This window comes from Streptomyces sp. NPDC056224 (assembly GCF_042267665.1).
Lineage (GTDB): Bacteria > Actinomycetota > Actinomycetes > Streptomycetales > Streptomycetaceae > Streptomyces.
The window spans coordinates 279381-391194 of the sequence record NZ_JBHJTK010000001.1; the positions used below are offsets into that span (position 1 = coordinate 279381).

A 111814-nucleotide genomic window follows, 5' to 3' on the forward strand; every position below is an offset into this window, starting at 1 on the left:
TTGCTGATCCGCACGCGCCGACGGGGCACGTCCACGGCCGACACCAGGTGCAGGCACACCCCGCCGCTGACGCTGGCCAGGACGATGTCGCCGACCTCGACCAGCGCCGGGTCGGCCGGTGCCACCCGCACGGTCTGCCGGCTGTGGACCAGGGGCGCCATGGATCCGCCGGCCGGCCGGAAGTCCACGGTCTCGCCCCGGCCGATGCGGTCCGCCACCGCTTCGAGCATGCTCATCGGGCGAGTCTCCCCGTGCGGCACGGCGACGGCCACCGGATTACCTCAGCGCGGGGGCTCCACCTCCAGGAAGCGGCGCCTGCGGGCGCCCCGGTACAGCAGGCACACCCACCCCAGCCGTTCCAGCACGGCCGCACAGGCCTTCAGCCGTTCCTGCTCCTCCTCGGCCGCGCCGCCGCCCGGGGGACCGGGCCAGGTCACCTCCACCCGCCCGGGCTTCGCTCCGGCGGCCACCCGGTAGCCCGTCCGCATACGCCGCCCCTCCGCGTCCAGCGCCGACGGTGCGATTCCCGCCGCCTCCAGGGCGAGGGCCACCGCGTGCGGCAGCCGGCGGACTTCCCACGGCGCGGGAACCGCCGCGCCCGCCTGGCCGTTGACCAGACGACGGATCTGGAGCAGCCCCTCGTAGGCCGTGCGCACCTCCGCCGCCCGCCGGGCAGCGGACGCTCCGGAAACGTCAGGTGCGTCAAGACCGTCGCCTGTCGCGGCCTCGAAGCCCTGCCCCGATGACTCCATCACCCATCACCCCACCCGTCCGTCTGAGTAGCTGAGTACCTGAGGCCCAACGGCCTGAGTATCCGCCCCGATTCCCGGCCGCGCCGCCGCTGGTCGAATGGGGCCATGACCTCCGAGGCCCCGCGCACCGCCACGCTCCGCCCGCACATGCAGCACGTGACCACCGCCGGCACGGCCCTGGCCGTGGCCCTGGTGCCGCTCGTCGTCGGCGTCCTGTTCGCCAAGGCGATGGCCGCCGACCCGATGACCCCGGTCAACGCCCTGATCGCGAGCGGCGGCCAGCGGGCCGCCCTCCCCCGCGGGGAATGGCGGCGCCGCGGCCGCACGACCGCGCACCGGCTGCGCACCGCCCGCCGGGACACGGCCAGGCGCTGCGCCCACGTCTGTGGCCGCCGCGCCTGAGGCGTCAGGACGCCGTGGTGAGGGGCTCCTGGAGTTCGGTGACCCACTGGTCCGGGTCCTCCGGGCAGGCGAGGGTCAGCTCGCGCGCGTACCCGGCCGAGCGGTGGCCGTGCGCGTCGATCCAGCGGGCCAGGGCCTGGGCCGTGGGCAGCACCCCGTCCATCGAGCCCCGGTGCACCACCGTCGCCGCCCGCTCCACCGCCGGCAGCGTGACGATCTGTACCCCGCCCCCGAGGTCCTCGGCGCGGACCGGGGCCGCCACCGGCAGCCCGGCGTGGACCAGGACCGCGGAGCCGGGCTCCACGCCGGGGGCGTCCTCGTAGTAGGCGAGGCCGGGACCGGCCGGGACCACCCCGGCCTCCTCGATGCGGCGGCACAGCTCCTCGTACAGCGGGCCGATGACAGGAGTGATGTCCTGCGGCTCGTAGCTCTCCGCGATCCCGGCAAGCTCGGCGAGCCGGACGGGCGGGAGACTCTTCACGACGATGTCGTCGGCAGGCATGGAACCCTCGCTCTCGATGGTCCGGAGCCTCGTCTCGACCTGGACCAGCCGGGCCGCCGCGGCGGCCATGGCGGTCTCCAGTTCCGCCTGGCGCAGCCGCAGCATGCCGCGCATCTCCTCCGTACCCACCCGCTCGTCGAGGATCGTCCCCACCTGGTCGAGGCTGAAGCCGAGTTCCTTGAGCGCGATGACACGGTTGAGGCGGGCGAGCTGCCCGGCCTCGTAGAAGCGGTAGCCGGTGAAAGGGTCGACGCGGGCCGGGCGCAGCAGTCCGAGGGCGTCGTAGTGACGCAGCATGCGGACCGACACCCGGCCGTGCTTGGCGAAGTCTCCGATGGTGAACATGACGCCTTCCAGTGCAGGCCCTGACACGGGGGGAGGGTCAAGCCTCGCACCGCAGTGGTCAGCGACCGTACTGGCGTAGGCACAGATCGACGATGGACGGCGGTACGGAGCCCTCCGCGGCCGCGCACATCTTGTCCATGCGCGGTGGCGGGACGGGCCCCCGCCGAGGATGGGGCACCGTGGGCTTGGCGGCGCGCGGCCGCCCGGCCGCCGGCCGCGACGCCTTGGCCCGTGGCCGGGCGGGCGACGTTTCCGGGCCGGAGTCCGAATCCGAGTCCGGAGCCGTTGCCGGGTCGGGACTCGGGCCGGTGACGTCCGCGGCGGCCGGGGGCAGCTCTCCCAGGGGCAGCGGCACGGGCGGTGGCACGTCCGGCGCGCCGGCGGGCGGCACGGAACCGCGCGCGGGAGCCGGAGCCGACTGCTGCGGGCCGACGGAGACACAGCCGGCGCTCGCGAGGAGCGCGAGGAGGGAGAGGGGCACGGCCCGGCGTAACTGCATCGGACCACCTTGCCGTACGCCCGGGCCGCCCCGGGCCCCGTCTCACGCGTCCGGGTGACGGCTGGCCGGAAGCGGAATCGATCCGCCGGCCCGGCACGATCCGGCGCCCGGGCCGGGAACCACCGGGGCGGGCGGGGGTGGGAACGGCACTGCGGGCGACGGGGAGAGGCGCGACCCCGGCGCGCCGCGCACCGCAGCCGGTCAGCCCGTACGGAGTACCGCCCCACGCCGTGGTCGACGCGTCGCGGCCCCGGCTCCGCCCCGCTCGGCGGAGCCGCCCTGGTGCTCCTGGCCGCGGGGACCGTCCGGGTCACGTGGGTCGGCCGCCGGTGAGTCGGTCCGCTGCCTGTCCGCTGCCCGTCCGCCGCCGGTGCGCCGGTCCGCCGCCGGGATAGCGGACCGAAGGGATAGTTCGGACATCAGGCTTGACCCGGGGTGCGCATGGGGGACAGAGTGCGCCCGATCAAGAACCACCGCATGAGCTGCACTCGGAGATTCCAAGATGTCCCTATCGGTTCGCTCCTCGCTCCACCCGGCCACGACCGGTGGTTCTCCCGCGCTCGGTGCACGCGGTGTCGCACGGCGCCGCAGAGCCTGACCGGCCACCGTGTCCCACCACCCCGACGCGAGCGGGTTCGTCCCCGACGACGGCCCTTTCATACGCCCGTACGTCGTGCCCGCGGACGGCGCGTCCGGACCGACGACGCCCGCCTGGCCGCAGACCGGCCCCACACCGCTGTCGTTCCACGCGTTCGATCCGCGCCAGGAGGAGGCGGCGGCCGCCGCCCACGACGCCGTCCCCGCCGCGCCCCGTTCACACCGCCCGGCCGGGCATGACGGCGGCGACGGCGGCGACGGCCGCGACCGCGAGCGCCGCCGGCTTCCGGCGGCGGCCCTCGTCCTGCTCGCGCTCGCATCGGCCGGTGGTCTGGTGTACCTGCTGAGCGGGCCCGACGAGGCGGAGCCCCGCGCGCGGGCCGAGGCGCCGCTCGGGCTGTCCCTACCGGCGCTGCCGGCGCGCAGCCCGGACGGCAGCCCGACGCCGGCCGTGTCCGTACGGTCCGCGAAGCCCTCGGCCTCCGCTTCGGCCTCCGCTTCGGCTTCGGCGCCGGCCTCCCCGGGGTCGTCGAAGACGGGGCCGTCGGCGAGCGCCCCGGCCGGGCAGACCTCCTCCAGCACGCTGCGCATGGGGGACAACGGTTCCGAGGTGCGTGCCCTTCAGGAGGCGCTGTTCGGGCAGGGTTTCACGTACGTCGCCACGACCGGTGTCTACGACAGCCAGACCCGGCGCGGTGTCGCCCAGCTCCAGCGCGACCGGGACATCAGGGGCGACCAGCCCGGTGTCTACGGGCCCGCCACGCGGACGGCGTTCCCCGTCGGCGGCTGACCCTCCCGCGGCCGGCGGTCCTCGGGGGCGCGGCAGGCTAACACCCCGATAAGTGCTGGACCAGCGGAAATGGCGGGAGGGAGAGTGGGCGTCGGCCACGGCCGCGTCCATCACCACTGCCACGTCCGAGGAGTGCACCCATGTCCACCTTGCGGGTCACCGTCGAAGAGCTGACCGTCCACGAGCACCCGAACGCCGATGCGCTGGAGCTGGCCCAAGTCGGCCTGTACCGCGCCGTGGTCGCCAAGGGCGCCTACCGCACGGGCGAGTTCGCCCTGTACATACCGGAGCAGGCTGTCCTGCCGCCGGGCCTGATCGAGGAGCTCGGCCTGACCGGGCGGCTGGCCGGAAGCTCCGCCGACCGGGTCAAGGCGGTCCGGCTGCGCGGCGAGCTCTCGCAGGGACTGGTGTGCCGGCCGCGCGCGCTCGCCGACGTCGATCTGGTGCTGGCGGCCAAGGAGGGCACGGACTTCGCTGAGTCGCTCGGCATCACCAAGTGGACGCCGCCCGTGCCGACGACGATGAACGGCGACGTCGAGTCCGCCCCGGACCTGATGCCGTGGGTGGACGTCGAGAACCTCCAGCGCTATCCGCACCTGTTCGAGCCCGGTGAGCCGGTCGTCCTGACGGAGAAACTGCACGGCACCGCCTGCCTGTTCACATACGTCGTCGAGGGCGGGCGGGCCCTCGTCTCCTCCAAGGGCTACGGCTCGAAGGGGCTCGCGCTGAGCGAGGACGAGCGCAACGTCTACTGGCGGGCCGTGCGCGGGCACGGAGTGCCGGCCGTCGCGGCCGTACTGGCCGCCCGGCTCGGCGCGAGCCGGGTCGGCATCTTCGGCGAGGTGTACGGCGCGGGCGTCCAGGACCTCGGCTACGGGACGGACGTGCGCGCCGCCGGGGCGCCGCCCGGATACGCCGTCTTCGACGTCTCCGCGGAGATCGACGGGCAGGTGCGGTGGCTGGACCCGGCCGCCGTCCTGCTGGAGGGCGAGCTGCCGCTGGTGCCGCGGCTGTACGAGGGGCCGTACGACCTCGACACGGTGCTGGAGCTGGCGAGCGGCCGCGAGACCGTGTCCGGGCGCGGGCTGCACCTGCGCGAGGGCGTCGTGATCCGGCCGGCGGTGGAGCGGTACAGCCCGGTCGTCGGCGGACGCGCGATCGGCAAGGCGGTGAGCCCGGCGTACCTGACCCGGAAGGGCGGCACGGAGTACGAGTGACCGGCGGGGCCGGCCCCGGCCCCGTTCCTCACGGCTTGCGGACCTCCAGGGCCGTGCGCCAGCCAGGGGGTTCGGTGTGGGCGGCCGGGGCCGCGCGGCGGCCGCCCGACGCGAAGAACTCCGAGAGGGGGAGGGTGGCCGCGCCGACCGTGACGGCGTCCGGGCCCAGGGAACCCAGGCCCACGGTGACCCGGCCCGCCGGATGGCGCAGGGAGTACCGGGCCGCGTGCTCCCGTACCGCCGGGAGGATGCGGGGGCCCAGCATCAGGCCCGCCCAGCCGCCGATCAGGATCCGTTCCGGCCGGAACAGGTTGATCAGGTCCGACAGTCCCGCGCCCAGGTACTCCGCGGTCTCCTCCAGGACGTCCCCGGCCACCGGGTCCCCCGAACCGGCCGCCGTCAGCAGGGCCGCCAGGGCCTCCTCCTCGTCCACGCAGTCCACCGGGCCGCCGCCCCGCTCGGCCCAGCGGGCCAGCAGGGATTCGGCTCCCGTGTACGCCTCCAGACAGCCCAGCGCCCCGCACCGGCAGCGCCGGCCGCGTACGCAGACCGTCAGATGGCCCCACTCCAGCGGGGTCCCCTGCGTCGTCCCGCCGTCCGGCGAGCCGTCGGTGATCAGGCTCGCGCCGACGCCCGAGCCGAACAGCACGACGACCGCGTCCCGGGCGCCGCGCCCCGCGCCGAACCACATCTCCGCCTGGCCGAGGGTCCGCGCGCCGTTGTCGATGATGTACGGGACTTCCGCCGGCAGGGCTCCGGTTGCGCGCAGCAGCTCCTCCAGCGGGACCCCGTCCCAGCCGATGGTCTGGCCGTGCACCACGGCCCCGCCCGGCGCCCCGCGGTCCACGATGCCCGGCACTCCGACGCCCACGCCCAGCAGCCGCCCCGTCCCGACACCGGCCTCGGCGAGCACGGCGGCGATGCCCTGCTCGACGTGGTCGACGATCGGGCCGACGTCGTAGCAGCCGCGCGGCAGCAACGGGAGTTCGCTGCGGGCCAGTTCGGTCAGGGCCAGATCGAACAGCTCGACGCGGACCCGGGTCTCGCCGACGTCGACGCCGATCATGTGGGCACTGCCGGGCGCCACGCGCAGCAGGGTGCGGGGCCGGCCGCCGTCCGAGTCGACCACACCGGCCTCCTCCAGCAGCCCGTCCGCGACGAGTTCGCCGACGACGTTGCTGACGGATCCGGAGCTCAGCCCGGTGGCGGGCCCCAGCTCCTGGCGGCTCATCGGCCCGCCGAAGTAAAGCCGTTGGAGAACGGCGCTCCGGTTGCCCCGCCGCAGGTCCCGCACCGTTCGCCCGCTACGCCCCGTGGTCATCCGGCCCCTTCCGCAGTGACATCGCTCGCAACATACCCTTGCGCGATCCCTTGACGCGACCCTTTCCCGAGGCTTAACTCACGTCCTGAATTAAGGCCTGGACGGAGCGCCCCGCGTCGGCCTTCCCGTTGCCCGCGACCCCGCCGAAAGGGACCGAGCCGCCATGCGCAGAACCAGAGCCGCTGCCGCTGCCGCCGTCACCGTCGCCCTCCTCACCGCCACCGCCTGCGGCGGCGGATCCACGGACAGCGGGGGCGCATCCAACACCGCCCCCGGGGAGCTCACCTACTGGGCGTCGAACCAGGGCCCGGACATCGCGGCGGACCAGGCCACGCTCGGACCGGAGCTGAAGAAGTTCGAGCAGCGGACCGGCATCAAGGTGAAGCTCGAAGTCGTCCCCTGGCCGGACCTGCTGAACCGGATCCTCGCCGCCACCGCCTCCGGGCAGGGCCCGGACGTCCTCAACATCGGCAACACCTGGTCCTCCTCCCTCCAGGCGACCGGCGCCCTGCTGCCCTGGGACACCGCGAACTTCGAGGCGATCGGCGGCAAGGACCGCTTCGTCGAGTCCGCGATCGGCTCGGCCGGAGCCGCCGGCAAGGACCCGGCCGCCGTCCCGCTCTACTCCATGTCCTACGCGCTCTATTACAACAAGAAGATGTTCCGGGAAGCGGGCATCGAGAAGCCCCCGGCCACCTGGGACGAGATGGTCACCACCGGCCGGAAGCTGTCCAAGGACGGCAAGTGGGCCCTGGGGGCCGAGGGTTCGAACCCCTCCAACAACATCCACCAGGCCTTCGTGCTCTCCAGGCAGCACGGGGCCGACTTCTTCGACGCCGCCGGCAAGCCCTCCTTCGACACCCCCGCCAACGTCGAGGCCGTCAAGCAGTACGTCGACCTGATGGCCAAGGAGAAGATCATCGCGCCCGGCAACGCCGAGTACGACAAGAACCAGTCGCTCCAGGACTTCGCCGGCGGCAGGACGGCCATGGTCCTGTGGCAGAGCGCGGCCAGCAGCTTCACGGCACACGGCATGAAGGAGGGCGACTGGGGTGTGGCCCCCGTCCCCGTCCCTGCCGGTGGCGCCCCCGGTACCGGCAGGAACACCAACTCCATGGTCGCGGGCATCAACCTGGCCGTCTTCAAGAACACCGACAACATCGACGGCGCCCTGAAGTTCGTGAAGTTCATGACCGGGGACGAGGAGCAGAAGATCCTCAACAAGGCCTACGGCTCCATCCCGCCGGTCAGGGCTGCCCAGAGCGACCCGGCCTTCGCCGCCGAGGACCTCACCGTGCTCCGCGACACCCTCGCCACCAGCGCCGCCCCGCTCCCGCAGGTCCCCGAGGAGTCGCAGTTCGAGACCACCGTCGGCACCGCGATCAAGGAACTCTTCGCCGACGCCGCGGCCGGCCGCCCGGTGACCACCGAATCGGTCAAGGCGAAGCTCACCAAGGCCCAGCAGCAGATGCCGAACTGAGCCCGGCCGGATGACCCCCGCGCCCACCACGATGCCACCCGACACCGGCCCCGACGCCGGGCCCGACACCCGAGCCGACGCCCGGGCGGGAGCCGGCGCCGCCGGGCGGCCGCGCCCCGCCGCCGTCCGCGGACGCCGTACGGGCCGCCTGCGCCGCACCGCCCTGCCCTACCTCCTGCTCCTGCCCGCCCTCCTCCTGGAACTGCTCATCCACCTCGTCCCGATGGTGATGGGCATCCTGATGAGCTTCCGGGAGCTCACCCAGTTCTTCATCCGCGACTGGGCCCGCGCTCCTTGGACGGGCTTCGGGAACTACGAACTCGCCGTCGACGTCAACCGCCCCGTCGGCGCGGCCCTCCTCGGCTCCTTCCTCACCACCTGCCTGTTCACCCTGCTCTCCGTGGGCCTGTGCTGGCTGCTGGGAACCGCCGCCGCCGTGTTCACACAAGCGCACTTCCGCGGCCGCGGCGTCCTGCGGGCGCTCTTCCTCGTCCCGTACGCCCTGCCCGTCTACGCGGCCGTCATCACCTGGGTCTTCATGTTCCAGCGGGACAACGGCCTGGTGAACCACGTCCTCCACGACCAGCTCGGCCTCGGCGGCGCCGGGCACACCTTCTGGCTCATCGGCGACAACAGCTTCTGGGCCCTGCTGACCGTCTCGGTGTGGAAGGGCTGGCCGTTCGCCTTCCTCGTCGTGACGGCCGCCCTCCAGAACATCCCGGGCGACCTCTACGAGGCCGCGGCACTGGACGGCGCCGGCGTCTGGCAGCAGATCCGCCGGATCACCCTGCCCTCGCTCGGCGCGGTCAACCAGGTACTGGTCCTGGTGCTGTTCCTGTGGACGTTCAACGACTTCAACACGCCGTTCGTCCTGTTCGGAAAGGCGGCTCCCGAGGCCGCCGACCTGATCTCCGTGCACATCTACCAGTCGTCCTTCGTCACCTGGAACTTCGGCACCGGCTCCGCCATGTCCGTCCTCCTGCTGCTCTTCCTCCTCCTGGTCACCGCCGGATACCTGCTCGTCACCACACGCGGACGGAGGGACGACGATGCCCGCTAGGCCCCGCAGTCCGCTCGACCCGCCCCTGTCCTTCCGGGTCGTCCGGGCCGTCTTCCTGACCCTGCTCGGCGGCTTCGTCCTGCTGCCCGTCTACGTGATGGTCACCAGCTCGCTCAAGCCGCTGGCGGACGTGGCGGGCCGGTTCCGGTGGATCCCGCGCGGGCTCACCGTCCGCCCCTACATCGACATCTGGCACACCGTCCCGCTCGCCGAGTACTTCGTGAACTCCCTGATCGTGGCCGGGGCCGCCACCGTCTGCTCCGTGGTCGTCGCCGTCCTCGCGGCGTACGCCGTCAGCCGCTACCGCTTCCGTGGCAAGCGCCTCTTCACCGTCACCGTGCTGTCCACCCAGATGTTCCCGGGGATCCTCTTCCTCCTCCCGCTGTTCCTGATCTTCGTGAACATCGGCAACAGCACCGGCGTGGCCCTGTACGGCTCCCGGGGCGGGCTGATCCTCGCCTACCTCACCTTCTCGCTGCCCTTCTCCATCTGGATGCTCATCGGGTACTTCGACGCGGTGCCCCGCGACCTCGACGAAGCGGCCACGGTCGACGGCTGCGGCCCGCTCGGCGCACTGCTGCGGGTCGTGCTCCCGGCCGCCGTGCCCGGGATCGTCGCCGTCGCCGTGTACGCCTTCATGACCGCGTGGGGCGAAGTGCTCTTCGCGTCCGTCATGACGAACGACACCACCCGCACCCTGGCGATCGGACTGCAGGGCTACTCCACGCAGAACGACGTGTACTGGAACCAGATCATGGCCGCCTCGCTCGTCGTCAGCATCCCCGTCGTCGCCGGATTCCTGCTGCTGCAGAAGTACTTGGTGGCCGGACTCACGGCAGGAGCCGTCAAATGACCCTTCCGGGAAGCCTTCCCGCCGCCGACCGTGCCCTCGACCTCGCCGCCCTGCCCCGCGACTTCGCCTGGGGCACCGCGACCTCCGCCTACCAGATCGAGGGCGCGGTCGACGAGGACGGCCGGTCCCCCTCCATCTGGGACACCTTCACCCGCGTCCCCGGCGCCATCGACGGCGGTCACACCGGCGACACGGCCTGCGACCACTACCACCGCTGGCGCGGCGACATCGGCCTGATGCGGCAGCTCGGCACCAACGCCTACCGGCTCTCCGTCGCCTGGCCGCGCGTCGTGCCCGGCGGCGACGGCCCCGCCAACACCAAGGGCCTCGACTTCTACGACCGGCTGATCGACGCCCTGCTCGCCGCGGGCATCGAACCCAACGTCACCCTCTACCACTGGGACCTGCCCCAGGCCCTCCAGGACCGCGGGGGCTGGCCCGAGCGCGCCACCGCCGAGCGCTTCGCCCTGTACGCAGGCCTCGTGGCCGGACGCCTCGGCGACCGCGTCACCCAGTGGGCCACGCTGAACGAGCCGCTGTGCTCGGCGTGGATCGGCCACCTGGAGGGCAGGATGGCCCCCGGCCTGACCGACCTCACCGCCGCCGTGCGGGCCTCCTACCACCTGCTGCTCGGCCACGGCCTGGCCACCCAGGCCGTCCGCGCCGCCGCCCCCGGCGCCCGGATCGGCATCGTCAACAACCTCTCCACCGTCGAACCGGCCACCGGCAGCGAGGCCGACCAGGCCGCCGCCCGCCGCATGGACGGCCACGTCAACCGCTGGTGGCTGGACCCCGTCCACGGCCGCGGCTTCCCCGCCGACATGCGCGAGGTCTACGGCGTGGACCTGCCCGAACGCCCCGGCGACCTCACCGCCATCGCCGCCCCCCTCGACTGGACCGGCCTCAACTACTACTTCCCGCAGGTCGTCACCGACGATCCGGCCGGCCCCGCGCCGTTCGCCCGCCAGATCGAGCGGCCCGGCGTCCCGCGCACCGCCATGGACTGGGAGGTCGACGCCGGCGGCCTCGAGTCGCTGATCATGCGTCTGTACGAGGAGTACGGGGCCCAGCGCGTCCACATCACGGAGAACGGCTCCTCGTACCCCGACACCGTGGCCCCCGACGGCAGCGTCCACGACCCCGAGCGCACCGCCTACCTCACCGCCCACCTGGCGGCCTGCGCCCGCGCGGCCCGCCGCGGCGCCCCGGTGGCCGGCTACTACGCCTGGTCGCTGCTGGACAACTTCGAATGGGCCTACGGCTACGACAAGCGCTTCGGCCTGGTCCACGTCGACTACACCAGCCAGCGCCGCACGGTGAAGTCCAGCGGCCGCCGCTACGCCGAGATCATCGCCGCGCACCGCTCCCGCTGAGGCTTCGCCGCACCGCGTCCGCCCTGCTTCTCGGGGCGGGCGCGGCGCACGTGGTGGGATGGGCCCGGGGCGGGTCCAGCAGCTCACGGAGAGGTCGGGTAGATGGCGCAGGACAACACCATGCGAGCGATTGCCTACGAGAGGTACGGCGGGACGGAGGTGCTCACCGAGACCCGGCTGCCGCTGCCGAAGGTCGCTCCCGGCGAGGTCCTCGTCCGGGTGAAGTACGCCGGTGTCAACCCCGTCGACTGGAAGGTCATGGCGGGCGGACTCGACGGCCTGATGGACATCGTCTATCCGGTGGTTCCCTGTTGGGACGTCTCCGGCACCGTCGAGCGGGTCGGAATCGACACTCCGGAGTTCGCCGAGGGCGACGAGGTCATGGCCAACGCCCGAAAGGACTACGTGCACGGCGGGACCTGCGCCGAGTTCGTCACCGTGCCCGCACGGTCCCTCGCACACAAGCCCGCCTCGCTCGGCTGGGCCGAGGCCGCCGGGCTCCCGCTGGCCGGCCAGACCGCCTACCAGGTGCTCACCCGGCTCGGCACCGGCAAGGGCGACACCGTCCTCATCCACGGCGCCGCCGGCGGCGTCGGCTCCTTCGGCGTCCAGATCGCCCGCGCGCTCGGGGCCCGGGTCATCGGCACCGCCTCCGCCCGCAACCACGACCGCGTCCGGTCGCTCGGAGCCGAGCCCGTCGAATACGGCGACGGACTCGCGGGCCGGGTGCTGGCCCTGGCCCCCGACGGCGTCACGGTCGCCGCCGACTTCGTGGGCGGGGTGCTCGACGTCACCCGCGAAGTGCTGCACGACGACGGCCGTCACGCCTCCATCGCCGATCCCACCGTCACCGGCTCGGGCGGCGAGTGGATGTGGGTCCGCCCGGTCGGCAGCGACCTGGAGGCATTGGGCCGTCTTGTGGACAGCGGACAGCTCACGGTGCCCATCGCGCGGACCTTCCCGCTGTCGGAGCTGGCCGCGGCCTTCGAGCTGAGCCAGGGCGGCCACACGTCGGGCAAGATCGTCATCGAGATCTGAACGCGGACGGCCGCTATCCGCCGGCTGCCGGGCCCGGGCCCCGCCGGCCCAGGTCCGGCACCTCGCCGCACGCCGCCCACGTGACCTCGACGCCGGGCAGGCCGCGCGACCACGGCGCGGCCACGGCGGCGAGCCGCGCCGCGTCCGGCGGGGCGGCGCCGAGCCCGATCGCGTAGCGGGCCAGGCCCGGGCCCGTGCCGAAGGGGTCCGGCCAGGCGTGCGCGTCGGTGGTCCCGCTCTCCTCCAGGGCGCCGAGCAGCGCCCGCATCCGGCCGCGCACCCGGCCCAGGACCGACTCGAACTCCCGCTCCCCGGGCGCCCGTACGGTCACCACCGCCCAGGCGGCGTGCCGCCGGTGCAGCGGCGGCGCCGCCAGGACCTCGCCGAAGGCCCCGGGATCCGTGTCCAGCAGTTCCCAGGCCCGGTACAGCTCCGCTACGAGCAGATCGCGCAGGCCCGGCCCCACCTGGGCCGTGCAGCTGCGGACCGGCTCGGAGGGGGTGAGGACCGTCACCGGGCCGGATCCCGGCGGCGAGGGCGCCAGGCCGACCGGCTCCCGCCAGTCCCACGCCGCCCACATGCCGAAGAACTCACGCAGCAGGGCCCCGGGCGGCATCGGCCCGGCAGCGCGTACGGTGCGCGCGGCGAGCACGGCCCAGGCGAGGCCGGGCAGTGCGCCGAACGGCGCCGAGTCCAGACCCCGCACCCGGGCCCAGGCCTTGACCTCCCGCGCCAGCCGGGCGAAGGCGGCGAACTCCCCGCGCACGAAGTCCCGTACGGCATCCGCGTCGCTCAGCGCGCTCAGCGCGACGGCCGCCGCCTCGCCCAGCTCCGACCGACGCGCGAGCGCCTGCCCCGGCTCCACCGGGCCACAGCCGACCACCACCAGGTCCACGTCCAGCGCCCCCAGCCGGAACCGCAGCCCCGGCACCCGCGCGCCGGTCACCTCCCGCATCCGTCCGGCCTCCGGCAGTGCCGCTTCGAGCCGTCGACGTACCTCCGCGACATCGGCCGTGCCCGGGAGCGCCGCCACCAGGTCCAGATCCGCGTGCGCGAGTTCGCAGCCCATGCGGTGCGATCCGGCCACCCGCAGCAGCCCGGAACCGATCGCCCCGGCCACCCGATCGGCCGTGGTCACGGCGAACGGGCCGGTGACCGGCCCGGTGACGGGCCGCCCGGTGACGGGTTCGGTGACGGGTTCGGCGGTCGTCTCCGCGGCCTCCGGCGCCTCCCACCGGACCTGGCCGGTCCCCAGCGCCACCGTCGCCCGGACCCGCATCGGCCCGTCCCCGCGCCGCGACAGCACCGCCAGTTCCCCGACGCGTGCCGGCACCGCGCCGCCGAGCCGGGCGGCGAACTCCGCGGCCGCCCGCTGCGGATCCCGGCTGCGGCCCAGGGTCAGGTGCGGGGTGTACTCCCCGGTGCGTCCCCGGCACCCCGGGAACCGCCGCACCAGCGCTTCGCGCAGCCCCTGCCACGGCTCGTCACCGGCAGCCGCCGGATCCAGCCACAGCGTGGCGTCCTCCCGGTGGCCGAAACTGTGCACCCCCTCCAGCCGTGCCGTGAACGGAGTCGTCTGCGCCGCCACTTCGGCCAGCAGCGGTACCGCTTCCTCGAACGAGGACTCGGGTACGAAGCCGAAGAGCAGGTTGACGTGTGCGGGCCAGCGGTCGGCCTGCGGGTCGTGCGCCCGCCGCAGCGCGTCCGCCCCCTCCGGGAGACGGGGCGGCAGCCATGCCACCGCCGTACGCGCCGTCGCCGGTACTCCCCCAGCTCCGCTGGGAGGGGCCCCCAGCCGCGCCGGCCCGGCGCCCGGCGCACCCCATTCCACCGTCGCCTCCACCCCGTAGTGGTCGGACGCGAACAGGCCGCCTCGGCCCGGCGCGTGGCCGCGCAGCGCCGCCCGGGTCACCCGCACCGGCCCGGAGGCCCCGAGCAGGATCCGGTCCAGCCGCGCCGCCCGCCCCGACAGCGAACCCACCGCCGCCAGGGGATTGGCCACCGGATCGAAGGTGGGCGTACCGTCGGCGGCCCCGTGCACGTCGCTCCAGGCATCCCGCATCCCCAGCGTGGCCGCGGGCCCCTCCGTTCCGGAGCGGCCGTCGTTGAAGTCGCCCAGCAGCGCCACCGGGGCCTCCACACCGCCCAGCCCCTCGGCCAGCCGCGTCAGTTCGGCGGCCCGCCGCACGTCTCCGTTCTCCGTGTGATCGCTGGTCAGGTGGGTCGCGGCGACGACCAGCGGGCCGCCCGCGACGTCCACCGTGACCGCGGTGACCGCCTTGTGCGGGCCCAGCCGGTGCAGTCCCGCCTCCCGAACCGGCAGCCTGCTCAGCACCAGCAGTCCGTACTCGGCGACGTCGTGGCCGCCCGGATCAGCGGCGACCGTGTACCGCTCCCGCACCCACTCCTCGGCCAGCAGCATGCCGAGGAGCGCGGGCTCGACCTCCTGGAGCGCGATGACATCGGCGTCGGCGGCCGAAAGCTCTGCCAGCAGCAGCGGCCTGCGCCGCGCGGTGGCGATGAGCGGGGCGTCGTACCGGTCCCAGAGGGTGTTCCAGGTCAGCAGCCGCACCGCCGTCGCGGCCCCCGTCCCGCCGAGGGGAGGCGCCTGCGCGGGCAGCCAGGCGCCACCGTCCGCCGGATCCCACGCGTACGGGCTCCGGGCGGTGAAGAACGGCGCCCGCAGCAGGCGCGCATCACGCACCCGCCCCGCGGCGGTGGCGTCGATCCGGTCCACTCCCGTGGCCCGGTCCCACACCAGCTCGCCGTCCGCCTCGACGAACAGCACGCGGTGCCAGGGGATGTCGCCGCCCGGCACGAAGGACGGCAGGGGCACGCGTTTCGGGGCGGCTCCGCGCTGGAGCAGCCCGAGGACGAACCGCGCCGGATCGAACCGGGGGTCCCAGCGGACCTGGTGGTAGAGCTCCTCGCTGGTACGCATCAGTGCTGCCCGCCCGCCGCGGCGCCCAGGCCGCCCGCCGTGTCCTCTACGCCGCCGCCCGCGCCGATGTACCAGGTCCGGTGCGCCTGACCGGGGTACGGCGGGCTGAACCGGTGCAGCTGCGCGTCCAGCACCTGCGGCGGAACCGGATGCGGGCGCACGGCATTGCGCCGTACCAGCTCCTCCTCGTCGACCAGCAGGACGGCGTGGGTGACCAGCGCGTCGCGGCGGCGCGCGACCGACCCGGCCAGTCCCCGCTGCTGGTCGGTGAGGGAGGTGGCGTCCCACACGACCGTGCCCCCGCGGGCCAGCGCGGCGTCGAGGCGGTCGAGGCCCTCGCTCAGCACCTCCGCGTTGGCCCGCTGGTCGCCGCGGGAACCCCGGGCGGTGCGCAGATCGTCGAGACTGATGTAGGTGTCCACTCCGGGCAGGGCGCGTCCGAAGGTGCTCTTGCCGCTGCCCGAGGGGCCGCACAGCTGCACCAGCCGGGGAAACGTTCCGTCGCGCCAGCGCCAGGTGGCCGCCACCGCCTCCTGCGCCGTCCCGATCCGGCCCAGCGCGAACGCGCGCCGCGCCTCGGCCCAGCAGCGGTCGGCCGCGTCCGCGTCGAGCGCGGCGAGGGGCTCCCGCAGTGCGGCGCGCAGGGCTCCGAGCGGGTCGGGACCGAGCAGTCCCGCCTCCTCGGCGCACAGCGCGGACCATTCCACGTACTCGCGTGCCTGCGCGTCCCCGGCCGTCGCCCCCGCCAGCGCGTGCAGCACGCCCAGATCGGCCGCGGCGGCCATCCGGACCAGCCCGGCCCGCCGTTCCGCATCCGGGAACGGCCGCTGGAGGTACGGGTACAGCCCGAGCAGGTCGGACACCCGCCGCGCGAGCTCCATCCCGAGGGGTCCCGCCGCGAGCCGCGCAGCGACCCGGGCGCGCGCCCGCGGCGCGCGGTGCAGTACGGCGGCCAGTACCCCGGCCAGCCGGGCGTCGCCGGTCCGCCCCGAGCCGTCCGTCCGCGCGGCGACCTCGGCCACGGCACCGGCCACGGCATCGGCATCCGCCACGGCACCGCTCCCGGAGCCCTGGTCGGCCGCGGCGGTTCCGGACAGCCAGGGGGCACCCGTCACCCCGGCCGCCGTCAGCAGCTCGGTCCCGTCGGCCTGCGCCCCCGACCGGACCGCCCACAACGGGGCGGCGGGACCGAGCCCGTTCGGCACGACCGGTGCGAACATCCAGTGCGTGTCCGTCTGTACGTGGCCGCCGCGCACCCACTTGGCCACGCACCGCCCGAAGTCCTCGTACGCGAAGCCGTCCACGGTCCGTACGACGTACCCCTCCTGGCGTGAGGTGTCGAGCTTCAGCCTGCGCAGCGCGCGCTCGTCGAAGACGCCCCGCCAGAGCACGCGCGGAGCGGGGACTCCCAGGCCGCGCAGGAAACGGACGGTCCGGTCCCAGTCCAGGCAGTGCTCCCCGTCCCACACCGAGAACCCGTAGAACCAGCTGTCCAGGTCCTCGTAGGCGAGCGAGTGCCGGGCGTACAGGTTCTCCCCGCACACGCGCCAGCCGGCCGGGATGCCCGCACCGATCCGCCCCTGGAGCCCCTTGACCCAGGCCCGCGAGGGGTGGTGCGCGGAGTCGAGCGAACGTGCGTGCAGGCCGTCCGCGTACAGGGTGGTGTTCTCCCCGTCGAGCTTCTCGGTCACCACGACCTCGCGCCCGGCCGGGCCCGCCCACGCCCCCGGCCCCGACACCCGGACATCGTCCGCGGTCGCCCCGGGAGACCAGGGCAGATGGGGCGTACGGGGATAGTGCGTGCGCATGTTCCGCTCCTGCTCGACGACTCGTGCCCGTCACTGTAGGTATCCGGAGCAGCCCCCATCCATCGAATAACGGCCCCGCCCGTGGCGAGCGGCCCGCTCAGGGGCGGCGGCCGGACCAGGCCACCAGCCGGTCGAGGGCGGACGCGTCCGCGGCCACGGGGACGACCTCGCCGTAGGGGATGCGGCCGCCGCGGGCCTCGGCGGGGAGCGCCCGGCGCACCACCACGAGCAGCCGCTCCAGCAGCTCGGTGTCCCAGTCCGGACGCTGTCCGGTGGCGGTGGCGAGGTCCCAGGTGTGCAGGGTCAGCTCGTTGGTGTACACGGCCGCCGCGACCGCCCCCGGCTTCACGCCCATCGGCAGGCGCAGCTCGCGGCCCAGTACGCCCGGGTCCGCCCACACCCGCGCCGCTTCGCGGGCCGCCGGCTCCCAGGCGGCTGCCCACGCGCCGTCCGCGAGCTCGTCGGCGAAGGAGGGGACGCTGAAGGGGTCCTCACCACGCCCGATCACCGCGATCCGCCGCAGTACGCCGACGAGGTGGCTCGACAGCCGCCGGACGTCGAACTCCTCGCAGGGCGTCGGGGCGTCGTACTGGTCCGGACGGACGGCGGCCAGGGTGCGCCCGGCGAGGGCGATGGCCGCCGCCAGATCCGGACGGGTGTCGGCACCGGGGGAGGGGGAGGGGGCGGCCGGTGTGGAGGGGGCGGACGGGTTCGCCGGGGTGAAAGAGGTCGACGGGGTGGAAGAGGTCGACGGGGTGGAAGAGGTCGACGGGGTGGAAGGGGTGGCGGTGAACTGCGTGGTTTCGGTCATGACCTCATCCTGGCGGGCAAAGTGGCCACCTTCTGGCCAGTTTTCCGGAGAGAATCCTGTCCATGCGAATCGACTCCCATGAAGGCTGACCGGCTGGTGGCGGCGCTGCTGTTCCTCCAGCAGCGCGGGCGCGTCACCGTCCCCGAAGTGGCCGCGGAACTCGACGTCTCGGAGCGGACGGCACGGCGCGACCTGGAGGCACTGGCCGCCGCCGGGATCCCCGTCTACTCGCAGCGCGGGCGCGGCGGCGGCTGGTCGCTGGTCGGCGGCGCCCGCACCGACCTCACCGGCCTCACCGCCGACGAGATCCGGGCCCTGTTCCTCGTCGCCGGCCCCCTGGCCACCACCCCCGAACTGCGCACCGCGCTGCGCAAACTGGTCCAGGCCCTGCCGGCCACGCTCCGCGGCGGCGCCGAGGCCGCCTCACGGGCCGCCGCCGTCGACGGCACGGACTGGTCGCGCACTCCCGTCACCGCCGACGCCCCGTACCGCTCGGCCCTCCAGCGGGCCGTGGTCGACGGCGCCCGGATCCGCCTCGGGTACGCGGGCGCGGGCAAACCGGCCGCCGTCCGTACGGCCGATCCGCTCGGACTCGTGGCCAAGGCGGGCGTCGAGTACCTCGTCGCCGGCACGGAGGAAGGGCTGCGCACCTTCCGGCTCAGCCGGGTCACCTCCGTCGAGCCCACCGGCGAAGACGCCCACCGGCCACCGGACTTCGACCTCGCCACGGCCTGGCGGGAACTGGCCGGGGCCATGGAGGACCGGCTGTACGCGGTGACGGCCCGGGCCCGCGTCGAGCCCGGCGCGGTGCCGCTGCTGGCACGGCTCTCCGGCGGCCGGCTGCGCGTAGGGGGCCCGCTGCCCGACGGGTGGACCGAGGTATGGGTCGACGGTCCGGCGCCGAGGGCGCTGGCCGCGCACCTGTCCGGGCTGGGAGCCCGGATCGAAGTGCTCGAACCGCCGGAGGTACGGGAGTGGCTGGCCCGGCTGGGCGCCGAACTCGCCGGGCTCTACGGACCGCCCCCGGACGGCGGGACGGCGTGACAGCCGGCCCCTGCCGGGCTCAGCCGCCCGCCGGTACCGCCGCGGCCAGCCCGCCGCCCGCCGCGAAGTGCAGCCGGTCCAGCCGGGCCGCGTAAGGCCAGCCCGCCGCCCGGTAGAAGCACAGGTCGCTCGGGATCGGTACGGCCCGCAGATCGGCGGCGTGCGACCCGGCCGGCAGTCCGGCGGCCGCCGCGAGCAGCGGGTCCGCCGATCCCGCCCACTCGCCGACCGGGGCGGGCCTCGGCCACGGCTCCCCGGTGTTGGGGAACAGCCACCGGGTGTCCCGGGAGACCCGGCCCGCGAAGTCCGGGCCGTCCACGGCCTGCCGCGCCAGCCGGGCGAAGGTCAGCAGCAGGTCCGGCAGGGATTCGGCGACCAGGGCCAGTTCGGGGTACTCGCGCAGCGCCTTCGCCTCCGCGGGTACGGAGACGGCGTACCCCCACCGCCCGTTCTCCGGGTCGACGCGGATCTGCAGGAGCGCGGGGCTGTGCCCGTACCCGATCCGGGCCAGCGGCCAATAGGTGCCGTCGCCGCCCATCATGCGGTGCACCTCGGGGTCCACCTCGTGCTCGGGGGCACCGGGCAGCAGCCGCAAGGCGGGCAGTCCCGCGATCGCCACCGCGCCGATCTCGCGCAGTACGCACCGGACGTCGGCGGGCACCGGGACCGCCCAGCCGTCCATGACGCGGTCGCCGACGCCCGCGTCGAGTGCGACGAACGAGGGGAACCCGGCCGCCAGTTCGCGCAGTTCGGCGACCGCTCGGTCCGCGGCATCCGCCGGCGGGCGGTGCCTGCGCACCGGCCGCCCGAGGAAGTCCCCACTCACCACACTGCGCAGCAGCAGCGCGCGGCCGTCGCCCACGATCCGGAACTGGACCTCGCTGCTCCCGGTGTCGGCCGTGTCGTGGGAGGTGGAGAAGTACGGTTCCCAGCCCACCGCGCACGGGTAGCCGGGCACGGCGCGCAGGTCGACGAGATCGGTGAGCGAGTCGCCGCGTCCGACGAGTCCGGCGAGCGCGGTGTCCGTTCCCCCGGCCACCTCGACGGTCGGGACGGCGGGTACGAAATGCTGCGCGGCGGTCCGGTCCGCCGCACCGTCGGCGAGCCGCTGCGTGAAGCCGCCGAGCCAGCCCACGAACTCCGGGGCCTCGACGGTGATGTCCGGGTCGTCGCCCCACGGCCGGACGGCCACGACCGGCCCCCAGCCGACGGCGCCGACCCCGACGATCAGCGAGCCCTCGCCGAAGTCCAGTTCACCGAGGGTCCAGTAGCCGTCCGCGATCACCGCGCGGCCGCGCGGCCCGAAGAGGTGCGTGTGCGCCTCGCCCTCCAGCCCGCCGATCTCCCGCAGCACGATCCGGACGTCCTCCGGAACCGGAACTCCCCAGCCGTCCAGCTCCGCGTCCGTGAACCCGTCGAACAGCTCGACCTCGTGCGGCCGTTCCCGCGCCAGCTCGCGCAGCGCACGGACGACGGCCGCGGCCGCCTCCGGTCCCCCGTCGTACATGTGCCTGCTCCCCCTGTCGCCCGCCGTGCGGCTTCGAGGGTAACCGCCGGTCGGGCCGGACACCCCCGTTAGGCCCTGTCGTCAAAGCAGCGCCTGGCCCGCGACGCTCCCCCGGCTACCGCCGGGAGGTACCCCCGGCACCGCACCTCGCCGCGTTGTCGGGGCGCCCGAGTACGTCCGGTGCTCCGGCGCCCCTCCGCCTTGCGATGCACGGCACCGAACGCCGCGGGCCTGACCGGCGCCACTGTGACGACAGGACCTAGCGGCACAGGGCCACGATGGAGGGCGACACCGTGCCGCGGGCCGCCTCGCACAGCGACGTCATGTCGTACGTACGCGGCTGCGCGGGGCGGGACTTGGCGTTCGCCGGGGGGCGCTTGAGGGGCTTGGCCGGGAGTGCGGGGCGGGCGGGCCTGACGGGCTTGTACGGCTTGTGCGGCTTGTACGTCCGGTACCGCCGGACCGGCCCGGCCGCCCGCCGCGGGGGTTCGGGGGCCGCCGCCGGTACCGGATCCGCCGGTGCGGGCTCCCGGGTCTCCTGGACCTCCGCGGTCCCCGGGGTGCTCGCCGCGGCCTCCGGCAGGTAGCCCAGCGGCCAGGCGGGGACGGACGGCAGGCGCGGCTCCGTACGGGAGGCCGCGGGCGTCAGGCGCGGAGCGTCCGGCGGGGCGGCGGGATGCACGGTCACGCATCCGGTGGCCACGGCGAGTGCGGCAAGGGTCAGGGGCAGGGCCCGGCGCAGCTGCATCCGCCCACCCTGCCGTACCGGGCGTCCCGGGGGCTGCACCGCTCACGCGGACGGGTGAAGTCCACCGCCGCCCGGTGACGGCCCGCCCCCGGCTTCCGGGCCGGGCGCCAGACGCAGGGCGTGCTCCAGGGGGGCCGCGGTGGAGGGGGCTGCCGGCGTAGCGGCGGTGCCCCGTCCGGGTCAGGGTGGCGCGGGAGGCCGGATCCGCGTCACCCCGCCGGTCACGGCGGGCGCCCCGGCGGCGCTGAAGACGATCACGGCGGGCCAGGACGCCGCGCCGTCGGCCGGGCCGGCCAGGACCAGCCCGTGGACCACGCACCCGCTCGGTGCCATCGCCCCGGGCACCGCGAGCGGCCGCAGCAGGCGGCCCCCGGCCCCCCAGCCGGAGTCGCGCGGGGAGGGCGCACCGGCCGAACACGCCGAGGACGGCGAGTCGGCGCACGGCGTCGGTTCCGGCCGGCCTGCCGGAACCGGCGTTCCCCGGACGGGGGCGTCGCATGAGCGTCGCACCTCGGTCCGGTGACGTGGTCGGACCGGCGGGTTTCATGCCGCCAGTCCGCGTCCGGAAGGTAGCAAGGACCGCATAACCGGCTAATAAAGAGGTAGAGGGGCGGCACAGAGGAACACGCGGTGGGCTGCCGTAACCAGGGGGCCGCGCCCGCTGTTGCACAGTCGGCGGGTCCACCCACGGTGAACGGAGTTCCGATGCCGCAGCTGACCGACGAGGCCGTGCCCGAGCAGGGCGCGGGGACCGACGAGCACCTGCGGGCGGGGACCTGGATGACCCCGGAGGCCTACGGCGCCTCGCGCGCCGCACTGTGGACCGGCGCCGTCGTCCTGGTCACCGACGTCGACGGCCGGGTCCTGGTGCAGAGCGTCGACTACCGGGCCGACCGGCTGCTGCCCGGCGGCGCCGTTGACGCGGGCGAGGCGCCGTCCGCGGCGGCGGCCCGCGAGGTGCGCGAGGAACTGGGCGTCGACGGGTACTACCCGCGCGGCCTCGCCGTGGACTGGATCCCGGCCGACACCCCGGACATCCCGGCCGGGATGCGGTTCCCCGGCGAGATCCTCCACGTCTACGACGGCGGCACCTGGAACCAGGACCGGATCGACTCCGTCCGCCTCCCCGCCCAGGAGGTCACCGGCATCCACTTCGCCGAACCGGCCGACCTGCCCGCCCTGATGGACGCGGGCGACGCCCGCCGCGCCCTGTCCGCGCTGCGCGCCCGGATCAACGGCTGCGGGACCGCGGTGCTGGAGGACGGCCGCCCCACCGTGCCCACCGCCCTCGACCGGCTGGGCGTGCTGCGCACCCGCCGGGAGCCACAGCGCGACGCCTGGAACCCGGGCCCGGTACCCGCGCGGCTGCCCGTACGGGACCGCTCGGGGTGGCTCTTCGCCCCCGACGGCCGGGTCCTGCTCCTGATCGCCCGCGCCACCGGCGCAGCCCACCTCCCGCCCCCGACGGCCGCACCGACCGCCGGGGCCGTCGAGCTCGGCTACCGCCTCGGTGACCAGGGCGCCCACGCCCGCACCGCGGCCCGTCTCACCGGCCTCCCGCCGGCGTCGGACCCGGCGTACGCCCGCCTGCTGGCGACCGCTGAGCAGGTCCGCGAACTGAGCGACTGGGGCCGGGCGGGCGACGACGAACTCGCGGCGGTCCACACGGCCCGCACCCACCTGTCCCTCCCGTCCCCGCCCCGCACACCGCCCACGGAACTCCCGGACTCGGGCACGTGGTGAGGGCGGCCGCAGGAGCGGGGGCGCGCCGCGCGTGAGGCGGGGCCGCGTGCCGGTGGCCGGCGGGAGGGGGTGGACCGGCCGCGTCCGCCGCCATGGCCGGGAAATCCGGCGTCCACGGTCCGCGGTCCCGCAGCATGGGCCCATGAGCGACAGCGCGATCACCTACACCCTGTACATCCAGGCCGATCCCGACCGGGTCTGGCAGGCCCTCACCGATCCTGCCCTCACCCGCCGTTACTGGGGCCTGAGCTTCGAGACCGACTGGGCCGTGGGCTCGACGATGGCCTGGGTCGAGCGCGGGGCCCGTACCAGCGATCCCGAGCAGGTGGTCCTGGACTGCGTCCCGGACCGCCTGCTGTCCTACACCTGGCACACCTTCAGCCCGCAGTGGGCGGCCGCGGCCGGCGTCGACGAGGGGCTGCGGGCCGAACTGGCCGGGGAGCGCCGCACGAAGGTGACGTACGAGATCGAGCCGGTCGGCGACGCCCTGGCCCGGCTGACCATCCTGCACGAGGGCTTCGAACCCGGCGGCACCCTGATCGGCATGTGCGGACGCGCCTGGCCGATGCTCGCCTCCAGTCTCAAGACCCTCCTGGAGACGGGGGCCCCGCTGCCCGAGCCCGGGGACGGGATGGAACTGGGGTACGGCGGGCACGAGGCGTACGAGACCCGCGAGACCCGCGGGATCGGCGACGCCGGCGACGCCGGGGGCACCGGGGGCAGCTGACCGGCGGGTACGGAGGGCCGGTCCGGCCCGGGCAGCAGCGTCCCGGCTCTCCCGCCCCCGCTCCAACACCCTTGCGCCGCAGCTGAGATCATGTGCACCGACCTCTGATCAGGAGTACGGACATGGCACGCGGGCACGGCACGGGGCGGACTCTGAGCGAGATCCTGGACGCGGCTGCGGACGGGCGGTTCCCGCCGCCCGACGGCGGTACGACCGTGGTGCCGCAGGAGAACCGGCGCGACGCGGGCGTCATCGCCTTCACCGCGCACTCCGTGGTCTTCACCGACGAGGACCCGGACTGGGTGCGGTCCACCCTCGAAGCCCTCACGTGCGACGCCCTCGCCGCCACCATGAACGCGCGTTTCCTGGCCGCGCTGCTGGACCGTACGGGCCGCACCACCGACACGGTCGACCTGCTCACCGTCGCCGGACCGCTGTCCGGCGAACCCCCGCTGGAGCTCCGCGAGATCTCCGACCCCGACCACCCCCGGGTACGGCGGGCCCTGCACCGCCGGGACGGCGTACGGGTCTGGGCGGCGGACGGGGGAGTCGTCGTCCTCGGCCGGGGCGTCGCGGGCCGCTGGGAGACGGCGATAGAGGTGGACGAGGGCGTGCGCCACCGGGGGATCGGGCGGAACCTGGCCCGCGCCGCCCGCCACCTCGTCCCCGACGGGCAGCCGGTCTGGTCCCAGCAGGCCACCGGCAACGCCCGCAGCGTCCGTGCCTTCCAGGCCGCCGGCTACCGACCGGTCGGGGCGGAGGCCCTGATGCTGCCTCCCGCGGGCTGAGCGCCCTCGAGGAACGCCCAGGGCACCCCCGAGGCACCCCCGAGGCGCCCCGAAGGCACCCTGGCCGCCGGCCGCTCACGGCAGTCGTGTGGAATGGGTGCCATGGGGAGAGGCAAGAAGCAGCGGCGGCAGGCCATCGGCGTGCCGCGGAGCACACAGGTCGTGTCCGCGGCGTGCGGCCGGGCGGGGCGCGTCCGTGAAGGCGCCGGCCGATGAGCCGTTCCGATGCCGACACGCCGCCCGAGCACTGGCGTTACGGCCGCCACCTGGAGTTCCTGGCCGTGGCGCCGGGGGAGTCCGCCGAAGCCGAGGCCGTGGCCGCCGTGCTGCGCGATCCCGACCCGGTGATGGCCGAGAGCGCGGTGGTCACCCACCTGAACCGCCGGGCGGCCCGGCTGCTGGCCGACGAGGGGTTCCCCGCCTGGGCCGAGGCCATGACGGCCGCGCTCGCCGGCCGGGCCTTCCCTGAGCGGCGACTGCGCGAATGGACCCTGCTCAAGGCCATCACCCACGGCGAACCCTGGTCCCCCTCGGAGCTCACGGCAGCCTCCGACTGGTGCCAGCGCACCGCCGCCCAGTCCCTGACCTCGTACGATGCCCTGCTGCTGCTCGCCGCCGGCGCCCGCACCCGCCGGGTCCGCAACGCGGCCGCCGAGCGCCTGCGCCGCCGCACCCTGGCCTGACGGGGCCGCGCCCGTCCCCGCCCCGCCCCCGACCGTCCCCGTCCCCGTCCGGGGCGTAGGCGCGTGGAGCGTGGCGCGTCAGAGGCCCTTGCGCACCCGGGCGGCGCGGCGGGCCTCGGCGGTCTGCCGGGCCTCCATCGTCTTGCGGGACTCCTTGCCCTTGCCCGGGCGGCCCGGCCGGGTGCCCATGCCGCGGAAGCCGAGCTCCGACCCCGAGGGCTTGCCCTTGGCGTCGGTCGGCGCGGAGCCGGCCAGCGGCACCCCGGAGGGCGCCTTGGCGCCGGTGATCCGGCTCAGGGCCGCCTCGCCGGAGCGCACCTGGGTGATGGTCGGCCGGACCCGGGCATCGGCGAGCAGCCGGACCATGTCCCGCCGCTGGTTCGGCGTCACGAGGGTGACGACCTTGCCGGACTCGCCGGCCCGGGCGGTGCGGCCACCCCGGTGCAGGTAGTCCTTGTGGTCGGCGGGCGGGTCGACGTTGACCACGAGATCGAGGTCGTCGATGTGGATGCCGCGCGCCGCGACGTTGGTCGCGACCAGGACGGTCACGGCGCCGCTCTTGAACTGCGCCAGGGTCCGGGTGCGCTGCGGCTGCGACTTGCCGCTGTGCAGCCCCTCGGCCCGTACACCCATGGCCCGCAGGTGCTTCACGAACTGGTCGACCCCGTGCTTGGTGTCGAGGAACATCAGCACCCGGTTGTCGCGGGCGGCGATCTCGGTCGCCGCCGAGATCTTGTCGGCCGCGTGGATGTGCAGCACGTGGTGGTCCATCGTGGTCACCGCGCCCGCCTGCGGGTCGACGGAGTGCGAGACCGGGTCCTTCAGGTAGGTGCGCACCAGCTGGTCCACATTGCGGTCCAGGGTCGCCGAGAAGAGCATCCGCTGCCCCGCGTGGTGCACCTGGTCGAGGATCTCCGTGACCTGCGGCATGAATCCCATGTCGCACATCTGGTCGGCCTCGTCGAGCACGGTGATCTTCACGCGCTCCAGGTGGACGTCACGCCGTCCGACCAGGTCGCTCAGGCGCCCGGGGGTGGCCACCACGACCTCGGCGCCGGTGCGCAGCGCGCTCACCTGCCGCCCGATGGACAGCCCGCCGACCACCGTGGCCATCCGCAGCTTCAGGGCCTCGGCGTACGGAGCCAGCGCCTCGGTCACCTGCTGCGCCAGTTCGCGCGTCGGTACGAGGACCAGTGCCAGCGGGCGCTTCGGGTCCGCCTGCTGTCCCGCGGTCCGCGCCAGCAGCGCCAGGCCGAAGGCGAGGGTCTTGCCGGATCCGGTCCGGCCGCGGCCGAGGACGTCCCGTCCGGCCAGCGCGTTCGGGAGCGTCGCGGCCTGGATGGGGAACGGCTCCCTGACCTCCAGCGAGGCCATGGTCGTCACCAGCTCAAGGGGCAGGTCGAGCTCGGAGAAGGACTCCACCGGAGGCAGCGCCGGATTCTTCGGCTCGTGCATCGTGAACTCGCCCTGCGGCCCGATGCTCCGGGGGGTCTTGCCGCCGGACTTGGCCCCGGCCTTGGCACCGCCCTTCACACCGAAGCGTCCATGAACTGACGGGTTCCTCATGCAGGGCCTTTCGAAGCAGAGTGAAGAAGAGGGAAGAAGATGGTCAACCGCCCATGGTACCAGCGGGGGGCTACTGCCCCCCGGTCTCCGGTTCCCCGTCCGGTTCCCCGGAGCGCACCTGTGCGCAGTGGGTGCGGACCTCGGCCGCGGCGCGCTCGAACCGGTCGGCGATCACGGCGGTCTCGTCGGGGGTGCAGTCGGCGAACAGGGCGCCGAGCCGGTCGTAGAACGGCCGGTAGACCGCGACGACCCGGGCGGCGGCCTCCGGCTCGGCCGCCACCCGCACCCGGCGCCGGTCGGCGGGGTCGGGTCGCCGCCGCGCGTATCCGGCGCGTTCGAGCCACCGAGCCTACTGCCGTCCGTTCGAACAGGGGGAATCATGAGTGCGCACGGTCACGTCGACCTCGGCCACACGGTGGCCGGCCGGACCGGTACGGGGCCCTGGCCCTGCTGGGCTTCGCCGGAGCGGGCGCGGCGACGTGTGCGGCGTGGACCCCCGGCGTCTGGCTCGGCCACGGCGCCGTCGCCGCGGCCGGGATCTGCCGCCGGGATCGTCACCGGGCTCCTCCACCTCGCGGGATGGGGCAAACCGGGCGGGCCCCGGCCGGAGGCCGAGTGGGGCCGGCGCACCCGCGACACCGCGGCGCGCACCGGCCACGCCGACTGCGTGGGCTGCCGGGCCGGCCGGCCGGGGCGAGCCCGCGCGGAGCCTCCCGGCCCCGATCCGCCGCGTCGTTGCCCGCCGGGGGCGGCGGCGCGTGAACAGCGGCGCGTGAACATGCGGGTGAAGTGCTCCCCGCAGGGGATGGCCGAGTCGCCCGGTCCGGAATCCGGAACGTCCCGAATCCGCTCGTGTCCCGCCACCTCCCGAAGCGGTCGGGGAGGCGCCGCTCCCTCGATCCGCCGACAAGGCGGTCAGAAGTTCGAATGCGCGCCACGCCCCGGTTGGCCGCGTTCAGCGTGTGCTCTGCGGAACCTTTGGGCAGGATCGGGACGGCCGCATATGCGGCCCGCATTGGAACGTTGAGAAGGATCAGCCAGATGGCAACAGGCATCGTGAAGTGGTTCAACTCGGAGAAGGGATTCGGGTTCATCCAGCAGGACGACGGCGGCCCGGACGTGTTCGTGCACTTCTCCGCCATCGAGACCAGCGGCTTCAAGTCTCTGGAAGAGAACGCGAGGGTCGAGTACAACGTGACCCAGGGCCCCAAGGGCCCCCAGGCCGAGCGGGTGGTCCCCCTCTCGTAGTCCGCTTCACGAGCACAGCCCGTGGTTGTGAGCCCCGCCGGTCCGTCCGGCGGGGCTCTCGGCGTCCATGAACGGCTCCGGGCCCGGGCGGGCGGCCGTCACGGCCCAGGGGGCGGGGCTGCCCTCCGGGTGCGGTGACCGGCAAGGTCCACCTGGTCGCGGCCCCCGGCGCGGCCCCTCGCCGCGTTGTCGGACCACGCCGTACGTCCAGTACGGGCCGCGGCCCTCCGCCTTGCGGTGCACCGCACCTGGGGGCCCCTCCCAGCGGTAGCCGGGGGAACGCCGCCCCCCCCGGTCAAACTTTTCCGGCGCATCACACTAGACGGCCCGGTGGAGGGCCAGCAGCAGCCGCCACAGGTGGTCCGCCAGTCCGGCCGGATCCGCCGGGACGGCGCCGTGCAGCCAGTCCGCCAGGACGCCGGTGAAGGTGGCGGCGACCGCCGAGGCGACGAGATCGGAGTGCGGGGCACCCGCCGCCGTGCGCTCGGCGTGCGCGCGGGCGCGCAGCTCGCGGTGGAGGCGGTCGCCGAGCGGGCCGCCGCCGCCCGGGAGGAGCAGCGTGCGGTAGAGCGGCGCGCGGTCCGCCGCGTCCGCCAGGAACGCGGCCAGCGCGGCGGGGGGTCGTGCCGGCGGGAGCGATCCGGGGCCCGTCTGCCAGGTGTGCAGGGCGTCCACCGCCGCGTGCACCACGTCCGCGCAGGCGTCCACGGCGAGCGCGGTGAGGTCCTCGTAATGGAGGTAGAACGTGGCGCGGCCGACCTGCGCCCCACGGACCACGGCCGAGACGCTGACCTCGGCGAGCGGCTTGTCGGCGCACTGCGCGAGCAGGCTCTCGCGCAGCCGTGCCTTCGTCCTGGCCGTGCGCGGGTCCGGTGCGCGCGGGGCCGGCGCGCGAGGTTCCCGAGGACTCATGCGGCCAGCAGCGCCGCGCCGAGGGCGAGTGCCCCGGGCAGGGCCTGTGCGAAGAGGATCCGGCGGTTGGCGGTCGCGGCCCCGTACACCCCGGCGACGATCACGCAGACGAGGAAGAACACCTGCGTGGCGAGCGAGTCGATGACGAGTGCCCAGACCAGCCCGGCGGCGAGGAACCCGTTGTAGAGGCCCTGGTTGGCGGCGAGCGGTGCGGTGAGCCGGGCGGTGTCCGCGTCGAAGCCGTGCAGCGCGCGCCCCGGCGGCCGCTGCCACAGGAACATCTCCAGGACCAGGAAGTACACGTGCAGCGCGGCCACGAGGCCGGTCAATGCCTGAGCGACCGTGTGCATGGCCGACTCCACTTCTCGGGGGATTTGATTTCCTGGACAACTGTACAGGAAATCAATTCCCCCGATACCTGCGCCCCCGCCACCGGCCGGGTCAGTCCTCCCGGACGGAGATGGCCGAGACCGGACAGGCCCGGGCGGCCTCCCGGACCAGTGCGCTTCCCGCGCCGTCCGCGCGGCCCGGGAGCAGCTCGCTGAACCCGTCGTCGTCCTGGGTGAACACCGCGGGCGCGGTCAGCGCGCACTGGCCCGCGCCGATGCAGACCCCGGTGTCGATGTCGATGTGCAGCCGCCCGCTCGACACGGCCCTCACCACGCCACGGGGAGTTCGACCATGCCCTGGATGGTGTCGCCGGGCTTGAAGGGGATCTTGTCCGGGTCGGCCGCCAGCCGCAGTCCGGGCAGCCGCTCGAAGAGCGTGCCCAGCGCGATCTCCATCTCCGCGCGGGCCAGGTTCTGGCCGAGGCACTGGTGGATGCCGAAGCCGAAGGCCAGGTGGTGGCGGGCGGGACGGTGCCAGTCCAGCGCGTCCGGCTCCTCGAAGACGGAGTCGTCGCGGTTGATGACGGACGTGGAGAAGACGACCCCGTCGTCGGCGCGCACCGTCACCCCGCCGACGGCGATGTCCTCGGTCGCCACCCGCAGCATCCCGTCGGCGATCGACAGGAACCGCATCAGCTCCTCCACGGCCGAGGTGATGAGCGCCGGGTCGGCCCGCAGTTCGGCCAGCTGCTCGGGGTGGCGCAGCAGGGTGAAGGTACCCAGCGAGATCATGTTGGCGGTCGTCTCGTGCCCCGCGACCAGCAGGATCACGGCGAGGGCGACCAGCTCCTCGACGTCGACCTCGCCCGTCTCCAGGCGCTGCGCGATGAGCTCGTCGAGCAGCCCGTCGCCGGGCTCCCGGCGCTTGCGCTCGATCAGGCCGACGAGGTAGCCGTCGAGCAGGCGGCGGGCGTCCTCCACGTCGGCCGGCTCCGGGCCGCGCAGCAGCCGCCGCGACTGCCCCTCGAAGAACTCGTGGTCCTCGTAAGGGATCCCGAGCAGCGCGCAGATCACCATCGAGGGCACCGGCAGGGCGAAGGCGCTCACCAGTTCCGCCTGCGGGCCGCCCGCCACCATCTCGTCGATCAGCCGGTCCACGGTCTCCTGGATCCGCGGCCGCAGGGCCGCCGTCCGTTTCAGGGTGAAGCTGGGGATCAGCATCCGGCGCTGGACGTTGTGCTCGGGATCGTCGAATCCGAGCAGTGCGGCGCGCCGGTTCTGCAGCCCCTTGAACCGCCTGGTCGGCGCCGGGAAGGCCGCGTTCTGGCGGTCGGCGGAGAGCCGGCCGTCGGCGAGCAGGGCGCGCGCCTCGGCGTGCCCGGTGACCACCCACACGGAGCGGCCGTCGAAGAGGGTGACGCGGGAGAGCGGCCGGCTCTCCCGCAGGGGTTCGTAAGCGGCCGGTGGGTGGTAGGGACAGGTCCGGTCCTGGGGGAAGGCAACTGTTTCTGACATGGAGCACCTCGCACGCGATGGTTCCGTCTCGCCGGACTCCATTACATGCCTGAGGCACCTATCCCACCTATGCCACTTTCGGCCAGACCGCCCGAGTTCGCTCACAGGGCCCAACCGGCGGCCGCGCCCTCGGGGGCGGCGTCAGACGTGGGCGTCCAGGAAGGCCCGGAACTCCTCGCGCGTCATCGGCCCGGCCTGACTCGCGACCGCCTCACCGTCCTTGATGAGCACGGCGGTCGGCGCGCCGGTCACGCCGTAGCGCCTGGTCGGGCCGGGACAGCGGGTCATGTCCGTGCGGACGGCGGTGAACCGCGTCCCGTACTCCTCGGACAGCTCGCCGACGAGCGCGTCCATCGCCCGGCAGGCCTCCAGGGCCTTCGGCCAGGTGCCGCAGAAATAGGCGAGAACCGGCCCCGGCGCCATGGAGAGGATGAAATCGAACTCCTGGTTCTCCAGTGGCTGGTGTACCCGACGTGCCATGCGTGCCGCTCCTCGCTCCCACGCCTCCCGCGACCGGGGGGCGGTCCCCATCATCGCCGCTGCGCGCGGCGGCCGATTGTCAGTGGTGCCTGTGAAGCTGGGAGGCATGGACGACAGGATGCTCCGGCGCCGGGTCTACGGCGCCGACCACGACGACCCCGACCCCGGCCCCCGCCGCGACCACGTCTACGGCGAACTCGTGGGCGGTCCCCTCGACGGGCTCCTCCTCGACGTCACCGGCTGGAGCCCCCCGCAGCTCGCGGAGGAGGCCCGACTGCCCACGGAGATAGGGCGCTACGGGGCGGGCGGCCGCGCCCACTACCGCCGCCGGGCGGCCGACCCGGGGCGCTGGGACTGGACGGGCGACAGCCCCTGACCGGATCCGGTCCGTCAGCGGACCGGGGTGAGCCGGTCGGCCGGTCAGCGGGTCAGCTGGCCGCCGCGTCGCGGCTCACCTTCCCGGCCCACAGCACCAGCGGCACCTGGAGCGGCAGCCGGGCGAACGCCACGGCGCGCACGGCGGAGGAGCGGTGGCGCGCGTCGGCGGCCATCTTGACGTTCGCCGGGAACACGCCGACGAAGAAGGCGGCCGTGGCCAGTGCGGCCGCCTTGCGGGTCCGTGGATGGGCGACAGCGGCGGCGAGGGCGAGCTCGGCCGCCCCGCTCGCGTACGTCCACCCGCGCGGGCTGCCCGGCAGCGAGCGCGGGACGATCGCGTCGAACTTCTCGGGCACGACGGCGTGCGCGACCGCCGCCCCCGCCAGGAGACCGGCGAGCAGGAGCGGGGAGGAAGGCGTGCGCGGCATGGGGGACCTTTCGAAGGCGGCCTGGGCCGCGATCCTACTCACGAGTAGGGGCGCGCCGGATGGCCGCTCCGGAAAATTCTCCGAAGAATCTTCGAGGAGCTGTCGATCCGGGCGCCTCCCGTTCGACGCAGGGGTGAGAGGCGGGGAAATCCCCCGCCGCTTCCGACCGAGGAGTCACCATGCCGCGCTTCCTGACGATGATCCGCATCAACGAGCAGGACCTGCCCCCCGAGAAGTTCCCGGCCGAGTTCGAGCAGCGCATGGGCGCCCTGTTCGAGGAGATCACCAAGGCCGGGGTCATGCTGGACACCGCCGGACTCCTGCCCACCTCCGAGGGGACCCGGCTCAGCTGGTCCGGCGGGAAGATCAGCTACACCGACGGCCCGTTCACCGAGACCAAGGAGGTCGTCGGCGGCTACTCCCTGACCCAGTGCAAGGACAAGGCCGAGGCCATCGAGTGGACGAAGCGGTTCCTGGAGATCCACCCGGCGGAGTGGAACGTGAGCGCCGAGGTCAGGGAGATCCAGGAGATGTGATCCGCGCCGCGTTTGCCCTGCCACGTCACGGCTGCTCTGATGGGTGGCCGTGACGGCAGTGAGTACGGCCCAGGCGGTCGAAGCGGTGTTCCGGATCGAGTCCGCGCGCATCATCGCGGGCGTCGCCCGCATCGTGCGGGACGTCGGCATCGCCGAGGAACTCGCGCAGGACGCCCTCGTCGCCGCTCTCGAACAGTGGCCGCAGTCCGGCGTCCCGGACCGGCCGGGCGCCTGGCTCATGGCCACCGCCAAGCACCGCGCGGTCGACCTCGTGCGCCGCAAGGAGACGTACGCGCGCAAACTCGCCGAGGTCGGCCGGAGCCTGGAGGACGTACCCGCCCCCGGCGAACCGGCCGACCCGGACGACATCGACGACGACCTGCTGCGGCTGATCTTCACCGCCTGCCATCCGGTCCTGGCGACCGAGGCCCGGATCGCACTCACCCTGCGCCTGATGGGCGGGCTGACGACCCAGGAGATCGCCCGCGCCTTCCTCGCCTCCGAGTCCACCGTCGCCCAGCGCATCGTCCGGGCGAAGCGAACGCTCGCCACCGCCGGCGTGCCGTTCGAAGTCCCGTACGGGGCCGACCGCGAGGCACGGCTCGAATCGGTCCTGGAGGTCATCTACCTCGTCTTCAACGAGGGCTACTCGGCCACCGCCGGCGAGGACCTCCTCCGCCCCGCCCTGTGCGAGGACGCCCTGCGGCTGGCCCGCGTCCTGACGGCCCTGATGCCGGGGGAGCCCGAGGTGCACGGCCTCGCCGCGCTGCTGGAGTTCCAGGCGTCCCGGACGGCCACCCGCACCGGCCCCGACGGGGAACCGGTCCTGCTCGCCGACCAGAACCGGGCCCGGTGGAACCGGATGCTCATCCACCGGGGCATGGAGGCCCTGCGCCACGCCGGCAGCGGCCCGTACTCCGTACAGGCCGCGATCGCGGGCTGCCACGCGGCGGCCGTCCGCTACGAGGACACCGACTGGCCGACGATCGCCGCCCTGTACGGGAGGCTCGTCACGCTCGTCCCGTCCCCGGTGGTGGAGCTCAACCGGGCGGTGGCCGTATCGATGGCCCGGGGACCCGAGGCGGCGCTGCCGCTGGTCGACGCGCTGGCGCGGGAACCGGCCCTGCGCGCCTACCACCTGCTGCCGAGCGTACGGGGGGACTTGCTGGAGCGCCTCGGCCGGCCGGCGGAGGCCCGCGCGGAGTTCGAGCGGGCGGCCTCGCTCACCCGTAACGCCCGGGAACGCGCCCTGCTCCGCCGCCGCGCGGCCCGCCTCTGACCGCAGCGCCCCGCCGTGTCCCTCGCGCCGGTCCCGGCCGCTGGACCGTGATGCCGAAGGAGCCCGCCACGGGCGACGGGCCGTCACATCTCCGTGCGGATCAGCCGGGTCTGGGTCTTGTCGTCAAAGTGGCGTCGGTCAGGCCCGCGGCGGCCCGGCCCGCCGCCGACCCGTGCGCGGCCCGGGTCCCGGCAGGACACGACGGCCGGGGCGACCGGGGCGACCGGGGCGACCGGGGCGGCGAAACGGCAACGGTCACGAGAGTGCCTCGGCGGGACCGCCGTGGGCCGCACCCACGGGGTGGCCGAGGACGCCCGGCCGGCGGCAGTGCGCGTCCTCGGCCGGCAGGGCCCCGACGCCGCCGTCCGGAGCTCCGTCCGCTCCCGCGATGACCTGCACCGGCGCGCTCGACCGCCTGGGCCGCCGGCCGCGTCCTGCCACCACCGCGGCGTCGTGCGGCCCTGTTCGCGCCCCTCGTCGGGTACGCCGCGACCGGCGCGCTCCGGGGCGCCCGCCGGGGCGAGCCGAACGGTCCCCCGTACCTCCTCCGTCTGCCGTGGAGGCCGGCCGGGACCCGGCTCCCGGTCAGCCGCGCCGGGCGAACGCGGCCACGTCGAGCGGCGTTCCCACGGGCCGGCGCGGCGGGGTCAGCGCGACGGGCCGGCGGAACCCGCCCGAGCGGGTGATCTCCTGGACCGTCAGGCGCAGCGCCTCCTGGAAGCCGCCCATGGTGTGGCGGGCCGCGGGGGTGTCCACGTACAGGGAGTTCATGTGCAGCCCGTCGGCGTCCCGCTGGAACCACGAGCAGGCTCCGTTGGCCCGCGCCGACCACACGTGGGTGGCGGGCCGCCACTCCCCGTGGCGGTCGGCGCCCTGGCACTTGCGCATGTCGATGTACGAGAAGAAGTTCACCGGGTACGGCCATGAGCGGGCGGCGAACTCCTCGGGCGCCAGCAGCTCCCACGCCCGGACGAACGGTACGTCGATATGGCCGATCATCTCGGTGAATCCGGCCCGGACCGCGGCCATGACCTGGGCGAAGTCCCGGCCGGGGGAGGCGTCGAACTCGATGGGCATGGTGTTGACGAACCAGCCCACGGAGTCCGCCCAGCCTTCCCGCCCGCGCTCGCTGACCGGCATCAGGCCCCGGTAGACGCCGGGGCCGCCCGCATCGCGCAGGCACACCGCGACGGAGGCGAGCACCCCCATGAACGGCTTGCCGCCGACCGCCAGGCAGGTCTTCTCGAACACCTCCGCCTCGCCCGCGTCCAGCAGCACCGAGGCCTCGTTGACGATCGGGTACATCCGGCCCGGTTCCACGCCGAGGTCGAGGGGGAAGCGGGGGAAGAACTCGCCGCCGCGCGCGATGAACTCCCTCCAGTAGTCCAGGCGTTCGTCGCGGGCGTCGATGGAGAGGTAGCGGCGCCGCTGCTCGTCGGCGAAGTCGAGGTAGCTGCGGGCGACCGGCGGCAGCCCGCTGTCCTCACCGCGGCACAGGGCCTCGTAGTCGGTCAGTACCTCGTGGACGACGATCGGCATCGACATGCCGTCGCACACGATGTGGTCGAAGGCGAGATAGACCGTCGCGGAGTCCTCGCGCAGGACCGCGCCCATGGTGAACAGCGGCCAGGACAGGGTGTCGATGCTCCGCTTGAACCGCTCGACGAGAAAGTCCCGCAGCAGTTCGGAGGTGTCGAAGACGCCCACCGGCTCGGCTTCGAGGGCGAGTTCGGCGGGGTCGAAGGGCTCACAGGCCAGTTCCCCGGCCAGCCTCCGGAACGCGCACCTCAGCACCTCGTGCCGCTGCACGAAGGCCAGCAGGGCGCGGGCCAGGGCCGGTTCGTCCAGGCGTCCCGCCACTTCGAAGGTGACGGCGATCCACGACGCGACGGGGTCGTCGGCGGCCCGGCTCTCCTCGGCGACGGTGAAGTGCTTGTCCTGGTTGAAGGACGCCCTCCTGCCCGCCGCGTCACCCGGGCCGTCGGGCTCCGCCGCCGTGGACCGCAACCGCCACTCGACCACCCGACCGGGTGCCACTTGGTGCATTTCCAGAGGAAATTGCCGCATACCGTCATCCCTTCGCCCCCGAGTCAACCCCGAGGCCCTTAACGACCCCCGGCCCGGGGAAGTGACGGAATCCGGTCCCGCGGTGTCCTTCAGACGTCGTTCCCGTCCGCGTCCGCGTTCCCGTCCGCGTCCACGTCCGCGTCGTCGCGGCGCACCTCGATGTGGTCGGCGGCGAGGTCCACGGCCACGCGCTGCTCCATGCCCAGCGCCTCCAGGAACTTCTGCGGCAGCTGCACGCGGCCGGTGCGGTCCAGCATCACGTACTCGCGCTCGCTCACCGACTCCGTGCCGTGCTCGTCGGTGACCGTGCGGCGCAGGACCTCGCTGCTGGTGCGGCCGTCGCGGATGGCCACCGTGCGGCGGACCTCGCCGGCGACGAGCGGGTCGTGGGTCACGATGACCACGGTGGCGCCCAGCTCGCGGTTGACGGTGCGGAAGGCCTCGAAGATGGCGGCGCCGGTCTCGGAGTCGAGCTCGCCGGTGGGCTCGTCGGCGAGCAGGACCGCGGGGTCGTTGGCCATGGCCACGGCGATCGCCACCCGCTGCTGCTGTCCGCCGGAAAGCTCGGCCGGCCGGCGGCCCGCCAGGTCGGGGATCTGCAGGGCTTCCAGGAGGTCGCGGACGCGGGCCGCGCGGCGCGCGGCGCCGCCCCGGGAGGCCCGGCCCCTCAGCTGCATGGGGAGCGCGATGTTCTGGGCCGCGGTCAGGAAGGGCAGCAGGTTGCGGGCCGTCTGCTGCCAGACGAAGCCCACCGCCTCCCGCCGGTAGCGCAGCCGGTCCTTCGCGGACATCTCCAGGAGGTCGTAGCCGTCGACGGTGGCGGTGCCCGCCGTGGGGACGTCCAGTCCGGCCAGGATGTTCAGCAGGGTGGACTTGCCGCTGCCGGAGGCCCCCACCAGGGCCACCAGGTCACCCTGGGCCACCGTCAGTTCGAGCCCCTGCAAGGCCTGCACCTCGACCCCGTCGGTGCTGAAGATGCGCACCAGACGGTCGCAGACGATCGTCCTGCCCGCCCCTGTCGTACGGGGCGCGGCGGCGGCCAGCGCCTGCCTGCGCAGCTCTTCGTAGGTCGGCTGGTCGGTGTTCACCGCTGGTCTCCCGCTCTCAACTCGGTGGTGATCTGTCGCCTGCCGGACATCGCGGCCTCCGCGAGCACGCCCGCGGTGACCAGGGCCGTCAGGCCCAGCACCTGGGTCAGTACGGGCCGCGCGGCGAGCCGCAGCCCGGCCGGCACCTTCTCCCCGACCAGCGCGGACAGGTCCACGGCCGGGCCGAGCAGGGCCACGGCGGCCAGCGCGACCAGCCCGCCGCCGAGAGCGGCGACGAGCGCCTGCGGCAACGCCTCGGCCAGGATCAGCGCCACGCCCTGCCGGGGGCGCAGGCCCATGGTGCGCAGCCGCGCCAGCAGAGCGGCCCGCTCGGGCGCCGCGCGGACGAGGGTGAGGAGGACGGACAGCAGGGCGAATCCCGCGGTTGCGGCCACGGCTGCCCAGAACAGCCGGCCCGCTCCCCGCTGGAGGGGTTCGCCGGCGAGTGCCGCGACGGACGCGGCGCTGGTCTTCACCGTGTGCTGGCCGGCGGTCGCGGCCGGAACCGCGGTGCGGACCAGGTCGTGCAGCCGCGCCTCGTCGACGGGCCCGGTCGCGAACCACCGGTTCGGGCGGGCGGACTTGGGGACGTGGGCGCCGGCCGGTCCGGCCGGGAGCACGACGGTGGCGCCGCCCGGGCCCGTCAGGGCGGGCGTGCCGTCGACCACACCGGCGGCCCTGACCGGGATGTCGTCGCTGCCGATCCGCACCCGCAAGGTGTCCCCGACGGCGCGCGCGGCGAGGTCGCGGCTCAGCAGCGCGGGCACGGGAGCGTCGGGGGCGCCCCCGGCGAGCAGCGCCGGGTCGAAGCGGCCGCGCCCCACCGTGCGGGCCAGTTCCGCGTACGCCACCGGGTCGGCGACGACCACCGTCACCTGGGTGGAGCCCTCCTTGGTGCCGAAGAGGAAGGTGTAGTCGTCCGTCCACACGGGGACGGACGTGCGCACGCCGGGCAGTGCGGCGGCGGCGCGGATGAGTTCCGGCGCAAGGGTGCCGCCGGCGGGCGCGGCGACCTGGGCGTCGCCGCCCACGGTCTGCCGGACCGCCTGCAGCCGGGCGGTCTCCACCGAGCTCAGCACCGTGGCCCCGAAGCCGCCCGTGGTGACCGCGAGCAGCAGCGCGACCAGCGGCAGCACCGGGACGCGTGCCCGGCCGCCCGTGCCGCGGGCGGCGCGGGCCAGCCCGAGGAAACCGATCAGGCCGGGTCCCCGCCCCGCCGCCCGGGCCAGCGCCCCGACGGCGGCGGGCAGCAGCCGGGCCAAGGCGAGCGCCCCGGACAGTGCCAGGAGCAGCGGCGCGGCGACCACCAGCGGGTCCAGTCCGCCGCCCGCGGGGGCGACCCCGCGACGGCGGACCTCGAACACGGCCGCGGCGGTGGCGGTGAGCACGAGCAGCTCGCCGACGAGCCGGCGGCGGGGGCGCGGCCGCCGCGGGGCGGACAGCAGCACGGCGGCCCGTACGGGGAAGGCCAGCAGCGCCAGGAGGGTGACGGCGGACGCCCCGGCCACAGAGGCCGTCAGGCGCGGTGTCGGCAGCAGCAGTACGGCGAGCCAGGTGGCCAGCGCGGCGGCGGGCAGCACGGTGACGGCGGCCTCACCGAGCAGGCGGCCCACGACGGAGCGGCGGGAGCCGCCGCGTGCGATCAGCAGGCGCAGCTCGGCCTCGCGCCGGTCCCCGGTGAGCGCGGCGGCCAGGCAGAACACGACGAGGGCCACCCCGGCGACTCCGGCCGCGCCGATGGCGGCGAGCGGCGCGGCGGCCCGGCGCCTGGCCTCGGCCTGTTTGAACAGCTCGGGCAGGCGGGAGTTGATCCGCAGCTCGGGGCGCTGGGTGGCGCGCGTCAGCTCGGAGGAGGTGGGGCCGGCCACATAGGCGGCGATCTCGCGGGTGACGGCGGGCAGCCGGTCGGCCCGCAGGATGCCGGTGTCCACCGGCAGCCGCCAGAAGTCCTCGGCGCCCTCGCCCCAGACGGCGAGCGGGTCGAGGCCGTCCGGGCCGACCAGGGCGGCCGTCTGCCAGTACAACTGGGGCATGGCGGTGGGAGTGAAGGCCTGGCAGGCCTTGGTCAGGCAGGGCAGGGGGTCGCTCCAGTAGACGTCCGCCGGGTCGGCGGCGTCGTAGAGGCCGACCACCTCGGCCCGGGCCGTGCCGGTGGAGCCCGGCACGGATTCCAGGACGGTGCCGAGGGGGACCCGGAGGGTCTCGGAGGCACTGCGCGACAGCGCGACCTGGACCGGGGCGCCGGGGGCGGCGCCGCCCGGCCAGTGCCCGGCCACGAGGGACGCGTGCGCGGCGGCCTCGGGCAGGCGGACCAGCGTGAGCCGCGGGTCGACACCCTCGGGACGGGGCATGTCGGGGTTGGTGAGGCTGCGCGATTTCACACCGAGGGTGCCGTGCACCGGACCGCTCGGGTCGAGCCTGAAGGACCCGCCGGTACGCGAACGCAGCGTGGCGAGTACGGAGTCCAGCTCCTGCGGGCTCTGTCGGCCGTACCGGGCGGGCGAGGTGGCGAGCAGGCTCGTCGGGCTCGGGCCCCGGTCGTGCAGGAAGGAGCGCAGCGCCTGGTCGGAGCCGCGGTCGACGGCGCGCGGCAGGGCGGCCGCCAGCAGGACGGCGACGAAGGCCAGGGCTGCGCCGAGCAGCGCGGTCAGCGGCGCGGCCCGCAGCCTGGTCCTTACCCAGGGCGCGGGACGGGTCCTGCGCCCGTCGGCGGTGGTCGGGGCCGGGCGGGTCACATCTCCTCCAAGAGGCGCAGCCGTTCGGCGGAGCCCCGGACGGTCCGGTCACGGCGGCCGCCGAACACGGCCGACAGCAGCGGCACCGCGGCGACCGCGGCGGCCATCAGCAGGGTCTGGGCCGTCGGCAGGTCCACCAGTACGCCGGGCACCGGCCGCCGCGCGGCAGGCGTCAGGACCACCAGGGGCACCACCAGGTGGACGATGGCGGCGCCGAGCCCCAGCCCGACGGCCGTCCCCAGGCCCACCAGGACACCGCTCTCGGCGACGGCCGTCCGGCCCAGCCCGCGGCGCGGCGCACCGAGCGCCAGCAGCACGGCGAACTCCCGGGCCCGTTCCCGCCCGGTCGCCGCGGCGGCGGCCCCGAAGCCGATCGCCGCCAGCACCGCGCACGCCACCGCGAGGGCAGCGAGCGCGCTCTGCGGGCCCGCGCTCAGCGGGTCGTCCAGCAGGGCGGCGGCCACTTCCTCGCGCAGCTCCACCTTCTGCGACCCGGCCGCGGAGCGCAGTTCGGCGGCGGCCTGCGCGGGAACGGGGTCGTCGGCGGAGGCGGCCGGCAGCCACCACTCGGTGGGGGCGGGCAGATCCCGCGCCCCGTCGGCCGCCAACAGCCGCCCGGCAGTGGCCAGATCGAAGGCCAGCGCGCTGTCACCGGCCACCGGCAGGGAGCCGACGGCCGCGGTGATCCGCACCGACACGGTCGCGCTGCCCAGGGGAACGGGGACCAGATCACCGACGGACGCCCCGACGGCGGCGAGGTATGCGCGGGTGGCGATGCCGGGCACCTCAGCCGCGGGAGCACCGCCCGCGACCAGCCCGAGCCGGACGCCGCCGAGCGTGTCGGAGCCGCCCCGGTAGCGCAGCCGCAGCAGTGCCGGGCCGTCCCGGCCGTCCTGCGCGCCCGGCAGCAGCTCGGCGACAGGGGCGCCGCTGGTCAGGGCCGGGGCACTCAGGCTCCAGGGGGACGCGCTGCCGCCGGGCACGGGCAGGGCCTCACCGCGCGGGGTCTCGGCGACGGCGAGCCGGCGTACGGTCAGCTCCCCGGCGAGGTTCCGCGGGTCGGGAGCCCCCCCGTCGTCGGAGAGGCCGGCGCCGCCCTCCTTCATGCCGTACGAGAACACCATCCCGGCCAGACTCAGCGGTGTGGCCGCGGACCCGAGCGGGGCCCCCGCGATCGCGTCCAGGTCCACCGACACGGTCGCTTCCCCTCCTTCGGGCAGCTGGAGCATCGGCGTTTGGAAGGTGAGGCCGAACCGGTCGCGCAACAGCAGCCCCAGGCCGGGGTTGCCGACGGTTTCCGGCACCCGTACCGCCACGTCCACGTCGATGCGCCGCGGCCGGCCGGGCAGCGCGATGCCGCCCGCGCCCCGGCCGCCGTCCACGGCGAGGGGCGCGAACAGCTCCCGCATGGCGCGCCCGTCCCGCAAGTCGGCGCGCAGCGGTACCCGTTCGCCCACCCCGGCGGCGTCCAGCGCGAGCACCTCGCCGGCGCGGCCGCCCGGCAGGTCCTGCTTGGTACGGATCACCGGGATCACCCGCTCGCCGCCGGGCAGCGCGCCGTAGCGGCCGCCCCGGCCCGGCGAGGCCAGGTCGCTTCCCGAGATCCGCAGGCCACCGGCGGTGGCGAAGTCGGCCTGGTCGCGCTGGGACGCGGACCACGCGGTGTGCTGGCCGAGTGCCAGGACCCCGCTGGACACGGCGAGGACCAGCAGCAGCACGGGGCCGGTGGCCCGCCCGGGCCGGCGGGCGAGCTGCCAGCCGACCAGGGCCGGGCCCAGCCCACGGCCGCGCGCGGCCAGCCGTCCGCCCAGCCGCGCGGCGAACGGCAGCAGCCGCAGCACCAGGAGGGTGCCCGCGCACAGGGCCAGGGTCGGCGCGGCCACCAGCACCGGGTCGACGCCGAGTCCGCCGCCCGCCCCGGCCGGGGCGGGCCCGTGGCCGCTGTACTGCGCCAGCTGCTGGTAGGCGAGGACGGCGAGCGCCACCAGCGCCAGGTCCGCACCGGACCGGGCGGCCCCGGCGACGAGGGCCTGACGGCGGCCGCTGCGGCGCAGGGCGGCGGCGCCCGCGCCGCGCAGGACGGCCGGGAGCGCGGTCAGGGCCACGCACCCGAGGGCGCAGGCCGCCGCGACCGGCCACAGCAGCAGGCCCCCCGAGGTGTCGAACGGGACCCGTGACAGCGGGCCGAAGCCGCTGAGCAGGTCCAGCAGGGGCGGGGTGAGCAGCGGTGCGAGAACGGCGGCGGGCAGCGCGAGGAGCAGTGACCCGGCCGCGCCGAGCGCGCCCAGCCGTCCGCGTGAGGCGCCGCGCGCGGTGAGCAGGACGCGTTCGGGCTCCTGGCGGTCCGTCAGCAGGTGCGCGACCAGCAGCAGTGCGGCGGCGGCGAGGACGGCGAGCTGGAGCGCGCCGACCAGCAGGGAAGAACGGGCGACGAGCTGCGCGGACTCCAATTCGCCCAGCAGAGCCGCGAGTTCGGTCCTGACCTGGAGGCCGGCGGGAACCTTGACACCGGCTCCCGCCGGGCCGCCGGCCAGTGGCGCCGCGCGCTCGCGCAGCGCATCGGCCTCGGCGGGGCGCACGGCGGCGAAGTCCGGGGTGATGAGCGAGGCGCGGCTGTTCTGCGCGAGTGCGCCCGTGGTGAAGGCGCTGCCGTCGACGAGCAGCGGGCCGTAGGTGGTGAAACTGCCGACCTGGACCTCACGGCCGCCGAGCGGGTCGAGCCGCCAGTACACGTCCCCGGGATCGGCCGCCTGGTACACGCCGGTGACCAGCACGGTGAGCGGGGCGCCGCCGTAGCGGTCGTCCAGCCGCAGTTCGGCGGGTAGCGCGGCCTCGGTCAGTCCGAGCCGGACCAGCGCCGCCCGGGGCACGGCCACCGGCAGCCGGGACGCATCCGCGCCACCCGGTCCGCCCGACGCCTGCGGCCACTTGCCCGCGAGGAGCCGTACGCGGTCCCGGTCGAGTGAGGCGAGCAGCGTCAGATCGGCGTCCTTGCCGGGCACGCGGCCGCCTTGGAGGCCGTACGGACGGCTCCGCGCCACCGACTCGACGCCGAACGGGACCGTGGCGAACAGCTCGCCCGCGAAGGACCGTACGGCCTCGTCCCCGGGGCGGGCCGACTCCGGATGCTCATCGGTGACCAGGACGGTGGCCCGGGTCCGGCCCGGTCCCTGGAGGGCCTGGCGCAGCCCCGCCTCGCCCACTCCGCGGGTGAAGGCCAACAGCGCCGTCAGCACGGTCGTGGTGATCAGTACGGTGAGCAGCACGGCGGCGGCGAGCGGCAATCGCCCGCGCAGCCGGCGCACGACGAAGCCGAGCATGTGTCTGATTCCTCCCCCATCCGGACCGCCGGCACCGGATAGCGGACGATGCTGTCAGATTCGAACGCACAGGGGAAGGGACTTGCGTGCAGGATGTGACGGATGAGCAAATTCGACAACAGGCGCTCCGCGGGGCGCCGGTCGGTCGAATCCAGCCCCAGGGGGAGCCCGCAACATGACGCAGCAACAGCACGGCACGGCCGCGCCCATGGTCGTGGTGGACGACGTCCACCGGAGCTTCGGCAGCGGCTCGCGGGCCGTACACGCCCTGCGCGGGGTCTCGTTCGAGGTCCGCCGCGGCGAACTCACCGCCCTCAAGGGCCGGTCGGGCTCCGGCAAGACCACCCTGCTGAACCTGGTCGGCGGCCTCGACACCCCCAGCTCCGGAAGCGTCGTGCTCGACGGCACCCCGCTGGCGGGCCTCGACGAGTCGGGGCTGCTGGCGCTGCGCCGCGAGCGGATCGGCTTCGTGTTCCAGTCCTTCGGCCTGATCCCCGTGCTGACCGCCGCCGAGAACGTTGGGGTGCCCATGCGGCTGCGGAAGACCCCCGCGCGTCAGCGCGAGGAACGCGCCAGGACCCTGCTCGCCCTGGTGGGCCTCGCCGACCACGCGGGCCAGCGCCCCGGTGAACTCTCCGGCGGTCAGCAGCAGCGCGTGGCCGTGGCGCGGGCCCTGGCGAACGAACCGGACCTGATCATCGCGGACGAACCCACCGGCCAGCTCGACTCCGAGACGGGGCGCTCGATCATGCGCCTGCTGCGGGCGGTGGTGCGCAGCGAGGGCGTCACCGCGCTGGTCGCCACCCACGACCCGGCCCTGATCGAACTGGCCGACCGGGTCGTGGAACTGCGTGACGGCCGCATCGTCGACGAACACCGCGTCGACCAGGCGGTCATGGGCTGAGGCGGACCCGGGGAGGGGGATGGATTCGGGGAGGGGGATGGACCCGCGCCGCCACGGTCAGCAGCAGGCGCAGCGCGCGGGAGGTGGCCGCCAGCTCCACCCGGCCGCCGCTCCGGGCCCACCGGTCCAGCACGTGGAGCAGGGCCGAGTCGCAGAAGCTGACCCGGGCCGCGTCCAGGACGAGCCGGCGGGCTCCGCGGGCGGCGCCTTCGTCGAGGAGACCGTACAGGGGGGCGCAGGTGTGGTGATCGAACTCCCCGGCCAGGCTGACGGCGAGGACGCCGTCACGGAGCGTGGCCCGTATGCGGGGGAGGGGATCGGGACCGGCCTCCACCGCGAGCTCGGGGAAGGTCTCGCGGGGAGCGGCGGCCACGGCCGGGACCGGGGCGCCCGCCGACGCGTGTATCAGGACTTCTGTCGGAGTGCGCATGACCGCTCCAACGGGCTGCGCCCCAGGTGGGAACGGGCGGGGCCGGTCATTCACCCGCGCGGGCCGGGTCCGCAGGCCCGTTCCGACGATCTTCACCCCGCCCCGCGGAGCCGCTGCGTCCGGCCGGCGGCGCGCTGGGCCCGCACGGTCCCCCGTCCGCGGCTGATGATGACGGACAGTGGGCGGCGTGGATGTGGAAGAGGTCATCGACGCCCTGTACGCGCTGCCCCCGGCGCGGTTCACGGCGGCACGGGACGAGGCGGCGTCCCGCGCGAAACGGGCAGGGGACGCGGCGGCGGGGAAGCGGATCGCGGCGCTGCGGCGGCCCACCATCGCGGCATGGACGTCGAACACGCTGGTCCGGGCGAAGCCGGAGGAGGTGGAGCAGTTCCGCCAGCTCGGGCAGGCACTGCGGGCGGCGCACCGGACCCTGGACGGGGAGCAGCTGCGCGATCTGTCCCACCAGCAGCACGTGGTGATCGGGGCCCTGGCCCGCGAGGCGCTGCGGCTGGCCGACGAGGCCGGGACCCCGGTCTCCGAGACGGTGCTGCGGGAGGTCGAGCAGATCCTCTACGCAGCCCTGGCCGATCCGGAGGCGGCCGAGGCCTGGGCCTCGGGCCGGCTCGCGAAGGCGCCGCAACTGCCGACGGACTTCCCCGGCGTCGACGCGGACGCCGTACCGCCCGAGCCTCCCGTACCGCCCGCACCGCCCGCACCGCCCGCACCGCCCGAGCGGCCCGTACCGCCCGAGCCTCCCGCACCGCCGCCTGTACCGCCCGAGCCGTCGGCTCCCGCCGCGGCGAAGGCCGCCGCGCGGCGGCCCGCCCCCCGGGCCGAGGCCGCGCGCGCCGCCGCACGGGACGCCGAATGGGCCGCCACGGCGCGGGAGGACGAACTGCGCCAGGCCGAGGAGGCCCGGCAGCGGGCGGTCGCGCAGGCGGCCGCCGCCGACGCGGAGGTGGAGCGGGCCCGGGCGGCCCGGGACCTCGCCTACGCCGCCGTCGCCGAGACCGAGGAACGCCACCGGGCGGCAGCCCGCGAGGCCCGTAAGGCCCGGCGCGCTGCGGAGACCGCCGCGCGCCGGGTGCGAACGGAGCGGGCCGAGGACGACGGGGGAGCCTGACCACCGGCCCGGCCGTCCCCGCTGCTCGGTGTGCAGCACGGCAGTCGGCGGCGGAGGCCGCCATCCGCAGGCCGAACCCGGCCAGTTCCGCGTAACGGCGCAGGAACGCCGACTCCGTCTTGAGGCAGTCGAGCAGCCGAGCAGCCGAGCAGCCGGCAGTCGAGCACCCAGCGCCCGGCGGCCGGTTCGGCCAGGTCGTCGGGCGTCCGCTCCGCGAGGCGGTGGCCGGGCGGCAGGACCGGCCACAGCGGGTCCTCCGCAAGCGGGACCCAGCCGAGCGCGGGACGCCCGTCCGGCCGCACGGGCGGCGGCCCTCGAAGTGGTGGGCCGGGGCGAGCTCGGCGGCCCCGGCGCGGACCGTCTGCACGGCGGCCCCCGGCTCGCTCTCCGGCACCGCCGGCTCCACCTCAGGACGCGCGGCCACGCACCGGGACAGCGCCTCCGGCAGCAGGCGGCGGCCCCCGCTGGTGAAGGTGGCCACGGTGAGGCGCGGCTGGGGCGCCGGCCCGGGTTTCGGGCTTCCCCGCCGGGTCGCCGACCGGCTGCCGGGCGCGATCGCCGGCTGCGGCGCGCTGGAGCGCGTCGCAGCCGCGGACCTTCGCCGCGCCCCCGGAGGCGCCACCCTCGCCCCCGAGTTGCTGCGCGGGTGCGCGCGGGCCACCCGTGCGAGGACCGGCGGGGACGCCCGGTAGGGTGCCGGTCGACAGGAGAGTACTGCGTGGGAGACGTGAGTTGATGAGTGGTCAGCAGCCGGGCCGGGACACTACCCCTGAGGTCTTCCAGCCGCTCTCGGCAGACGATCCGACCACCATCGCCGGGTACCGGCTCGCCGCCAAGCTCGGCGCCGGGGGCATGGGCAAGGTGTACCTGTCGTACACCCCGGGCGGCCGGCCCGTGGCGATCAAGGTGATCCGCCCCGAATTCGGGGAAGACGCCGAGTTCCGCCGCCGGTTCGCCCAGGAGGTGCAGTCCGCGCAGCGGGTGCAGGGCCTGTTCACCGCCCCCGTCATCGACGCCGACACCGACGGCGCGCAGCCGTGGCTCGCCACCGCCTACGTGCCGGGACCCTCGCTCGCCGACGCCGTCGTCGAGCACGGGGCGCTGCCGGTCGAGGCGGTGCTGCTGCTGATCGCCGGCATGGCCGAGGCGCTGCACGTCATCCACGGCGCGGGCATCGTGCACCGCGACCTCAAGCCGTCCAACGTGCTGCTCGCCGCGGACGGGCCCCGCGTCATCGACTTCGGCATCGCCTACGCCGCCGACGCCACCTCCCTCACCGGGAGTGGAGTGACCATCGGCACCCCTTCGTTCATGGCCCCCGAGCAGGCGGCGGGGCGCAAGGTCACCCCGGCCACCGACGTCTTCGCGCTCGGCCAGGTCGCGGCGTACGCCGCCACGGGCACCCCGGCGTTCGGCGAGGGGACCTCGCACGGCGTGCTCTACCGGATCGTCCACGAGGAGCCCGACCTCAGCGGGGTCCCGGAGCGGCTGACCGAACTCGTCACCCGCTGCCTCGCCAAGGACCCCGAGGCCAGGCCGTCCCTCTCCGAGATCATCGCGCTCTGCCAGGCGGCGAACGCGGAGACGGTCCTGCGCCGCCCCGAGGACTGGCTCCCGGCTCCCGTGGCCGCCGACATCACCGTGCGCGCGGCCGCCCCGGCCCCGGTCCAGACCCCGCCGCCGCCCTCGGCCGCCCCGGCCGTGGCCCCGTACACGCCCACCACTCCGGTGGTTCCGGCCACTCCGCCTCCGGCTCCGGCCACCCCGCCGACCGTTGCGGCCACCCCACCGGCGGCTCCGGCCACCCCGCCGCCGGGCTACGGGCCGGCACTGCCACAGCAGGCGCAGCAGCCGCAACAGCCGCAGCACCCCGTCCAGCAGCGGTACCCCACGCCCCCGCCCACGCAGGCGCACGCCCATGCCTACGCTCCGACCCAGTTCCCGGCGCACCCGCAGCCGCAGCCGCACGGCTACCCCGGGTACCCCGTGCCCCCGGGCGCCCAGCCCCCGAAGAGCTCGGGCAAGCGGGGCCTGTTCATCGCACTCGCGGCCGCGCTGGTCTTCGCCGTCGCGGGGACCGGCACGGCGTACGTCCTGCTCAAGAACAACGGGCAGCAGGCGCAGGGCAGCGGCACCTCCCAGGACAAGGGCAACGGGACGGGGACCGGGACGGACACGGCCGGCGGAGGCCAGACGGGCACGGGCAAGCCGAGCGCGAAGCCCGGCGCCAAGGCCGATCCGAAGCCCACCGACCACAAGGGCATCAACCTCACCGCCGGCTACCACCTGACCCTCGGTGACGAGGACGTCCGGCCCCAGGAGGGCGAGGACGGCGGGTACGAACTGTCCTACGACACCGGCGGATACCTCGACGCGGAGACCTCGGAGGGGAACATGGTCCTGCTCGATCCCGGGCAGGAGGGGACCCTCGCCGTCTGCCGCGCCGAGACGCGGTTCGCCAAGAACATCTATCTGACCAAGCTCGCCAAGGGGCGGCAGATCTGCGTCACCACGGGCACCGGACACATGGGCCTCGTGACGGTGCAGGGCTTCTCGCCCGAGGGTTCCCCCAGCAAGTACATGACGCTGGACGTGACGGTCTGGCGCAATGCCGCCGGCTCCGGCTCCGGCTCGCGCGGCTGAGCCGGCGTCGGTGACCGGACACCCGCTCCACCGGACCGTGATCACGGCGGGGGAGCAGGGCTCCGGCGCCCGGCTCCCCGCCGAGGACGAACCCGCCCGCCGGGCCGTACGGGCAGGCCCCGGCGTCCAGGGCGGCGTCACCGAACTGCCGAGCCTCACGCGGTGGACGCGCTCGCCGGGGGAGGAGCCGGGCGGCCGGACCCTTCCCGTCGAGCGGGGCGAGGCCGGCACCGAGCAGGCGGAGCAGCCGAGGATCGTCAGCACCCGGCACCCGGCACCCGGCACCCGGCACCCGGCACCCGGCACCCGGCACCCGGCACCCGGCACCCGGCACCCGGCACCCGGCACCCGGCACCCGGCGCCACCGTCCACCACGTGCTGAGGCTGCGTCCCTTCTCCGGCGCCCGGGTCGTGGTGGAGCGCGCGACGCACACGGTCCCGTACTCCGGGGCACGGTGTCCGCCGTCCCCGGACCGCTCCCGGGGAACCGGACCGGGTGGGCTGCCGTCTGAGACCCCGTGTGGATGAAACGAAGAATCCTGGTCCTGCTGTTCGCCCTGCTCACGACCCAGCTGGGCTCGCTCGTCAACCCCGCGTGGGCCTGCGGATGCGGGGCGATGATCCCCGAGGGCTACGCCCGCATCGGCGTCGAGAAGGAGACCTCCGTCGTCCGCTGGGACGGTCGCACCGAACAGATCGTGATGCGGTTCGTCGTCCGCGGGGACGCGCCCCGGGCGGCCTGGATCATGCCGGTGCCGGGGCGGGCCACGGTCGAACTCGCGGACGGGGCGGTGTTCGGCGAGCTCTCCCGGCTGACCGAGCCGCAGGAGAAGACCCGTCACTACTTCTGGCCGCGTGAGGGCGACTGGCCCTTCTCCTCCCGCTCCGGGGACCGCATGGCCGGAGCCGCGCCCGGCGACGGCGCTCCCTCGGTCGGGGTCGTGGGCCGCGAGCAGCTCGGCGACTTCGACGTCGCGCGTCTGACGGCGACCGACCCGGACGCGCTGCGGAAGTGGCTGGAGGACAACGGCTTCAAACTGCCCGACGGCCTCGCCACCGAACTGAAGCCCTACGTCGACCAGAAGTGGGAGTACGTCGCCGTCCGCCTCGCCCCGCGACAGCAGGGCAAGAAGCTGCAGGGCACCCTGGACCCGCTGAAGATCCGCTTCGACAGCGACCGGCTGGTCTACCCGATGCGGCTCTCCCGGATGGCCAAGACCCCGCAGTCCCTCGGCCTCTACGTGCTCGCCGACCACCGCATGGAACCCGGCTCCACGATCGGTGGCTCCGCGCCGAAGGTGACCTTCGCGGGCACCGTGACCGCGAAGGGCACTCCCCTCGCCGAACTCACCGGCGGAAAGCCGGTGTTCCTCACCGCCATCGATCAGGAGTTCCCCGAGCCGGGCCGCATCGACGGGGACCACGAACTGCGCGCCGCCGCCAAGGACACCCCGTACCGCCGGACCGTCCACCACGACGAGCTGCTCACTGTGGGAGACGGCATTCCGGTGTGGCTCCTGACGGTGTCGGCAGCCCTGGTCCTGTCAGCCGCGGCCGCGGCCGTCACGGTCCGGCTCCGGCGTCGCCGGCGGACCTCCTAGAAGGGCGGGGCGGCCGGATCCGCCGCGCGGGGTGGTCGTACGGGCGGAGGCCGCGGGCCTCTGCCGCAGCGGCCGGCACGGCACGGGGCCGCACTCCGCTCGAATTCCCCACACGCTAACCGGCCTCGGCCCCTGCCTCGGCCCCGGCCCCTGCCCGGGCCAGGGCGAGTACGCCCGCGCAGATCAGGGCCAGACCCAGCAGCTGGGGGAGCAGCCACCAGTGGGTCCGCAGGTGCTCCTCGTACAGCAGCACGCCCAGCGCGACGCTGACGCCCGCGTCGCCGAGGGTCAGCGCGGGCTGCGACGCGACCAGCGGTCCGCCCTGCATGGCGTGTTCGAGCAGCAGCAGGGCGCAGACCCCGGCCGCGGCGAAGGCGTACGTCTCCCAGGTGGTCAGGAAGGCGCCGAGGCCGCCCTCGTCGAGGACGTGCATGGCGGACTTCATCAGGGCGGCGGTGAGCGCGTAGCAGACGGCGGTGGCCGCGCCCAGGCATCCGGCCCGCATCCGGCCGGGCGGCCGGCGCAGCCCCGACACGGCCAGTACGGCGACCGCCGCGGCGCACGCCGCCAGGGCCAGGACCCACCGGTCGAGCGGTACGTGCGTCCGGTTGCCCCGGGGCGAGGCGGCCACCAGCACGATCCCGAGCCCCGCCACGACCCCGGCGACGGCGAGCCACGACGCCGACGGCAGCCGGTCGCGCGCCATCAGCGAGGCGATCAGCAGCGCGAGCGGCAGCTCCAGGACGAACAGGGGCTGCACGAGGGCCAGCGCGCCGGTGGCCAGCGCCGCGGCCTGCCCGACGCCGGCCGCGATCACGGCCAGGATCCCGGCGAGCCACAGCGGCCGCCGCAACAGGTCGAGGACCAGCCCGAACCGGAAGCCGTGGCTCTGCGGCACGGTGAGCGCCGCCCGCCGCTGCAGCACGGTGGCGAGGGCGTTGCTGAGAGCCGCGAACAGTGCGAAGAGGACAGGCAGGACGAAGCCCATGCCCCCGATCCTCACCGATCCGCCGGGCCGTGGTCGTTGCGACACCCCAGTCGCGCTAGGCCCTGTCGGGCCGTGACGCGGCACGCCGCAAGGTCAGGGCCGCCAGGGCCTCGGGGGCGCCCGCCTGGCCGCGGATACCGGGGAAGGCGTTCACGTCCACGATCAGCGGCGTACCGCCGCCGGCGTCGATGATGTCCACACCGTAGACGTCCAGCGCGAACGCCGTGCCGACCGCCCGGACCAGATCCGCCCACCCGGTGGGCAGTTCGTCCACGGCCAGCGGCATGGTGGGGCCCCGCCCGCCGGGCGAGAGCTCGGAACGGCGCAGGGCCGCGAAGACCTGGTCCCCGACCGCCCACAACTTGTGGTCCCAGCCGCTGTTGGGCGCGAACTCCTGTACCACCACCGGCTCCTGCGGCCAGGCCGCCGCCAGCTCCCGCAGCTCCGCCGCGTCGTCCACCCGGGCCACCAGGTCACCCCGGCGGCTGTACCGGCTCTTGACCACCACGGGGGAGGAGAGCGCGGTGCCCGGGGCCCAGGCGGAGAGGGGGCCGACGGAGCGGGTGGCGGCGAAGGGCAGTCCGGCCCGCAGGGCGAGCTCGGCCATCGCCGTACGGTCCTGGCACAGTGCGGTCGCCGCCGCGGTGTTGACGACGGGAATGCCCCGCCGCTCCAGGTCCCGCGCGAGGTCCAGGGCCCGCCGGGTGCGCGATTTCAGCAGGTACACGTCGGCCAAGGGCGCGTCGGCGAAGGGCGCTTCGGCGTCCGCCGCGGCCGGGTCGAGCGCGTCGACGGCATGCTCCTTCGCCAGCAGGGCGGACGTCGCGGCCAGCAGCGGATGCCCCGGCTCCGGAGTGATCAGTCCGATCCTCACGAGCCGTCCCCCGCCCGCGCGGACGCCTGCGCCGGGATCGAGACGGGCAGCGCGCACGGGAGCGCCGGCGGCGCGGGTACGGGCGCGGAGCCACCCGTGCGCGCCAGTTCCAGCACCGCCCGGGCCACCCGTGCCGCCGCGTCGGGCACCTGACGAAAGCTCGGGAAGTCGTTCACGTCGACGACCACGGGCCCGTCGGGCCCCAGCAGCACGTCCACCCCGTAGAGGTCGAGCCCGTAGACCGATCCCACCTGTTCGGCGATCGCCGCGACCTCCGCCGACAGCGGCACGCGGCGCTCGCGCACCGACGGGTCCGGGTTCAGCGGGGAGCAGCGCTCGGTGGCGAACAGCTCTCCGCCGACCCCGTACACCTTGATGTCGGTGCCCGAGTTGGGCACGTACGGCTGGGCGATGAGCAGGCCCTCGCCCGCGAGGACGGGGAGCAGCGACTCCAGCCGCCGCGGCGAGGACACCAGGTGCACGGCCCGCCCCGAACTCCCGTCGGCCGGCTTGACGACGAGGGGGTACTCCGCCTCCGGTATCTCCCTCAGCAGCTCGGGGCGGGCCGCCGCGTACGTCGTCGGCAGCGGAAGCCCCCGGGCGCGGCCGATGGCGGCGGCCAGCGCCTTGTCCCGTACGCCCCGGATCGACCGGGCGTCGTTGACGGTGGTCGTGCCGGTCGCCGCGGCGGCTTCCAGCAGGGTCAGTCCCGGGCCGCCGGAGACCGTCTTGAGCACCCAGGCGTCGTGCGTGCCCGCCCGTACCGCCTCCGTCATGCGCAGCAGCGAGCCCCCCGGCCGCACCACGTCGACCTGGTGCCCCCACGCGCTGAGCTGCCCGATCACCTCGTTCGGCATGCCGTCGTGGCGGTAGTGCTCCTCCACCAGGAAGCAGAGCCTCATGGACCTTCCCCATATTCCCCGGACGTCCGCCGATTCCGTCCGGCGAGTTGTGACGTCACAGGATGTCATGGACCGCAATGTGATGATCGTCCCGCGTCGGGAGCCGGCCGTTTCGTTCCACCGGGGCCGGCGGGCGATATTCGGATGTACGGGTGGCGCCGTCTCCTGTTAGGTTCGGCGCGTGCCGAAGCTGAATCAGATCATCGCAGTGGAAAAGGGCGTCAAGTCCAAGTCCGTCCAGGAGCTTTCGCAGGCTCACCACGATGTCCAGAAGCCCGCCCTGCTGGCCGGCATCTCGCGGACCTACCAGCCCAAGGACGAGGAGGGCGAGCAGCTGCCGCCCGAGTCCACACGGGTTCAGGTCAAGGCGGAGGACGTGCTGCGGGCCACGGCCGGCACCCTGACGCGACTGTTCGACGTGACGGCGACCAAGGACTGGGCGAACCGCACTGCGGCCGCCGACGTCGTCGTGGACGGCACCATCCTGCTGGCGCAGGTGCCCGTGCCCTATCTGCTCTTCCTGGAGAAGCAGCTCACGGACATGCACACCTTCGTGCGGAAGCTGCCGGTGCTGGACGCGTCCGAGTCCTGGAACCTGGACCCCTCCACGGACTCCTGGAAGACGGACCCGGTGCGCACGATCCGCACCAAGAAGGTGCCGCGCAACCACGTCAAGGCCGAGGCGACCGAGAAGCACCCCGCGCAGGTCGAGGTCTACTACGAGGACGTCCCCGTCGGTTACTGGACGACGGTGAAGTTCTCCGGCGCGCTCCCGGCCCGTCGGGTGAACGAACTGCTCGACCGCGTGGAGAAGCTCCAGCAGGCCGTCAAGTTCGCCCGCGAGGAGGCCAACAGCACCGAGGTCACCGACCAGCGGGTCGGGGACGCGGTGTTCGGCTACCTGTTCAGGTAGCCCCGAGAACGCCCCCCGCCGAGTTCGGGGGGTGCGCGAGAGCGCAAGCTGAAACTGATGTTGAAGCTGAACAGGGGTGTCAGTTGGGGGTTCGAATCCCTCCCCCGGCATTGCGAGCCGGGGTGGCCCAAGCTGGTAGAGGCGGCCCCTCAATCTCAGATTCTCGCTCCAGTCTCAGTATTCGCCGCCGAACACCGGATCGACCGAGCGCGGGCGATCATCGATGGATGGGGGTTCAAGTCCCCTCTGCGCCTCTTCTCATGGCGCGGTAGTTCAAAGGCAGAACACATCGGTCTCAGAATGATCCGCGACTCTTAAACGCCGCCGGTGTGCGCAATTGGGTGGCACACAGGAGCCCGGGAGCTGGATATGCTCCCGGGCTCCGTCACGCCGTCCGCCAGGCCGTCCGTCACGCTGCCGTCCGCCGGGCCGCGGTCCGCCGCGGTCCGGTCAGACCGGTACGGACACGAACGTCCGGCCCGCCTCGTTCTCGACCAGGATCGCCTTGACGTCCGCCGCGTCCACGGCCGCGGAGCCGTCCAGGGACGCACCCTTGGCCTCGCCGTTCTCCTGGCCGCCCACGACCCAGCCGCCGGCGGTGGAGCGCTTGCCGTCCTTGGCGACCACGACCAGCCGGCACCGCTCGCCCTGCGGGACCCCGGTGACCGCGGCGTGCACCCGTACCCACTTCGCGGTGGGAGTCATCCGTACGGTCATCCGCGTGCCCGTGGCCGGATCGGTCGCCGAGAGCACCTTGGTCCCGGCAGCCTGCGTGGGGCCCGCCGACGCCGTCGCGGACGGCTGCGGAGGCAGGGCCCCCACGTCCGGATCGGCCGGACCCCACTGCGTACCGGCCCAGAACACGGCGGCCAGCGAGGCCGCAGCGGCCAGCCCCGCGAGTCCCAGGCCACGTCGGCGCGCGCGGTCGCGCTCGCCGCGCATCTCACGCAGCGTGCGCTGGAGCAACAGGTCCCCGCCGTGCGGCGGTCCGTCGAGGAACGCCTCCTCGGGCACCTCACCCAGTGCCGCTTCCATCTCGCGCAACGCGGCCACCTCCTCCCGGCACTGCACGCATCCGCTCATGTGTTGCTCGACCCGGCGGAACTCCTCCGCGTCCAGGACGCCGAGCACGTACGGACCGAGCAGTTCCTCCTCGTGCCGCTGCCGGTTCATGCCACCACCTCACGCAGTCCGGCGGGCTGCTGGGGCGGCCTGCCCGATCGTCTGCCATTGCCGTTGTCTCTGATGCCGCTGTCCCGGAAGACGTCGCGCAGGGCCTTGAGCGCGTAGTGCGAACGCGATTTGACCGTCCCCGCCGGGATGCCGAGGCTGTCGGCGGCCTCGGCGACGCTGAGCTGCCTGTAGTACAACTCCTTCAGGACGTCCCGGTGTTCCGGCGACAGCTGGTCGAGGGCCCCGAGGACCGTCATCGTGTCCACCACGGAGTCGGCGTGGTCCGCCTCCACCGGGGGAGCGGCCGAAGCCCCGGAGACCTCCGGCGGCCGGGCCGCCTTGGCCCGGTACCGGTCCGTGATGATGTTGCGGGCCACCGTGAGCAGCCAGCCGCGCACCGAGCCCTTTCCGTTGACCAGGACCTCGGAGTGCCGCCAGGCCCGGATGAGCGTCTCCTGTACGACGTCCTCGGCGGCGGCCCGGTCCCCCGTCAGCCGGGTGGCGTACGCGAGCAGGGCGTGGCCGTGCTCCTCGTACACCGACTTGATCAGTGCCTCATCGGTCGAGCCCCGCCGAGTGCGGGGCCACAGTGGTCCGGCCATCTCACCCTCTCCGTCTTCCTCGCGTACGTGGTGCGGTCGGAACACGCCGCCCGGGCCCTTCCGGTTCATGTGGCGTGCGTCACTCGGGTGCGCCGGCCCGGTGCGCCCCTCACATGCGGCAGGTGCGGCCCGAGTTGATGCAGCCGACGACGGCGTCCATCTGCGGCCCGGTCATGGCGTTCACGAACATCGCGTGGTCCGTCTTCGGACTGTGCCGCTGCTCGGGAAAGGAGTCGAGCGCGACGGCCACCCCGGCGGGGACCTCGTACGCCAGGGAGATCCGGAGCTCGGGCACGGGGAAGGTGTCCTGCGGGCAGACGCCGTTCGCCGAGGGGAAGCGCAGGTGCGAGCGGTGCCCGGCGCCGACGGTGTCGAGGCCGTTCCAGCAGCTCGGGAAGGCGAGGGTGCGGGTGACCCGCTCGCCCGCGGGACAGCGTGGATAGCGGGTCGTGAACCGGTCGGGGGAGCCGGAACAGCCCCAGCGGGCCCGGACGTCGGCGTCACTGTCCGCCGTGTACGCGACGGCGTCGCCGGTCATCGCCCGCAGGAACCGGGGCATCGCCACCACCCTGCTCACCGGGCTGCCGCGGAACTCCACCCGGACCGAGGCCTCCGGCAGGATCTCGCCGGTGTTGCCGTGGGCCGCGGAACCCTCGTGCGGGTGCATGCCCGGCCGGTCCAGGCGGCGCAGGACGGGCCAGTAGTACGCCGACCGGTCGCCGCCCGTGCAACTGGTGGCGGCCGCGTCCAGGGAGGCGTCGGTCGACATCGCGTCCGTGGAGAGGTTCCCCACGTACGCGTGCGTGTGGTGGGCGCCCGCCCGCAGCCCGGGCGAGACCACCACGTTGTCCTCGTTGTAGTGCCGCCGCTCGTTGCGGCCGCATTCCACGACCACCGAGCCGGCCGAGGCGTCGGGGCCCGCGACGGCCGCCGGACCCGGGGTGCGCGGAACCTGCGATATGTCCACGTAGTCGGAAGGGGGCCGACCGGCCGCGGCCGCCCCCGCGTGCGGCCCGGCCGCTCGCGAGGCCCCGAGCACGGCGGCGGTGAGGCCGCCGCCCAGGACCAGGCAGATGACGAGAGCGAGTAGCCGGCGTTCGTTCCCCATGGCGGTCACCGTCGCCCGTGGCGGCAGCGTCGTCAACCTGCCGTCCGCAGGACGGGCTCCCGGCGCAACCATTCGCCCCGGATGAGGATTTACGGGTGAAAGGTCCGCCTTCTCGGGAGATCCTGCGGCTCCGGCCGGCCACCCCGGGTGAACCGGCCGCACCGGCGGGGGATTCGTCCGAGCGACCGCTTGCCGCTCCATGCGGCGGCCGCGCACAGTACGGCGTATGACACCCGCCATGACGCCCGCCGAGCTGCTGCACGCACTCGCCCGCACCCGCGCGTCGCTCGACGGCGAGGAGGTGACCTTCTGGTGGTCCGGCGACGTGCACTCCTGGGCCCCCGGGGAGCCCTACCAGCGCCTCTTCGGCTTCGAGGGGCTCAATGTCGCCCGGCTCGCCGCGGACGAGGAGAGCGGCGGCTACCAGCTGCTGTCCAGGGAAGCCGCCTTCTACCTCGACCCCCGGACCCGGGAGATCCTGGAGAACTGGGGCGGCAAGCCGGTGGTGCACGTCTGGAACGATCCGGCGAACCAGACGTGGCGGCCCTTCCCGGTCCCGCTCACGGAGCTGGGCGACCAGATCTGCTTCAGCCTGGAGATCCCGCTGGCCTACCCCTCGCCCCTGCCGGTTGAGGAATACCCGGACAATTCGGCCGACGACACCTATAGGGCGCTGGAGCTCTTCCAGTTCTTCGCGCCCGCCACCGCCCTCACCACCGAGGCGCCGAGCGTCCCCTCGACGATGTCCTGGACCCGGATGTCCCCGTGGCTGCCCTGGATGGAACAGGGCGCGCGCCCCGGCGGCCTCACCTTCCACTGCCGCGGCCGCAAACTCGGCTCCTACGCGGAGGTCCCCGAGCGCACCCGCGCCTACATCGCCGCCCGGCACCCCGAATTCGCCCACGCCCCGGACAAGTGGACCGAGCCGAACGAAACCAGCTGGACGTACTTCCGCAAGCTCCACCCGCCCCACCGGGAGGCGGCAGGAGGATGACGCGGGACCGGCCGCCGCGACGGCGCCGGCGCCCACCGAGGGACCCGCGGGGGAGGGGCAGGGCGCGGACAAGGGTTTTCCCCGTATCCAGTTCACCCCCGCGTTGCCTACTGTCTGCCCACCGGCGATCTTCCTGACCCTGCGGCCGACACGCCAACCCCACATGGCATGATGCCGTTCAACCAGGGGGAATCGCCGGTACCGCCGTTGCCCTGCCCCACCGTCGAGGCCGGGGCAACGTGGCGCGAGGCGGCGGCCGGGACGAGTCTGACCAGCTCGCTCCCGGCCCCGCAGCCGCCAGCCACCTCCCACACTGCACAGACCGGCCGCTCCGGCCTGCCCGGAATCGGCCCGCGAAAGGGAACACCGTGCACGCATCCAGACGCAGGCTCATATCCGTGGTGGCGATGTCCGTCACGCTGCTCGCCGGCTCCGCCACCACCTCCATGGCGCTGGCCGCCTCGGATCCTGCCGCCGCCGCTCCGGCCGCCCCCGCGTCCGCCGCTCCGGTCGAGAACCTCATCGTCGGATACAAGGCCTCCGCCTCCGAGGCCAGTTCCAACACCGCGGCCGCGGACGACGCCGCCGCCAAGGGCAAGAAGGCCGGCAAGAAGGCCACGTTCGACCGCCGCCTCGGCACCGGCGCCGCCCTGGTCAGCCTCGGCTCCCCCGCCGACGCCGCCAAGGTGATGGCCCAGTTCCGCGCCGACCCGGACGTCGCCTACGTCGAGCCGGACTCCCGCGCCTACGCGCTGGCCACCCCGAACGACACCGAGTACGCCAAGCAGTGGGACCTCTTCGAGCCCACCGCCGGCATGAACGTTCCCGCCGCCTGGGACAAGACCACCGGCTCCGGCGTCACCGTCGCCGTGATCGACACCGGCTACGTCGCCCACTCGGACGTCGCCCCGAACGTCGTCGCCGGCTACGACTTCATCAGCAGCTCCACCGCCGCCCGTGACGGCAACGGCCGCGACAACAACCCCGCCGACCAGGGTGACTGGAGCGCCGCCGGCGAGTGCGGCACCGGCTCCACGGCCAGCAACTCCTCCTGGCACGGCACCCACGTCGCGGGCACCATCGCCGCGGCCACCAACAACGCCAAGGGCGTCGCGGGCATCGCGTACAACGCGAAGATCCAGCCCGTCCGCGTGCTCGGCAAGTGCGGCGGCGCCACCTCGGACATCGTCGACGCCATCACCTGGGCGTCCGGCGGCACCGTCGCGGGCGTCCCGGCGAACGCCACCCCCGCCAAGGTTATCAACATGAGCCTCGGTGGCTCGGGTGCCTGCACCGCCACCTACCAGAACGCCATCAACGCCGCCGTCGGCCGCGGCACGACCGTCGTCGTGGCCGCCGGCAACAGCAACTCCGACGCGGCCGGCTTCTCGCCCGCCAGCTGCAACAACGTGATCAACGTTGCCGCCAGCAACCGCACCGGTGACCGCTCCTTCTACTCGAACTACGGCGCGATCATCGACGTCGCCGCCCCGGGCGGTGAGACCCGACGCGCCACGGACACCCCCGGCACCGTCACCACCCCCGAGAACGGCATCCTCTCCACCCTCAACGCCGGTACCACCACCCCCGGCGCCGAGATCTACAAGCCCTACCAGGGCACCAGCATGGCCGCCCCGCACGTCGCGGGCCTCGCCGCGCTCCTCGTCGCCGCCAAGCCCTCGCTGACCCCGGCGCAGGTCGAGTCGGCCATCAAGACCAACGCCCGTCCGCTCGCAGGTACCTGCACCGGTGGCTGCGGCTCCGGCCTCGCCGACGCGGCCGCGACCGTCAACGCCGTGACCTCCGTGCCCGCCCCCACGTACCAGAACACCACCGACGTGGCGATCCCGGACAACGGCGGAGCCGTCTCCTCCTCCATCACCGTCTCGGGCCGCACCGGCAACGCCCCGGCCGCGCTCAAGGTGTACGTCGACATCAAGCACAGCTACCGCGGTGACGTCGTGATCGACCTGGTCGGTCCCGGCGGTGCGGTCGTCCAGCGCCTGAAGAACTCCTCGTCGAGCGACAGCGCCGCGAACATCTCCGACACCTACACCGTCAACGCCTCCGCGCTGCCCGCCAACGGCACCTGGCAGCTGCGCGTCCAGGACGTCTACACCGCCGACACCGGCTACATCGACTCCTGGGGCCTCGGCTTCTGATCCGGTCCCCCATCCGGCCTGACGGGCCGAAAGTACGGACCAAGTGCACCAGCGGGCCCGCCGATACACCTCGTACCGGCGGGCCCGCCGGTATTTCCGGCCGCGTGACTGATTTCTGCGTCACAATCCGTGTTCACCCGTCATCCGACCTCGTATTGTCGCGTCACAGGGAAGGCACAGGAGCTGGGGACCGAGAGGCTGGTGGCTGTGCGTGGTGGCGGCGACGGGGCACGCTGACACAAGTGTCGGACAGGGCGAACTGGTCAAGGCGGTCGACCGCGCGCTCACCACACACGGCCGGGCGCTGCTCACCGGCCCGGCCGGCGCGGGCAAGACCGAGGTCGTCCGCGCCGTCGCGGCGGCGGCCGAATCGCGCCGCGAGACCGTGCTGCGCCTCGCACCCGAGGCCGCCGACCAGTGGATCCCCGAAGCCTCCGCGGCGGCCCTCCTGGCCACCGTCCCCGGCGCCGCCCTGGAACGGCTCTCCGGCCCCCAGCGCACCGCGATCGCCCTCCTGTGCCGCGAGGCGGACGCCCCCCGTGACGGCCGCGACCACGTCGCCCTGCGCCTCGCCGTCGTCGAGGTGCTCCGGACGCTCGCCGCCCGCCACCCCGTCCTCCTCGTCCTCGACAACGCCCAGTGGCTCGACGCCGAGAGCACCGACCTGCTCCGCTTCGCCCTGCGCCTCACCCCGCCGCGCGTCCAGGTCCTCGTCGCCGAATGCGTCCAGGGCGGCACGTCCGTCGGCGAACCCCTCTGCGGCGCGGGCACCCCCGCGATCCGGGTGCCCCCGCTCGGCGCCGACGAGGTCGCCGAACTCCTCGTCCGCCACGGCCTCCCGGCCCGCCTCGCCGGACGCATCCACCAGGCCAGCGGCGGCAACCCCCGCCTCGCCCTCGCCCTCGGACACTCCCTCGCCGAGGCCGCCGGAACCCGCGACGCCGGCGCCCACCACGCCGACACCCTGCCCGTCTCCGGCCAGGCCCGCGAAGTCGCCCGCCGCCTGCTCGCCGAAGCCCCCGCCCAGGCCCGCCGCACGCTGCTGCTCGCCGCCCTCGCCGCCCGGCCGACCACCGCCCTGCTGCGCCGGGCCGGGCGCCCCGACGCCGACGCCGAGCTGGCCGAGGCGGAACGGGCCGCGCTGGTCAGGGTCGGGGAGGACGGCACCGTCGAGTTCACCGCCGGCGCCCTGCCCACCGCGCTCGCCGCGGACGCGGGCTGGCCCGAGCGCGCCGCCGGGCACGCCGCGCTGGCCGCCGCCGTCGACGACCCCGTCCAGGCCGTCCGCCACCGCGCGCTGGCCGTGGACACGCCCGACCAGTGGCTCGCCTCGGAGATCACCGAGGCCGCCGCGGTCTGCCGGCGCCTCGGCCAGCGGGCCCTCGCCGCCGAACTCGGCCTGCTCGCCGCCGAACGCACCCCCTCCCACCTGGCCGGGGAACAGCTCGCCCGGCTCGTCACCGCCGCCGAGGACGCCGGCTGGGCCGGCCGCGCCGACCTCGCGCGCCGCGCCACCCGGGCCGTCCTGGCCCGCGACGCCTCACCCGCCGACCGGGTCCGGGCCCGGCTCGCCGTGATCGACGCCGCCGGCCAGGCACTCGGCGCCCTCGACGAAACCTTCGCGTGCGCCATGGACGACGCCGCCGGGGACCCCTCGCTCCAGGCCGCCGTCCAGCTGCGGATCGCCACGAAGCACAACCTCAGCGACGGCGACCCCGTCCGCTCCCGCGACGCCGCGGCCCGGGCCGGGGCGCTCGCCGCACTCGGCGGCGACCAGGTCGCCGAGGCCATGGCGCTGACCGTACGGGCCCGCATGGGACGCATCCTCGGGGACCCGGGTGCCGAGGCGATCCTCGCCGAGGCGCTCGCCCTCCCCGCCCCCGAGATACCGCTCGGCATGCGCAACGCGCCCCAGTACCTCGCCGTACGGCACGCCCTGTTCGACGACCGCCTGGACGACGCCCGCCGTCAGCTGATGACCCTGCTGCCCGCCGTGCAGCGCACCGGTTCCGCCGAGGACGTCTTCGAGGTCCTGCGCAGCCTCACCGAGGTCGAACTGCGCAGCGGCCGGTGCGCGGCCGCCTCCGCCCGCGCCCGCCAGGCGCTGGAGCTGACGATCGAGGCGGGTCTCTCGCCCGGCCCCGCCTGGTACGTCTCCGCGATGGCCGAGGCCACCGGCGGCAGCTTCGCCCGCGCCGCCGCGTACGCCCGGCGCGGCATCCAGGCCTCGCAGGAGGAGCACGACCAGGTCTTCCTCTCCCGGAGCCTGCACGCGCTCGGCCTCGTCGAACTGGCCACCGGAGAGGCGGCGAAGGCCGTCGCCACCCTGCGCCGGGTCGCCGAACTCGAAGCCGCGCAGAAGGTGGTGGACCCCTCGATCCTGCGCTGGCACGGGGACCTCGCCGAGGCCCTGGTCGCCGCCGACGCGACCGAGGAGGCCGCCCGGCTGATCGACTCGGTCCGCACCGTCGCCCGCGGCCTCGGCCGTACCGGGGTCGTCGCGGCGATGGACCGGGCCCGGGGCCTGTGCCTGTCCGCACAGGGCGAGGCCGAGGGCGCCGTGCAGCTGCTGGAGGCCACGGCGCAGCGGTTCGAGACCCTGCGGCTGCCGTTGGAGCGGGGCCGTACGCTGCTCGCGCTCGCCCGCGCGGAACGCCGCCGACGGCGCCGTGCACCCGCGCGCGCCGCACTCCAGGCCGCGGCCCAGGTGTTCCAGGAGGCCGGGGCGGCCCCGTGGACGGACCTCGCCAGGGAGCCGGCTCCGGGCGAGGGGGGCGGTGCGGAGACGGCCGCGGTCGCGTCCCTGACCGAGGCCGAGACCCGCCTCGCGCTGCTCGTCAGCCAGGGGGCCAGTAACCAGGAGGCCGCGGCGAAGCTGTTCCTCAGCGTGAAGACCGTGGAGGCGCGGCTGACCCGTATCTACCAGAAGCTCGACGTACGCTCCCGGGCCCAGCTCGCCACCGCGCTGCGCGCCTCCGGCTGAAAACGGCGCAGCGCCGGCGTGGCATGCCACGCCGGCGCTGCGGACAGAGGATCAGCTGCCCGCGGAGAGGTTGCCGGAGAGCACCGGGATGTTGCTGAGGATGTGCGAGGCAGAGTCGTCGCCCTTGGCCTGGGTGGAGTTCTCGGCGCACTGCTGGTTCTGCGGGTTGGCCAGCACGTTGACGTCCTGGACGCCGACGTTGGCGAGCACCGCGAACAGGGACTGGGCGTTGACCTTGGCGGGCAGGCCGATGCAGAGCTTGTTCAGGGAGCCCTGGACGGCGCTGAGCTGGGGGCTCATTTTGCCCTCGGTCTCCTGGTTGCCGTAGATCTGCGCGGCGCCGTTGCCGTTGACGGTGTTGACGCCGTTGTCGTTGCCGATCGCCATCGCCGGGGCGGCTACCGCGGCGCCGGCTCCCAGCACGGAGGCGGTGACCGCGGCGGTGGCCATGAACTTCTTGAACATGTGGGGGATCCTTCTGTCGCGCTGTCGCATGAGGTAGCCGCCCTCGGCGGGCGAGCTGATCAACTGCCGGCGGCGCTCGTGGTTATCCCCACTCACCCGACTGGCCCAATGTCGCGAAGTGGCCCGGTCCCGCCGCCCGTGACGGCGAGACTGAGCTCCTCGGGTCCGAGGGTCAGCCGGTCTTGCGGCGGACCTTCTTGTTCTTGCCGCCGGGACCGCTGCTGGATCCCTGGACCTTCGCGCGACTCTGGTGTGCCTGCTGCGACTGGGCATTGGCGGCGTTGCGCTCCAGTGCCTCCCGGAACTTGCGCTTGGCCGCCTCGGCCGGGGATTCGTCCTGCGGGGTGTCGGTCTCGTCTGTCATGTGTCCTCCTGGGGTGATCAAGCCGTTTCAGTCTGTCAGCTGACGTGCCCGCTGACCAGCGAGTACCGTGTGACGAGCTCCTCGGGCAGGTACGGGGAGACCACCGGCACGGGCCGGCACTGAGGACGGCCTCGGCCCCCGTGCCGAGGTCGACGACCCCGTCGTGCTCGCGGTGCTCCTCCAGCGCGTCGGCCAGGGCCAGTGCGAAGCCCTCCCGGTCGCCCTCGACGCACCTCGCCCTCGATGCGTTCGGCGAAGCCTTCGACCGCCGCGTCCAGTGCCCTGTTCGCTCTTCAAGGGAAGCGTAGGGGGCGGCTGCCCGGCCGTTTCGGACCCAAGGATCACTTGGAGAGGTCATAAGTTGTGATTATGGGGTCATAAGTCGATGCCGGGTGCCGGGTAAGGATTGCCTTAGTTTAGGGTTCCCTTTGATCCACCTGTGATCCACCTTGCCGTCGCTCGAAGGGAACCATTGCCATGCCTCGCCCTCTGCGAGTAGCGATCGTCGGTGCCGGCCCCGCCGGGATCTACGCCGCCGACGCGCTGCTCAAGTCCGAGGCTGCCGTCGAGCCCGGTGTCTCCATAGACCTCTTCGAGAGGATGCCCGCGCCCTTCGGCCTGATCCGCTACGGCGTGGCCCCCGACCACCCGCGGATCAAGGGCATCATCACGGCCCTCCACCAGGTGCTCGACAAGCCGCAGGTCCGCCTCTTCGGGAACGTCGACTACCCGAACGACATCGGCCTCGACGAGCTGCACTCCTTCTACGACGCCGTGATCTTCTCCACCGGTGCCACGGCGGACCGCGCCCTCACCGTCCCGGGCGTCGAGCTCGACGGCTCCTACGGCGCCGCCGACTTCGTCTCCTGGTACGACGGCCACCCGGACGTCCCGCGCACCTGGCCGCTGGAGGCGGAGAAGGTCGCCGTGCTCGGCGTCGGAAACGTCGCCCTCGACGTCGCGCGCATCCTGGCCAAGACGGCCGACGAGCTGCTCCCGACCGAGATCCCGCCGAACGTCTACGACGGCCTCAAGGCCAACAAGGCCCTCGAAGTGCACGTCTTCGGGCGCCGGGGCCCGGCCCAGGCCAAGTTCAGCCCCATGGAGCTGCGGGAGCTGGACCACTCGCCCACCATCGAGGTCATCGTCAACCCCGAGGACATCGACTACGACGAGGGCTCGATCGCGACCCGCCGTTCCAACAAGCAGGCCGACATGGTCGCCAAGACCCTGGAGAACTGGGCGATCCGGGACACCGGCGACCGGCCGCACAAGCTGTTCCTGCACTTCTTCGAGTCGCCCACCGAGGTGCTCGGCGAGGACGGCAGGGTGGTCGGGCTGCGCACCGAGCGCACCGAGCTCGATGGCACCGGCAACGTCAAGGGCACGGGGCGGTTCACCGACTGGGACGTCCAGTCCGTGTACCGGGCCGTCGGCTACCTCTCCGACGAACTGCCCAAGCTCCCCTGGGACGTCGAGTCGGGCACCGTCCCGGACGAGGGCGGCCGCGTGATCGAGGCCGGCGGCCACCTGCCGTCGACGTACGTGACCGGGTGGATCCGGCGCGGTCCGGTCGGCCTGATCGGCCACACCAAGGGCGACGCGAACGAGACCGTCGCGAACCTGCTGGCCGACCACGCCGACGGCCGTCTGCTCACCCCCGCCGCGCCCGCGCCGGAGGCCGTCGAGGCCTTCCTCGCCGAGCGCGGCGTCCGCTGGACGACGTGGGAGGGCTGGCACCGGCTGGACGCGGCCGAGAAGGCCCTCGGGGAGCCGCAGGGCCGCGAGCGCGTGAAGATCGTCGAGCGCGAGGACATGCTGAAGGCCAGCGGAGCCTAGGAGCGGCGGGAGCGGCACTGGCGCGGATGAGGGGGCCGGGACCCGGACGGGGTCCCGGCCCCCTCGCGCACGCCGGCCGGTCCCGGACGGACACGATCTTCCGGGTGACCGGCTACGCGGGGCAGCCGCCCGAGGTGTCTCGGACGCCGACGGCGCTCGGCCCGCACGCGGACCGTCGTCGTGTCGCCGCCCCGCGGCGGCCTCACCGCGGCGCTGGTCGTGCCCGTCCTGCTGCGGGAGGTGACCTTCCGCCGGAGCGGCACGTTCTGCGCGCGGAGCACGCCGTCCGCGTGGTTCGTCCCCTCCCGCCGCCTCGGCTCCGCCCGGAGCTGAGCGGCCGCCCCGACGGGTGCGGCCCCGGGTCCCACCGGTTCTCGGCATACGAGAAATGGCCGGAAAGTCGCGCCGATGGGCGTGCCGGGCATGCAGTACGGGCCGCCGGGCTCCCTCCGGCCCGCGCACGACGGCCCGATCACGCCGCTCGTCCGGGGAATGGGCGCCACCCGGTGGAATGCCCTGCCGATCGCGGGAGTTCGCACCGACGCGAGACCTGATCCCGTATGCACTGGAGAGCTCATGAAGATCGGCATCATCGGCGCGGGCAACATCGGCGGCAACCTCACCCGTCGCCTCACGGCGCTCGGACACGACGTGTCCGTGGCGAACTCGCGCGGACCCGAAACCCTGACCGCCCTCGCCGAGGAGACCGGCGCCACCCCCGTCACCGTCGCCGAAGCGGCGCGCGGCGCCGAGATCGTCGTGGTCACCATCCCCTTCAAGAACGTGCCGGACCTGCCCTCCGGCCTCTTCGACGAGGCCGCCGACGGCTTCACCGTCATCGACACCGGCAACTACTACCCCCAGCAGCGCGACGGCCGGATCGCCGGGGTCGAGGACGAGGGCCTCACCGAGAGCCGCTGGACCGAGCGGGCGCTCGGCCACCGGGTGATCAAGGCCTTCAACGGCACCTACGCCCAGGACATCCTCGACCGGCACCGCCCCGCGGGCGACCCGGAGCGGATCGCGCTGCCGGTCGCGGGCGACGACGAGACGGGGAAGAAGGCCGTCCGCGCCCTCATCGAGGAACTCGGCTTCGACACCGTCGACGCCGGCGGCCTCGACGACTCCTGGCGCCAGCAGCCCGACACTCCCGTCTACGGTCTCCGGGAAGGCGTCGAGGGCGTCACCAAGGCCCTCGCCGAAGCCTCTGCGGAACGCGGGCCGTCCTTCCGCGGCTGACGGCCGCGCCGCCCGGCGCGGACCCGGCGCGGACCCGGCCTGCGGCGCCGCCCTCCCGTGGCTACGAGGCCGGGCCCCGCGCCGGGCACCGCCCCCCGGCGACCGGGATCGGGTGAGGTGCGGTGGCGTCACGGGGGCGGGGCTGTCCAGGTCCGCTCCAGCAGGCCCCGTACGAAGGCGGCCTGGCCCGCGTGCTGGAGATCGTCGCCCAGCACGCTGACCAGGCGCACGCCCAGGGTGACCGGCGGGTCCCACCGCTCGTCCACCACCCGGTCCAGGTCCGCGGCGGCGAGCTGTCGGACGAACCGCAGGGTCTGCTCGTGGACCGCGTCGTGGTACCCCAGCAGCAGCTCGCCGGAGTCGACCTCGACCGATCCGGCCTGCCGGGCTGTGTGCCCGTAGCCGGTCGACCCGGCGGGCAGGGAGAGTGCGAACCGGGCCGCCCAGTCCTGTGACTGCCAGACCTGACCGAGATCCGCGGCGTCCGCCACGTGGTCGTCCTGGATCCGGGTGAGGTGCCAGACGAGCCAGGTGATCGAATTGGCCGCCGGGTCGACGCGCGCGTTGAGCCGCTCAGCCGGGAGCCCTTCGACGACTTCGTGCACGATCTCCCGGATGCGTCCGAATCCGTCGGCGATGACGTCCGTAGCCTTCATCCACCCACCATGCGGGGCGCCGCGGCCCGCACGGTGAGTGCGACACGCGGGTCAGCGGGCGGCGTCGGCCTTCTCCGCCGCCACCGGCTCCTCTGAACCGGCCGGGGCCGTGGCCGGGGTCGCGGCAGCAGCAGCGGTCACGGTCCCGTGCCCGCCCCGCAGGCCGAACCGGCTGATGACCGCGACCAGGGCGAAGGCCGCGGCGCCGATCCCGAAGGTGAGGGTGAACCCGGACTCGGCGGGCAGCGCGGGGACGCCCGCGGGCAGGTGCTCGATGGTCTTGGACGCCAGGATGGTGGTCACGATGGCGCTGCCGATCGCACTGCCCGTGGAGCGGGAGATCGAGTTGATGCCGTTGGCGATGCCGCTCTGGTGGTGCGGCACACTGGCCATGATCACGGCGGGCATGGCCGCGTAGCCGAAGCTGACGGCCGCGCCGACGATCAGGCCCGCGCCGATCACCGAGGCGCTGTGCTGGTGGTCCAGTGCGAGCCAGCCGAAGCCGGCGGCGCCGAGCGCGGCGGCCAGGCCCAGCGCCACGCGCGGACCGCGGTGGCGGACCAGCTGGCCGCCGACGGGCGAGGCGAGCAGCGAGACGATCGCCCCGGGCAGCAGGAACTGCACGGAGGCGCGCAGGATCGACGCGTCGAAGCCGTAGCCGGTGAGGGCCTTCGGCATCTGGACGAGGTACGAGACGCCCAGGAAGTTCGCGAACATGCCGAAGCCGACGAGGATGCCGGCCAGGTTGGCCATCAGCACCGGACGGTGGACGAACATCCGCATGTCCACGAGGGGCTCGCGCACCTTGCGCTCGACGAGCACCCAGACGGCGGTCATGACGGCGGCGCCGGCGAAGCTGCCCAGGGTACGGGCGGAGGCCCAGCCCCACTCGTGGCCCTGGGAGATCGGCAGCAGGAGCAGCAGCAGTGCGATGCCGAGGGTCAGCGCGCCGAGGAAGTCGGTGCGCCCGCCGGTCTTGTGGCGGGTCGCGGGGACCAGGAAGACGACCGCGAGCAGGGCGAGGGCCGCGAAGCCGGTCGCCATCCAGAAGGCATTGCGGTAGTCCGCGCCGGACCCGGAGGTGAGCAGCCCGGTGGCGACGAGTGCGAGGCCGCTGCCGAACGCGAGCGTGCCGCTGACCAGTGCCATGGCGCCGGGCAGCTTCTGCGGCCGGACCTCCTCGCGCAGGACGGAGAGGGCCAGCGGGAAGATCGCCGTGGCGGCGCCCTGGAGCACCCGGCCCAGGATGAGCAGCGGCAGCGAGGTGGCCAGCGCGGCGATCACGGAGCCGACGACCATGACGCCGAGTACGGCCACCAGGGTGGGCTTCTTGCCGTGCTGGTCGCCGAAGCGGCCGAGGAGCGGGGTGAAGACGGCCGCCGACAGCAGGGTGGCGGTGGTCACCCAGCTCACGTTGGCCGTCGAGGTGCCGAGGTCGTTGCGGATCAGACCGAGGATCGGGACCGGCAGGGTCTGCATCATCGACACGACCATGGCGGCGAGGCTCAGGGCGAAGACGATGACCGTCTCGTTCCGTCGCCCGGCGGCCGGGACGGCGGCGGGGGAGGGGGTGCTCATGGCTGGCAGGACCTTCTTCGGGCGTCAGAGCTTCAGGGTGCAGATGTTTTATGTCATCAAGTAACTCCGGTGACGGTAGACGTCAATAGTTAAGGTGGTCAAGTAAACAATTGATAATGTCAATCATCCTGAGTACGCTCCAGGTATGAGCGACACCGCCGCCTACACCGCCCCCACCAAGCTCCAGCTGCTGGAACTGCTCGCCGCCATCGGTACCGCCCAGTGGCGCGATTTCGCCGCCGCCGCGGCCCGCTACGGCCTCACCTCCACCCAGGCCCGGGTGCTCGCCCAGCTCGACGGCCCCGTGCCGATGCGCGGCCTCGCCACCCTGCTGGTGTGCGATGCGTCGAACGTGACCGGCATCGTCGACCGCCTGGAGGCCCGCGAGCTGGTCCGCCGCGAGCCGGCCCCCACCGACCGTCGCGTCAAGAACGTGGTGGCCACCGACGCCGGCCGGGAGATCATCCGCCGGGTGCGCGAGGAGATGCAGGCGACGCACAGCGCGCTGGACACCCTCGACGCGTCCGAGAGCGCGACGCTCTACGCCCTCCTGGAACGCCTGCGTCCCAGGATGGAGAAGGACGCCTGAGCGGCGCCCGCGCCCGCGCCCTCGTCGCGTCGACGTCGTGCGCGTCCGGAACTAAGGTCGACCTCCATGAGTTCCCTGCAGACGATCAACGACGTGCCCGTCCTGGTGTACGAGGCCGAGGGCGGGACCATCGCGAGTGAACGCGAAGCCCTGGACTGCATCGGTGACGCCGGCTACCAGGGCGCCCGGTGGGTCGTGATCCCCTCCGCGCGGTTCGACGAGTCGTTCTTCCGGCTGAGCACCCGCCTCGCCGGCGAGATCATCCAGAAGTTCGTCCAGTACCGGATGGGGATCGTCGTCCTCGGCGACATCACCCCCCACACGGCGGCCAGCCCTGCGCTGCGGGACTTCGTCCGCGAGTGCAACCGCGGGCACCAGACCTGGTTCCTCGCCGACCTCGGGGAACTGCGGGAGCGGCTGACCGGGCCCGTGGCATGAGCGACCGTACGAGCGGCCGTACGGGCGACCGGACGGGCGGCGGCGCTGAGGTCCGGATCCTGCGGGCGGCCGACCGGACCGCCACCGTGTGGAAGAACGGCGGAGGAGTCACCCGCGAGATCGCCGTCCGGCCCGAGGGCGCGGGCATGGACGACTTCGTGTGGCGGGCGAGCCTTGCCGAAGTCGGCTCCGACGGCCCCTTCTCGGCCTTCCCCGGGATCGAGCGCACCCTCACCCTCGCCGAGGGCGCGGGCATGGCCCTCACCGTCGGAGGGGTGCGCCGCCTCGTCGACGAGCGGTACGCGCCCCAGGACTTCGCCGGGGACGAGCCGACCGACTGCCACCTCCTCGACGGCCCCGTCGTGAACTTCAACGTGATGTACCGCAGGGGCGCCGCGGCGGTGGAGACCGCCGTCGTACGCGGCCGGCTCACCCTCGCCGCCCCGCCGGACGAGACCCTGCTGGTGGTGGCCCTGGAGGGGACGGCGGTGCTCGACGCGGACGGCCGGGCCGTCGCGCTGGACCCGTACGACGCGGTTCTCGCGCAGGGCCCCTTCACCGGCCTCGTCCGGACCGGCGGGCGCGCGGCGGTGGTGCGCCTGCGGTAGGCCGCGCCCCGCGCCGGGCGGTCAGCGGACGCCCAGCTTGACCCACTTCGCCGTGCTGGGGACGCCCTTCGCGTCGAGCAGGAACAGCATGTAGTACCCGGGCGGCGCGTCGGCCGCGGTCGGCGGCGTCCGGAGCCCGACCCTGGTGCCGCGGACGCCGGTGAGCCGGAGCTCCAGGTGGCGCTGGCTGGTGTTCACCGAATGGGTGACGGTCGTCGGCGCCAGCAGCACGGCGCGCGCGACCGCCTTCGGCGTCGAACTCACGACCTCGAAGTCCTTGTCGTGGCCCAGCTCGCCCGCCGGTGCCCGGTCCAGGGCCGGCCGGGGGCCCCGGTGCAGGTAGGCGGGCTCGTAGAGCTCGATGCTGCCGTCCATCCCGTCCGTGATGTCGGGGTCGTTGGCGATCTGCTGGAGCTCGTCCCCGGTGACCATCATGCGGCCGTCCGGCATGACCAGGGCGTTGGAGTGGTAGCCGCGGGGCAGTCGCTGGGCCGGGCCGAGCCGCCAGTGGCCGCGTGCGTCGCGCAGCTCGATCTGCCGGTACTTCAGGTCCGCCTTCGGGTTGAACGGCCCGTTGCCGTAGTCCCGTGTGTCGAGGGCGCCGTTGACGGTGAGCAGCGTGCCGTCCGGCAGGATCAGGGTGTCGTCCTGCGTGCGGCCGAAGGCCCGTGGCTCCTCGGTGCTCCAGCGGCGGCCGGAGAGCCGGTACGTGTGCGGGTCGCGCGGGTCGCCGCCGAGTACCAGGACGGAGTCCGGACCGCGGAAACCGGCCGGCAGCGGCACGGCCGATCCGTACCCCCGGAAGTCGGCGGGTCGTCGCGGCAGGTCCGTACGGACCTCCTTGGCCGGGTCGAACAGCCACTGCTGGTCGGCGTCGCGGCCCAGTCCGTAGATCATCCCGTCGCGGAGCGAGAACAGGTGCGGATAGTCGTTGCGGAACGGGGCGTCCGAGCGCAGCCGCTGCGAGGCGAGGCCCACCGGGATGTCGAACGGGCGCCAGGGCACGGGGTGGCGCAGTGCCGGGAAGCGCTCGACCACCGGGGTGGGTGTGCCCGTACCGCGCTCGGACTGCCCGGACATGATGATCTGGCGGCCGTCCGCCCCGGTGACGACCGAGGGGTACCAACGGCCCACGGACATGTCCCGGTTGCGGAACCAGGTTTCGGTCCACGGGTCGAACACGAAGGACAGCTTGGCGCCGCTGCCGCCCTTGCCGCCGACGTTGCCGCCGAACACGCCCACCATCCCGTTGGGCAGGAAGGCGTGTCCGGCGCAGAAGAAGGGCGCCGGGCGCGGGGCGTAGGTGCCGTCGGGCATCAGGACGACGGGCGGCGCCACCTTCTTGAAGGCCCGCGCCCCCGTGCCCCCGGCCGGATCCCAGAGGTAGGCGCGGCCCGCGTTCGTCCGGCCGACCGTGTTCGTGGGCCCGGTCTCCTTGGTGGGATCGGCCTCCACGCGCTCGAAGGAGAAGAGCAGCACCTTGCCCGTCGGCAGCAGGGCCGTGTGGACGCCGAAGTCGGGCGAGGGGAAGAACTCGGCGAACCGGCCGGACTCCGCCGCCGCGAAGCCCGCGTTTGTCGCGCGCTGGGACTCCTGGAGGGTGGCCAGGCTCGCCGTGCGCTTCGACTGCGGGTAGCCCCGGGTGTCCTTGGCCGCCTCGCGCAGTCGCGCGTGCGCGCGGGCGTGGTCCTCGCCGATCACGGCGGCCTCGTCCGGCTTCGGCTCCGGGGCGGGGGACACCGCTGTGACGGCGAAGGTGGCGGCAACCACCCACGCCGACAAGAAGGCGGAACGGCGGGCACGGGACACGAGGCTCCTCATTGACCCGACATTAGGAGAAATCGGGTGAATCGCACCGAGGCGGCTCGACATTGAGCCGATCATCCGTCCGTTATGACCTGAATTATCGTTTTTTCGGTGAACCGTTGAGGCCATAGAGGTGAGTCCCCGTACCCGTCGTCCGCCCGGAACGCCCGGGGACCACTATCCATGTCCACGTGATCAAGTCGCTCCGTACCGGATTCACCGCAGCCGCCGTGACCGCGGCTCTCGTCGCGCTCTCCCCCTCGGCCGGGGCCTTTGCCCCGGCTCCCGCAGGCAAGGCTCCCGCAGGCAAGGCTCCTACCGACCGGGTGACCGTGGACGTCGCCTCCGTCAACGGGTCGGGCTGCCGTCCGGGCAGCGCCGCCGTCGCCGTCTCGGCCGACAACTCGGCCTTCACCGTCACCTACAGCGAGTACCTGGCGCAGGCCGGCGGTGGCGCCTCCGCCGTCGAAGGCCGCAAGAACTGTCTCCTCTCCCTCGTCGTCCACGTCCCCCAGGGCTACACCTACGCCGTGGCTCAGGTCGACTACCGGGGCTTCGGCAGCCTCCAGGAGGGCGCGATCGGAACGCAGAAGGCCAGCTACTACTTCCAGGGCATGAGCCAGACCGCCCAGCGCACCCACAAGTTCAACGGCGCGTTCGAGGACAACTGGCAGGCCACCGACACCACGGGCGTCCAGGCCCTGGTCTTCGCCCCCTGCGGCGAACAGCGCAACTTCAACATCAACACCGAGCTGCGCGCCGAGGTCGGAACCTCCGACCCGTCACAGACCAGCTTCATGGCGCTCGACTCGACCGACGGCAGCATCAACAGCGTCTACCACTTCTCCTGGAAGCAGTGCCCGGTGCGCTGACCCCACGGCCGCACCCACCCTCAGCCGCACGGGCCGGGGCCCGCCCCCGCGGGTTCCGGCCCCTCAGGCCGAATCGCGCCGCACCAGCACGGTGTCGGTGATCACCGGGCCGGCCACGCTGCCCTGGCCCCCGTTCCCGTCCCCGTTCCCGTTCCCGTTCCCGTCCAGCGTTTCCAGCAGCAGCCGCGCCATCAGCCGTCCCATCCCCTCGATGTCCTGGCGCACGGTCGTCAGCGGCGGATCGGCGCTCTCCGCGACCAGCTCGGCGTCGTCGAACCCGACCACCGCCACGTCCGCCGGAACGCTGCGGCCGCGCTCCCGCAGCACCCGCAGCGCGCCCGTCGCCATCAGGTCGTTCGCGGCGAACACGGCGTCGATCCCGGCCCGGCGGTCCAGCAGTTCGGCCATGGCGCGGGCCCCGCCCGCCACGGTGAAGTCGCCCTCGGCGACCAGCGCGGGATCGGCGTCCGGCAGCACGTCCCGGTAGCCGCTCAGCCGGTCGGCCGCCGAGGTCTGGTCGAGCGGACCGGCGATGTGCGCGATCCGCTCGCGCCGCCGCGCCAGCAGGTACCGTACGGCCTCGCGCGCGCCCCCGCGGTTGTCCGCGTCGACGTACGCCACGCCGCCGGCCTCCTCGGGCCCGGAGACCCAGCCCGGCCTGCCGCCGTAGACCGTGGGCACGCCGATCCGGCGGGTGATCTCGGGCAGCGGATCGTCGGTGTGCAGCGAGAAGGCGAGCGCGCCGTCGACGTGGCCGCCCGCCAGATAGCGCTCGATGCGGTCGTAGTCGCCGCGGTCCTCCACCAGCAGCAGTACCAACTGCATGTCGTGCGCGGTCAGTTCCTTGCTGATGCCGCGCACCTGGCGGGAGAAGAAGGGGTCGGAGAAGATCCGGATCTCCGGCTCGGCGATGATCACCGCCACGGCGCCGGTGCGCCGGGTGACCAGGGTGCGGGCCGCATGGTTGGGTACGTAGCCCAGCTCCCGGATGGCCCCGCGGACCCGGTCCGCCAGGTGGGCGCGGACCCCGTCGCCGCCGTTGACCACACGCGACGCGGTGGCCCGGGACACCCCGGCGCGCGCCGCCACCGCCTCCAGGGTGGGGCGGTCCGCGGGACGCTGTTCGGGCACGGGTGCTCCTCCTGGGTGTCCGCGGGCCGGTCGCCTCGCCGGGCAGCAGGGTAACCCGTGCCGCCGGGAGCCCGAGCGGGGTTCCGGCGGCACGGGTTCATTACCGGCCGATGCCGAGGGGTCGGCCCGGTCGGCGCGAACCGGGCCCTCAGTGACCGAAGTCGAACCAGTTGACGTTCACGAAGTCGGCGCCCTGGCCGCTGGTGAAGGTCAGGTAGACGTCGTGCGTGCCCGTGACGCCGCTGATGTTCGCCGGCACGGTCCGCCAGCTCTGCCAGCCGCCGGTGTTCGCGACGGAGAAGCTGCCGATCGGAGGGCCGGTGCGGCTGTCGAGCCGTACCTCCACGAGACCGCTGACCCCGCCGGCCGCGCCGGAGGCGACGCGTCCGTAGAACTGCCGCGCGGCCGTCGGGCCGAAGCTGACGCCCTTGTAGAGGGCCCAGTCGCCGTTGCCGAGCGTGGTGAGGTCCTGGCCGCCGCCGACGTCCGTGGTGGTTTCCTTCGCCACGCCCGCCTGGGAGTCGTACGACTCGGCCTGGATCGCGGAGTACGCGTCGCGGTCGCCGGCCGGCGGGGTGGTGGGAGGGGTCGTCGGAGGAGTCGTGGGGGGTGTGGTGGGCGGGGTCGTGGGCGGGGTGGTGGGCGGGGTGGTGGCGCCGGCCGAGCTGAGGACGGACACGTAGTCGACGACCATGGGGTGGCCGGGCACGGTTCCCGCGTCCGGTCCGCCCCCGAAGGCCGCGGGGAACTCGCCGCCCATGGCGACGTTCAGGATGATGAAGTAGCCGTGGTTCGTGGCGTTCGTCCAGGTGGTGGCGTCCACCTGATCGGCGCGTACCGTATGGAAGTTGATCCCGTCGACGTAGAAGCGCATCTGCTCGACCGCCGTCGAGCGGTCCCACTCCACGGCGTACGTGTGGAAGCCGCCCTGGCAGCTGGTGCCGGGGCATACCTGCTGGCCGCCGATGCCCGACTTCTCGTTGCAGGGACCGCCCGGGCTGGTGCCGCAGTGCATGGTGGCCCACACGTTGTTGATGCCCTGGACGTTCTCCAGGATGTCGAGCTCACCGACGCCGGGCCAGTTCCACCAGTTGCCCCGGTAGGGCGCGCCGAGCATCCAGAACGCAGGCCAATAGCCCTTGGCCGCCGGGCCGGTGACGTTCGGCATCTGGATGCGGGCTTCGGTGCGCAGCGTGCCGCCCGCCGGGGGCTGGAAGTCCGAGCGCCGGGTCTCGACGCGGCCGGAGGTCCAGTTGCCGGCCGCGTCCCGCCTCGGGGTGATGCGCAGGTGGCCCGCTCCGTCGAGGGAGACGTTCGCGGGATCGGCGGTCATCGTCTCGATCTCGCCGGTGCCGAAGCCCCCGGGCCCGCCGGGGTAGCTCGTGCCGGTCGTGTACTGCCAGTCGGCGGTGTTGACGCCGGAGCCCGCGGCCCCGTCGAAGTCGTCCAGGAACACTTGCGACCAGCCGGCGGGGGTGGGCGGAGCCGCGGCGCCGGCGGGGAGGACGACCGCCGCCGAGGCGGCCGCGACGACTGCGATCGTGCTGAGCACGGCCAGGACGGCCCGCCGGGCCGTGTGCCGTTCCCTGTCTGACATCTGACGCATGGGTGCCCTCTCTGAGGCGCCGTGAGGCGCGGTGCGGGGGGAGGAGCCGACGGAGCTCACCGGCTTGAGAGCGCTCTCAAGCGGCGCCGCTGCACACTGTGCTCCCCGCCGGTTCGGGCGTCAAGACATTGAGCCCGCACAGGACTTGGGGCCGGGTGGAGTTCAACCAGTGAACGCTCGATCGGTCAATGGACGCTGGGCGCGTGGGCGCGTGGGCGCGTGGGCGCTCGGGCGCTCGGGCGCCCGGAGGCGCGGGTGCCCGGGCGCGCGGAGGTTTCGGACGCTCGGGCGGCGCGTCCGCGAGGCCCGGCGGATCCGGCCGTGACGACCGGAATCACCCGTGAGGCCCAACGCGCCGCTCTCAGTCCGGCGGACCGAGGACCTCCAGCGCGCCGGGCAGGTCGTGGACGGCGGCAGCCCTCCCGGTGAGCGGCAGCAGCCCGGAGAGCGGACACAGCCCGGGCATCTCGTGGTCGACCTCCCACTCGCCGACGGCACTCCCGCGGCCCTTGCGGCCGTCGGTGGTGCACACGGCGTACAGGCGGCCGGCGCAACCCCGGCAGAGCAGGGCCTCGCGGCCGGTCACGGCCGGACCGCCGGTGACGGACACGACCCCCACGGCCGCGCCGGGGCCGCGGGGGAGCGTCGTCGGCCGGGCCGGTCCGACGTGCCGGATCCGCCGCGCACTTGTAGCGTCGGTCGCGTCAGGAGTCCTGGTGACCCGACAGGAGTCCGCCGGCCGGTGCGCGACCGCTGGGTACGCGGAAGCGGAAAACGCCTCATGGGCGCGCCGGGCCATCCGAGCGCAGCCCGCGCCGGCGTCGGGACGGCCCGCCCCCCGCGCCGCGACAGGGCGCCCGCGCCGCCCCCGTACGAGAGGCCGTGCCGATGCCGAACGATGCCCCGATATCGAGTCTGCTCCGTGTCGAGAAGGGCCTGGCCGCCCCCGAGGAACTGGCCGCGATCACGGTCGTGGTCGCCTGCTGCGCGAGCCGCACCGTCCGCGCCCGCGACGCGGTGGAGGGCGCCCGGCGCGAAACCGGCCGCCGCCGCCCCGCCCGGCCGCCCGCCGGCTGCTGGGCTGGCTGCTGGGCCTGCCGCTGAAGCCCGTCCGCCGGCCGCGCGCACGGCCGGCGGACAGGGGAGTGAAGTGGTCACCTCCGGCGCAGCACCGTGGAGAGGACCTCGAACAGCGTCTCCCGCGGATCGGCCACGGCGCCGTCCGAGCGCCAGGCCACGAACCCGTCCGGGCGTACGAGCACCGCGCCCCCGGCCTCCATTCCGTGGACCTCGGCCCAGTCGGCGCCCGTCTCCGGGATCAGGTCGGCGTCCGGCCCGGAGCCGATGGTGTAGGCGTCCAGCCGCGCCGGCATCTGCCGGGCCACCTGCTGCGCGGCCTCCCGCCACGGCGTGCCCGCGCCGCTGAGGAGCACGAAGGAGCGCTCGTACAGGTCGAGCGTGGAGATCCGCTCACCGTTCCGGGCGAGCCACATGTGCGGTGCCCGGGTGCCGGTGTCACCCATCAGGCGCAGTGCCTCGGGGATGACCGGGCGCTGCGGATCGCCGCCGACGACCGCGCCGCGCGGGTAGCAGTAGCCCATCGCCGTGGTGAGGACCCCGCTGCCCGGTCCGCCGCCCATGGTGGGCGGCGGCGCGTACCCCGGGTGGCTGTGCTCCGCCGAACGGGCCGAGGCCCGCTCGCTCGTGGCCTTGGCCACCGGCAGCCGCTCGGTCTCGTAGGTGTCCAGGAGCCCGATGCCCGCCGACCCGTCCAGCACCGCGGCGATCTTCCACACCAGGTTGTGCGCGTCCTGGATGCCCGTGTTGGACCCGAAGGCGCCGGTGGGGGACATCTCGTGCGCCGCGTCCCCGGCCAGGAACACCCGGCCGGACGAATACCGCGTCGCCACCCGTTCGGCCGCGTGCCAGGGAGCCTTGCCGCCGATCTCCACATCCAGGTCGGGGACGCCGATCGCGTTGCGGATCTGCTCGACGCACCGCTCGTCGGTGAAGTCCTCCAGCGTCTCGCCGTGCTCCGGGTGCCAGGGCGCGTGGAAGACCCACTGCGTCGCGTTGTCCACCGGCAGCAGCGCCCCGTCGGCGCCCTCGCGCATCAGGTAGCAGACGATGAAGCGCAGATCGCCCAGCACCTCGGCGAGTCGCTCCGAGCGGAAGGTGACGCTCACGTTGTGGAACAGCTCGCCGTTACCCGTCTGGGGGATCCGCAGCTGTTCCCGTACGGGGCTGCGCGGGCCGTCCGCGGCGATCAGGAAGTCGGCGCGCACGGTGCGGTGCTCGCCCGTCCGGTGGTCCTTCACCACGGCGGTCACACCCGTCGCGTCCTGGTCGAAGGTCATCAGCTCGGAGGAGAAAAGGATCTCGGCTCCCTGCGCGCGGCTCTGCTCCGCCAGCACGGGCTCGATGTTGTTCTGGCTGCACAGGCACCAGCCGGTCGGGCTGAACTTGCGCAGTGCCCCCGACGGGTCGACGGACTTGACCAGCCACGTGTGGTCGCCGCCGATCAGCGACCGGGCCTGCAGAATGCCCTGAACGCCCTCCAGCGCGGACGCCGCCCGGCGGATCGCGCGTTCCGCCCCCGCCGTGCGGAAGAGCTCCATGGTCCGGGCGTTGATGCCACGGCCGCGCGGGTGCGCGGAGGTGTCGGAGTGCTTCTCGACCAGAAGGTGCCTCACTCCGTGGCGGCTCAGGAAAAGCGAGGTGGACAGGCCCACGAGGGAGCCGCCCACGACGAGAACCGGTACGCGAACATCGGCGTTGTCTTCCATCAGCTGCGGGCTCCTGTTTTCTGTGTGGGGGAGTGCACTCTTTATGCCCCCGATCGTTGATCAGGCCCGGTTGATTCGCCGCTTGTCACCCGCTTGATCCGGACATGTAGCGATACGTCCCCACCCGGATGACGATGAGCGAGAGCGGCTCCCCCTGAGATGCGCCGGCCTGCCGTTCCCGAGCGAGACGGCCGCGGGCCCGGGCGGACGCCACCGGTGACGGACGAGGGGTCCGTACGCGATGGATCTCCACCCCCTCATGAAGGAGTGAGTAGATGACAACCACCCAGTCCGATCGGGTGTCGCAGTCAGCCTTCGACGGCTCCATGATCCGGGTCGTCCTTCTGATGGACCTCCACGAGGGGACCCAGCAGCGGTTCTTCGAGGCGTACGAACAGCTCCGCAGCGACATCGCGTCGGTCCCGGGCCACATCAGCGACCAGCTGTGCCAGTCCTTCGAGAACCCCTCGCAGTGGCTCATCACCAGCGAGTGGGAGAGCGCGACGCAGTACCTCGCATGGGTCAACAGCGAGCACCACGCCGAACAGGTCAAGCCGCTCGGCGCCTGCGCCCGCGTCATGCGCCCGCTCAAGTTCACCGTCCTGCGCGAGACGGGCCGGGGCTACGACCAGGCCTCCCGCCCGGCGACCGCCCGGCTGCAGCCGGTGCCCCGCCTCGGCGCCGGCATCGTCCGCCACGCCCTGACCTTCACCGTCAGGCCGGGCAGCGAGAAGGAGGTCGCGTCCATCCTGTCCAGCTACGCGTCCCCGGCCGCCCGCGTCGACGACCACACCCGGCTGTGCCGCACGTCCCTCTTCATGCACGGCAACCGCGTCGTCCGCACGGTCGAGGTCAAGGGCGACCTGATGGCGGCCCTGCGGCACGTCTCCGAGCAGCCCGAGGTGCGCGCCGTCGAAGAGGCCATCAACCCGTACCTGGAGCAGGACCGGAACCTCAACGACCCGGAGTCCGCCCGGATGTTCTTCATGCGGGCCGCGCTCCCGGCCGTCCACCACATCGAGGCCGGGGAACCGGACACCGCCGACATCACGCGCCACGCGCTGTTCTACCCGGCCAAGCCCGGCTGCGGCCAGGCACTGGCCCGCTTCCTGGCCCTCCAGGACGAGGCCGCCGCGAACCAGGCGGACGGCCCCGTGCGGAGCAGCAGCATCTTCCAGCGCGACGACATCGTGGTGCGCCTCATCGACGTGCGCGGCCCGCTCGACGCCGCTCCGGAGGCCGTCCTCGGGGTGCGCGGCGCCCGCAAGGCCGCCGTGCTGGACCGCCTGACGGTCGCCGCCGGCAGGCGGACCGGCGCCGCCCGCCACACCATGAACCTGATCACCGACCGCCGGGCAGCCGCGCAGTCCTGACCCTCACCCCGCCCCCCGTCCCAGCCCGTCTCAGCCCGTCCAGGCTCGCCATACGCCAGGAGGAACCCGCCATGACCAGACAGCGTCCACGCATCGTCGACCTCAGCGAGACGCCGCCCAACCGCCGGCGCGGCGGCGACCTGAGGGCCGTGCTCACCCCGACCTCGGTGGGTTCCACCAGCGGCTTCATGGGCATGGCGATCATGGCCCCCGGCGAGTCCATCGCCGAGCACTACCACCCGTACTCCGAGGAGTTCGTGTACGTGGTCGCCGGCCGGCTGGAGGTCGACCTCGACGGCGAGGCCCACCCGCTGCGCACCGACCAGGGACTGCTCGTCCCGCTCAACATGCGCCATCGGTTCCGGAACATCGGCGACACCGAGGCCCGCATGGTTTTCCACCTCGGCCCGCTCGCCCCGCGCCCCGAACTGGGCCACGTCGACACCGAGGAAGCCCCGCACCCGGAGGGCACCGCCTGGGAGCAGCCCCCGGACCGCACGGGAGCGGTCTCGTGACCCGCCGCCGGGTGGCGGTCACCGGAGTCGGCGTCGTCGCGCCCGGCGGGATCGGCGTGTCCGCCTTCTGGGACCTGCTGTCCAACGGCCGTACGGCGACCCGCGGCATCACCCTCTTCGACCCGGACGGCTTCCGCTCCCGGATAGCCGCGGAGGTCGACTTCGACCCCGCCGCGCACGGCCTCGACGACAGCGAGGCGGCCCGGGCGGACCGGTACATCCAGTTCGCCCTTGTCGCCGCCCGCGAGGCCCTGCTCGACGCCGGACTCGACCTCACCACGGACGACGCCTGGCGCACCGGCGTCTCACTCGGCACCGCAGTCGGCGGGACCACCCGCCTGGAGCACGACTACGTCGCCGTGAGCCAGCACGGTGCCTGGTGGGACGTGGACGAGAAGCTCGCCGGACCCCACCTGCACCGGGCGTTCACGCCCGCCACCCTCGCCTCCGCGGTCGCGGAGCAGACGGGGGCGCGCGGCCCGGTGCAGACCGTGTCCACCGGCTGCACCTCGGGGCTCGACGCCGTCGGGTACGCCGTCCACTCCATCGCGGAGGGCCGGATGGACGTGTGCATCGCCGGGGCCTCGGACTCGCCCATATCGCCGATCACCGTGGCCTGCTTCGACGCCATCAAGGCGACCTCGCCGAACAACGAGGACCCGGGTCACGCGTCCCGGCCGTTCGACGCCGACCGGGACGGTTTCGTCCTCGGCGAGGGCGGCGCCGTCCTCGTACTCGAAGAGCTGGAACACGCCCGCGCCCGCGGTGCGACCGTCTACTGCGAGATCGGCGGCTACGCCACCTTCGGCAACGCCCACCACATGACCGGGCTCACCTCCGAGGGGCTGGAGATGGCCCGGGCCATCCGAACCGCCCTGGACCAGGCCCGGATATCCCCGTCCGACGTCGACTACGTCAACGCGCACGGATCCGGTACCAAGCAGAACGACCGCCACGAGACGGCGGCCGTCAAGCGGGTCCTGGGCGACCACGCCTACAAGACGCCGATGACCTCCATCAAGTCGATGGTCGGTCACTCCCTCGGCGCCATCGGGGCGATCGAACTGGCGGCCTGCGTGCTCGCCATGACCCACCAGGTGGTACCGCCGACGGCGAACTACGAGACGCCGGACCCCGAGTGCGACCTGGACTACGTGCCCCGCACGGCACGCGGCCGCAAGCTGCGCAACGTGCTCTCGGTCGGCAGCGGCTTCGGCGGATTCCAGTCCGCCGTCGTCATGACCCGGCCGGAGGAGGAGGTCTCGTGACCACCCGTACGGTCATCACGGGCATCGGGGTCGTCGCGCCCAACGGCGTCGGCGCCGACGCCTTCTGGAAGGCGACCCAGTCCGGGCTCAGCGTGCTGGACCGCGTGACCCGGGCGGGGTGCGAGCACCTCCCGCTGCGCGTCGCCGGCGAGGTACGGGGCTTCGACCCCGGCGCGATGGTCGAGGACCGGTTCCTCGTCCAGACCGACCGCTTCACCCACCACGCCCTCGCCGCGGCCGATCTGGCCCTGGAGGACGCCCGGCTCGGCCGGGCCGACTACGAGGCCGACCCGTTTTCGGTGGGCGTGGTCACGGCGGCCGGGTCCGGCGGCGGCGAGTTCGGCCAGCGCGAGCTGCAACGGCTCTGGGACCAGGGACCCCGCTACGTGGGCCCGTACCAGTCCATCGCCTGGTTCTACGCCGCCAGCACCGGCCAGATCTCCATCCGCCGCGGCCTCAAAGGCCCGTGCGGGGTCGTCGCCAGCGACGAGGCGGGCGGTCTGGATGCCTTCGCGCACGCCGCCCGGGCGATCCGTCAGGGCAGCCGGGCGATGCTCGTCGGAGCCACCGAGGCGCCCCTCGCCCCGTACTCCATCGTCTGCCAGCTGGAGTACGAGGGCCTGAGCACCCAGGACGAACCCGAGCGGGCCTACCGGCCGTTCACCGCCAAGGCCTGCGGGTACGTCCCCGCGGAGGGCGGCGCGATGTTCCTCGTCGAGGACGAGACCGCGGCCCTGCGCAGGGGCGCCACCGTACGCGCCGTGCTGGCCGGCCACGCCGCCACCTTCACCGGGACCCGGCGGCCGGACGACGCCGGCGAAGGGCTGGCCCACGCGATCCGGGGCGCGCTGCGGGAGGCCGGCTGCGCCCCCGAGGAGATCGACGTGGTCTTCGCCGACGCCCTCGGCACGCCGCGGGCCGACGCGGCCGAGGCGGCGGCCATCGCCGCGGCCCTCGGCAGACACGGGCGCGAGGTGCCGGTCACGGCGCCCAAGACCGGTACGGGCAGGGCGTACTGCGCGGCGCCCGCCCTGGACACGGCCGCGGCGGCCCTGGCGCTGGAGCACGGCATCGTGCCGCCCACGCCGAACGTCTTCGACGTGTGCCACGACCTCGACGTGGTGACGGGCACCGCGCGCTCCGTGGACCTGCGCACCGCGCTCGTGCTGAGCCGGGGCCGGATGGGCTCGAACTCCGCGCTCGTGCTGCGCAAGGGTCCGGCCGCCCCCACGTCGTGAAACGGGACCCGCGTCCCCGCGCAGGAAGAGAGAGGAGCCACATGTCCGACCGACTGACCCTGGAGGAGCTGGCGGCGCTGATGAAGACCGCCGGCATCACCGTCGACCCCGCCGAGATGGCGCGTCGACCGGACTCCGCCTTCGACGACTACGGCCTGGACTCGCTGGGACTGCTGGGCGTCGTCGGCGAGCTGGAGAGCCGGCGCGGCCGGGCACTGCCCACCGACGCCGACCGCTGCAAGACCCCCGGGGAATTCCTCGACCTCGTCAACCACAGCCTCATGACAGGAGCCTGACATGCCGGGACACACCGAGAACGAGATCACCGTCAACGCGCCCGTGGACGTCGTCTGGGAGATGACCAACGACCTCCCCAACTGGCCGCACCTGTTCAGCGAGTACGCCTCGCTGGAGATCCTGGAGCAGAAGGGGGACACCACCCGCTTCCGCCTGACCATGCACCCCGACGAGAACGGAAAGGTGTGGAGCTGGGTCTCGGAGCGGACCGTGGACCGCAAGGGCCTCTCGGTCCGTGCGCGGCGCGTGGAGACCGGCCCGTTCGCCCACATGGACATCCACTGGCAGTACTTCGCCGTCCCGGGCGGCACCCGGATGAAGTGGACGCAGGACTTCGCGATGAAGCCGGACGCGCCGGTCGACGACGCGTGGATGACCGACAACATCAACCGCAACTCGCCCATCCAGATGGCGCTCATCCGGGACAAGATCGAGCAGCGCGAGCGGGAGAACCGCACCCCCGCCGTCAGCCGCATCTGAACCCGTCCCCGAGTCGAGAGGATCACCGACGGATGCACCGCGCTCTCATCGTCGCCCGCATGGCGCCGGGTTCGGCCCCCGACATCGCCGAGCTCTTCGCAGGCTCGGACGCGGGTGAACTGCCGCACCTGGTCGGCGTCACGCGCCGCAGCCTGTTCCAGTTCGGCGACGTGTACATGCACCTGATCGAGTCGGACCGGCCGCCGGGTCCCGCGATCGCGCAGGTCACCGACCACCCGGAGTTCCGGGAGCTCAGCGAGCGGCTCACCGCCTACATCAGCCCGCACAACCCGGACACGTGGCGCAGTCCGAAGGATGCGATGGCCCACGAGTTCTACCGCTGGGAGAACCCCGCCGCGAAGTGACCCGAGCGGCCGGACGGGACCCGCACACCGGCGTGTGCGGGTCCCGCCGCGTGCGGCCCCACCCCACCTCACCCCACCCCACCCCACCCCACCCCACCCCACCCCACCCCGTCCCGGACCGCCCGCACGTCCCGTGACCCGGGAGACCGCCCGTACATCCCGTGACCCGAGAGCAGGAGACGGCAATGAACCCGACCGACCAGGACCACTTCCCGGTGGATCCGGCCCGCCCGCACGTGGGCGCCCGGCCCGCCCGTACCTCCCTGCGCGTGCTGGTGCTGTCCGGGTCCTCGCGTACCGGATCGGTCAACGCCCGCCTGGCCGCCCTCGTCGCCCGTCTGGTGGCCGGGGCCGGGGCCGTGGCGGACCTCACGACGCTCGGCGAGTTCCCCATGCCGCCGTACGACGGCGACGCGGAGGCCGGCGAGGGGCTGCCGAAGGGCGCGCTGGCCCTGTGCGAGCGGATCGGGGCGGCGCAGGCGCTGGTGATCGCCTCGCCCGAGTACAACGCCTCCGTCCCGGGTGTGGTGAAGAACGCCATCGACTGGGTTTCCCGGGTCCGCCCGCAGCCCTTCAAGGACAAGCAGTCCCTGCTGGTCTCGGCCTCGCCGTCGATGGTCGGAGGCAACCGGGGCCTGTGGGCCCTGCGCGTCCCGCTGGAGCACCTCGGCGCCCGGGTCTACCCGGACATGTTCAGCCTGGCCATGGCCCACCAGGCCTTCGACGAGGACGGCGCGCTCACCGACCGGGGCCTCGGCGAGCGGCTGACGGCGACGACCGGCTCCTTCCTCGACCTCGTCGAGGCGGACACCCGCTACCTGTGCCTGCAGCGCCGCTGGTACGAGTTCCTCGGCGACCGCACGGACGCGCCGGTGACCGCCCGCGCCCAGGACTGATCATCAACGACCACAGGGCGTGAGCTATGTTTGAACGCGAGTGACATGAGAAGGAGGCCCTCCGGTGTCATCGGGGCAGCAGGCACGCGCGCAGGCGGCCGCGATCAAGCCGAGCGGCCAGTCGCCGGAGGAGGTCCGCCCCCCGGCCGACCGGCTCCTCGCGCTCTTCGACGGCCGACGCCTGTCCCCTGGCCAGCGCCGGATCGCCCAGTACCTGATCGATCACCTCACCGAGGCCGCCTTCCTGTCGATCACCGAACTCGCCGAACGGGTCGGCGTCAGCCAGCCCTCCGTGACCCGCTTCGCGGCCTCCCTCGGTTTCAGCGGCTACCCCGCCCTGCGCGACGTGCTCCAGCCGATCGCCCTGAGCGCGGTGGCCGGGGCCCCGGACACCCGTGAGCAGATCCGCCGCAACGAACTGCAGGCGGCCGTCGACGCCGAGATCGAGAACCTGGAAAACGTGCGGCGGCTGCTCGCCGACACCAACCAGGTGCTCGACATCGGCCGCGAACTGGCGAAGTCGGTGCCCCTGACCGTCCTCGGACTGCGCATCTCGGTCTCCCTGGCCGAGTACTTCGCCTACGCGGCCCGGCGCATCCACCCCGACGTACGCCTGGTGACCCGCGGCGGCAGCGTCGCCTACGACGCGCTGCTCCAGTCCAAGGCGGCCGGCGGGACCTGGGTCCTCGCCTTCGCCATGCCGCGGCACGCCAAGGAGACCCTGGCCGCCATCCGGGCCGCCCGCAGCACGGGGCTGCGGGTCGTCCTGATCACCGATCCCACCCTGGGGCCGCTCGTGGACGAGGCGGACGTGGCCCTGACGGCGGCGACCGGGTCGCGGCTGGTGTTCGACTCGTACGCTGCCCCCGGCATGCTGTCCGCCGCACTGCTTCAAGCCATGGCCGACGCGGACACCGAGCGTACGCAGGCGCGTCTGGAGGGTTACGAGCAGGTCGCCGACCAGCACGGATTCTTCCTCTAGGGGCCGATCGAGACGGGTTGCCGCCGTGCTGACCGGGGGGATATTCAGACAGCGAGGTGCATGAAATTTTTCATGCGCTTGCGTACTCGACGGTATATATGTTTACTGACGGCGGCGCTCCGGATCCACCAGATGCCAAGGAGGAGGACCCCCTCCTGAACGGACGCGCGGCACGACGAACCTCCTCACGTCGCGACCGCACGTGGAGTCAAGGCTTTCGGATCCCGATGAGCGCCCATGGCGGCCTCGGTCAACCCCTGGGCCGAGGCCGCCCCACACACCATCTCGATCAGAGTTCGACACCACTCGGAAGTGACGAGAATGCCCCAGACGGCCACCATTACGCGCAGCCCGGACTGGCCCCTGCAGGTCAAGGCCCCCGGGACCCATGACTGGGAACGCACGGCGACGCGCTGGCTGCGGGATCTGCTTCCGGCCCGCTACGGCGGCTATCTCACGCTGACCCGTCACCACGCGCTGCTGGGCCGGCACGTCCAGCTCCAGCTCCAGCACGAGATGCGCGCGGTGCGGGCGGCCCTGCAGACCAGTCGCGCCGAGCTGCCCACACTGGGCGTGGCCGAGTCGGTCATCGAGAACACGATCAGGATGTACGCCGTGGAGCTGGAGCAGCTCGGGCGCCTGGCCCGCGGCGCGCGACTTGTCTCCGACGCCCTCCTCGTGGGCACCCCCGCCCAGCGCAGGCGCTGACCGGCCGGAGCGCGTCCCATGGGTCCCCCCAGGGGCCGGACGGGGCCCTACGCCGGCTGCCAGGAGCGCAGGCGGGCGGCTACGTCGAAGACGGTGACGCGGAGCCCGCGGATGTCCGTGATGAGGTCACGCCACTGCTCGTAGGAGGCCTCCACCGCCTTGCCGGACGCCTCGATGTAGGCGACGGCGACGCCGTAGCCGAAGTACTCGTTGGAGTCGGGAAGCGGGCGGAGCAGGACGATCGCGTCGAGGAGGGCGGCCGCGCGCCAGTAGGCGTCGGGGTCGCCCGCGTCCAGGCTGGGTGTGTTCACCCGGTGCCGGGCGACGGCGGCGACCAGCGCGGAGTGGTCGGCCACCGCCACGTCCTTGAACAGTGACTCCTGCCGCTCCAGCAGCCAGCGGTGATCGATGTGCAGTTCCACGCGTCCGAGTATCCCCGTCCGGGCGCCGGACGGGGGGACGTTCGCGAAGCGCGTGGTCGCATACATGCACCCACGCCGCCCGGCGCCGGGGGAGCCGGGCGGCGCGCATGCCGCGGACCGGGGTGGCGGTCCGGTGGCTACGGCTCGGCTGCTACGCCGGTCGCTACGGCCTGGGGAGCGTGCACCCCGGGCGGCTCAGGTCGATCTTGTTGCCGGGCGCTATGCAGGGGACGATGCTGTACGTCTCCTGCGCGTAGTTGATGCCCTGGCGGACCGTCACGTTGCCGTTCTCGTCGACCTCGCACGGGTTGTTGTCCGTGCAGCGGCCGCCGTCCTCGTTGCCCGTGTTGTTGACGGCGACGACCTTGCCGGTCGTCGTGTCGATCACCGGCGAACCGGAGGTGCCGCCGATGGTGTTGCAGGACGAGGTGTAGCGGACGGAGTCCTTCCAGGTCCAGGCGCCCTCCTTGAGGAGGTAGGCGAAGCCGTCCACGTTGCAGCTGTAGGTCCGCTTCCAGTAGCCGGAGACGACCTTGATGGCGGAGCCCTGCGCGGGCCGGACGTCGTTGAGGGTCAGCGCCGTGATGCCGTACTGGCTCTGGATCTGGGCGTACGTCTTGGTCAGCTGGTAGAGGGACACGTCGGTGTCGGTCATGGTCGCGTACGAGATCTTGCTGGCGCGCAGCGTCCCGACCTTGGAGCCCGACGCGTTGAGGAGGGAGAACGAGCGGGTGGACGGCTGGTCCTTGATGACCTCGCCGGCCGCGGGGAAGCCGGTCTCCAGACAGTGGCCGTTGGACAGGACGAGGGCGGGGTCGTTCGGCTGGGAGCCGGGTGCGCGGACGACGGAGCCGGAGCAGTTGCTGAGCGCGACCGTTCCCGCGAAGTTGACCGCGACGGCCGGTGCGGCCACGGCGGGGGCGCCCGCCGCTCCCACGAGCAGCAGGGAGAATAAGGCGCCGGCGAGAGGCTTGTTCATGTGGGGGTTCCCCTCAGAGGACGATGCGACCGAAGATCCTTCGGTTGTCATGCGCATTGTTGGTACCCGAGGGTCAACCCGCAAGAGGGCGTGGGGGGTTGGGGGTTCGGCCGGGAGAGGGGTTCGGTTCCGGCGGCGCGCGTCCCGGTGCCGGGCGTGGTGACGGTCCGGTGACGGCGTGATCACCCTTCGGTACGGGTGTTCCGTAGCGGAGGCTTTGCCTCCTACGGTCTGTGCAGCACAGTTCCGGACCAGGAGGCAGCGTGGAGCGCGAGATCGACATCGACCAGCTGGTGGCGGCGATGAAGGCGGTCGACGAGGCGGGGCAGCTCTTCGAGGAGGCACTCGCCGTGTACGAGGCGCGCGGCCTCAAGAGGACGGACGACCCCAAGGTGGCGGGCGGAGCCGTCCAGACGCTCCAGGGGGCCGAGGAGATGGTCCTCGGGACCCGCAGGTTCCTCACCGAACTCGCCCTGCTCGCGGGTTACGCGACGGCGGGCCTCGAGGACCGCCTGGGCGGTCGGGCGGCGACGACCCGTGCGGGCTTCACGGGCCTTTCCGGCGGCGGCTCCCGCATGGCCCGCCCGCTGCTCGACCCGACCCTGCGCGGGCTGGAGCTGCTGCTGGCCGTCGAACTCTTCGAGCCCGGCTTCAAGGCGGAGATCGAGGGGGTCGTACGCGCCGAGGCCGCGACCTACCCCGACCCGTCGACGTTCCGCATCCCGGGCCCGGCCGCGACCGGTACCGCCTAGAGCCGTGACCGGCAGGGTCCACCGGGTCGAGGCCCCCGGCACGGCGCCTCCGGCACGTCCGTACGGGCCCCGGTCCTCCGCCTTGCGGTGCACCGCACCTGGGGGCCCCTCCCAGCGGTAGCCGGGGGAACGCCGCGACCCGGGCGAACCCTTCCGGCCACAGCACCGGGCGTGTCGCCGAAGCGGTGCCGGACAGGCCCGGGGCGTCCGGCGCGGTGCCTCGCGGGCAGGGCGCCACTTCGACGACAGGGCCCGGCGGGTCCCCCGGGGTGCCGGGTTCCGCTGCCGGGGCCAGGCTGGTGGTATGCATCACGCACCGGTCGTCGTGCACCGCATCTTCCCGTCGGGAGGCCGGCAGGTGACGCTGCGGACAGCGAGACGCGAGGAGTCCCTCGGGGTGGCCCGCTCGGACGAGGACGTCATCGAGTTCCTGCGGCGGGCCGGCATGCCCGACCCCGACGAGGTCGTCCTCGGCGGCGCGGAGCTGCTGGAATGGGACTCCGACACGCCCCACGTGTACACGGTGGACCCGCCGACGGACGACCTGCCGTAACGCCGCCCCGGGCGCGGCCGGCCCGCCGGCCCGCCGGGCCGCCGGTGCGCGTGCGGTGGCCGGGTGCGCCTGAGCGGTTTCCCGTGGCGCCGAGGCGAGCGCCGATCGCGATCCGCCGGCCGTGGTGCCGGGGTGCGCCCGCCGCGCCCGCCGGAGGCGGCCCGGTCGATGCCTGCCCACGCCCGCGCGGCGGGTGCGGCGCGGCCGTTCCCGAGGTGCGGTCGACGGCCGGCGCGCACGCTGCGGCGGGGCCGGGGCCGGGTCCGGGGTCGTATGCAGGGGCGGGGGCGCGTCCACGGGCACACCCCGGCTCCGGAAGCGGGCTACTCGGTGGCGACGGCGCGCAGGACGTCCGTGCGCGTCGCCCGCCGGTCGCCCCGGCCGTGGACCGTCCGGGCGTCGACGACCCCGGCGCCCCCTCAGCCGACGGGCGGTCTCGCGCCGTCCACGATGCGAAACCCGCCGCTGACGCCCCGTCGTGTTCTGTGCGGGGCGCCACCGGTCTCCCCGAACCCGGTTCGGGAAGGACGCCGTGTCCGGAGCGGTGGGGCGCGGCCGTCCCCGCGCCCCGCCGCACCGGTTCACCCCGGACCGGCCCGCCGGTCCCGTGGACCGTACGCCGGGACGTCCGGCCCGCCGGTGGTGGAGGGCGCCCGATCAGGCTAGGTTGCACGGATGCCGAGGCGGTCGTGGACACCCGACCCAGGCATCGACCGGTCGCCGCGCTGCCGTAAATTGTCCCACGGCCCGCCGGGCCAGAGCGGACAAAAGTGACAAGCGCGGACAGGAGTGAGCAGGACATGGCGCGACGCGGACGTGCGGAGACGGGCCGGAGTGTGACCTCCGGTGCGCCCGCGGTCCTGGGCTCCGAGATCGCCGCGGCGGCCGACGGCGGACACGCGGCCTCGGGCTGGCTCCGCCTGGGGCGGGACGGCCGGCTGACCGCCTACGCGAGCTGCGCCGAGGGCCTGGTGCGCTGGACCGAGTCGGCGCCCGGCTCGGACGTCTGGCAGGGCCCGGACCTGTTCCCCGTGGAGGGCTGGACCGGCCGGTTCACCCTGGCCCAGGACTCCAGCGGTTTCGTCTGGTTCGCCGGAAGCCGGCAGCGCGACTCCGCCCCGGACGGCCGCGAGTTCGTCATCGCCGCCCAGTACCAGACCGGCCGGCCGCTCAGCGAATGGCGCGCGATAGGCAGCCCGTTCCCACGGCAGGAGGGCGAAGCCCCGCCTCCGGGGGACCCGATGGTCCTGCCCGACGGGACGGGCTCGCTCCACGTCGTCGCCACCCGCTTCGGAGCCGGCGTCCGCGGGCGGACCCGGCGCGCTGACGGCATATGGGGCGACTGGTCGGACTACCAGGGCAAATGGGTGCGCGGTCCCGTCGTCCCGCTGGTGACCTCGCACGGGCGGGCCGAGTTCCTCGCCCCCTTCCGCGGCGGAGCCTCGTACTGGCGCCAGGACGCGCCGGGAAGCGCCTTCAGGTGGCTGGGCCGCATGGAGGCCGACGCCGTCGAAGGGACGTACAGCTGCCACGAGACGGGTCCCGGCTCCGGAACCTACTTCTGGCGTCACCCGGCCGACGGCGGCGTCATCGCCTACCGCCCGCAGACCGCGGCCGGGGCGGCGAGCAGGCTCATGCCCCTGGGCGGTGCCGGCGGTGTCGGCCCGGTGGGCGCGGTCCGTACGCACGTCAACGGATATGACTGCACCGTCCTGTTGCAGCGCGGCGCCGAGGGCCACCCGGAGATCGCGGCCTACCCCACGGAGGGCGAGCAGTACGGGGCTTGGTGGGCTCCCGTGGGGGACCGGTGCGCGGGCCTCCCGGCGCTGGCCCTCGATGCGTACGGCGCGGTAGCGATCGCGATGATCGACGTGGACGGGGGCCTGTGTGTCGCCCGGCGGGATCTCAGGGACCCGGGCCTCGCGTTCGGGGCCTGGCGCAGCGTGGGGTGACCTTCCTCACCGGGGTGCGGGCCCGCCGCGGGAGGAACGTACGATTCCGCCCACCTCACCCCGAACCGGCGGGAGTTCACGCGTCCACCGCACTCGGAATGCCACCACCCATTCGCAATGGTGAAGCATCAGGGGGGTGAGGCTTTGCTGCACACTTGCTCGCCCTTCATCAATTGGCTTACGCTGCGCAGGCTCTGTGAAGGTCGCATAAGTGTGCGGAACGCGGGGCCAGGGTGGGTTGAGTGCGCGGGGGAGCGGAGTGTGGCCGGCGGCAGGGGCGGGTCCGGTGGCGTCCTGCGGAGGCTCGGCGCGCATCGGAACGAGCGTGACGATCGAGGAGTTTTCTGAGTGGCAGGTATGCCCCGCCTGAGTGTCGTCGTTCCCTTCCAGGATGTCGAGATCTATCTCGAGGAATGCCTGGAATCGATAGCCAGGCAGACGTTCCGCGCCCTTGAGGTCATCATGGTCGACGACGGCTCGACCGACTCCTCGACCGCGATAGCCGCCGAATTCGCCCGCCGCGACCCCCGGTTCAGGCTCCTGCGCCAGGAGTCGATGGGGCCGGGACACGCTCGTAACGTCGGCATCCGCGCGGCCCATCCCCAGGCCGAATTCCTGGCGTTCGTCGACGGGGACGACGTCATCCCCGAGTACGCCTACGAGCTGCTCGTGCAGACCCTCGAAGCCTCCGGTTCCGACTTCGTCTCGGGCAACGTGCAGATGATGAACTCCACCAAGCGGTGGCAGTCCCCGCTGCACAAGGCGCCGATGCAGCGCGGCAAGCGCGGCACGCACATCACCAAGCTGCCGGAGCTCATCTACGACCGGACCGTGTGGAACAAGGTGTTCCGGCGTTCCTTCTGGGATTACCACTACATCGCGTTCCCCGAGGGCGTCATGTACGAGGACTCCTGGGTCAACATGTTCGCGCACTTCCGTGCGACCAAGGTGGACATCCTCACCGACATCGTCTACTTCTGGCGTCGCCGCGAAGGCGGTGCCGCGCCCTCCATCACGCAGCGGCACACCGAGTTCAGCAACCTCCAGGACCGGGTCGCCGCCGTCCAGTCGGTCAGCCGGTTCCTCGCCGGACACCGCGCCAGGTCCTACAGCGACCACAAGCGGAAGTACGACCTCGCCTGCCTGAAGTCGGACCTGATGCTGCATCTGAAGGTGCTGCCGGACGCCGACGCCGAATACCAGGACGCCTTCATGCGGTGGGCGAACGAATTCCTGGACGAGGCCGACGAGGACATCATCGACGAACTTCCCGCCGATGCCCGCGTCAAGTGGCTCCTGGTGCGCGAGGGCCGGCTCAAGGAACTCCTCGACGTCGTCGAGTTCGAGCGCAAGGGCGGCCCCCTGCCCGTCCAGCGGCGCCTGCACCGGTACCTGAACTACCCCTACCTCGGCGACCGGTCGATCGGCCTCGACAAGAGCGCCTACCGGCTGGACAAGGAACTGTCCCTGCACGGTTCGCTGACCGGCGCGCGCTGGGAGGACTCCGGGCACCTGACCCTGGAGGGCTCCGCGTACGTCCGCTTCATCAACGTGCACAAGCGGCACATGTCGATGAAGGCCATCGCCCTGCGGAACAAGAAGCAGGGCCGGGTCGTCGTCGCGAAGGCGAAGACCACCTACTACCCGCAGGCCACCGAGCACTCCCAGCAGAGCCGCTACTGCTACGACTGGTCCGGATTCCAGGTCCGCTTCGACGTCTCCCGGCTGAGACGCAAGGGCGAATGGGTCGAGGGGACATGGGATGTCGCGGCCGGCGTCCTGAGTCGCGGGCTCTTCCGTTACAAGGGCATTGCCCGTGGCGGCGCGGGCAGCGCCGCCAACCCGCCCTACCAGTACGTGGAGAAGAACACCCGGGTCGTCCCGCTCTTCCTCCAGGGAAAGCTCAAGCTCCGTGTGGAGAGGGTGCGCTGCCGGATCACCCGGCACCGGCTCGTCGGTGACCAGCTCGAACTGCGCGGCGTCTACCTGGGACCCAAACTCCCCGAGTGGGGCAAGTTCCGGGTGACCAGCATGGGCGGCGCCGGCAAGCACGACGCGTGGGTCCACTTCAAGCCGGGCGGCGAGGGCTGGTTCACCTTCGTGACCCGCATCCCGGTCAAGGCCCTCGTTCCCGGTCACCGCACGAACTCCACCGACGGCGTTCCGCAGACCTGGAACACCGGCAGCAACGGCTGGAAGACCACCCTGCACGTCGAGGGCCGCAAGGCGGCCATCTATCCGGTCATGGCGGAGGACGCCCCCGACGGCCACTACCGCCTGCCCGCGGACCTCCAGACCGAGGCCGCGGACCGCGAGGTCTTCGTGCACCGCAACGGCTCCGGCTACGTGGTGCTGTTCGAGCGTGACACGCTCCCCCTCGCCAAGTCCGTCACCTGGCGCCAGGACGGCTCCCTCGAAGTCGTCGTCGGCTACGCGGCGGAGGACATGCTCAGCGCGTCCGAGTACGCCACGGCGCACGTCGTCGTCCGCTCCCGGGCCCACGGCGCCGAGCGCGTGGTGCCCATCACCTGGTACGGGCAGGACTTCAGCTTCGTCGTCACCCCCGCAGCGATGCGCACCCTGGCCGGTGAGATCCCGCTGGCCTCCGGCCGCTGGGACTTCTTCCTGCGCCGTCAGGACCCCTCCGCGGTCACCCCGGAGAACCGGTCCGGCGACCTCATGGTCAAGATGACCCAGGAACTGATCCCCACGTTCCCCAGCGAGATGACCGCCGACGAGCGGCGCTACGAACTGCAGTCGGAGGCCTACGACCGGCTCTCGCTGCTGGTCCACTCGGCGATGCCCGACGAGGCGCGCGGCCCGTACCGGCAGAAGCTGATGCGCACCAAGACCTACCCGGACGCCCGCCGCAAGTCGCTGAAGCAGGCGGTGCTGTACGACGCCTTCAAGGGCACCCAGTACTCCGACAGCCCGCGCGCGCTGCACGAGGAAATGGTCCGCCGGGGCGTCGATCTCGAACACCTGTGGGTCGTGCGCGACGACCAGGTCGCGGTTCCCCCGACCGCCCGCCCGGTCCGCATGTGGTCCCCCGACTGGTACGAGGCCATGGGCAGGGCCCGGTACGTCGTCGCCAACAACCACCTGCCCGACTGGTTCCAGAAGCGCGACGGGCAGGTCGTCGTACAGACCTGGCACGGCACGCCGCTCAAGAAGATCGGGCACGACATCGAAGCCGTGCACTTCGCGGACAAGCGGTACCTGGAGCGGGTGGAGAAGGAAGTGCAGAACTGGGACATGCTCGTGTCCCCGAACAGCTTCAGCACCCCGATCCTCCAGCGCGCCTTCCAGTTCCCCGGAGAGATGGTCGAGAGCGGCTACCCGCGCAACGACATCCTGCGCCGCGCCGACTCCGGACAGCGGGCGGCGGAAGTGCGCCGCCGCATCGGGCTCCCGCCGGGCAAGCGGGTCGTCATGTACGCACCGACCTGGCGCGACGACCAGTTCTACGCACCGGGCAAGTACAAGCTCGACTTCCGCATCGACCTGGAGGACGCCCGCGCACAGCTGGGCCACGACCACGTCCTGCTCGTGCGCCGCCACCCCAACGTGGTGGACCCGGTGCCCGGCGCCGGTGACGGGTTCGTATTCGACGTGTCCGACTACCCGGACATGGCCGACCTCTCCCTGATCACCGACGTCATGATCACGGACTACTCCTCCCTGATGTTCGACTTCGTCAACACCGGGCGGCCCATCCTCTTCTTCACCTACGACCTCGACCACTACCGGGACACCCTGCGCGGGTTCTACTTCGACTTCGAGCAGTCCGCACCCGGGCCGCTGCTGTTCACCTCGCCGGAACTGGTCGGGGCGATCCGCAACGTCGACCGGATCCAGCAGGGTTACGCGGCCCGCTACCGCTGGTTCCAGCAGGAGTTCTGCGATCTGGACGACGGGTACGCCTCGGCCAGGCTGACCGACCGCATCCTGATCGCCGGGGGAGACCTCGACCCCGCGCGGGCACAGGCACCGGCCGTGGGCGCGGCCGGCGGCCGCCCCGCCGGGCAGGAGGGCTCCTGGAACGGACACACCCTTGACCAGATGCCGCGGCAACCGGTGAGAAGAATGGATTCCGAACATGTCTAAGGCAGGCCAGGGCGGACGCCGTGTCTTCACGGGCGTGGACGCCTCCGGCGAGGTGCCCGTCGAGTACCGGTTCTCCCACGCGCGGAACGGGAACCGGCACCTGGTCGTGGTCTTCGCCAACCTCACCGCGCCCGGTGAGTACGGCTGGTCGAACGGGGTCCTCGACAACCTCCGGTCGAACATCCTGTGGATCCGTGACCTGTTCGACGGCGAGAACAGCTACTACCTGTGCAAGGGCATGGACTTCGGGCTGGAGAGGTCCGTCGCCGGACTCATCTCGCGGGTCATGCACGCCCTGTCGCTGACGCCGGACGAGTGCACCATGTTCGGCAGTTCCAAGGGCGGCAGCGCCGCCCTGTTCTTCGGCCTGAAGTACGGCTTCAGGAACATCGTGGCCAGCGTTCCGCAGTTCCTGGTCGGCACGTACGTCAGGGAGGACATGCCGGACGCCGCCCGGATGATGATGGGAGCGGTGACGGAGGAGAACGTGCGCGTCCTCGACTCGGTCCTCCCCGATGTGGTGCGCGGCAGCGCGAACCGGTCGGCCAACACCTATCTGATCACCTCGCCCCAGGACGAGCAGTACGCACGTCAGGTGGAACCCTTCCTCGGGCTGTTCCAGGGGTACGAGAACTTCAACCTCATCTTCAACGACTCTCCCCTGATCGCCAACCACGGGAAGGTGTCGCTGCGCAACCTCCCCGCCATCATGGGCCTGTTGAACCTCCTGGTCGACGGGATCACCCCCCGGATCGGCATGGTCCGCAACGGCTACGAGCAGCCGGAACGCGACACGTCCGCCATCGACACCTACCTCGCGGAGACCTCCCAGGTGAGGGGCGACTCGTTCCCCCGGCCGGTGGTTCTGGCGCCGTCGGCGGACGATCGGGTACCCGCGAACGCGGTCCGCTTCACGGGGACCGCTCCGGGCGGGGTGCGGGTCAGTTTCTGGGAGGACGGCAAGTACCAGGGTGCCGCGCCCGTCGCCGCGGACGGCAGCTGGACCTGGCAACGGGAACGGCCCTGGGGCAAGGGCAGGCACGTCGTCCGGCTCTTCGCGGCCGACGCGAGCAACTACCAGTCCGAGCGCACCGAAGTGGTCTTCACTGCCGTGGAGAACGTGCTGGTGCCCGAGCCCGCCGCGGAGCCCGTGCAGGTCCCGGCCCCGCTGCCGCTGCCCGCCCAGCCCCTCGTGCTGACGGTGACGGCCCCCGTCCCGCACCAGCAGGTGCCGGGCTCCGCCGTGACCTTCATGGGCTTCGCCCCGGGCGCCGTGCGCGTGGACTTCCACGAGGGCGGTGCCAGCCTCGGGACCTGCGCTGTGGGAGCCGACGGCAGTTGGGTGTGGGAAGCGGGCTGGGCCTGGAACGAGGGCGGACACTTCGTCGAGGCCATCGCCGTGGACGCGGTCGGCAACGCGTCGGCGTGGACGGCCGTCCCCTTCACCACGGTGAACACCTACACCGTGCCGGTGCAGGGGGGCAATTTCAGCCCGAGGTTCTGACCCGGATCACGAGGGGCCGGTGGTCGGACCTCTCGGTGTCCACCACCTGGCACCCCGTACGGGGCAGCGCCGTGAAGAGGTAGTCGATCTTCGTCCTGTCCGTGTGGGTGGGGCGCCCCGTCCGGGAACCGCCCTTCTGGTCGCACTCCCGGTACGTGGTGTAGGCCTCGGCCGGCCAGAGCCACGCGGACTTGTTCCCGTCGCCCACCGGCGGCGGGGAGTTGAAGTCGCCTCCGAGGACCGTACGGGGGTCGGCCGCGGCGGCCTCGAACAACGAGCCGAGCTGGTCGTCGCGGAAGTCCCAGTCGAGGTGCGCCTCGTCGCTCTCGCGCAGCGCGATGTGCGCGTTGCACACCCGCAGGCCCGGAGCAGGGACCCGGGCGCACAGGATCCCGCGGTGCAGACCCACCGTCGGCTGATCGGTCGGGACCGCCTCGACGTCGGTGAGCGGGGACGCGGCCAGCAGGCCGTATCCGGCCTGCCCCTGGCCCTGCCCGGTGCACTCGACGCGCGTACTGGTGCCCGCCGCGTCCACCTCGGCGTACGGCTGGAACACGCTGTGCCACTCCGGTCCGAGCCGCAGGGCGGCGGAGACCAGCTCCTCCGAGCACACCTCCTGCAGCAGCAGGACACGCACGTCGGAGTCCCCGACCAGGTCACGGATCTGCTGGAACTTCTCCTTCGGGCTCCCGGTGTCCTCACAACTCCACTGCCGTACACCGCACATGTTCCAGGTCGCGACGGAGACCTCGGCCGGCTTCCCGGCGATGGTGACCGAGGCCGGGGAGTGCGCGGACGAACACGCCACGGAGGCCAGCAGGCTCAGGACCGCCGCAGTGCGGCCGGCCCGGCGGCGCCTCGGCCGCGCCGCGGCCTCCGTGTGTCTGTGCATCCGGACATCATCGAGTATGCGCCGGTCAGATGGTGCACCGGGTGGGCCCGCGAGCCGACGGGGCGGGGCGCATGCATAGGGTGGGGCCGTGGTGACGAAGGAGGACGCGGCCGTGAACGGTGACCGGGTGCTGTACGGGTGCATGGGGCTGGGCGGGAGCTGGGAGCCCGGCCCGTACGGGCCCGCGGACATAGACGCCGCCGAGGCGGCGATCGAGGCGGCCCTCGACAGCGGGATCACGTCCTTCGACCATGCCGACATCTACCGGCACGGGAAGGCCGAGGCCGTCTTCGGCGAAGTGCTCGCACGGACGCCGGGGCTGCGCGAGCGCGTCACGATCCAGACCAAGTGCGGGATCCGCCTGGCCGAAGAGGACCGTCCGGGCATGTACGACCTGCGCGGGCAGAGCATCACACGGCGCGTGGAGGAGAGCCTGACCCGGCTGCGGACCGACGTGATCGACGTCCTCCTCCTGCACCGCCCCGACCCCCTCGCCGACGCCGACTCGGTCGCGTCGGCGCTGATGTCCCTGCACCGGCAGGGCCTCGTACGGCACTTCGGCGTGTCCAACATGGGAGCCGCGCAGATCGCCCACCTCCAGGCCCGGCTCGACGTACCCCTGGTGGCGAACCAGCTGGAGATGAGCCTGCACAGCCGGGACTGGGTCGAAGCCGGGGTGGTGCTCAACACCCCCGCGCACGCGGCCAACGGGTTCCCCTTCGGAACACTGGAGCACTGCCGTGACCACGGCATCCGCCTCCAGGCGTGGGGGGCGCTGGCGCAGGGACGGTTCACCGGCCGCCAGCAGACGCCCGCCGAACGGGCCACCGCGGGGCTGCTGGCCGACCTCGCCCGGCGCAAGGACACGACGCCCGAGTCGGTCCTGCTGTGGTGGCTGGGCCGGCACCCCGCCGGCATCACGCCGGTCATCGGCACCGCCCGGCCCGACCGGATCCGGGCCTGCCGGGACGCGGCGGTGAGCGAGCCCGACCTCACGCACGAGGAGTGGTACGAACTCTGGATCACCGCCAGGGGACTCCCGCTGCCCTGAGGCCGTACGCCTGCTCCGCCGCCGCGGCAACGGATCGTCCGCCCCGGACGGGCGAATCCGGGGCCGCGCGCGTGCCACCGGGGCCCCGCCGTGGCATCCATGGGGTCATGCCGCCGGTGTCCTCCTTCCTGCGTACGGCCGCGTCGTACGCCTGGCGCCTGCTGGTCGTCGGCGCCGCCGTGTACGCGGTCTTCGCCGTGCTGGGGCGGTTCCACGAGATCACCGTGGCGCTCTTCCTCGGCCTCGTCACCACGGCGCTGCTCGCCGCCCCAGCCCGCTGGCTGGGGCGCTCACTGCCCCGGTCCCTGGCGGTCGCCGTCTGCCTGCTCGGCACCGCGGTGCTGCTGCTGGGCGGGCTGGCGCTGGTGGGCGAGGCGGTGGCGGGGGAGAGCACCACCCTGGTCCGGGAGTTCCGCGAGGGCCTCGGCAGCATCGAGAAGTGGCTGGAGCGGCCGCCCTTCCGGCTGAACCCCGGAGCGCTGTCGGACATCGAGTCGCGCACCGGCGCGTTCCTGTCGAGTCACCGCTCGACCGTGCTCAGTACGGCGCTCAGCGGAGCCGGACAGCTGGTGCGGGTTCTCGCCGTCCTGGCCCTCGCCGTCTTCTCCGCCGTCCTCTTCCTGCACGGCGGAGACCGCCAGTGGTCGTGGTTCTGCGCGCAGCTGCCCGCCGCGGTGCGCGAGCGCGTGGCGGTCGGCGGCCGTGCGGCCTGGCGTACCTTCACCGGTTACACCCACGGGATCGTGCTGATCGCGGCGACGAACGCCGTTCTGGTCGGGCTGGCCCTGTACTTCCTGGGGGTCCCGCTGGCCGTTCCGCTGGCGCTGCTGGAGTTCCTCGCGGCGTTCGTTCCCCTCGTCGGCTCGCCGGTCGCGCTCGCGGTCGCCGCGGTGGTCGCCCTGGCCTCGAAGGGGCCGCTCGTCGCGGGAGTGGTGATCGCGCTGATCGTGGTCATCGGCCAGATCGAGGGGCACCTCCTGCATCCGCTGGTGATGAGCTGGGCGGTCCGGCTGCACCCCCTGGTGGTGGCGATCTCGGTGAGCGCGGGCGCCATCGCGGCCGGAGTGGTGGGCGCGGTGGTCGCCGTACCGCTGGTCTCGGTGATCTGGTCGGTGTACACCGCCCTGCGGGGTACCCGCCCCGGGGCGGCGGACGTTTCCTGACCAGGGCCCCCCGTCCTGCACAATCGGCGGATGAGCGATGAAGACCCGTACCTCTGGCTGGAAGACATCTCGGGCGAGGCGGCCCTCGACTGGGTGCGTGAGCGCAACGACGAAACCGTGGCGGCGCTGGCCGAGGTGCCCGGGTTCAAGGAGCTGGAGCGCGGGATCCGCGAGGTCCTCGACGACGACGGCCGGATCCCCTACGTCACCCGTCGCGGCGGCCACCTCTACAACTTCTGGCAGGACGCCGACCACGTCCGCGGACTCTGGCGGCGCACCACGCTGGAGGAGTACCGCAAGGACCGGCCCGCATGGGAGCCGGTGCTGGACCTGGACGCCCTCGCCGAGGTCGAGGGGGAGAAGTGGGCCTGGGCGGGCAGCAGCGTCCTGGCCCCAGACCACCGCCACGCCCTGGTCATGCTGTCGCGGGACGGCGCGGACGCCTGCGTCGTGCGCGAGTTCGACCTCGTGACCCTGAAGTTCGTCGAGGGCGGGTTCGAGGTCGCGGAGGCCAAGACCCGGATCGGGTGGATCGACCGCGACCGGGTCTGGATCGGGACCGACTTCGGTCCCGGCTCGATGTCCGGGTCCGGCTACCCCCTCCAGGTACGCCGCTGGCGGCGCGGCACACCGCTCGCCGAGGCGGAACCGGTCTACGAGGGCCGCCCCTCGGACCTGTCCGCCACCGCCTGGCGCGACGACACACCCGGCTTCGAACGGGACTTCGTCCACCGGCAGATCGACTTCTGGAACCAGGAGCTGTTCCTCCTCCCGGCGCGGACCGACGGCAGCGACGGACCGCCGCTGAAGATCGACGTGCCGGACGACGCGAGCGCCTCCGTGTACCGGAACTGGCTGACCGTCACCACGAAGTCGCCCTGGCTCGGCCATCCCGCCGGCGCCCTGCTCGCCTTCGACTTCGACGCCTTCCGGGCGGGGGAGCGGGAGGCCGAGGTGTTGTTCACCCCGGACGAGCGCACCGCGCTGGGCGGCTACAGCTGGACCCGCCACCACCTCGTCCTCACCACCCGCGCCGACGTCTCCTCCCGGATGGAGCTGCTGACCCCCGGCCCCGGCGGCTGGAGCCGCGCACCGCTGCCGGGCGTACCGCCGCTGTCCACGGCCTCCGTCACCTGCACCGATCCGGACGTGAGCGACGAGTACTTCCTGAACGTCTCCGGCTTCCTCCAGCCGTCCACCCTCTACCGGGGCACCGCGGGCGGCGACAGCGAGAGCGTCAAGCAGGGTCCGGCGCTGTTCGACACCGCCGGTCTGGCCGTACGCCAGTACTTCGCGACCTCCGCGGACGGCACGCGGGTGCCGTACTTCGTCGTCGGTCCCGAGGACCGCCCGGGCCCCGGGCCCACCCTGCTGTACGGGTACGGCGGCTTCGAGGTCTCCATGGTCCCGTACTACAGCGCGGTCACCGGCCGGGCCTGGCTGGCGCGCGGCGGCACGTACGTCGTCGCGGGCATCCGGGGCGGGCACGAGTACGGGCCGAGCTGGCACCAGGCGGCCCTGGGCGCGAACCGGGTCCGCGCGTACGAGGACTTCGCCGCCGTCGCCCGGGACCTCGTCGCCCGTGACATCACCACCTCCGCCCAGCTGGGCATCGAGGGCGGCAGCAACGGCGGCCTCCTCATGGGCGCGATGCTCACCCGCGACCCCGAGCTGTTCGGCGCGGTCGTCGCCCACGTGCCGCTGCTGGACATGCTCCGTTTCCACAAGCTGCTGGCCGGCGCCAGCTGGATCGCGGAGTACGGGGACCCGGACAGCCCGGCCGACCGGCCCCACCTGGAGCGGATCTCCCCCTACCACCGGATCCGGGCCGAGGGGGCCTCGTACCCGCCGCTGCTGCTGCTCACCTCGACCCGTGACGACCGAGTCCACCCCGGGCATGCCCGCAAGATGGCCGCCCGGCTGCGCGAGTTCGGGCATCCCGTCCTGTTCCACGAGCACCTGGGCGGCGGCCATGCGGGCGCCACCGACCACGGGCAGACCGCCTTCAACGAGGCCCTGGTGCACACCTTCCTGTGGGACCGGCTCACCCCGTCGGGCTGACCCCGCCGACGTGACCCCGCCGAGGTGACCCGTACGCGGTGGCGGCGACCGGGTCCGGCCGTCCCGCAGCCGACGGGCACAGCGCCGCAGCGCACTCCCGCGCGCTCTGCGCCGACGACCACGACGCGCGGCGCACCGGCTCCGGTGGCCGCCGCGGCCGGGATCGGGGCGGGCGCTTCGCCGGGCAGGCCCGCGGCGGCCGTCGGCGCGCCCGCGGTACCGGGGAGCCGGCGGCGGCCGGACGCCCCTGCGGCGCGGGGCTCCGCTCCTCCCCGCGGCGGGGCGGCGCGCTCGTGGCGGTGCCCCGCCCCAGCCGAACAGCGCGTGCGTCGGGCACGGCACTCGTGGCCGAGGGGAGCGAACCGCTCGCGCAACGGCGTTGTCAACCATGCTGTCAACGGCGTTGCGTGGGCGTGGGCGCGGGAGCGGGCTACGCGCCGCGCAGCGTCTCGACCCGCGTCTCGATCGCGGTGATCAGCGCCTCGACCCGGGCCCGGAAGATCTGCTCGTCCGTCACTTCGGCCAGCTGGGTGCTCAACCGGGTGATGTGGGGGAAGCCCTGCGGGTCGACCAGACGGTACTCACGGCTCCAGGAGGACTCGTCGGCCTCCCGGATCTCCGCGTCGAACAGCAGGTAGGCGGCGCGCTGGCCCACGTACGCGAGGAGGGAGTCGCCGACCATCCGGTAATGGACGGCCGCTTCCGCCCCGTCCAGACCGGCCTCCGTGACGGCCCCGATGATGAGCTCGACGACCCGGAACTCGTTGGGTCTGCGGGTGGTCCGGCTGGCCATGGTCGAGCCGACGACCGGGTACTTCAGCGCCACCTCCAGGGAGCCGTCGGCGAGGGCGCGCAGCCGGTCCTTCCAGTCCAGGCCCTCGGGGATGCTGTCGAGGACCTCGCCGAGCGTGCGGTCGGCGACGGAGAGCAGCAGTTCGTCCTTGTCGCGGAAGTGCCGGTAGATCGCCGTGGGGTCGGCGCCGAGTTCCTCGCCGAGACGGCGGACGGTGAAGGCGTCCTCGCTGCCGCGAGCGGCGATGCGCAGGCTGGCTTCGATGATCGCGTCGGGTGTGAGCTGGCTGCCCGCGCGCTTGGACCGGGTGGGTGCGTCGGATGACTTCGGCATGGTGCGGCCAGTGTATCGATTTGGAACAGAGGGAGCGCAACACCGTTGACAACAATGTTGCGCTCCCGTTCACTCCTCCTCAACACAAGCCGTGCGGGTCCGTCCCGCCGAGCCGGAGGATGCGTCGATGCGCAACACAGGGCAGCCGGTCAAGCAGCGGGCCGACACGGTCTTCGTCGGAGGACGGGTCTTCACCGGGACCTCGTCCGGCCCGGTCGACGCCGCCGTCGCCGTGGCGGACGGCCGGATCCTCACCGTCGCCGACGCGAGCACCGTGCGCTCGCTCGCGGACGGTTCCACCGAGGTCGTCGACCTGGCCGGCGGCCTCCTGATCCCCGGGTTCCAGGACGCCCACGTCCACCCCGTCGTGGCCGGGGTCCAGATGCTCGGCTGCGACCTGGCCGAGGAGCGGACCATCGACGGCTACCTGGCCGTCGTGGCCGCGTACGCCGAGGACCACCCGGACGCGCCCTGGATCCGCGGCGGCGGCTGGTCGATGGACGTCTTCCCCGGAGGTACGCCCACCCGCGCCATGCTCGACGCGGTGGTGCCGGACCGGCCCGTCGTACTCACCAACCGCGACGGCCACGGAGCCTGGGCCAACACCCGCGCCCTCCACCTCGCGGGCGTCGACCGCACCACCCCCGACCCGCCGGACGGCAGGATCGAGCGGGAGACGGACGGAACCCCGGCCGGCACCCTCCAGGAAGGCGCCGTCGACCTGGTCACCCGCCACGCACCCATCGCGACGCCCGACGAGTCGCACGCCGGCCTGCTCGCCGCGCAGGAGCACCTCTTCTCCCTCGGCGTGACCAGCTGGCAGGACGCCATGATCGGCGCCTTCCCCGGCAACCCCGACAACTTCGGCGTCTACCTGCGCGCCGCACGCGAGGGCGCCCTGCGCGCACGCGTCGTCGGAGCCCTGTGGTGGGACCGCGAACGCGGCCTGGAGCAGATCCCCGACCTGGAGGAGCGCCGGCGCACCGGCCGGGTGGGCCGCTTCAACGCCACCAGCGTGAAGATCATGCAGGACGGGATCGCCGAGAACTTCACGGCGGGCCTGCTGGAGCCCTACCTCGACGGCTGCGGCTGCGCCACCGGGAACTCCGGACTCAGCTTCATCGATCCGGAGCTGCTCACCGAGGCGGTGTCCCGGCTCGACCGCTCGGGCTTCCAGCTCCACTTCCACGCACTCGGCGACCGCGCCGTACGCGAGGTGCTCGACGCCCTCAGCGCGGCCCGCGACGCCAACGGCGCCAACGACAACCGGCACCACCTCGCCCACCTGCAGATCGTCCACCCCGACGACATCGGCCGCTTCGCGAGCCTGGGGGCGGCCGCCAACATCCAGGCCCTGTGGGCCGCGCACGAACCGCAGATGGACGAGCTGACGATCCCCTTCCTGGGCCCCGAGCGCGCCGCCCTGCAGTACCCGTTCGGTGACCTCCAGCGGGCCGGAGCCCGCCTGGTCGCCGGCAGCGACTGGTCGGTGAGCAGCCCCAACCCGCTGTGGGGCATCCACGTCGCCGTCAACCGGGCCGTACCCGACGAGGCCCCCGGCTCGCCCGGGACGTTCGAACCGATGGCGCCGTTCTTCCCGGAGCAGGCCCTGACCCTCTCCCAGGCCCTCACCGCCTACACGGCGGGCAGCGCCTGGGCCAACCACCTCGACGACGTCACCGGCACCGTCGAGGCGGGCAAGTACGCGGACCTCGTCGTCCTCGACCGGGACCCCTTCGCGCACCCCTCGACGGAGATCGCCGAGACCCGCGTGCTCCGCACGTACATCGACGGCGAACCGGTCTTCACCGCCACCGACTGAGCCGCCACCGGCCGGGCCGTCACCGGCCGAGCGTCCGACTGAGCCGCCACCGGCCGGGCCGTCACCGACTGAGCCGTCACCGGCCGGGCCGTCACCGGCCGGGCCGTCACCGGCCGGGCCGTCACCGGCCGGGCCGTCACCGGCCGGGCCGTCACCCACTGAGCCGCCACCGACCGGGCCGTCACCGGCCGGGCCGTCACCCACTGAGCCGCCACCGACCGGGCCGTCACCGGCCGCGCGCCACCCACCCCACCGAGCTCATCCCTCAGGGAGCCAGACGATGTCATCAGCCCGATCGGGATCCCCGCTGCAGCCCAGCGGCCTCCGCCTCCGCCGCACCCTGGCGGCGGCCCTCGCCACGGCCGCCGTGCTCGTCACGAGCGCGTGCAGCGGCACCGCACACCCGGCCAAGGACGGGGCCGCCGCCTACCGGCTCACGGACAAGACCCCCGCCGCCACCGGAGACCTGGACTCCTTCACCTGGTCCGTCTACGCGGAGCCGACCACCATCGACTACGCCTACTCCTTCGACTTCCCGCCCAACCAGATCCTCGCCAACGTCTGCGAGAGCCTGCTGCGCTGGAACCCCGACCTGACGACCTCGCCCGGCCTCGCGGCCTCGTACACCAACCCCACACCCACCACCTGGGTGTACCAGATCCGTCCCGGCGTGAGCTTCCACGACGGGACGGCGCTCACCGCGGACGACGTCGTCGCCTCGCTGCGCCGCAACCTCGACCCCGAGACGGCCAGCGTCTGGGCGAACCAGTACAAGAACGTGACGTCCGTCGACAAGACCGGCCCGATGGAAGTCACCGTCACCCTGGCCAAGCCGGACTCCACCTTCAACAAGTACCTGGCCGCCGGCCCCGGCACCGTGGAGTCCGCCGCCACCCTGGCCAAGTCCGGCAAGGACTACGGCAATCCGCAGACCGGCGTGAACTGCACCGGCCCGTTCTCCTTCGGGTCCTGGAACTCGGGCCAGTCCCTCACCCTCAAGCGGTTCGACGGCTACTGGAACCAGGAGCTGAAGGCCAGGTCCGGCGAGGTGAAGTTCGTCTTCCTCGCCGATGCCACCACCCGCGTCAACGCCTTCCAGAGCGGCGAGGTCGACGGCGGCTGGATGGTCCCGCCGAACGCCTACGCCCAACTGGGCGCCACCCGGGCCGGAAAGCTCTACTTCGGCCGCAACACCACCGTCGCCGACGAGGTGGTGAGCAACCTCAAGGGCCCCCTCGGCGACCCGCGCGTCCGTCAGGCCCTCCTGATGGCCATCGACCGCAAGGGCATCGTCACGGCCGGCGCCGGCGGGGTCGGTGAAGTCTCCGACTCGCTGGTCACCGACAGCCTCTGGGCCGAAGCGCCCCCCGCGACCCGGGAAGCGCTCCTGAAGGACCTGCCGCGGTACCCGTACGACCCGGCCAAGGCCAAGGCACTCGCCGCCGAGGCCGGAGTGAACGGCCAGAAGATCGTGATCGCGACCAGCCCGCTGGACTCCCAGACGACCATCATCACCCAGGCCGTCGCCCAGGCGGCCACGGCCATCGGACTGAAGCCGCAGATCGACTCCCTCTCCGCGGAGAAGTACACGACCCTCTTCACGGACCCGGCGGCGCGCGAGGGCATCGACCTCTTCCTCACCTTCTGGTACACGTCCATCACCGACCCGCTGGACATGTACGGATCGCTGCAGACCGGGGCGTTCAGCAACTACGGCAACTGGTCCGACCCGGCGTTCGACGCCGCCGTCGACCGGGCCGTCGGAGCCTACGACCCCGCCGAGCACGCGGCCGCCAACGCCGAGGCCCAGAAGATCGCCACGCGCGAACTGCCCTGGCTGCCCCTGTACACCCAGCCCGTCAGCGTCTTCCTCGGCAAGAAGATCACCGGCGTCCGGCCCTCCATCGCCTACCTCTACTACCCGTGGGCGGCCGAGATCGGAGCCAACGGATGACGGCCGCGGCGGCGCGCGCCGTACGGATCCTGCGCAAGCTCGCCGGAATGGCGGCGACCCTGCTGGTCACCTCCTTCCTCGTGTTCTCCTCGCTCTTCCTGGCGCCCGGGGACCCGGTCGGCTTCCTGGTCAAGGGGCGCAGCCCCAGCCCGGAGGACCTCGCCGCGATCCGCAGCCAGTACGGCTTCGACGAGCCGTTCCCGGTCAGGTACTGGAACTGGCTCGAAGGGGTGCTGCACGGCGACTTCGGCCGCTCCTACCTCTTCCACCAGGACGTCTCCTCGGTCATCTGGTCGCGCCTGCCCTCGTCCATGCTGCTGATCGGCGTGTCCGGCATGATGATCGCGGTGTTCGGCATCGGCTCCGGCGTCATCGGCGCTCTGCGCCGGGGCAGCCGCACCGACCGTTCCCTGATGCTGTTCGTGACGGTGGGCGCGGCGGCACCCGCTTTCGTCGCCGCCCTGCTGCTGAGATCGGTGTTCGGGGTGGAACTCGGCTGGTTCCCGACCATCGGCAACGGTGAGGACGCCCTGGACCGGCTGCACCACGTGATCCTCCCGGCAGCGGCCCTGTCCGTCACCTTCACCGCCCTGGTGACCCGCGTGACCCGCTCGGCCATGCTCGACGAGCTGCGCCGCGAGCACGTGGAGGTCGCGCTGAGCCGGGGGACACCGCGCCGCACCGTCATCAGGCGCCACGTACTGCGCAACGCGCTCGGACCGATCGTCACCGTCTCCGCGCTCCTGGTGTCCGGAATGCTGGTCAGCACCGCGATCGTGGAGACCGCCTTCGGGATGTCCGGCGTGGGCTCCCTGCTGGTGCAGTCCGTGGACCAGCTGGACTTCCCGGTCGTCCAGGCCGTCGTGCTGCTGGTGGTGACCGCGTTCGTCGTCGTCAACGCCCTCGTGGACCTCGTCCACCCGCTGATCGATCCGCGCATGGCGGCGGCGGGGAGCGCCCGGTGAGCACACTCCCCGAAGCGGGCACCACGGCCCGCACGCCGCGCACCCGGCCCGACCGGCTCGCCCGCCTCAGGAACCTCGGCGGCAGCCGCCTGCAGCGGGCCTGCCTGATGCTCCTCGTCCTGTTCGTCCTGGTCGCGCTGCTCGCACCCTGGCTCGCGCCGCAGGACCCCACCTTCGGCCGGCTCGGAGACAGCCTCCTGGGGCCGGGCGCCGACCATTGGCTGGGCACCGACCAGGGCGGCCACGACACCTTCTCGGCCCTGATCGCCGGGGCGCGCACCAGCCTCGCCGGCCCGCTCGCGGTCGTGGTGTTCTCCACCGTCGCGGGCATCGCCGTCGGCCTGTTCACCGGGTGGCGCGGCGGCTGGGCCGACAGCCTGCTCGGCCGGGTGCTCGACGTGCTGTTCGCCTTCCCCGCCCTGCTGCTGGCGATCCTCGCGGTGGCCCTGTTCGGCAAGGGGATGACGGCGCCCGTGGTCGCCATGGCGATCGCCTACATGCCGTACACCGCACGCCTGGTGCGCGGCCTCGTCGTACAGGAGAAGGCCCGGCCCTACGTCGCCGCCTACCGGGTACAGGGCCACTCCGCCCCGTACGTCACCGTACGCAGGATGCTGCCCAACATCGCCCCGACCCTGCTCGCCCAGTCGACGGTGAACTTCGGCTACGCCCTGCTCGACCTCGCGGCCCTGTCCTTCCTGGGGCTCGGCGTACAGCCCCCGACCCCCGACTGGGGCGCCATGATCAACCAGGGCCAGGCCGCCGTGCTCCAGGGCCGGCCGCTGTCCGCGGTGGTGCCGGCCGTGGCCGTCGTCCTGGTGGTCGTCGCCTTCAACGTCGTCGGGGAAGACCTCGGCGACCGGCTCGCGGGGAGGGACTCCTGATGACCGCGCACGACACGACTCTGCTCGCCTACGACGGACTCACCGTCACCCTCCCCTCGATGGCCCGCCCCGTCCTGGACGCCGTCGAACTGCGCGTCCGTGCGGGGGAGACCGTCGCCCTCGTCGGGGAATCCGGCTCGGGGAAGTCCGTCACCGCCCGCGCCGCCCTCGGTCTCTTCCCGTCGGGCGCCGAGGTCGGCGGCCGGGTCCGCGTCGACGGGATCGACCTGGTCGGGGCAGACCCCGCGAGCCTTCGGGAGGTGCGGACGAACAAGGCGGCGATGATCTACCAGGACCCCCGGGCGGCCATCAACCCGGTACGCCGCATAGGGGACTTCCTCACCGAGCCGCTGCGCCTGGTGCACGGCTGGTCCAAGGCCCAGGCCGACGCCAGGGCCGTCGAACTGCTCGGCGCGGTGGGCCTGCCCGACCCCGCCCGGCACCTGAACCAGTACCCGCACGAGCTCTCCGGCGGCATGCTCCAGCGCGTCGTGATCGCCGCGGCCCTCACCGCCGAACCCCGGCTGCTGCTGTGCGACGAGCCCACCACCGCCCTCGACGTCAGCACCCAGGCGGAGATCCTGGCCATCCTCGGGCGACTGCAGCGCGACCGCGGGCTCGGGCTGCTCCTCATCACCCACGACATCGAACTCGCAGCCGCGGTCAGCGACCGGATCTACGTGATGTACGCCGGCCGGATCGTGGAGACGGCGCCCGTCGCGGAACTCTTCGCCTCCCCCCGGCACCCCTACACCGCGGGGCTGCTCGGTTCCTCGCCGCCCCTCGACGGCCCGGCCGGCCGGCTGACTCCGGTCCCCGGCGCCCCGATGGGGCTGCTGGAGTCCGCGCCGGGCTGTGCCTTCGCGCCGCGCTGCCGGTTCGCCGAGCCGGGCCGCTGCGACCTGTCCCCGCCGGAGCTGCGGCGAACGGGGCCGGCCGAGGTCGCCTGCCACCGCGCCGCCGAGCTCGCCGGCTCCGTCCAGCTCAGCAGGGAGGAAAAGTGACCACCGAGCCCACAACGGAGCCCAGCACCGGGCCCGCCACCGAGCCCACAACCGGGCCCGCCACCGGGGAGCTCCTCCGGGTGACCGGCCTGCGCAAGACCTACCGTACGGGCGGGGGGACGGAGGTCGTCGCGGTCCACGACCTGTCGTTCTCCCTGCCGGCGGGCGGAGCGCTCGGCATCGTCGGCGAGTCCGGTTCCGGGAAGACCACCACGGCGCGGATGCTGGTCGGGCTCGAACGGCCCGATGCGGGAGAGATCCTCGTACAGGGCGAGCCGCTGGCCGCTTCGGTTCGGGGCAGGGCGGCCCGGCTGGCCCGGGCCAAGGCCGTGCAGATCGTCTTCCAGGACCCCTACCTCTCCCTGGACGCCCGGATCGGCATCGGCGCGACCGTCGACGGCGTGCTCCGGCTGCACGGCTGGCGCGACCCCGCGGTGCGGGCCGACCGGGTCCGGGAGCTGCTGGCCCAGGTCGGCCTCGGCGACCGGGAGGCGGCCGCCCTGCCCCGGCGCCTTTCCGGCGGGCAGCGCCAACGCGCCGCGATCGCCCGGGCGCTGGCGGTCGAACCCGCCGTCCTGGTGCTCGACGAGGCGGTGTCCGCCCTGGACGTGTCCGTACAGGCGCAGGTGCTCAACCTGCTGGCGGACATCCGGCGCGACACGGGCATCGGGCTGGTCTTCGTCAGCCACGACCTGGCCGTGGTCCGCTACGTCTGCGACGAGGCGCTCGTCATGTACCGGGGGCGGACCATGGAACACCGGCCCGTCGGTGAGTTGCTCAGCAGCCCCGAACACCCGTACACCCGGCTGCTGCTGGCGTCCGTTCCGCGTCCGGGCTGGGACCCCGACTCGATCAGTCGGCGGCGTCGGCGCCTCGATCCGTTCAGGACCGCGGGAGCCGGCCCGGCGGGATAGCCCGCAGGCCGGGTACGGGCCGCCCGCCGGTCCCCGCCAGGCCGGTTCCGGGTTCCCGCCGGTCCGGGTTCCTGCCGGTTCCGGGTTCCCGCCGGTCCGGGCTCCCCCGCACGGGGGAGGTGGATCGCTCTGGCGGGGGAGGTGGGCGGGTGCGGTACCCCCGGAGACTGGAACTCTCGCGGAAGGGGGAAGCGGATGGACCGCTGGGACCGATGGGGGCGGGCTGCGGCGTACGGGGCTGCGGTCGCACTGCTGCCGTATCTGCTGATCAAGGTGTGGTGGGTGATCGGCTCCCTGGCCGGGGTGATATCGGTCGGAGAGGGCTTCACCCCGGCCGGATGGATAATCCTGAACACCGTGACCATAGGCATGGCGGTCATCGGGATCACCCTCGCGCTCGCGCTGGTGCGGCCTTGGGGGATGCGCATACCGGGCTGGCTGGTGGCGTTCGTCGCCTGGGTGGGGGCGGGGTTCCTGGTTTCCGTCCTGCCGTACGCCGCGCTGTCCACGCTGGTGGACAGCGGGTCCGGCGGGGCCGGGAGCGGCGCGGGGGACGCCGCCGAGATGTCCGACTGGGAGGGCGCGCTGGCCCAGTTCGGCTTCATAGGCACGGGGCTGGGCCTCGCCCTCGCGTTCCCCGCCCACATACGGCGCCGCTGGCCGGACGTGTTCACCGGGCGCGTCGGCGACCGGCCGCCCGCCGGGCTCCCGTGGGCCGCCGTCGCAGCGGCCGTGGTCGGGCTCGCATGGCTGTACTGGACGGCCGGCGGCACCCTGGGGATCGAGCAACCGGGCAACAGGGACACCCGCTGGTACATGCTGACCGGTTTGGGTGCCTTCTGGGCGCTCGTAGGCGCCGCAGCGGTCCGGGCGCTCGCCCGGGCCCGGCCCGCGCGGCTGCCCCGCGCGATCCCGATGGCGCTCGGCTGGATCGGCTCCGGCTCGCTGTTCGCGTGGAGCGGCTGGAAACTGCCGCTCACGCTGATCGTGGGGCTGACCCACCCCGACGGTGTCACCCCGCCGGAGTCGGTCGCCGCCGCGATGGCCCTGCACCTGGCCGCGGTGGTCGCGGGCGCCGGGATGCTGAGGGTGCTCGTCCGGTCCCGTGCGTACGGGGACGAACCCCGCCTCTCGCGGGTGGGAGGGTGAGCCCGGCCGAGCCGCCCCTGGGGGTGAGCGGGCCGATCGCGGTGTCGCCGCCCGTCAGAACCGCAACGACGCCGCCACGGGCAGGTGGTCGCTGGCGGTGGCCGGCAGGGTCCACGCCGATACCGGGGTGAGCTCACGGACCAGGATCTGG

Annotated in this window: 103 protein-coding genes (1 of these 103 running past the window's edge); 60 read left to right on the forward strand and 43 right to left on the reverse strand. The window is 73.6% G+C overall.

Features of this window, described 5'->3' with window-relative positions; all coding sequences use genetic code 11:
• Window positions 1–281 precede the first annotated feature (281 nt).
• Window positions 282–752, reverse strand: a complete 471-nt coding sequence (locus ACFCZ1_RS01285; RefSeq protein ID WP_376676237.1) for a hypothetical protein — start codon at window positions 750–752, stop codon at window positions 282–284.
• A gap of 105 nt (window positions 753–857) precedes the next feature.
• Here ACFCZ1_RS01285 and ACFCZ1_RS01290 point away from each other — a divergent pair, with 105 nt between their 5' ends.
• Entirely contained in the window at window positions 858–1154 is a 297-nt protein-coding gene (locus ACFCZ1_RS01290; RefSeq protein WP_376676238.1) for a hypothetical protein, read from the forward strand.
• Window positions 1155–1158: 4 nt separating this feature from the next.
• Here the strand turns inward: ACFCZ1_RS01290 and ACFCZ1_RS01295 are convergent, their stop codons facing one another.
• Both ACFCZ1_RS01295 and ACFCZ1_RS01300 read right to left on the reverse strand, forming a co-directional pair.
• Window positions 1159–2001, reverse strand: coding sequence for a MerR family transcriptional regulator (locus ACFCZ1_RS01295; RefSeq protein ID WP_376676754.1), 843 nt, complete (start codon window positions 1999–2001; stop codon window positions 1159–1161).
• Between the two features lie 58 nt (window positions 2002–2059).
• Window positions 2060–2500: a hypothetical protein gene (locus ACFCZ1_RS01300; RefSeq protein ID WP_376676239.1), complete on the reverse strand. Its 441-nt coding sequence runs from the start codon at window positions 2498–2500 to the stop codon at window positions 2060–2062.
• Between the two features lie 607 nt (window positions 2501–3107).
• Between ACFCZ1_RS01300 and ACFCZ1_RS01305 the strand changes: the two genes are divergently transcribed.
• Window positions 3108–3887: a peptidoglycan-binding protein gene (locus tag ACFCZ1_RS01305; protein ID WP_376676240.1), complete on the forward strand. Its 780-nt coding sequence runs from the start codon at window positions 3108–3110 to the stop codon at window positions 3885–3887.
• Window positions 3888–4027: 140 nt separating this feature from the next.
• Window positions 4028–5104: an RNA ligase (ATP) gene (locus ACFCZ1_RS01310; protein WP_376676241.1), complete on the forward strand. Its 1077-nt coding sequence runs from the start codon at window positions 4028–4030 to the stop codon at window positions 5102–5104.
• A 28-nt stretch (window positions 5105–5132) separates the two neighbouring features.
• Here the strand turns inward: ACFCZ1_RS01310 and ACFCZ1_RS01315 are convergent, their stop codons facing one another.
• Window positions 5133–6425: an ROK family protein gene (locus ACFCZ1_RS01315; RefSeq protein ID WP_376676242.1), complete on the reverse strand. Its 1293-nt coding sequence runs from the start codon at window positions 6423–6425 to the stop codon at window positions 5133–5135.
• A 163-nt stretch (window positions 6426–6588) separates the two neighbouring features.
• On the opposite strand from ACFCZ1_RS01315, the gene ACFCZ1_RS01320 reads away from it, so the two are divergent.
• The 5 genes from ACFCZ1_RS01320 to ACFCZ1_RS01340 all read left to right on the forward strand — a co-directional run bounded on the left by ACFCZ1_RS01320 (window position 6589) and on the right by ACFCZ1_RS01340 (window position 12229).
• On the forward strand, window positions 6589–7905 hold the full coding sequence (locus ACFCZ1_RS01320; protein WP_376676243.1) for an ABC transporter substrate-binding protein: 1317 nt from the start codon (window positions 6589–6591) through the stop codon (window positions 7903–7905).
• Between the two features lie 31 nt (window positions 7906–7936).
• Window positions 7937–8965: a carbohydrate ABC transporter permease gene (locus tag ACFCZ1_RS01325; RefSeq protein ID WP_376676755.1), complete on the forward strand. Its 1029-nt coding sequence runs from the start codon at window positions 7937–7939 to the stop codon at window positions 8963–8965.
• On the forward strand, window positions 8955–9818 hold the full coding sequence (locus tag ACFCZ1_RS01330) for a carbohydrate ABC transporter permease (protein WP_376676244.1): 864 nt from the start codon (window positions 8955–8957) through the stop codon (window positions 9816–9818). Before ACFCZ1_RS01325 ends, ACFCZ1_RS01330 begins: the two co-directional genes overlap by 11 nt.
• A complete protein-coding gene (locus tag ACFCZ1_RS01335; RefSeq protein WP_376676245.1) occupies window positions 9815–11191 on the forward strand; it encodes a GH1 family beta-glucosidase in 1377 nt (458 codons plus the stop codon). Before ACFCZ1_RS01330 ends, ACFCZ1_RS01335 begins: the two co-directional genes overlap by 4 nt.
• A gap of 120 nt (window positions 11192–11311) precedes the next feature.
• Window positions 11312–12229 carry an NADP-dependent oxidoreductase gene (locus ACFCZ1_RS01340; RefSeq protein WP_376676246.1) on the forward strand — a complete coding sequence of 306 codons (918 nt, stop codon included), beginning with the start codon at window positions 11312–11314 and terminating at the stop codon, window positions 12227–12229.
• A 13-nt stretch (window positions 12230–12242) separates the two neighbouring features.
• Here ACFCZ1_RS01340 and ACFCZ1_RS01345 read toward each other — a convergent pair whose 3' ends face one another.
• The 3 genes from ACFCZ1_RS01345 to ACFCZ1_RS01355 all read right to left on the reverse strand — a co-directional run bounded on the left by ACFCZ1_RS01345 (window position 12243) and on the right by ACFCZ1_RS01355 (window position 17789).
• Window positions 12243–15170 carry a poly(A) polymerase gene (locus ACFCZ1_RS01345; RefSeq protein ID WP_376676247.1) on the reverse strand — a complete coding sequence of 976 codons (2928 nt, stop codon included), beginning with the start codon at window positions 15168–15170 and terminating at the stop codon, window positions 12243–12245.
• Complete coding sequence (locus tag ACFCZ1_RS01350) at window positions 15170–16978, reverse strand: RNA ligase family protein (protein ID WP_376676248.1); 1809 nt, start codon at window positions 16976–16978, stop codon at window positions 15170–15172. The genes ACFCZ1_RS01345 and ACFCZ1_RS01350 overlap by 1 nt, the downstream gene beginning before the upstream one ends.
• Before the next feature lie 97 nt (window positions 16979–17075).
• Window positions 17076–17789 carry a TIGR03086 family metal-binding protein gene (locus tag ACFCZ1_RS01355; RefSeq protein ID WP_376676249.1) on the reverse strand — a complete coding sequence of 238 codons (714 nt, stop codon included), beginning with the start codon at window positions 17787–17789 and terminating at the stop codon, window positions 17076–17078.
• A gap of 78 nt (window positions 17790–17867) precedes the next feature.
• Between ACFCZ1_RS01355 and ACFCZ1_RS01360 the strand changes: the two genes are divergently transcribed.
• A complete protein-coding gene (locus ACFCZ1_RS01360) occupies window positions 17868–18833 on the forward strand; it encodes a helix-turn-helix transcriptional regulator (RefSeq protein WP_376676250.1) in 966 nt (321 codons plus the stop codon).
• Window positions 18834–18852: 19 nt separating this feature from the next.
• Here ACFCZ1_RS01360 and ACFCZ1_RS01365 read toward each other — a convergent pair whose 3' ends face one another.
• The 3 genes from ACFCZ1_RS01365 to ACFCZ1_RS01375 form a co-directional block, all read right to left on the reverse strand.
• The gene (locus ACFCZ1_RS01365) at window positions 18853–20340 is read right to left on the reverse strand and encodes a hypothetical protein (protein WP_376676251.1); all 1488 of its coding nucleotides are present in this window, start codon (window positions 20338–20340) and stop codon (window positions 18853–18855) included.
• 259 nt (window positions 20341–20599) lie between these two features.
• Entirely contained in the window at window positions 20600–21088 is a 489-nt protein-coding gene (locus ACFCZ1_RS01370) for a hypothetical protein (RefSeq protein WP_376676252.1), read from the reverse strand.
• Between the two features lie 180 nt (window positions 21089–21268).
• Window positions 21269–21421: a hypothetical protein gene (locus ACFCZ1_RS01375; protein ID WP_376676253.1), complete on the reverse strand. Its 153-nt coding sequence runs from the start codon at window positions 21419–21421 to the stop codon at window positions 21269–21271.
• Window positions 21422–21793: 372 nt separating this feature from the next.
• On the opposite strand from ACFCZ1_RS01375, the gene ACFCZ1_RS01380 reads away from it, so the two are divergent.
• The 4 genes from ACFCZ1_RS01380 to ACFCZ1_RS01395 all read left to right on the forward strand — a co-directional run bounded on the left by ACFCZ1_RS01380 (window position 21794) and on the right by ACFCZ1_RS01395 (window position 25029).
• Window positions 21794–22831 carry an NUDIX domain-containing protein gene (locus ACFCZ1_RS01380; RefSeq protein ID WP_376676254.1) on the forward strand — a complete coding sequence of 346 codons (1038 nt, stop codon included), beginning with the start codon at window positions 21794–21796 and terminating at the stop codon, window positions 22829–22831.
• Between the two features lie 142 nt (window positions 22832–22973).
• Window positions 22974–23558 (forward strand): SRPBCC family protein, encoded by a 585-nt coding sequence (locus tag ACFCZ1_RS01385; protein WP_376676255.1) that lies wholly within the window; start codon window positions 22974–22976, stop codon window positions 23556–23558.
• A 122-nt stretch (window positions 23559–23680) separates the two neighbouring features.
• A complete protein-coding gene (locus tag ACFCZ1_RS01390) occupies window positions 23681–24346 on the forward strand; it encodes a GNAT family N-acetyltransferase (protein WP_376676256.1) in 666 nt (221 codons plus the stop codon).
• A gap of 212 nt (window positions 24347–24558) precedes the next feature.
• Window positions 24559–25029 (forward strand): hypothetical protein, encoded by a 471-nt coding sequence (locus tag ACFCZ1_RS01395; RefSeq protein ID WP_376676257.1) that lies wholly within the window; start codon window positions 24559–24561, stop codon window positions 25027–25029.
• Between the two features lie 78 nt (window positions 25030–25107).
• On the opposite strand, the gene ACFCZ1_RS01400 is transcribed toward ACFCZ1_RS01395, so the two are convergent.
• Window positions 25108–26595 carry a DEAD/DEAH box helicase gene (locus tag ACFCZ1_RS01400; protein ID WP_376676258.1) on the reverse strand — a complete coding sequence of 496 codons (1488 nt, stop codon included), beginning with the start codon at window positions 26593–26595 and terminating at the stop codon, window positions 25108–25110.
• A 70-nt stretch (window positions 26596–26665) separates the two neighbouring features.
• Complete coding sequence (locus tag ACFCZ1_RS01405) at window positions 26666–26875, reverse strand: hypothetical protein (protein ID WP_376676259.1); 210 nt, start codon at window positions 26873–26875, stop codon at window positions 26666–26668.
• Between the two features lie 761 nt (window positions 26876–27636).
• Between ACFCZ1_RS01405 and ACFCZ1_RS01410 the strand changes: the two genes are divergently transcribed.
• Window positions 27637–27843: a cold-shock protein gene (locus ACFCZ1_RS01410; protein ID WP_376676260.1), complete on the forward strand. Its 207-nt coding sequence runs from the start codon at window positions 27637–27639 to the stop codon at window positions 27841–27843.
• A 318-nt stretch (window positions 27844–28161) separates the two neighbouring features.
• On the opposite strand, the gene ACFCZ1_RS01415 is transcribed toward ACFCZ1_RS01410, so the two are convergent.
• The 5 genes from ACFCZ1_RS01415 to ACFCZ1_RS01435 all read right to left on the reverse strand — a co-directional run bounded on the left by ACFCZ1_RS01415 (window position 28162) and on the right by ACFCZ1_RS01435 (window position 31079).
• Window positions 28162–28755 carry a TetR/AcrR family transcriptional regulator gene (locus tag ACFCZ1_RS01415; RefSeq protein ID WP_376676261.1) on the reverse strand — a complete coding sequence of 198 codons (594 nt, stop codon included), beginning with the start codon at window positions 28753–28755 and terminating at the stop codon, window positions 28162–28164.
• A complete protein-coding gene (locus ACFCZ1_RS01420) occupies window positions 28752–29105 on the reverse strand; it encodes a DUF1304 domain-containing protein (protein ID WP_376676262.1) in 354 nt (117 codons plus the stop codon). The genes ACFCZ1_RS01415 and ACFCZ1_RS01420 overlap by 4 nt, the downstream gene beginning before the upstream one ends.
• 91 nt (window positions 29106–29196) lie before the next feature.
• Window positions 29197–29391, reverse strand: coding sequence for a ferredoxin (locus ACFCZ1_RS01425; protein ID WP_376676756.1), 195 nt, complete (start codon window positions 29389–29391; stop codon window positions 29197–29199).
• A 20-nt stretch (window positions 29392–29411) separates the two neighbouring features.
• Window positions 29412–30599: a cytochrome P450 gene (locus ACFCZ1_RS01430; RefSeq protein ID WP_376676263.1), complete on the reverse strand. Its 1188-nt coding sequence runs from the start codon at window positions 30597–30599 to the stop codon at window positions 29412–29414.
• 141 nt (window positions 30600–30740) lie between these two features.
• The gene (locus ACFCZ1_RS01435) at window positions 30741–31079 is read right to left on the reverse strand and encodes a thioredoxin family protein (protein WP_376676264.1); all 339 of its coding nucleotides are present in this window, start codon (window positions 31077–31079) and stop codon (window positions 30741–30743) included.
• 106 nt (window positions 31080–31185) lie between these two features.
• Here ACFCZ1_RS01435 and ACFCZ1_RS01440 point away from each other — a divergent pair, with 106 nt between their 5' ends.
• Window positions 31186–31455 (forward strand): hypothetical protein, encoded by a 270-nt coding sequence (locus tag ACFCZ1_RS01440; protein ID WP_376676265.1) that lies wholly within the window; start codon window positions 31186–31188, stop codon window positions 31453–31455.
• A 52-nt stretch (window positions 31456–31507) separates the two neighbouring features.
• Here ACFCZ1_RS01440 and ACFCZ1_RS01445 read toward each other — a convergent pair whose 3' ends face one another.
• Window positions 31508–31885, reverse strand: a complete 378-nt coding sequence (locus ACFCZ1_RS01445; protein ID WP_376676266.1) for a hypothetical protein — start codon at window positions 31883–31885, stop codon at window positions 31508–31510.
• A 179-nt stretch (window positions 31886–32064) separates the two neighbouring features.
• Here ACFCZ1_RS01445 and ACFCZ1_RS01450 point away from each other — a divergent pair, with 179 nt between their 5' ends.
• Together ACFCZ1_RS01450 and ACFCZ1_RS01455 are read left to right on the forward strand one after the other, a co-directional pair.
• On the forward strand, window positions 32065–32421 hold the full coding sequence (locus ACFCZ1_RS01450) for a YciI family protein (protein WP_328924159.1): 357 nt from the start codon (window positions 32065–32067) through the stop codon (window positions 32419–32421).
• A 58-nt stretch (window positions 32422–32479) separates the two neighbouring features.
• Window positions 32480–33700 (forward strand): RNA polymerase sigma factor, encoded by a 1221-nt coding sequence (locus ACFCZ1_RS01455; RefSeq protein WP_376676267.1) that lies wholly within the window; start codon window positions 32480–32482, stop codon window positions 33698–33700.
• A gap of 585 nt (window positions 33701–34285) precedes the next feature.
• Here ACFCZ1_RS01455 and ACFCZ1_RS01460 read toward each other — a convergent pair.
• The 4 genes from ACFCZ1_RS01460 to ACFCZ1_RS01475 all read right to left on the reverse strand — a co-directional run bounded on the left by ACFCZ1_RS01460 (window position 34286) and on the right by ACFCZ1_RS01475 (window position 42910).
• Window positions 34286–35767 carry a condensation domain-containing protein gene (locus ACFCZ1_RS01460; RefSeq protein WP_376676268.1) on the reverse strand — a complete coding sequence of 494 codons (1482 nt, stop codon included), beginning with the start codon at window positions 35765–35767 and terminating at the stop codon, window positions 34286–34288.
• An 89-nt stretch (window positions 35768–35856) separates the two neighbouring features.
• Window positions 35857–36855, reverse strand: a complete 999-nt coding sequence (locus tag ACFCZ1_RS01465) for an ABC transporter ATP-binding protein (protein WP_376676269.1) — start codon at window positions 36853–36855, stop codon at window positions 35857–35859.
• On the reverse strand, window positions 36852–39590 hold the full coding sequence (locus tag ACFCZ1_RS01470; protein WP_376676270.1) for a hypothetical protein: 2739 nt from the start codon (window positions 39588–39590) through the stop codon (window positions 36852–36854). Before ACFCZ1_RS01470 ends, ACFCZ1_RS01465 begins: the two co-directional genes overlap by 4 nt.
• Complete coding sequence (locus tag ACFCZ1_RS01475) at window positions 39587–42910, reverse strand: FtsX-like permease family protein (protein WP_376676271.1); 3324 nt, start codon at window positions 42908–42910, stop codon at window positions 39587–39589. The genes ACFCZ1_RS01470 and ACFCZ1_RS01475 overlap by 4 nt, the downstream gene beginning before the upstream one ends.
• A 175-nt stretch (window positions 42911–43085) precedes the next feature.
• Between ACFCZ1_RS01475 and ACFCZ1_RS01480 the strand changes: the two genes are divergently transcribed.
• Window positions 43086–43814 carry an ABC transporter ATP-binding protein gene (locus tag ACFCZ1_RS01480; RefSeq protein ID WP_376676272.1) on the forward strand — a complete coding sequence of 243 codons (729 nt, stop codon included), beginning with the start codon at window positions 43086–43088 and terminating at the stop codon, window positions 43812–43814.
• On the opposite strand, the gene ACFCZ1_RS01485 is transcribed toward ACFCZ1_RS01480, so the two are convergent.
• Entirely contained in the window at window positions 43804–44244 is a 441-nt protein-coding gene (locus ACFCZ1_RS01485; RefSeq protein WP_376676273.1) for an STAS domain-containing protein, read from the reverse strand. The two genes, ACFCZ1_RS01480 and ACFCZ1_RS01485, sit on opposite strands and share 11 nt — an antisense overlap.
• A gap of 187 nt (window positions 44245–44431) precedes the next feature.
• Between ACFCZ1_RS01485 and ACFCZ1_RS01490 the strand changes: the two genes are divergently transcribed.
• The 5 genes from ACFCZ1_RS01490 (at window position 44432) to ACFCZ1_RS01510 (ending at window position 49611) form a co-directional block, all read left to right on the forward strand.
• Window positions 44432–45367 carry a hypothetical protein gene (locus ACFCZ1_RS01490; protein WP_376676274.1) on the forward strand — a complete coding sequence of 312 codons (936 nt, stop codon included), beginning with the start codon at window positions 44432–44434 and terminating at the stop codon, window positions 45365–45367.
• Between the two features lie 119 nt (window positions 45368–45486).
• The gene (locus ACFCZ1_RS01495; protein ID WP_376676275.1) at window positions 45487–46059 is read left to right on the forward strand and encodes a hypothetical protein; all 573 of its coding nucleotides are present in this window, start codon (window positions 45487–45489) and stop codon (window positions 46057–46059) included.
• Window positions 46060–46102: 43 nt separating this feature from the next.
• Window positions 46103–48010, forward strand: a complete 1908-nt coding sequence (locus tag ACFCZ1_RS01500) for a serine/threonine-protein kinase (protein WP_376676276.1) — start codon at window positions 46103–46105, stop codon at window positions 48008–48010.
• Window positions 48011–48020: 10 nt separating this feature from the next.
• Entirely contained in the window at window positions 48021–48392 is a 372-nt protein-coding gene (locus ACFCZ1_RS01505) for a hypothetical protein (RefSeq protein WP_376676277.1), read from the forward strand.
• Window positions 48393–48534: 142 nt separating this feature from the next.
• Entirely contained in the window at window positions 48535–49611 is a 1077-nt protein-coding gene (locus ACFCZ1_RS01510) for a DUF2330 domain-containing protein (RefSeq protein ID WP_376676278.1), read from the forward strand.
• 115 nt (window positions 49612–49726) lie between these two features.
• Here ACFCZ1_RS01510 and ACFCZ1_RS01515 read toward each other — a convergent pair whose 3' ends face one another.
• Genes ACFCZ1_RS01515 through ACFCZ1_RS01525 form a run of 3 tightly spaced genes read right to left on the reverse strand, consistent with a single transcriptional unit; the run spans window position 49727 to window position 52375 of the window.
• Complete coding sequence (locus ACFCZ1_RS01515; protein WP_376676279.1) at window positions 49727–50599, reverse strand: DMT family transporter; 873 nt, start codon at window positions 50597–50599, stop codon at window positions 49727–49729.
• A 55-nt stretch (window positions 50600–50654) separates the two neighbouring features.
• Window positions 50655–51473 carry a RimK family alpha-L-glutamate ligase gene (locus ACFCZ1_RS01520; protein WP_376676280.1) on the reverse strand — a complete coding sequence of 273 codons (819 nt, stop codon included), beginning with the start codon at window positions 51471–51473 and terminating at the stop codon, window positions 50655–50657.
• Complete coding sequence (locus ACFCZ1_RS01525) at window positions 51470–52375, reverse strand: RimK family alpha-L-glutamate ligase (protein WP_376676281.1); 906 nt, start codon at window positions 52373–52375, stop codon at window positions 51470–51472. The genes ACFCZ1_RS01520 and ACFCZ1_RS01525 overlap by 4 nt, the downstream gene beginning before the upstream one ends.
• Window positions 52376–52556: 181 nt before the next feature.
• Between ACFCZ1_RS01525 and ACFCZ1_RS01530 the strand changes: the two genes are divergently transcribed.
• Window positions 52557–53288 (forward strand): hypothetical protein, encoded by a 732-nt coding sequence (locus ACFCZ1_RS01530; RefSeq protein WP_376676282.1) that lies wholly within the window; start codon window positions 52557–52559, stop codon window positions 53286–53288.
• 450 nt (window positions 53289–53738) lie between these two features.
• On the opposite strand, the gene ACFCZ1_RS01535 is transcribed toward ACFCZ1_RS01530, so the two are convergent.
• The 3 genes from ACFCZ1_RS01535 to ACFCZ1_RS01545 all read right to left on the reverse strand — a co-directional run bounded on the left by ACFCZ1_RS01535 (window position 53739) and on the right by ACFCZ1_RS01545 (window position 56171).
• Window positions 53739–54461, reverse strand: coding sequence for an anti-sigma factor family protein (locus ACFCZ1_RS01535; protein WP_376676283.1), 723 nt, complete (start codon window positions 54459–54461; stop codon window positions 53739–53741).
• A complete protein-coding gene (locus ACFCZ1_RS01540; RefSeq protein ID WP_376676284.1) occupies window positions 54458–55063 on the reverse strand; it encodes a sigma-70 family RNA polymerase sigma factor in 606 nt (201 codons plus the stop codon). The genes ACFCZ1_RS01535 and ACFCZ1_RS01540 overlap by 4 nt, the downstream gene beginning before the upstream one ends.
• Before the next feature lie 109 nt (window positions 55064–55172).
• Complete coding sequence (locus ACFCZ1_RS01545; RefSeq protein WP_376676285.1) at window positions 55173–56171, reverse strand: DUF1996 domain-containing protein; 999 nt, start codon at window positions 56169–56171, stop codon at window positions 55173–55175.
• Between the two features lie 226 nt (window positions 56172–56397).
• Here ACFCZ1_RS01545 and ACFCZ1_RS01550 point away from each other — a divergent pair, with 226 nt between their 5' ends.
• From ACFCZ1_RS01550 to ACFCZ1_RS01560, 3 genes are all read left to right on the forward strand, one after another.
• Window positions 56398–57165, forward strand: a complete 768-nt coding sequence (locus tag ACFCZ1_RS01550) for a DUF1838 family protein (protein WP_376676286.1) — start codon at window positions 56398–56400, stop codon at window positions 57163–57165.
• Window positions 57166–57572: 407 nt separating this feature from the next.
• Window positions 57573–59327: a S8 family serine peptidase gene (locus ACFCZ1_RS01555; protein WP_376676757.1), complete on the forward strand. Its 1755-nt coding sequence runs from the start codon at window positions 57573–57575 to the stop codon at window positions 59325–59327.
• Window positions 59328–59538: 211 nt separating this feature from the next.
• The gene (locus ACFCZ1_RS01560; protein WP_376676287.1) at window positions 59539–62310 is read left to right on the forward strand and encodes an AAA family ATPase; all 2772 of its coding nucleotides are present in this window, start codon (window positions 59539–59541) and stop codon (window positions 62308–62310) included.
• 51 nt (window positions 62311–62361) lie between these two features.
• Here ACFCZ1_RS01560 and ACFCZ1_RS01565 read toward each other — a convergent pair whose 3' ends face one another.
• Together ACFCZ1_RS01565 and ACFCZ1_RS01570 are read right to left on the reverse strand one after the other, a co-directional pair.
• A complete protein-coding gene (locus ACFCZ1_RS01565; RefSeq protein ID WP_376676288.1) occupies window positions 62362–62775 on the reverse strand; it encodes a rodlin in 414 nt (137 codons plus the stop codon).
• A gap of 172 nt (window positions 62776–62947) precedes the next feature.
• On the reverse strand, window positions 62948–63139 hold the full coding sequence (locus ACFCZ1_RS01570; protein ID WP_376676289.1) for a DUF5302 domain-containing protein: 192 nt from the start codon (window positions 63137–63139) through the stop codon (window positions 62948–62950).
• Window positions 63140–63616: 477 nt separating this feature from the next.
• On the opposite strand from ACFCZ1_RS01570, the gene ACFCZ1_RS01575 reads away from it, so the two are divergent.
• From ACFCZ1_RS01575 to ACFCZ1_RS01585, 3 genes are all read left to right on the forward strand, one after another.
• Window positions 63617–64978, forward strand: a complete 1362-nt coding sequence (locus tag ACFCZ1_RS01575; RefSeq protein WP_376676290.1) for an FAD-dependent oxidoreductase — start codon at window positions 63617–63619, stop codon at window positions 64976–64978.
• 180 nt (window positions 64979–65158) lie between these two features.
• Window positions 65159–65311 (forward strand): hypothetical protein, encoded by a 153-nt coding sequence (locus ACFCZ1_RS01580; protein ID WP_376676291.1) that lies wholly within the window; start codon window positions 65159–65161, stop codon window positions 65309–65311.
• Window positions 65312–65554: 243 nt separating this feature from the next.
• Window positions 65555–66217 (forward strand): NADPH-dependent F420 reductase, encoded by a 663-nt coding sequence (locus tag ACFCZ1_RS01585; RefSeq protein WP_376676292.1) that lies wholly within the window; start codon window positions 65555–65557, stop codon window positions 66215–66217.
• Between the two features lie 128 nt (window positions 66218–66345).
• Here the strand turns inward: ACFCZ1_RS01585 and ACFCZ1_RS01590 are convergent, their stop codons facing one another.
• Together ACFCZ1_RS01590 and ACFCZ1_RS01595 are read right to left on the reverse strand one after the other, a co-directional pair.
• Window positions 66346–66873 (reverse strand): DinB family protein, encoded by a 528-nt coding sequence (locus tag ACFCZ1_RS01590; RefSeq protein WP_376676293.1) that lies wholly within the window; start codon window positions 66871–66873, stop codon window positions 66346–66348.
• A 51-nt stretch (window positions 66874–66924) separates the two neighbouring features.
• Window positions 66925–68451, reverse strand: a complete 1527-nt coding sequence (locus ACFCZ1_RS01595) for an MFS transporter (RefSeq protein WP_376676294.1) — start codon at window positions 68449–68451, stop codon at window positions 66925–66927.
• A gap of 145 nt (window positions 68452–68596) precedes the next feature.
• Between ACFCZ1_RS01595 and ACFCZ1_RS01600 the strand changes: the two genes are divergently transcribed.
• From ACFCZ1_RS01600 to ACFCZ1_RS01610, 3 genes are all read left to right on the forward strand, one after another.
• Entirely contained in the window at window positions 68597–69040 is a 444-nt protein-coding gene (locus tag ACFCZ1_RS01600) for a MarR family winged helix-turn-helix transcriptional regulator (protein WP_376676295.1), read from the forward strand.
• A gap of 66 nt (window positions 69041–69106) precedes the next feature.
• The gene (locus ACFCZ1_RS01605; protein WP_376676296.1) at window positions 69107–69478 is read left to right on the forward strand and encodes a DUF4180 domain-containing protein; all 372 of its coding nucleotides are present in this window, start codon (window positions 69107–69109) and stop codon (window positions 69476–69478) included.
• A complete protein-coding gene (locus tag ACFCZ1_RS01610; protein WP_376676297.1) occupies window positions 69475–70086 on the forward strand; it encodes a HutD family protein in 612 nt (203 codons plus the stop codon). Before ACFCZ1_RS01605 ends, ACFCZ1_RS01610 begins: the two co-directional genes overlap by 4 nt.
• A gap of 21 nt (window positions 70087–70107) precedes the next feature.
• Here ACFCZ1_RS01610 and ACFCZ1_RS01615 read toward each other — a convergent pair whose 3' ends face one another.
• Window positions 70108–71907 (reverse strand): galactose oxidase-like domain-containing protein, encoded by a 1800-nt coding sequence (locus tag ACFCZ1_RS01615; RefSeq protein ID WP_376676298.1) that lies wholly within the window; start codon window positions 71905–71907, stop codon window positions 70108–70110.
• Between the two features lie 176 nt (window positions 71908–72083).
• Between ACFCZ1_RS01615 and ACFCZ1_RS01620 the strand changes: the two genes are divergently transcribed.
• On the forward strand, window positions 72084–72764 hold the full coding sequence (locus ACFCZ1_RS01620) for a DUF4360 domain-containing protein (RefSeq protein WP_376676299.1): 681 nt from the start codon (window positions 72084–72086) through the stop codon (window positions 72762–72764).
• A gap of 63 nt (window positions 72765–72827) precedes the next feature.
• Here ACFCZ1_RS01620 and ACFCZ1_RS01625 read toward each other — a convergent pair whose 3' ends face one another.
• From ACFCZ1_RS01625 to ACFCZ1_RS01635, 3 genes are all read right to left on the reverse strand, one after another.
• Window positions 72828–73895 (reverse strand): LacI family DNA-binding transcriptional regulator, encoded by a 1068-nt coding sequence (locus tag ACFCZ1_RS01625; RefSeq protein ID WP_376676300.1) that lies wholly within the window; start codon window positions 73893–73895, stop codon window positions 72828–72830.
• Window positions 73896–74043: 148 nt separating this feature from the next.
• Complete coding sequence (locus ACFCZ1_RS01630; RefSeq protein ID WP_376676301.1) at window positions 74044–75501, reverse strand: glycoside hydrolase family 16 protein; 1458 nt, start codon at window positions 75499–75501, stop codon at window positions 74044–74046.
• A gap of 361 nt (window positions 75502–75862) precedes the next feature.
• Window positions 75863–76111: a hypothetical protein gene (locus ACFCZ1_RS01635; protein ID WP_376676302.1), complete on the reverse strand. Its 249-nt coding sequence runs from the start codon at window positions 76109–76111 to the stop codon at window positions 75863–75865.
• Between the two features lie 278 nt (window positions 76112–76389).
• Between ACFCZ1_RS01635 and ACFCZ1_RS01640 the strand changes: the two genes are divergently transcribed.
• Window positions 76390–76605, forward strand: coding sequence for an acyl-CoA carboxylase subunit epsilon (locus ACFCZ1_RS01640; protein ID WP_376676303.1), 216 nt, complete (start codon window positions 76390–76392; stop codon window positions 76603–76605).
• A gap of 50 nt (window positions 76606–76655) precedes the next feature.
• Here ACFCZ1_RS01640 and ACFCZ1_RS01645 read toward each other — a convergent pair whose 3' ends face one another.
• Complete coding sequence (locus tag ACFCZ1_RS01645) at window positions 76656–78287, reverse strand: FAD-dependent oxidoreductase (RefSeq protein WP_376676304.1); 1632 nt, start codon at window positions 78285–78287, stop codon at window positions 76656–76658.
• 275 nt (window positions 78288–78562) lie between these two features.
• On the opposite strand from ACFCZ1_RS01645, the gene ACFCZ1_RS01650 reads away from it, so the two are divergent.
• The 10 genes from ACFCZ1_RS01650 to ACFCZ1_RS01695 all read left to right on the forward strand — a co-directional run bounded on the left by ACFCZ1_RS01650 (window position 78563) and on the right by ACFCZ1_RS01695 (window position 86409).
• Entirely contained in the window at window positions 78563–79660 is a 1098-nt protein-coding gene (locus ACFCZ1_RS01650; protein WP_376676305.1) for a SchA/CurD-like domain-containing protein, read from the forward strand.
• A gap of 71 nt (window positions 79661–79731) precedes the next feature.
• A complete protein-coding gene (locus ACFCZ1_RS01655) occupies window positions 79732–80175 on the forward strand; it encodes a cupin domain-containing protein (protein WP_376676306.1) in 444 nt (147 codons plus the stop codon).
• Complete coding sequence (locus tag ACFCZ1_RS01660; RefSeq protein WP_376676307.1) at window positions 80172–81443, forward strand: beta-ketoacyl-[acyl-carrier-protein] synthase family protein; 1272 nt, start codon at window positions 80172–80174, stop codon at window positions 81441–81443. The genes ACFCZ1_RS01655 and ACFCZ1_RS01660 overlap by 4 nt, the downstream gene beginning before the upstream one ends.
• A complete protein-coding gene (locus ACFCZ1_RS01665; RefSeq protein WP_376676308.1) occupies window positions 81440–82681 on the forward strand; it encodes a beta-ketoacyl synthase N-terminal-like domain-containing protein in 1242 nt (413 codons plus the stop codon). The genes ACFCZ1_RS01660 and ACFCZ1_RS01665 overlap by 4 nt, the downstream gene beginning before the upstream one ends.
• Window positions 82682–82722: 41 nt before the next feature.
• Window positions 82723–82977, forward strand: coding sequence for an acyl carrier protein (locus ACFCZ1_RS01670; RefSeq protein WP_376676309.1), 255 nt, complete (start codon window positions 82723–82725; stop codon window positions 82975–82977).
• A gap of 1 nt (window position 82978) precedes the next feature.
• The gene (locus ACFCZ1_RS01675; protein ID WP_376676310.1) at window positions 82979–83458 is read left to right on the forward strand and encodes an SRPBCC family protein; all 480 of its coding nucleotides are present in this window, start codon (window positions 82979–82981) and stop codon (window positions 83456–83458) included.
• A gap of 32 nt (window positions 83459–83490) precedes the next feature.
• Window positions 83491–83823, forward strand: coding sequence for a TcmI family type II polyketide cyclase (locus tag ACFCZ1_RS01680; protein ID WP_376676311.1), 333 nt, complete (start codon window positions 83491–83493; stop codon window positions 83821–83823).
• Between the two features lie 263 nt (window positions 83824–84086).
• Entirely contained in the window at window positions 84087–84719 is a 633-nt protein-coding gene (locus ACFCZ1_RS01685; RefSeq protein WP_376676758.1) for an NADPH-dependent FMN reductase, read from the forward strand.
• A gap of 64 nt (window positions 84720–84783) precedes the next feature.
• Window positions 84784–85701, forward strand: a complete 918-nt coding sequence (locus ACFCZ1_RS01690) for a MurR/RpiR family transcriptional regulator (RefSeq protein ID WP_376676312.1) — start codon at window positions 84784–84786, stop codon at window positions 85699–85701.
• Between the two features lie 321 nt (window positions 85702–86022).
• Window positions 86023–86409, forward strand: coding sequence for a hypothetical protein (locus ACFCZ1_RS01695; RefSeq protein WP_376676759.1), 387 nt, complete (start codon window positions 86023–86025; stop codon window positions 86407–86409).
• A 47-nt stretch (window positions 86410–86456) separates the two neighbouring features.
• Here ACFCZ1_RS01695 and ACFCZ1_RS01700 read toward each other — a convergent pair whose 3' ends face one another.
• Window positions 86457–86831 carry a toxin Doc gene (locus ACFCZ1_RS01700; RefSeq protein ID WP_376676313.1) on the reverse strand — a complete coding sequence of 125 codons (375 nt, stop codon included), beginning with the start codon at window positions 86829–86831 and terminating at the stop codon, window positions 86457–86459.
• 163 nt (window positions 86832–86994) lie between these two features.
• A complete protein-coding gene (locus ACFCZ1_RS01705; protein WP_376676314.1) occupies window positions 86995–87810 on the reverse strand; it encodes a serine protease in 816 nt (271 codons plus the stop codon).
• A gap of 263 nt (window positions 87811–88073) precedes the next feature.
• Between ACFCZ1_RS01705 and ACFCZ1_RS01710 the strand changes: the two genes are divergently transcribed.
• The 5 genes from ACFCZ1_RS01710 to ACFCZ1_RS01730 all read left to right on the forward strand — a co-directional run bounded on the left by ACFCZ1_RS01710 (window position 88074) and on the right by ACFCZ1_RS01730 (window position 96678).
• On the forward strand, window positions 88074–88562 hold the full coding sequence (locus ACFCZ1_RS01710) for a hypothetical protein (protein WP_376676315.1): 489 nt from the start codon (window positions 88074–88076) through the stop codon (window positions 88560–88562).
• Window positions 88563–88866: 304 nt separating this feature from the next.
• Entirely contained in the window at window positions 88867–89115 is a 249-nt protein-coding gene (locus ACFCZ1_RS01715; RefSeq protein ID WP_376676316.1) for a hypothetical protein, read from the forward strand.
• An 800-nt stretch (window positions 89116–89915) separates the two neighbouring features.
• Window positions 89916–91067 carry a hypothetical protein gene (locus ACFCZ1_RS01720; RefSeq protein WP_376676317.1) on the forward strand — a complete coding sequence of 384 codons (1152 nt, stop codon included), beginning with the start codon at window positions 89916–89918 and terminating at the stop codon, window positions 91065–91067.
• 357 nt (window positions 91068–91424) lie between these two features.
• Window positions 91425–95174, forward strand: a complete 3750-nt coding sequence (locus tag ACFCZ1_RS01725) for a CDP-glycerol glycerophosphotransferase family protein (RefSeq protein WP_376676760.1) — start codon at window positions 91425–91427, stop codon at window positions 95172–95174.
• The gene (locus ACFCZ1_RS01730) at window positions 95167–96678 is read left to right on the forward strand and encodes a hypothetical protein (protein ID WP_376676318.1); all 1512 of its coding nucleotides are present in this window, start codon (window positions 95167–95169) and stop codon (window positions 96676–96678) included. Before ACFCZ1_RS01725 ends, ACFCZ1_RS01730 begins: the two co-directional genes overlap by 8 nt.
• Here the strand turns inward: ACFCZ1_RS01730 and ACFCZ1_RS01735 are convergent.
• Window positions 96662–97570 (reverse strand): endonuclease/exonuclease/phosphatase family protein, encoded by a 909-nt coding sequence (locus tag ACFCZ1_RS01735; protein WP_376676319.1) that lies wholly within the window; start codon window positions 97568–97570, stop codon window positions 96662–96664. The two genes, ACFCZ1_RS01730 and ACFCZ1_RS01735, sit on opposite strands and share 17 nt — an antisense overlap.
• 88 nt (window positions 97571–97658) lie before the next feature.
• On the opposite strand from ACFCZ1_RS01735, the gene ACFCZ1_RS01740 reads away from it, so the two are divergent.
• From ACFCZ1_RS01740 to ACFCZ1_RS01750, 3 genes are all read left to right on the forward strand, one after another.
• Window positions 97659–98621 carry an aldo/keto reductase family oxidoreductase gene (locus ACFCZ1_RS01740; RefSeq protein WP_376676320.1) on the forward strand — a complete coding sequence of 321 codons (963 nt, stop codon included), beginning with the start codon at window positions 97659–97661 and terminating at the stop codon, window positions 98619–98621.
• Window positions 98622–98728: 107 nt separating this feature from the next.
• The gene (locus ACFCZ1_RS01745) at window positions 98729–99784 is read left to right on the forward strand and encodes an AI-2E family transporter (RefSeq protein WP_376676321.1); all 1056 of its coding nucleotides are present in this window, start codon (window positions 98729–98731) and stop codon (window positions 99782–99784) included.
• Window positions 99785–99814: 30 nt separating this feature from the next.
• Complete coding sequence (locus tag ACFCZ1_RS01750) at window positions 99815–101845, forward strand: prolyl oligopeptidase family protein (RefSeq protein ID WP_376676322.1); 2031 nt, start codon at window positions 99815–99817, stop codon at window positions 101843–101845.
• Between the two features lie 430 nt (window positions 101846–102275).
• On the opposite strand, the gene ACFCZ1_RS01755 is transcribed toward ACFCZ1_RS01750, so the two are convergent.
• Window positions 102276–102971: a TetR/AcrR family transcriptional regulator gene (locus ACFCZ1_RS01755; protein ID WP_376676323.1), complete on the reverse strand. Its 696-nt coding sequence runs from the start codon at window positions 102969–102971 to the stop codon at window positions 102276–102278.
• Window positions 102972–103098: 127 nt separating this feature from the next.
• Between ACFCZ1_RS01755 and ACFCZ1_RS01760 the strand changes: the two genes are divergently transcribed.
• From ACFCZ1_RS01760 to ACFCZ1_RS01790, 7 genes are all read left to right on the forward strand, one after another.
• Window positions 103099–104793 carry an amidohydrolase gene (locus ACFCZ1_RS01760; RefSeq protein WP_376676324.1) on the forward strand — a complete coding sequence of 565 codons (1695 nt, stop codon included), beginning with the start codon at window positions 103099–103101 and terminating at the stop codon, window positions 104791–104793.
• 280 nt (window positions 104794–105073) lie between these two features.
• Window positions 105074–106747, forward strand: coding sequence for an ABC transporter substrate-binding protein (locus ACFCZ1_RS01765; RefSeq protein WP_376676325.1), 1674 nt, complete (start codon window positions 105074–105076; stop codon window positions 106745–106747).
• Window positions 106744–107712 carry an ABC transporter permease gene (locus tag ACFCZ1_RS01770; protein WP_376676326.1) on the forward strand — a complete coding sequence of 323 codons (969 nt, stop codon included), beginning with the start codon at window positions 106744–106746 and terminating at the stop codon, window positions 107710–107712. Before ACFCZ1_RS01765 ends, ACFCZ1_RS01770 begins: the two co-directional genes overlap by 4 nt.
• On the forward strand, window positions 107709–108596 hold the full coding sequence (locus ACFCZ1_RS01775; RefSeq protein WP_376676327.1) for an ABC transporter permease: 888 nt from the start codon (window positions 107709–107711) through the stop codon (window positions 108594–108596). The genes ACFCZ1_RS01770 and ACFCZ1_RS01775 overlap by 4 nt, the downstream gene beginning before the upstream one ends.
• Window positions 108596–109600, forward strand: coding sequence for an ABC transporter ATP-binding protein (locus tag ACFCZ1_RS01780; RefSeq protein WP_376676328.1), 1005 nt, complete (start codon window positions 108596–108598; stop codon window positions 109598–109600). Before ACFCZ1_RS01775 ends, ACFCZ1_RS01780 begins: the two co-directional genes overlap by 1 nt.
• A gap of 80 nt (window positions 109601–109680) precedes the next feature.
• The gene (locus ACFCZ1_RS01785) at window positions 109681–110514 is read left to right on the forward strand and encodes an ABC transporter ATP-binding protein (protein ID WP_376676761.1); all 834 of its coding nucleotides are present in this window, start codon (window positions 109681–109683) and stop codon (window positions 110512–110514) included.
• A gap of 195 nt (window positions 110515–110709) precedes the next feature.
• Window positions 110710–111663, forward strand: coding sequence for a hypothetical protein (locus ACFCZ1_RS01790; RefSeq protein WP_376676329.1), 954 nt, complete (start codon window positions 110710–110712; stop codon window positions 111661–111663).
• A gap of 54 nt (window positions 111664–111717) precedes the next feature.
• Here ACFCZ1_RS01790 and ACFCZ1_RS01795 read toward each other — a convergent pair whose 3' ends face one another.
• Window positions 111718–111814, reverse strand: the 3' end of a protein-coding gene (locus ACFCZ1_RS01795) for an endonuclease/exonuclease/phosphatase family protein (protein WP_376676330.1). The gene runs 962 nt beyond the window's last position; only the last 97 of its 1059 coding nucleotides appear in the window; its start codon lies beyond the right edge, outside the window; its stop codon occupies window positions 111718–111720.

Bases quoted from the DNA above. Each gene is read 5' to 3' on its own strand.
- ACFCZ1_RS01285 (WP_376676237.1), bottom strand. From the start codon at position 752: ATGGAGTCATCGGGGCAGGGCTTCGAGGCCGCGACAGGCGACGGTCTT.
- ACFCZ1_RS01290 (WP_376676238.1), top strand. From the start codon at position 858: ATGACCTCCGAGGCCCCGCGCACCGCCACGCTCCGCCCGCACATGCAG.
- ACFCZ1_RS01295 (WP_376676754.1), bottom strand. From the start codon at position 2,001: ATGTTCACCATCGGAGACTTCGCCAAGCACGGCCGGGTGTCGGTCCGC.
- ACFCZ1_RS01300 (WP_376676239.1), bottom strand. From the start codon at position 2,500: ATGCAGTTACGCCGGGCCGTGCCCCTCTCCCTCCTCGCGCTCCTCGCG.
- ACFCZ1_RS01310 (WP_376676241.1), top strand. From the start codon at position 4,028: ATGTCCACCTTGCGGGTCACCGTCGAAGAGCTGACCGTCCACGAGCAC.
- ACFCZ1_RS01315 (WP_376676242.1), bottom strand. From the start codon at position 6,425: ATGACCACGGGGCGTAGCGGGCGAACGGTGCGGGACCTGCGGCGGGGC.
- ACFCZ1_RS01320 (WP_376676243.1), top strand. From the start codon at position 6,589: ATGCGCAGAACCAGAGCCGCTGCCGCTGCCGCCGTCACCGTCGCCCTC.
- ACFCZ1_RS01325 (WP_376676755.1), top strand. From the start codon at position 7,937: ATGCCACCCGACACCGGCCCCGACGCCGGGCCCGACACCCGAGCCGAC.
- ACFCZ1_RS01330 (WP_376676244.1), top strand. From the start codon at position 8,955: ATGCCCGCTAGGCCCCGCAGTCCGCTCGACCCGCCCCTGTCCTTCCGG.
- ACFCZ1_RS01335 (WP_376676245.1), top strand. From the start codon at position 9,815: ATGACCCTTCCGGGAAGCCTTCCCGCCGCCGACCGTGCCCTCGACCTC.
- ACFCZ1_RS01340 (WP_376676246.1), top strand. From the start codon at position 11,312: ATGCGAGCGATTGCCTACGAGAGGTACGGCGGGACGGAGGTGCTCACC.
- ACFCZ1_RS01345 (WP_376676247.1), bottom strand. From the start codon at position 15,170: ATGCGTACCAGCGAGGAGCTCTACCACCAGGTCCGCTGGGACCCCCGG.
- ACFCZ1_RS01350 (WP_376676248.1), bottom strand. From the start codon at position 16,978: ATGCGCACGCACTATCCCCGTACGCCCCATCTGCCCTGGTCTCCCGGG.
- ACFCZ1_RS01355 (WP_376676249.1), bottom strand. From the start codon at position 17,789: ATGACCGAAACCACGCAGTTCACCGCCACCCCTTCCACCCCGTCGACC.
- ACFCZ1_RS01360 (WP_376676250.1), top strand. From the start codon at position 17,868: ATGAAGGCTGACCGGCTGGTGGCGGCGCTGCTGTTCCTCCAGCAGCGC.
- ACFCZ1_RS01365 (WP_376676251.1), bottom strand. From the start codon at position 20,340: ATGTACGACGGGGGACCGGAGGCGGCCGCGGCCGTCGTCCGTGCGCTG.
- ACFCZ1_RS01370 (WP_376676252.1), bottom strand. From the start codon at position 21,088: ATGCAGCTGCGCCGGGCCCTGCCCCTGACCCTTGCCGCACTCGCCGTG.
- ACFCZ1_RS01375 (WP_376676253.1), bottom strand. From the start codon at position 21,421: ATGGCACCGAGCGGGTGCGTGGTCCACGGGCTGGTCCTGGCCGGCCCG.
- ACFCZ1_RS01380 (WP_376676254.1), top strand. From the start codon at position 21,794: ATGCCGCAGCTGACCGACGAGGCCGTGCCCGAGCAGGGCGCGGGGACC.
- ACFCZ1_RS01385 (WP_376676255.1), top strand. From the start codon at position 22,974: ATGAGCGACAGCGCGATCACCTACACCCTGTACATCCAGGCCGATCCC.
- ACFCZ1_RS01390 (WP_376676256.1), top strand. From the start codon at position 23,681: ATGGCACGCGGGCACGGCACGGGGCGGACTCTGAGCGAGATCCTGGAC.
- ACFCZ1_RS01395 (WP_376676257.1), top strand. From the start codon at position 24,559: ATGAGCCGTTCCGATGCCGACACGCCGCCCGAGCACTGGCGTTACGGC.
- ACFCZ1_RS01400 (WP_376676258.1), bottom strand. From the start codon at position 26,595: ATGAGGAACCCGTCAGTTCATGGACGCTTCGGTGTGAAGGGCGGTGCC.
- ACFCZ1_RS01410 (WP_376676260.1), top strand. From the start codon at position 27,637: ATGGCAACAGGCATCGTGAAGTGGTTCAACTCGGAGAAGGGATTCGGG.
- ACFCZ1_RS01415 (WP_376676261.1), bottom strand. From the start codon at position 28,755: ATGAGTCCTCGGGAACCTCGCGCGCCGGCCCCGCGCGCACCGGACCCG.
- ACFCZ1_RS01420 (WP_376676262.1), bottom strand. From the start codon at position 29,105: ATGCACACGGTCGCTCAGGCATTGACCGGCCTCGTGGCCGCGCTGCAC.
- ACFCZ1_RS01430 (WP_376676263.1), bottom strand. From the start codon at position 30,599: ATGTCAGAAACAGTTGCCTTCCCCCAGGACCGGACCTGTCCCTACCAC.
- ACFCZ1_RS01435 (WP_376676264.1), bottom strand. From the start codon at position 31,079: ATGGCACGTCGGGTACACCAGCCACTGGAGAACCAGGAGTTCGATTTC.
- ACFCZ1_RS01440 (WP_376676265.1), top strand. From the start codon at position 31,186: ATGGACGACAGGATGCTCCGGCGCCGGGTCTACGGCGCCGACCACGAC.
- ACFCZ1_RS01445 (WP_376676266.1), bottom strand. From the start codon at position 31,885: ATGCCGCGCACGCCTTCCTCCCCGCTCCTGCTCGCCGGTCTCCTGGCG.
- ACFCZ1_RS01450 (WP_328924159.1), top strand. From the start codon at position 32,065: ATGCCGCGCTTCCTGACGATGATCCGCATCAACGAGCAGGACCTGCCC.
- ACFCZ1_RS01460 (WP_376676268.1), bottom strand. From the start codon at position 35,767: ATGCGGCAATTTCCTCTGGAAATGCACCAAGTGGCACCCGGTCGGGTG.
- ACFCZ1_RS01475 (WP_376676271.1), bottom strand. From the start codon at position 42,910: ATGCTCGGCTTCGTCGTGCGCCGGCTGCGCGGGCGATTGCCGCTCGCC.
- ACFCZ1_RS01480 (WP_376676272.1), top strand. From the start codon at position 43,086: ATGACGCAGCAACAGCACGGCACGGCCGCGCCCATGGTCGTGGTGGAC.
- ACFCZ1_RS01485 (WP_376676273.1), bottom strand. From the start codon at position 44,244: ATGCGCACTCCGACAGAAGTCCTGATACACGCGTCGGCGGGCGCCCCG.
- ACFCZ1_RS01500 (WP_376676276.1), top strand. From the start codon at position 46,103: ATGAGTGGTCAGCAGCCGGGCCGGGACACTACCCCTGAGGTCTTCCAG.
- ACFCZ1_RS01510 (WP_376676278.1), top strand. From the start codon at position 48,535: ATGAAACGAAGAATCCTGGTCCTGCTGTTCGCCCTGCTCACGACCCAG.
- ACFCZ1_RS01515 (WP_376676279.1), bottom strand. From the start codon at position 50,599: ATGGGCTTCGTCCTGCCTGTCCTCTTCGCACTGTTCGCGGCTCTCAGC.
- ACFCZ1_RS01525 (WP_376676281.1), bottom strand. From the start codon at position 52,375: ATGAGGCTCTGCTTCCTGGTGGAGGAGCACTACCGCCACGACGGCATG.
- ACFCZ1_RS01535 (WP_376676283.1), bottom strand. From the start codon at position 54,461: ATGAACCGGCAGCGGCACGAGGAGGAACTGCTCGGTCCGTACGTGCTC.
- ACFCZ1_RS01540 (WP_376676284.1), bottom strand. From the start codon at position 55,063: ATGGCCGGACCACTGTGGCCCCGCACTCGGCGGGGCTCGACCGATGAG.
- ACFCZ1_RS01545 (WP_376676285.1), bottom strand. From the start codon at position 56,171: ATGGGGAACGAACGCCGGCTACTCGCTCTCGTCATCTGCCTGGTCCTG.
- ACFCZ1_RS01550 (WP_376676286.1), top strand. From the start codon at position 56,398: ATGACACCCGCCATGACGCCCGCCGAGCTGCTGCACGCACTCGCCCGC.
- ACFCZ1_RS01555 (WP_376676757.1), top strand. From the start codon at position 57,573: ATGTCCGTCACGCTGCTCGCCGGCTCCGCCACCACCTCCATGGCGCTG.
- ACFCZ1_RS01565 (WP_376676288.1), bottom strand. From the start codon at position 62,775: ATGTTCAAGAAGTTCATGGCCACCGCCGCGGTCACCGCCTCCGTGCTG.
- ACFCZ1_RS01570 (WP_376676289.1), bottom strand. From the start codon at position 63,139: ATGACAGACGAGACCGACACCCCGCAGGACGAATCCCCGGCCGAGGCG.
- ACFCZ1_RS01575 (WP_376676290.1), top strand. From the start codon at position 63,617: ATGCCTCGCCCTCTGCGAGTAGCGATCGTCGGTGCCGGCCCCGCCGGG.
- ACFCZ1_RS01585 (WP_376676292.1), top strand. From the start codon at position 65,555: ATGAAGATCGGCATCATCGGCGCGGGCAACATCGGCGGCAACCTCACC.
- ACFCZ1_RS01590 (WP_376676293.1), bottom strand. From the start codon at position 66,873: ATGAAGGCTACGGACGTCATCGCCGACGGATTCGGACGCATCCGGGAG.
- ACFCZ1_RS01595 (WP_376676294.1), bottom strand. From the start codon at position 68,451: ATGAGCACCCCCTCCCCCGCCGCCGTCCCGGCCGCCGGGCGACGGAAC.
- ACFCZ1_RS01600 (WP_376676295.1), top strand. From the start codon at position 68,597: ATGAGCGACACCGCCGCCTACACCGCCCCCACCAAGCTCCAGCTGCTG.
- ACFCZ1_RS01605 (WP_376676296.1), top strand. From the start codon at position 69,107: ATGAGTTCCCTGCAGACGATCAACGACGTGCCCGTCCTGGTGTACGAG.
- ACFCZ1_RS01610 (WP_376676297.1), top strand. From the start codon at position 69,475: ATGAGCGACCGTACGAGCGGCCGTACGGGCGACCGGACGGGCGGCGGC.
- ACFCZ1_RS01615 (WP_376676298.1), bottom strand. From the start codon at position 71,907: ATGAGGAGCCTCGTGTCCCGTGCCCGCCGTTCCGCCTTCTTGTCGGCG.
- ACFCZ1_RS01630 (WP_376676301.1), bottom strand. From the start codon at position 75,501: ATGCGTCAGATGTCAGACAGGGAACGGCACACGGCCCGGCGGGCCGTC.
- ACFCZ1_RS01640 (WP_376676303.1), top strand. From the start codon at position 76,390: ATGCCGAACGATGCCCCGATATCGAGTCTGCTCCGTGTCGAGAAGGGC.
- ACFCZ1_RS01645 (WP_376676304.1), bottom strand. From the start codon at position 78,287: ATGGAAGACAACGCCGATGTTCGCGTACCGGTTCTCGTCGTGGGCGGC.
- ACFCZ1_RS01650 (WP_376676305.1), top strand. From the start codon at position 78,563: ATGACAACCACCCAGTCCGATCGGGTGTCGCAGTCAGCCTTCGACGGC.
- ACFCZ1_RS01655 (WP_376676306.1), top strand. From the start codon at position 79,732: ATGACCAGACAGCGTCCACGCATCGTCGACCTCAGCGAGACGCCGCCC.
- ACFCZ1_RS01670 (WP_376676309.1), top strand. From the start codon at position 82,723: ATGTCCGACCGACTGACCCTGGAGGAGCTGGCGGCGCTGATGAAGACC.
- ACFCZ1_RS01675 (WP_376676310.1), top strand. From the start codon at position 82,979: ATGCCGGGACACACCGAGAACGAGATCACCGTCAACGCGCCCGTGGAC.
- ACFCZ1_RS01680 (WP_376676311.1), top strand. From the start codon at position 83,491: ATGCACCGCGCTCTCATCGTCGCCCGCATGGCGCCGGGTTCGGCCCCC.
- ACFCZ1_RS01695 (WP_376676759.1), top strand. From the start codon at position 86,023: ATGCCCCAGACGGCCACCATTACGCGCAGCCCGGACTGGCCCCTGCAG.
- ACFCZ1_RS01705 (WP_376676314.1), bottom strand. From the start codon at position 87,810: ATGAACAAGCCTCTCGCCGGCGCCTTATTCTCCCTGCTGCTCGTGGGA.
- ACFCZ1_RS01715 (WP_376676316.1), top strand. From the start codon at position 88,867: ATGCATCACGCACCGGTCGTCGTGCACCGCATCTTCCCGTCGGGAGGC.
- ACFCZ1_RS01720 (WP_376676317.1), top strand. From the start codon at position 89,916: ATGGCGCGACGCGGACGTGCGGAGACGGGCCGGAGTGTGACCTCCGGT.
- ACFCZ1_RS01725 (WP_376676760.1), top strand. From the start codon at position 91,425: ATGCCCCGCCTGAGTGTCGTCGTTCCCTTCCAGGATGTCGAGATCTAT.
- ACFCZ1_RS01730 (WP_376676318.1), top strand. From the start codon at position 95,167: ATGTCTAAGGCAGGCCAGGGCGGACGCCGTGTCTTCACGGGCGTGGAC.
- ACFCZ1_RS01735 (WP_376676319.1), bottom strand. From the start codon at position 97,570: ATGCACAGACACACGGAGGCCGCGGCGCGGCCGAGGCGCCGCCGGGCC.
- ACFCZ1_RS01745 (WP_376676321.1), top strand. From the start codon at position 98,729: ATGCCGCCGGTGTCCTCCTTCCTGCGTACGGCCGCGTCGTACGCCTGG.
- ACFCZ1_RS01750 (WP_376676322.1), top strand. From the start codon at position 99,815: ATGAGCGATGAAGACCCGTACCTCTGGCTGGAAGACATCTCGGGCGAG.
- ACFCZ1_RS01755 (WP_376676323.1), bottom strand. From the start codon at position 102,971: ATGCCGAAGTCATCCGACGCACCCACCCGGTCCAAGCGCGCGGGCAGC.
- ACFCZ1_RS01760 (WP_376676324.1), top strand. From the start codon at position 103,099: ATGCGCAACACAGGGCAGCCGGTCAAGCAGCGGGCCGACACGGTCTTC.
- ACFCZ1_RS01765 (WP_376676325.1), top strand. From the start codon at position 105,074: ATGTCATCAGCCCGATCGGGATCCCCGCTGCAGCCCAGCGGCCTCCGC.
- ACFCZ1_RS01770 (WP_376676326.1), top strand. From the start codon at position 106,744: ATGACGGCCGCGGCGGCGCGCGCCGTACGGATCCTGCGCAAGCTCGCC.
- ACFCZ1_RS01780 (WP_376676328.1), top strand. From the start codon at position 108,596: ATGACCGCGCACGACACGACTCTGCTCGCCTACGACGGACTCACCGTC.
- ACFCZ1_RS01790 (WP_376676329.1), top strand. From the start codon at position 110,710: ATGGACCGCTGGGACCGATGGGGGCGGGCTGCGGCGTACGGGGCTGCG.